Annotated in this window: 79 protein-coding genes; 26 read left to right on the top strand and 53 right to left on the bottom strand. The window is 45.4% G+C overall.

The genetic code is table 11. From position 1 onward, the window contains the following. Positions 1-626 precede the first annotated feature (626 nt). Together L4D06_RS21840 and L4D06_RS21835 are read left to right on the top strand one after the other, a co-directional pair. Positions 627-1,208 (top strand): hypothetical protein, encoded by a 582-nt coding sequence (locus L4D06_RS21840; RefSeq protein ID WP_274163153.1) that lies wholly within the window; start codon positions 627-629, stop codon positions 1,206-1,208. Positions 1,209-1,459: 251 nt separating this feature from the next. Beyond that, complete coding sequence (locus L4D06_RS21835; RefSeq protein ID WP_028022589.1) at positions 1,460-1,804, top strand: YajD family HNH nuclease; 345 nt, start codon at positions 1,460-1,462, stop codon at positions 1,802-1,804. Positions 1,805-1,960: 156 nt separating this feature from the next. Here the strand turns inward: L4D06_RS21835 and L4D06_RS21830 are convergent, their stop codons facing one another. From L4D06_RS21830 to L4D06_RS21795, 8 genes are all read right to left on the bottom strand, one after another. Further along, positions 1,961-3,100, bottom strand: coding sequence for a porin (locus tag L4D06_RS21830; protein WP_429741341.1), 1,140 nt, complete (start codon positions 3,098-3,100; stop codon positions 1,961-1,963). Positions 3,101-3,447: 347 nt separating this feature from the next. Next, the gene (locus L4D06_RS21825) at positions 3,448-5,028 is read right to left on the bottom strand and encodes a GMC family oxidoreductase (RefSeq protein ID WP_429741339.1); all 1,581 of its coding nucleotides are present in this window, start codon (positions 5,026-5,028) and stop codon (positions 3,448-3,450) included. 25 nt (positions 5,029-5,053) lie between these two features. Then, positions 5,054-5,620, bottom strand: coding sequence for a hypothetical protein (locus L4D06_RS21820; RefSeq protein ID WP_274163150.1), 567 nt, complete (start codon positions 5,618-5,620; stop codon positions 5,054-5,056). A gap of 13 nt (positions 5,621-5,633) precedes the next feature. After that, entirely contained in the window at positions 5,634-6,359 is a 726-nt protein-coding gene (locus L4D06_RS21815) for a lipoate--protein ligase family protein (protein ID WP_274163149.1), read from the bottom strand. After that, entirely contained in the window at positions 6,332-7,030 is a 699-nt protein-coding gene (locus tag L4D06_RS21810) for a 2-oxo acid dehydrogenase subunit E2 (RefSeq protein WP_274163148.1), read from the bottom strand. Before L4D06_RS21810 ends, L4D06_RS21815 begins: the two co-directional genes overlap by 28 nt. 4 nt (positions 7,031-7,034) lie before the next feature. Then, entirely contained in the window at positions 7,035-7,274 is a 240-nt protein-coding gene (locus L4D06_RS21805; RefSeq protein WP_429741336.1) for a biotin/lipoyl-containing protein, read from the bottom strand. Next, the gene (locus tag L4D06_RS21800) at positions 7,274-8,296 is read right to left on the bottom strand and encodes an alpha-ketoacid dehydrogenase subunit beta (protein ID WP_274163146.1); all 1,023 of its coding nucleotides are present in this window, start codon (positions 8,294-8,296) and stop codon (positions 7,274-7,276) included. Before L4D06_RS21800 ends, L4D06_RS21805 begins: the two co-directional genes overlap by 1 nt. A 54-nt stretch (positions 8,297-8,350) precedes the next feature. Continuing rightward, entirely contained in the window at positions 8,351-9,337 is a 987-nt protein-coding gene (locus L4D06_RS21795) for a thiamine pyrophosphate-dependent dehydrogenase E1 component subunit alpha (RefSeq protein WP_429741334.1), read from the bottom strand. Between the two features lie 321 nt (positions 9,338-9,658). On the opposite strand from L4D06_RS21795, the gene L4D06_RS21790 reads away from it, so the two are divergent. Next, positions 9,659-11,602: a sigma-54-dependent Fis family transcriptional regulator gene (locus tag L4D06_RS21790; RefSeq protein ID WP_429741332.1), complete on the top strand. Its 1,944-nt coding sequence runs from the start codon at positions 9,659-9,661 to the stop codon at positions 11,600-11,602. 175 nt (positions 11,603-11,777) lie between these two features. On the opposite strand, the gene L4D06_RS21785 is transcribed toward L4D06_RS21790, so the two are convergent. The 6 genes from L4D06_RS21785 to L4D06_RS21760 form a co-directional block, all read right to left on the bottom strand. Further along, positions 11,778-12,536 carry a substrate-binding periplasmic protein gene (locus L4D06_RS21785; RefSeq protein ID WP_429741330.1) on the bottom strand — a complete coding sequence of 253 codons (759 nt, stop codon included), beginning with the start codon at positions 12,534-12,536 and terminating at the stop codon, positions 11,778-11,780. Positions 12,537-12,545: 9 nt separating this feature from the next. Continuing rightward, positions 12,546-12,959, bottom strand: a complete 414-nt coding sequence (locus L4D06_RS21780; RefSeq protein ID WP_429741328.1) for a c-type cytochrome — start codon at positions 12,957-12,959, stop codon at positions 12,546-12,548. 86 nt (positions 12,960-13,045) lie between these two features. Beyond that, positions 13,046-14,722 (bottom strand): pyrroloquinoline quinone-dependent dehydrogenase, encoded by a 1,677-nt coding sequence (locus L4D06_RS21775; RefSeq protein WP_274163141.1) that lies wholly within the window; start codon positions 14,720-14,722, stop codon positions 13,046-13,048. 275 nt (positions 14,723-14,997) lie between these two features. Continuing rightward, entirely contained in the window at positions 14,998-15,459 is a 462-nt protein-coding gene (locus L4D06_RS21770; protein WP_429741326.1) for an RES family NAD+ phosphorylase, read from the bottom strand. After that, positions 15,459-15,881, bottom strand: a complete 423-nt coding sequence (locus tag L4D06_RS21765; protein ID WP_017011067.1) for an Xre family toxin-antitoxin system antitoxin — start codon at positions 15,879-15,881, stop codon at positions 15,459-15,461. The genes L4D06_RS21770 and L4D06_RS21765 overlap by 1 nt, the downstream gene beginning before the upstream one ends. Positions 15,882-16,048: 167 nt before the next feature. Continuing rightward, complete coding sequence (locus tag L4D06_RS21760) at positions 16,049-16,522, bottom strand: Lrp/AsnC family transcriptional regulator (RefSeq protein ID WP_274163139.1); 474 nt, start codon at positions 16,520-16,522, stop codon at positions 16,049-16,051. Positions 16,523-16,720: 198 nt separating this feature from the next. Between L4D06_RS21760 and L4D06_RS21755 the strand changes: the two genes are divergently transcribed. Next, the gene (locus L4D06_RS21755; protein ID WP_429741324.1) at positions 16,721-18,532 is read left to right on the top strand and encodes a trans-sulfuration enzyme family protein; all 1,812 of its coding nucleotides are present in this window, start codon (positions 16,721-16,723) and stop codon (positions 18,530-18,532) included. A 66-nt stretch (positions 18,533-18,598) separates the two neighbouring features. On the opposite strand, the gene L4D06_RS21750 is transcribed toward L4D06_RS21755, so the two are convergent. Continuing rightward, positions 18,599-19,123, bottom strand: a complete 525-nt coding sequence (locus L4D06_RS21750) for a hypothetical protein (RefSeq protein ID WP_274163137.1) — start codon at positions 19,121-19,123, stop codon at positions 18,599-18,601. Between the two features lie 678 nt (positions 19,124-19,801). Here L4D06_RS21750 and L4D06_RS21745 point away from each other — a divergent pair. Further along, positions 19,802-21,313, top strand: coding sequence for an alanine/glycine:cation symporter family protein (locus L4D06_RS21745; protein WP_274163136.1), 1,512 nt, complete (start codon positions 19,802-19,804; stop codon positions 21,311-21,313). A gap of 107 nt (positions 21,314-21,420) precedes the next feature. Here the strand turns inward: L4D06_RS21745 and yciH are convergent, their stop codons facing one another. The 3 genes from yciH to L4D06_RS21730 all read right to left on the bottom strand — a co-directional run bounded on the left by yciH (position 21,421) and on the right by L4D06_RS21730 (position 22,656). Next, on the bottom strand, positions 21,421-21,747 hold the full coding sequence (yciH, locus tag L4D06_RS21740) for a stress response translation initiation inhibitor YciH (RefSeq protein ID WP_429741321.1): 327 nt from the start codon (positions 21,745-21,747) through the stop codon (positions 21,421-21,423). 77 nt (positions 21,748-21,824) lie between these two features. Beyond that, on the bottom strand, positions 21,825-22,163 hold the full coding sequence (locus tag L4D06_RS21735; RefSeq protein WP_274163134.1) for a DUF3319 domain-containing protein: 339 nt from the start codon (positions 22,161-22,163) through the stop codon (positions 21,825-21,827). A gap of 139 nt (positions 22,164-22,302) precedes the next feature. After that, positions 22,303-22,656 (bottom strand): DUF3319 domain-containing protein, encoded by a 354-nt coding sequence (locus tag L4D06_RS21730; RefSeq protein WP_274163133.1) that lies wholly within the window; start codon positions 22,654-22,656, stop codon positions 22,303-22,305. A 215-nt stretch (positions 22,657-22,871) separates the two neighbouring features. Between L4D06_RS21730 and L4D06_RS21725 the strand changes: the two genes are divergently transcribed. Beyond that, positions 22,872-23,834 carry a tyrosine-type recombinase/integrase gene (locus tag L4D06_RS21725; RefSeq protein WP_429741319.1) on the top strand — a complete coding sequence of 321 codons (963 nt, stop codon included), beginning with the start codon at positions 22,872-22,874 and terminating at the stop codon, positions 23,832-23,834. Here L4D06_RS21725 and L4D06_RS21720 read toward each other — a convergent pair. Continuing rightward, entirely contained in the window at positions 23,831-24,832 is a 1,002-nt protein-coding gene (locus L4D06_RS21720) for a D-alanine--D-alanine ligase (protein WP_429741317.1), read from the bottom strand. The two genes, L4D06_RS21725 and L4D06_RS21720, sit on opposite strands and share 4 nt — an antisense overlap. A gap of 266 nt (positions 24,833-25,098) precedes the next feature. Further along, complete coding sequence (locus tag L4D06_RS21715; protein ID WP_429741315.1) at positions 25,099-25,656, bottom strand: SPOR domain-containing protein; 558 nt, start codon at positions 25,654-25,656, stop codon at positions 25,099-25,101. 255 nt (positions 25,657-25,911) lie between these two features. Here L4D06_RS21715 and L4D06_RS21710 point away from each other — a divergent pair, with 255 nt between their 5' ends. After that, the gene (locus tag L4D06_RS21710) at positions 25,912-28,593 is read left to right on the top strand and encodes a bifunctional acetate--CoA ligase family protein/GNAT family N-acetyltransferase (RefSeq protein WP_274163129.1); all 2,682 of its coding nucleotides are present in this window, start codon (positions 25,912-25,914) and stop codon (positions 28,591-28,593) included. 113 nt (positions 28,594-28,706) lie between these two features. Here the strand turns inward: L4D06_RS21710 and L4D06_RS21705 are convergent, their stop codons facing one another. Beyond that, positions 28,707-29,039, bottom strand: coding sequence for a Dabb family protein (locus L4D06_RS21705; protein ID WP_429741313.1), 333 nt, complete (start codon positions 29,037-29,039; stop codon positions 28,707-28,709). Between the two features lie 35 nt (positions 29,040-29,074). Further along, a complete protein-coding gene (locus tag L4D06_RS21700; RefSeq protein ID WP_429741311.1) occupies positions 29,075-29,980 on the bottom strand; it encodes a LysR family transcriptional regulator in 906 nt (301 codons plus the stop codon). Between the two features lie 384 nt (positions 29,981-30,364). Here L4D06_RS21700 and L4D06_RS21695 point away from each other — a divergent pair, with 384 nt between their 5' ends. Then, positions 30,365-31,996 (top strand): DUF2813 domain-containing protein, encoded by a 1,632-nt coding sequence (locus tag L4D06_RS21695; RefSeq protein ID WP_274163126.1) that lies wholly within the window; start codon positions 30,365-30,367, stop codon positions 31,994-31,996. Positions 31,997-32,036: 40 nt separating this feature from the next. Here L4D06_RS21695 and L4D06_RS21690 read toward each other — a convergent pair whose 3' ends face one another. The 13 genes from L4D06_RS21690 to L4D06_RS21630 all read right to left on the bottom strand — a co-directional run bounded on the left by L4D06_RS21690 (position 32,037) and on the right by L4D06_RS21630 (position 44,514). Further along, positions 32,037-32,549, bottom strand: coding sequence for a DUF3833 domain-containing protein (locus tag L4D06_RS21690; RefSeq protein WP_429741350.1), 513 nt, complete (start codon positions 32,547-32,549; stop codon positions 32,037-32,039). Positions 32,550-32,563: 14 nt separating this feature from the next. Further along, positions 32,564-33,250, bottom strand: coding sequence for a chalcone isomerase family protein (locus L4D06_RS21685; protein ID WP_429741309.1), 687 nt, complete (start codon positions 33,248-33,250; stop codon positions 32,564-32,566). Further along, positions 33,214-33,732 (bottom strand): DUF2878 domain-containing protein, encoded by a 519-nt coding sequence (locus L4D06_RS21680; RefSeq protein ID WP_429741307.1) that lies wholly within the window; start codon positions 33,730-33,732, stop codon positions 33,214-33,216. Before L4D06_RS21680 ends, L4D06_RS21685 begins: the two co-directional genes overlap by 37 nt. Before the next feature lie 62 nt (positions 33,733-33,794). Then, positions 33,795-35,033: a class I SAM-dependent methyltransferase gene (locus tag L4D06_RS21675; protein WP_429741305.1), complete on the bottom strand. Its 1,239-nt coding sequence runs from the start codon at positions 35,031-35,033 to the stop codon at positions 33,795-33,797. Positions 35,034-35,035: 2 nt separating this feature from the next. After that, on the bottom strand, positions 35,036-35,773 hold the full coding sequence (locus L4D06_RS21670; protein WP_429741304.1) for a DUF1365 domain-containing protein: 738 nt from the start codon (positions 35,771-35,773) through the stop codon (positions 35,036-35,038). Further along, entirely contained in the window at positions 35,770-37,056 is a 1,287-nt protein-coding gene (locus L4D06_RS21665) for an NAD(P)/FAD-dependent oxidoreductase (RefSeq protein ID WP_429741302.1), read from the bottom strand. The genes L4D06_RS21670 and L4D06_RS21665 overlap by 4 nt, the downstream gene beginning before the upstream one ends. Beyond that, the gene (locus L4D06_RS21660) at positions 37,053-37,784 is read right to left on the bottom strand and encodes an SDR family NAD(P)-dependent oxidoreductase (protein WP_429741300.1); all 732 of its coding nucleotides are present in this window, start codon (positions 37,782-37,784) and stop codon (positions 37,053-37,055) included. The genes L4D06_RS21665 and L4D06_RS21660 overlap by 4 nt, the downstream gene beginning before the upstream one ends. Beyond that, positions 37,781-38,230, bottom strand: a complete 450-nt coding sequence (locus L4D06_RS21655; RefSeq protein ID WP_429741298.1) for a nuclear transport factor 2 family protein — start codon at positions 38,228-38,230, stop codon at positions 37,781-37,783. Before L4D06_RS21655 ends, L4D06_RS21660 begins: the two co-directional genes overlap by 4 nt. Beyond that, the gene (gene phrB / locus L4D06_RS21650) at positions 38,227-39,678 is read right to left on the bottom strand and encodes a deoxyribodipyrimidine photo-lyase (protein WP_429741296.1); all 1,452 of its coding nucleotides are present in this window, start codon (positions 39,676-39,678) and stop codon (positions 38,227-38,229) included. Before phrB ends, L4D06_RS21655 begins: the two co-directional genes overlap by 4 nt. Positions 39,679-39,681: 3 nt before the next feature. Continuing rightward, a complete protein-coding gene (locus L4D06_RS21645; RefSeq protein WP_429741294.1) occupies positions 39,682-40,521 on the bottom strand; it encodes a MerR family transcriptional regulator in 840 nt (279 codons plus the stop codon). Continuing rightward, positions 40,511-41,470, bottom strand: coding sequence for a YbgA family protein (locus L4D06_RS21640; RefSeq protein WP_274163116.1), 960 nt, complete (start codon positions 41,468-41,470; stop codon positions 40,511-40,513). The genes L4D06_RS21645 and L4D06_RS21640 overlap by 11 nt, the downstream gene beginning before the upstream one ends. 151 nt (positions 41,471-41,621) lie before the next feature. Then, positions 41,622-42,629: a peptide antibiotic transporter SbmA gene (gene sbmA / locus L4D06_RS21635; RefSeq protein ID WP_274163115.1), complete on the bottom strand. Its 1,008-nt coding sequence runs from the start codon at positions 42,627-42,629 to the stop codon at positions 41,622-41,624. 346 nt (positions 42,630-42,975) lie between these two features. Beyond that, the gene (locus L4D06_RS21630; RefSeq protein ID WP_274163114.1) at positions 42,976-44,514 is read right to left on the bottom strand and encodes an EAL domain-containing protein; all 1,539 of its coding nucleotides are present in this window, start codon (positions 44,512-44,514) and stop codon (positions 42,976-42,978) included. A 197-nt stretch (positions 44,515-44,711) separates the two neighbouring features. On the opposite strand from L4D06_RS21630, the gene thiD reads away from it, so the two are divergent. Both thiD and L4D06_RS21620 read left to right on the top strand, forming a co-directional pair. Beyond that, entirely contained in the window at positions 44,712-45,530 is an 819-nt protein-coding gene (gene thiD / locus L4D06_RS21625) for a bifunctional hydroxymethylpyrimidine kinase/phosphomethylpyrimidine kinase (protein ID WP_429741291.1), read from the top strand. Positions 45,531-45,702: 172 nt separating this feature from the next. Continuing rightward, positions 45,703-47,880, top strand: a complete 2,178-nt coding sequence (locus L4D06_RS21620; protein WP_429741348.1) for a putative bifunctional diguanylate cyclase/phosphodiesterase — start codon at positions 45,703-45,705, stop codon at positions 47,878-47,880. Between the two features lie 26 nt (positions 47,881-47,906). On the opposite strand, the gene L4D06_RS21615 is transcribed toward L4D06_RS21620, so the two are convergent. Genes L4D06_RS21615 through L4D06_RS21605 form a run of 3 tightly spaced genes read right to left on the bottom strand, consistent with a single transcriptional unit; the run spans position 47,907 to position 49,478 of the window. Next, positions 47,907-48,455: a YaeQ family protein gene (locus tag L4D06_RS21615; protein ID WP_274163111.1), complete on the bottom strand. Its 549-nt coding sequence runs from the start codon at positions 48,453-48,455 to the stop codon at positions 47,907-47,909. Between the two features lie 13 nt (positions 48,456-48,468). Continuing rightward, complete coding sequence (locus tag L4D06_RS21610) at positions 48,469-48,792, bottom strand: GIY-YIG nuclease family protein (RefSeq protein WP_429741346.1); 324 nt, start codon at positions 48,790-48,792, stop codon at positions 48,469-48,471. 41 nt (positions 48,793-48,833) lie between these two features. Next, a complete protein-coding gene (locus L4D06_RS21605; protein ID WP_274163110.1) occupies positions 48,834-49,478 on the bottom strand; it encodes a YceH family protein in 645 nt (214 codons plus the stop codon). Positions 49,479-49,934: 456 nt separating this feature from the next. On the opposite strand from L4D06_RS21605, the gene L4D06_RS21600 reads away from it, so the two are divergent. After that, positions 49,935-50,363 carry a bactofilin family protein gene (locus tag L4D06_RS21600; RefSeq protein WP_429741288.1) on the top strand — a complete coding sequence of 143 codons (429 nt, stop codon included), beginning with the start codon at positions 49,935-49,937 and terminating at the stop codon, positions 50,361-50,363. Positions 50,364-50,490: 127 nt separating this feature from the next. Further along, on the top strand, positions 50,491-50,925 hold the full coding sequence (locus tag L4D06_RS21595) for a DUF3069 domain-containing protein (protein ID WP_274163108.1): 435 nt from the start codon (positions 50,491-50,493) through the stop codon (positions 50,923-50,925). 107 nt (positions 50,926-51,032) lie between these two features. Here L4D06_RS21595 and ppiC read toward each other — a convergent pair whose 3' ends face one another. From ppiC to nhaD, 3 genes are all read right to left on the bottom strand, one after another. Further along, positions 51,033-51,311 (bottom strand): peptidylprolyl isomerase PpiC, encoded by a 279-nt coding sequence (ppiC, locus tag L4D06_RS21590; protein WP_429741286.1) that lies wholly within the window; start codon positions 51,309-51,311, stop codon positions 51,033-51,035. Positions 51,312-51,375: 64 nt separating this feature from the next. Then, a complete protein-coding gene (locus L4D06_RS21585; RefSeq protein WP_028022552.1) occupies positions 51,376-51,834 on the bottom strand; it encodes a dCMP deaminase family protein in 459 nt (152 codons plus the stop codon). A 115-nt stretch (positions 51,835-51,949) separates the two neighbouring features. Beyond that, entirely contained in the window at positions 51,950-53,374 is a 1,425-nt protein-coding gene (gene nhaD, locus L4D06_RS21580) for a sodium:proton antiporter NhaD (RefSeq protein ID WP_274163106.1), read from the bottom strand. 742 nt (positions 53,375-54,116) lie between these two features. Between nhaD and L4D06_RS21575 the strand changes: the two genes are divergently transcribed. From L4D06_RS21575 to L4D06_RS21560, 4 genes are all read left to right on the top strand, one after another. Continuing rightward, positions 54,117-55,085 (top strand): ABC transporter substrate binding protein, encoded by a 969-nt coding sequence (locus L4D06_RS21575; protein ID WP_274163105.1) that lies wholly within the window; start codon positions 54,117-54,119, stop codon positions 55,083-55,085. A gap of 19 nt (positions 55,086-55,104) precedes the next feature. Next, entirely contained in the window at positions 55,105-56,016 is a 912-nt protein-coding gene (locus L4D06_RS21570) for an ABC transporter permease (protein WP_274163104.1), read from the top strand. Continuing rightward, positions 56,013-56,807, top strand: coding sequence for an ABC transporter ATP-binding protein (locus tag L4D06_RS21565; protein WP_028022548.1), 795 nt, complete (start codon positions 56,013-56,015; stop codon positions 56,805-56,807). Before L4D06_RS21570 ends, L4D06_RS21565 begins: the two co-directional genes overlap by 4 nt. Before the next feature lie 270 nt (positions 56,808-57,077). After that, entirely contained in the window at positions 57,078-57,695 is a 618-nt protein-coding gene (locus L4D06_RS21560; RefSeq protein WP_274163103.1) for a LysE family translocator, read from the top strand. A gap of 81 nt (positions 57,696-57,776) precedes the next feature. On the opposite strand, the gene viaA is transcribed toward L4D06_RS21560, so the two are convergent. The 3 genes from viaA to L4D06_RS21545 form a co-directional block, all read right to left on the bottom strand. Continuing rightward, a complete protein-coding gene (gene viaA, locus L4D06_RS21555) occupies positions 57,777-59,225 on the bottom strand; it encodes an ATPase RavA stimulator ViaA (protein ID WP_429741282.1) in 1,449 nt (482 codons plus the stop codon). Between the two features lie 11 nt (positions 59,226-59,236). Continuing rightward, positions 59,237-60,871: an AAA family ATPase gene (locus L4D06_RS21550; RefSeq protein ID WP_429741343.1), complete on the bottom strand. Its 1,635-nt coding sequence runs from the start codon at positions 60,869-60,871 to the stop codon at positions 59,237-59,239. 248 nt (positions 60,872-61,119) lie between these two features. Then, on the bottom strand, positions 61,120-61,992 hold the full coding sequence (locus tag L4D06_RS21545; RefSeq protein ID WP_429741280.1) for a sulfurtransferase: 873 nt from the start codon (positions 61,990-61,992) through the stop codon (positions 61,120-61,122). A 97-nt stretch (positions 61,993-62,089) separates the two neighbouring features. Here L4D06_RS21545 and L4D06_RS21540 point away from each other — a divergent pair, with 97 nt between their 5' ends. Then, positions 62,090-62,992: a lipid A deacylase LpxR family protein gene (locus L4D06_RS21540; RefSeq protein ID WP_429741278.1), complete on the top strand. Its 903-nt coding sequence runs from the start codon at positions 62,090-62,092 to the stop codon at positions 62,990-62,992. Between the two features lie 107 nt (positions 62,993-63,099). Here the strand turns inward: L4D06_RS21540 and L4D06_RS21535 are convergent, their stop codons facing one another. After that, positions 63,100-63,621, bottom strand: a complete 522-nt coding sequence (locus tag L4D06_RS21535; protein WP_429741276.1) for an NUDIX domain-containing protein — start codon at positions 63,619-63,621, stop codon at positions 63,100-63,102. A 479-nt stretch (positions 63,622-64,100) separates the two neighbouring features. Here L4D06_RS21535 and L4D06_RS21530 point away from each other — a divergent pair, with 479 nt between their 5' ends. From L4D06_RS21530 to L4D06_RS21515, 4 genes are all read left to right on the top strand, one after another. After that, positions 64,101-65,255, top strand: a complete 1,155-nt coding sequence (locus L4D06_RS21530) for a cyclic di-GMP phosphodiesterase (RefSeq protein WP_429741274.1) — start codon at positions 64,101-64,103, stop codon at positions 65,253-65,255. Between the two features lie 148 nt (positions 65,256-65,403). Continuing rightward, positions 65,404-65,826, top strand: a complete 423-nt coding sequence (locus L4D06_RS21525) for a DUF3010 family protein (protein ID WP_274163097.1) — start codon at positions 65,404-65,406, stop codon at positions 65,824-65,826. Positions 65,827-66,055: 229 nt separating this feature from the next. Continuing rightward, the gene (locus L4D06_RS21520; protein WP_429741272.1) at positions 66,056-67,396 is read left to right on the top strand and encodes a bifunctional transcriptional activator/DNA repair enzyme AdaA; all 1,341 of its coding nucleotides are present in this window, start codon (positions 66,056-66,058) and stop codon (positions 67,394-67,396) included. After that, entirely contained in the window at positions 67,393-67,920 is a 528-nt protein-coding gene (locus L4D06_RS21515; protein WP_429741270.1) for a methylated-DNA--[protein]-cysteine S-methyltransferase, read from the top strand. Before L4D06_RS21520 ends, L4D06_RS21515 begins: the two co-directional genes overlap by 4 nt. On the opposite strand, the gene L4D06_RS21510 is transcribed toward L4D06_RS21515, so the two are convergent. Both L4D06_RS21510 and pdsO read right to left on the bottom strand, forming a co-directional pair. Further along, positions 67,880-68,329, bottom strand: coding sequence for a GNAT family N-acetyltransferase (locus L4D06_RS21510; RefSeq protein ID WP_274163094.1), 450 nt, complete (start codon positions 68,327-68,329; stop codon positions 67,880-67,882). The two genes, L4D06_RS21515 and L4D06_RS21510, sit on opposite strands and share 41 nt — an antisense overlap. A 10-nt stretch (positions 68,330-68,339) precedes the next feature. Then, positions 68,340-69,065 (bottom strand): sortase-associated OmpA-like protein PdsO, encoded by a 726-nt coding sequence (gene pdsO, locus L4D06_RS21505; protein ID WP_274163093.1) that lies wholly within the window; start codon positions 69,063-69,065, stop codon positions 68,340-68,342. A 32-nt stretch (positions 69,066-69,097) separates the two neighbouring features. Between pdsO and L4D06_RS21500 the strand changes: the two genes are divergently transcribed. From L4D06_RS21500 to L4D06_RS21485, 4 genes are read left to right on the top strand one after another with little or no spacing between them, the layout of a single operon-like run. Next, on the top strand, positions 69,098-69,274 hold the full coding sequence (locus L4D06_RS21500; protein WP_274163092.1) for a hypothetical protein: 177 nt from the start codon (positions 69,098-69,100) through the stop codon (positions 69,272-69,274). Positions 69,275-69,288: 14 nt separating this feature from the next. Continuing rightward, a complete protein-coding gene (pdsR, locus tag L4D06_RS21495; protein ID WP_429741267.1) occupies positions 69,289-69,984 on the top strand; it encodes a proteobacterial dedicated sortase system response regulator in 696 nt (231 codons plus the stop codon). After that, positions 69,981-72,173: a proteobacterial dedicated sortase system histidine kinase gene (pdsS, locus tag L4D06_RS21490; RefSeq protein ID WP_429741265.1), complete on the top strand. Its 2,193-nt coding sequence runs from the start codon at positions 69,981-69,983 to the stop codon at positions 72,171-72,173. The genes pdsR and pdsS overlap by 4 nt, the downstream gene beginning before the upstream one ends. 44 nt (positions 72,174-72,217) lie before the next feature. Beyond that, complete coding sequence (locus tag L4D06_RS21485; RefSeq protein WP_274163089.1) at positions 72,218-72,844, top strand: glutathione S-transferase family protein; 627 nt, start codon at positions 72,218-72,220, stop codon at positions 72,842-72,844. Between the two features lie 46 nt (positions 72,845-72,890). On the opposite strand, the gene L4D06_RS21480 is transcribed toward L4D06_RS21485, so the two are convergent. Then, positions 72,891-73,238 (bottom strand): helix-turn-helix domain-containing protein, encoded by a 348-nt coding sequence (locus L4D06_RS21480; protein ID WP_274163088.1) that lies wholly within the window; start codon positions 73,236-73,238, stop codon positions 72,891-72,893. Between the two features lie 152 nt (positions 73,239-73,390). Here L4D06_RS21480 and L4D06_RS21475 point away from each other — a divergent pair, with 152 nt between their 5' ends. Then, positions 73,391-73,597, top strand: a complete 207-nt coding sequence (locus L4D06_RS21475) for a DUF3283 family protein (protein ID WP_274163087.1) — start codon at positions 73,391-73,393, stop codon at positions 73,595-73,597. Between the two features lie 126 nt (positions 73,598-73,723). Here the strand turns inward: L4D06_RS21475 and L4D06_RS21470 are convergent, their stop codons facing one another. The 5 genes from L4D06_RS21470 to L4D06_RS21450 all read right to left on the bottom strand — a co-directional run. Continuing rightward, the gene (locus L4D06_RS21470; RefSeq protein WP_274163086.1) at positions 73,724-74,392 is read right to left on the bottom strand and encodes a class I SAM-dependent methyltransferase; all 669 of its coding nucleotides are present in this window, start codon (positions 74,390-74,392) and stop codon (positions 73,724-73,726) included. A 116-nt stretch (positions 74,393-74,508) separates the two neighbouring features. Then, positions 74,509-76,131, bottom strand: coding sequence for a sensor domain-containing diguanylate cyclase (locus tag L4D06_RS21465; RefSeq protein WP_429741260.1), 1,623 nt, complete (start codon positions 76,129-76,131; stop codon positions 74,509-74,511). Positions 76,132-76,286: 155 nt separating this feature from the next. Then, entirely contained in the window at positions 76,287-76,952 is a 666-nt protein-coding gene (locus L4D06_RS21460; protein WP_429741258.1) for a cupin domain-containing protein, read from the bottom strand. Between the two features lie 293 nt (positions 76,953-77,245). Next, on the bottom strand, positions 77,246-79,135 hold the full coding sequence (locus L4D06_RS21455) for a DEAD/DEAH box helicase (RefSeq protein ID WP_274163083.1): 1,890 nt from the start codon (positions 79,133-79,135) through the stop codon (positions 77,246-77,248). A gap of 304 nt (positions 79,136-79,439) precedes the next feature. Next, a partial coding sequence (locus tag L4D06_RS21450; protein ID WP_429741256.1) for a GGDEF domain-containing protein occupies positions 79,440-80,885 on the bottom strand: 1,446 nt, incomplete at its 5' end.

Genomic DNA, 80,885 nt, shown 5'->3' with positions numbered 1-80,885 from the left:
AAACGTGTCAGCTCTTGGTCACTCATAACTACCAGCATCTCATCGTTCCTTAAACGTCAGATCAAAACAGAAACCTAGTTGAGACGTGCGATTAAGGAGACATTTTAACTTTGCTAAAAAGTGACATTACTACTTTGCCCTTACACCCTAAGTGCGCATTATCTATCTTATGTTAAATAAGATGTGCGGTAGATTGAAATGTACGCCACTCAGCTCGCCAACTACCCTTATTCTTCATTAATATCAGTCTATTGAACGTAATTGGCTATTTACCATAAAGTACATAATTACCAGTCCAACAAGATACCTGCCACGAAACATGGTTTCCTGTGGCTTCCTTATTGGTCTGGGAATTATTTTAAGAGCAGAAGATTCAAAGTGCCCCCGGAGACTAATCTTGTTTGAGCAACTAACGTCAATCTCCAATGTTCTAACAACATACTCATTCTTTGCGACATTTTATTTTGAAATCTAAAAGATTTGACCTTCACTCAGGTTCACTGACTCTATTGAATCCACCTGTCTTCATGCGATTACAGAGACTATTTTTCCTGTTTTTGATACACCCTAATAGCCCATAAATGATGATGCTTAGTGTGTATCAAATAACTAAAGGAGAAAAAGTAGTGAATAGAATCGCACATATCATTTTGTGTTCCGCTATGTTCGCTTTGCCTAATGTTGTTTCGGCTCAAAGCTATGATCCATACTTGCCATCAAACAGCGTTGTCGTAGACGCTTACATAGGTGGCGATGAGCTAACTGAAGCAAATAACGGAGCGATAAAGGTTGTAGAATACAACGAAACCGTCATTAATTTTAATTATGCTTTTGATACCAACTCTCACATATTCACCGCACCAGTCGCTGGCCTCTATAGCATTGATGCACAATATGCACAGCGAACCTGTGGCTTTAAGTACTTGCTTCGTATAGGTATTTCTTTACCAAACGCTCAACCTCCGGGTAGTAATGCCTCTATCGGCCCGGTGACGTTTGCCAACAATGATACGGGTTGTGCAATTCCTGGCATTGCAGCTGTTGATGCCATCATGACACTAGAAAAAGGTGAGACTATTTTTATTCAAGGCCGCTATCAACGCGCACCCTATGATGTATCACCTTGGAACTACCAAAATCGATATCAAAATCGCCTTGTGATCACGTACCTAGGATGCAACTTCTGCAGCTCGCCTCCCGCTAGTTAACGATTTTGTGGCTAATAATACGCTTGAACAGGGACGCCATTGCGTCCCTTTTTACATTTGGCTCGACATTAACCGATTTTCAACGCCCTACTCGCTAAAGATCAAACCGAGAATGTTGGAAAGTTTGAGCTTCAAACAAAGAAGCAGCCAGAAACCGATTCTATCCAACACAACGTTGATTTGAATTGTGGAAACTCTCAGCCTGTTTGATATATTTAGCGAATACTAATAACGGATAGCAAGATACCAGTATGTCATCAGATTATTACGGCACCAGTGCCAGCTACGCTCGCCAAGAAAGCGGATACCGTGAAAAAGCGTTGAAGCTTTACCCTTGGGTTTGTGGACGTTGTGCACGCGAGTTTGTTTACTCGAATTTGCGTGAACTCACTGTTCACCACATTGACCACGACCACACAAACAATCCACCAGATGGTAGCAACTGGGAGTTGTTGTGCCTATTTTGTCATGACCACGAGCATTCAAAGTACACAGACCATGACCAATATGGTACTGAGATTAAAGCGGGTGATGATGATCATCAAGCGGCGACACATAACCCGTTCGCTAACTTGAAAGACTTGATGAAGAAGTAACAAAAGAGTGTAACGTCCTGCGAAGTGTCGGAGGGCGTTTGTTTTGCAGGGTTTATTTGTCATTGGCTCTTCAGGTTCTTCAGGTTCTTCGCAAAAAAGACCCGTTGAATAACGGGCCAATAGCAGGGATTTCAAAGGATCAATGTCAAAAAAGGCTTACCACATTAAACGCACGCCGGCTGTTACGTAGTCGGTTTCTGTGGCTTGCAAAAATACCGGGTTCAAATCGAACTCCGAACGACCTATCTCACTGTATAACGCGATGTGATCACCATAATCATGATAAATACCTAAAACAGTGCCTTTCGCGGTATGTCCTTTGGTCGCTGCGGTGTCATCAATCGTTGTTTCTCCGTAGCTTAAACGCAGCTTTGTATTAGGTGTTACTTTGGCTGTCGTTTGTAACCAATAGCCGCTGCTTTCACGTTCACGACCCGCATCATCCAAAGAATCAAAGTCTAACTGCAAGGCAGAGCCTAGCCCTTCACCTTGAAAACCTGATGCAAAAAAGCCAAACGCCCCTAGTTTTAAATCAATGCCTGCGGAATACCCTGAGGCTTGAACATCGCTGCCAGCTGAACACTTGGACCCGCCAATCTGACAATTTTCAGCCTTCTGATAGATCGAATCTGCGTAGAGTGTATAACTGCCCCCATTAAATGTGTCGCTGTATGACAACTCGCCCTCAATACGGGGAGATGTCGTTTTAGAAGCAACAGGTTTATTCGCAACACTTGCTAGTACCGATTGAATTTTACTTGGATCATAGAGCGCGAGTGAGACTTTAAATGGGGAGTCAAAGGGCGAGTTGTAGCGAATACCGCTATTAAAGTTGGCGTATAGGTATCCGGAATGCAGAGACCCTGCGCCAAGTGCCCCGCCGTCATTTGCGATGTCGTAAGCGAAAAAGCCGCCCGCTAAAACCGAAGCATCGGCAAGCACCGGGCGTCCATTGAATATGCTGTATTGCTTACCTATAACGACTTGACCAAAGTCTCCATCAAACGAGGCGTAAATCTCACGAGGATCGATTGATTGAGATGCAGTGGAACCGACATTACCGAGGTTTTTTTGGTTTCCTTGACCAGAGTGAGGGTTTATCCGTAGACCTAACCTGGCATTGGCTTTGATGCCTTCAAATTCTGGAACCCCAAAATTGAAACCGATCATGTTTGGTGAGTCACCAGACGTTATTCTAAATGCATCATTCCCTTCGGCATCACCGCGTGTTGAACTTGCATTGAGAATGACCCAACCATCAACACCAAATGTATATCCGTTGTCCTCCAACACCATTATTTCAGCCTGAGCACAGGACGAAATGAAAACTCCGGCCGCTATGAAATATTGACAATTTTTCAAAAAACACTCCTTGGTTTTATGTGTATGTACCTCCTTGCTCATTGCAACCTACATACCATTTTATATATTCTCTCCAATATTATTTATCTCTATAAATATCATGAAGATAACGGGAGTGTTTTTATTTAGAGAATCCAATTAATATAAAATAAAACAGTATGTGCATTTACATGCGATATATTGTCTCGCGCCGACACATAATGTCTCATATTTTTTCGTATAGTTTTTCGCATTGTTTTTATATAAAAAACGCCCTTTCGGGCGTTAGAGTCACTCAGGGTTTATATTTCCTTTCGCTTCATGGATTCGGATATATATTCAGCCTGCCTGATGGCGAGAGCCACAATGGTTAATGTGGGATTCTCTGTTCCGCTTGTTGTAAACTGGCTTCCATCTGAGATGAATAAATTATCAATATCATGAGTTTGACCCCATGAATTAACAACGCCATCTTGCGGCCTTTCGCTCATTCGGTTGGTGCCCATATTATGGCTGGCAGGATAAGCGGGTAAATTCGAGACTTTTATTGCCCCAACAGATTCGAATAGTTCCTTGGACGTTTTATATGCATGATTTCGCATGCGCGTATCATTAATATGATCGACTTTATGAACAACCGGAATTGGAAGCCCGTATTGATCTTTCTCTGTTGGGTGTAATGTGATGTTATTGGATTCAACAGGCATGTCTTCACCACATATCCAGAACCCGGCCATTTTCTCGTAGTTTCGCAATGAGTCAGCCACTTCTCTACCCCAACCACTGACACCCGGATTTAAAAATGCCGACATGAAAGGAAGACCTAGATGCAGAATTTCTAACTCGTAACCTGCATAGTGTCCGCGAGAAGGATCATTGTCTTCCCACTCTTTAACAATGCCAGGAACAACCGTACTTTTGTACATGTGTACGGGCTTTTCAAATTCAGCATAAACACCGCCTGTGGTATGCGTCATATAGTTTTGCCCAACTTGACCCGATGAGTTGGCCAAGCCATCAGGGAACAGGTCTGACGCTGAATTGAGTAACATCCTTGGTGACTCAATAGAGTTTGCAGCAACCGCAACAACCCGGGCTTTTTGAAATTGTTGATTGCCATCTTTATCAACATAAAGAACGCCTGTGACTTTTCCATGCTTATCATGTTCAATCTTCATGACCATAGATTCAGCGCGAACTTCACAATGTCCTGTCGCTTCAGCTTGCGGGATCTCGGTGTACATGGTGGACCATTTAGCCCCGATTTTGCAGCCCTGCATACAGAACCCATTCACCTGACATGAAGGTCTTCCATCGCGTGCCTCGGTATTGATTGCAAGGGTCGCTTGTTCACAATGCGCCCCGATCTTATTTGCTCCCGCCTCAACGACTTTGTAGTGGCTACTCTTTCCATGGAATGGCATTCCCGTAGATTCGGTTCCGCAAACACCCATTTTCTTTTCAGCAAGAACATAGTAAGGCTCAAGCTCTTTAAGCGTAATCGGCCAATCAAGCACGTTTGCGCCGGGCACAACGCCGTTAGTCGTTTTCATTTTGAACTCATGTTCTTGAAAACGCATCGCAACGCCAGCCCAGTGCATGGTTGATCCACCCACGCCTTTCACTATCCATGCAGGGAGGTTAGGGAAATCTTTAGCGAGGCGAGAAGGCCCCTCAGAGTTGCGTTTATCCAACCAGGAAATCTTGCCAAACATTCCCCATTCGTCATTGTCGATGTCAGCGAATGTAAAACGTTTACCCGCTTCAAGAACGACGGAGCGTACGCCTTTTTTCGCCAATTCGTTTGCTAGCGTTCCGCCACCTGCGCCTGAACCTATAATAACGACTAAACTATCATCATTTAAATCGAATTTATTAGTCATTTCTACATCCTTATATATATTTATATTAAATCCAATCTATATCGGCATATCCACGGTTTATATAACCACCGTGCTCCCACGCAGATCCGCCATACCCAAACCAAGGCCAAAGATCAGGGCTATTATAGAGCCCCATCATTAATATGCCTTTTATCTTCTGGAAAAACGCAGAGTTTTCATAATTACGAAGAACAGTCACCCTATCCTTCTCATTATCTATATTGATGTAATTTGAATTAAAAGCTTGATTGGATCTTTTATCTAACTCTGCCACACCTTCAATGAGTAATTTTTTCAAATCAGCATCGGTGTTTGCGCTTTCACCTAAAGGAAGAAGTAATCTCGTGTAGTATTTATCTTCTAAGTCGTCGTGAGGGTAGATGTCACGAGACATGACCATTAATGTTTTACTTGCATGATTACCAATAACAGTGCTCGCCCAGGCTGACGGAGACACTAATACGCCTCCAACGCCCATGGCAAGTACGCTGACACTAGCGAGTGCAGCTGTGCTATTGGTAATAAATTTCCTTCGACTCATTGCGGTATTATCTAAATGCTCGCTCTTTTTGGATGGTTTTTTATTACTCATAGAGCCTCCTTGTTTACCTAATAATTATATTGAGTTCCTGCGATATCGTTGTTGCTAATTGCTTCAGTCGCTCCTCATCACTGATTGACGCACTTGGTTTTAGCTGTGCCACAGAGGTATGTTTGGTAAGTTCGATTTTTTTATCGATGCCACAATGTGCGTAGAATGCGTTTGTCACTTGCCAACGCTCCTGCAAATTCCCACTGCACAAAATCACGGCATGAACCAGTACGGCAAATTCGTTTTTGTTTTCTGCAGATTTCACTCGACGCCAACGTTGTGCCGTGCCCGCTAACTTCTGGTCTCCGACAACGAGGTTGTAGTCTCCATCGCAGAATGAACCCGGAATTGGTGCGCAATGGGCACTTATCCCCATTTTGGCCAATGCGTTGATGATCGGTAAACACAAGGCCAGATAGGTATCCTTAATACTTCCTTTATCTTTGTGACGTTTGAACACCAAGGTCACGTTCAACGAACCTGGCGATTGTGGGACAAGGTCGCCGCCAGTTTGACGAACAAAAACAGGCCAACCCATACCGGACATGGCATCGACTGCGTGACGAAACCCTTCCTTTTGGCTGAGTGACCTCGGCACCACGATGGACGGCTGACACCGCCATATTTTGTAGCCCGATGTCAGTTCATTGTTCGCCACTTTCTCAAACAGCAGCGACTCCTCATGAAGTCCTCGCTCTGGTGAGATAACGCTCAGTGATACGTCTGATGAGAAAGACATCCCGACCCCTGCTCGATATGCTCACACAGCGACGTTAGAAATTCCGCTGCAGGCCCACCATCCACCGCACGATGATCAAACGTCAGTGATAACCCTAGAATTGAACGTGTTTCAACGTCACCTTGTTCGTTGATCTCATTTCGTTTCACCGTCTGACCAATGCCCAATATCGCGATTTGCGGAATGTTGATAATCGGGGTGAAATACTGGACGCGAGATAAGCCAAGATTGCTCACCGTGAATGTCCCTTTCGTCATTTCTGCTATTGAGAGTTTTCCCTTTCTCGCTTTTGTGATTAACGCTTTGCGTGCTTCCCTTTTTTCCTGAAGCGACAGGGTTTGTGCGTCAAAGATGGTTGGCGCGACCAGCAAGTTGCCTGGAAGCGCTATGGCAACGCTCAAATGAATCGCACTGCTCAATACAATCTCTTGCCCCTCAACCCGGCCATTCATTTCTGGGTGTTTTTTCAACACACCCACAACGCAATCACACAGCAAGTCTTCAACAGAGACGTTTATCCCTTCGTCGCTCAATAACGCCTTGTAAGCAAGTAGGTCAGTAACGTCACAACTAGCATGGTGAGTAAGCTGTGCTGCCTCATCTAAGCTACGGCGCATGTTGTCCGCAATCATGCCGCGCATCCCTTTTAGGGCGATAACGTTATCACTCATATCATCAAACCCCTGATATCAAACCAATCTTGTCGCCCTTGCTGACCGTTTCATCGGCCCATTTGAGGATCTCTAGCACCCCAGAAGACGGCGAGTGGATTTCATGTTGGATTTTCTGAACCATCACTTCCGCTATAACATCGTCCTTTTCTACGTTTGCTCCATTGCTCACAAACCATGTAGTCATGACGCCTTCTTCTTCTTCTTCCCATAAATCTGCTGCGATAATGATTTCCGTATTCATTATTTATCCCTCATCTTTTTGTATGCGCTAATGATCTTGTCTGCGTTTGGCAAAGCCCACTGCTCCATGGGTCTCGAGAAAGGAATAGGAATATCTGGGTAGGCGACACGCTGTGGGCTCGCCTTCATTTGAACACCACTTTCCGCCACAGAAGCGATGATCTCACCGGACATGCCGTAGCTGTGATAGTCCTCATCGACCACGATAAGTCGTCCGGTTTTTGCTACCGATGCAAGAACAGTATCTCTGTCCAGTGGTACCAGAGAGCGCAGGTCAACGACTTCCGCGCTCACCCCTTCCGCTGCAAGCAGTTCAGCGGCTTTTAAGCCGTGATGAACACCAGAGGTAATACCAACGATGGTGAGATCCGTGCCCTCTTTGACGACATTGGCTTTGCCTATCTCGACGACGTAATCCTCTTCTGGCACATGGACGATGGCTGCAGGCTCAGTGCCTAACCAACCCATCCCCTGTAAAGATTTATGGAACATAAATACAACCGGATTTTGATCTCGAATCGCCGCAATCATGAGCCCTTTTGCGTCATAAGCATTCGACGGTGCAACTACTTTCATTCCCGGTAAGTGGGCGAATGTTCCGTGTAAGCATTGCGAGTGTTGACCGCCATCGCTATAACCACCCCCAGTCGATGTCATTAACACCATAGGCACTGGAATGTTACCGCCCGAGAAATAGGTATTCTTTGCCATCAAGTTGTAGATCGCATCCATGCACACACCGAAGAAATCAACGAACATCAATTCGACAATCGGGCGCATACCATCAGATGCAGCACCCACACCCGCACCAACAAATGCCGTTTCTGAAATCGGCGTATCACGGATACGCGTTGACCCAAACTCGTCAAACAAGCCACGTGTATTGCCAAACACCCCGCCTAGGCGACCAATGTCTTCGCCCATCACAAACACACGCTCATCAATGCGCATCTCTTGCGCGATACCTTCTGCCATTGCGCGTGCGATCGTCAGCTTCCGTTCTTTCTGTTTTACTTCGCTCATTTAAAGCTCCTTTATTTTTTCGTTGTCGCGAATACGGCAAACACCTAGTGTTGATTAGACAAATACCTTATCCATCGCCTCTGCTGGGTTTGGATATTCGCTGTCACGGGCAAACTGAATGGCTTTATCCACACGCGCCTGTGTTTTCGCAATCAGTGCATCGTCTTCACTGCGCGTCCAATTGAATGCACCCACTAATTGGGTTTTCATCTTAGGAATTGGGTCTTTGGCGATCAGTGCTTCTTTCTCTCCACTAGGACGATAGTCCTCAGCATCTCCCATGAAGTGACCAGCAAGTCGATAGGTTTCAATTTCGATTAATGAAGGTCCTCCTCCATTACGCGCATTTTCAATGGCTGCGCCAGCGGCAGAAAAAATTGCATTAGGATCATTGTCCGAAACGCGATAGCCAGACATGCCGTATGCGGCAGCTCTTACGTCGTTATGCGTGACGGCAGTTGAATCGCTTTTCGAGACAGAAATACCCCAAGCGTTGTCTTCAATGATGAAGATGACTGGCAATCGCCAAACGGAAGCAAGGTTCAGCGCTTCATGAAATGCGCCTTGATTCACCGCACCTTCGCCAAGATAGGAAACGGCAACACCAGCCTTATTTTGTAACTGACGGGAAAGCGCCGCCCCTACTGCTGGCCCCATGCCTTCCGCTATGATGCCGGAGCACGAAAAATTGACCGCCTCATCGAAGATGTGCATGTGCCCACCTCTGCCGCCACTGAGGCCTGTTTTCTTACCAAAAATCTCAGCGGCCATTTTGTCCAAGTCCACACCCTTGGCTATCGCAACGTGATGAGGCCTGTGTGTTGATGTGACGATATCTTCTTTTTGAAGGTGGGCGCAGACACCGACAGCGCAAGGCTCTTGCCCATTAGAAAGATGCATTTCCCCAGGAATGGGCCCATTTGCCATATTGAACGCAGGGGATTTTCCTTCCATGTATATCGCTTCAATGCGTTCTTCAAAATAGCGGCTAACAAGCATGTGTTCATACATCCAGATTTGTTGCTCTTTGCTTGGTGTCATAAAACTTCTCCGTTAGTGATAACAGCATTCACGTTGCGATCGATGAGATCGTGTGATTTGGTCATGGCTAGATATGGCAAGTTTTAGGCCAATTTTTATTTCGTTGATTTATATGATTTTTTATTTTCTGACAGGGAGATTTAAGAAGATTTGAAACAGTGTGATTCAACAGATGTGACAGTGTGTAGCATCAGTTACGTGGGCGATATTAATGTTGCGAAATCTTGAAAAAAGTATTGTTTGTCACTTGATATATCCGTTGAGATCGCTATTAAATGTAGTAGCGATACGGGTCAATTTATATACGTAAAGGACGGGTATATGAGTAGTTATCCTCAACAAAACAAAGAGATATCCCAACATGTGCCGACGATAATCTCCCCGATCAGCAGCTCTTGGCAGCGATGTAAACAACTCTACAAACTTGACCCTTCCCATATCCCAAGCGTTGAAAGGCTAAGCAAACCTGAAATTAAAGAAGACAAAGAACGGTTTGATGAAATGCTGGTTGATTCGATTCCACTGTTAAATAACCTTCGCCATACTGCGCTAGATTCGGGTTACTGCATTCTCGTCACTAATGCTCAAGGCGTGGTAATCGATCGATATATTGATTCTGATGTCTCGCGAGAATTATCAACGGAGTGCCTCCAACATGGTTCGGTGTGGAGTGAGTCACTGGTCGGTACAAATGGTGTCGGCACGTGTTTAGAAACCCAAAAATCGTTAACGGTATTTGCTGAAGAGCACTTTGGGCATCCACTGAAACATTTGACGTGCTCAGCAGCCCCTTTGATAGCCCCTGACGGCAGCATTTTCGGTGTTCTTGATGTGTCCTCTTTCGCTCGGGGGAACAAAGAGGTTCAGGGGTTTGCCCTTAATTTGGTGTGTGAAACAGCCAATAAAATAGAAGCGCTTCTTTTCAGGAAGCAGTATGACCAACACTACTTAGTTGCACTCTCTTCAAGCGCTATTTCAAACGATCTAGACACCACGTGTTACGTCGCGATTAATTCATCGGGTATTATCTTGGCGGCGACAACACCGTCGCTCACAATGATGGGGGTAAGAAAACGAGAAGAAGTGATTGGCCAGTCGTTTGAGCACCTATTCGGTATCAGTCTTGATAGCGTTTCATCCGCACGCGGTGCGTCCATACCGGCATCTTCGACGCACCATCAAGCCCCCCTTTGGGTGGCACGCGTTGTTTCCCCCGCGGTTGAACGTTTATTTTCTGCTAAGCGAGCACCGTCAAGGTTAAAACCTACCGACGCTAACTCACCCATCATGAACATTGCCGGGCCTGATCAAACGCTGATCCAGCAGGCTGCGATCTGTTTAAGAACCGTTAACCGCAGTATCAACATTTTACTTCAAGGAGAGACGGGAACAGGCAAGGAGGTATGGGCTCAAGCGATTCATGAAAGCAGTGATCGCAAGAACAAACCCTTTGTTACTTTAAACTGCGCCTCTATTCCTGAATCCCTGATAGAAAGTGAACTCTTTGGATATTCTTCAGGCACATTCACTGGTGGGCTGAAAGGCGGAAAAATGGGCAAGATTCTCGCCAGTGATGGAGGAACAATTTTCCTTGATGAGATCGGGGATATGCCATTAGCGCTTCAGGCACGATTACTTAGAGTGATTGCTGAAAATGAAATCACGCCACTGGGCCAAATTGAACCAATCAAGGTTAACCTTCATGTTATATGTGCAACACACAGAAACCTCAAAGAGCTTGTAAAAAACGGTGAGTTCAGAGAAGACTTATATTACCGCATCAGTGGTGTGAATATTAAGCTTCCAGCGCTACGCAACAGGATGGATCAAAGCGATATCATTGACCGAATCCTCAAAAAGTTGTGTGACGATGAAGGTATTGAATCGCCATATACGGTCAGTAAAAGAGCCCTTGCTAGACTTGAATCTTACCGTTGGCCTGGAAACATTAGACAGTTAAAGAACGTGCTACAGTTTGCGATTTGTATGTGTGATGGAAAAGAAATTGATTTGGGCGATCTCCCAGAAGAGGTTATGTCATCAGCACCCTCAAGTAACGAAAATACTACAGCGCCCAACAATCATGTGCTTTCTGTTGATCCTGCTTTGTCCGCGGATGAATCTCTTGAAAAAGAGCACATAATGAAGATCCTTGAAGAAAACCGATGGATAGTGACGCGAGCGGCGAAAGCAATGAATGTCAGCCGTTCCACGTTGCACAGAAAGCTAAAGAAATATGATTTATTACTCGCTGAAGATGAATAGCAAATGTCGCCGTCTCATGTCAGACACTTCAACATGCGAATGACGACCCTTCCCCCACAATCTCGCGTAACAATGTGCAATGACGCGTAACGATCATGGTGAGAAGAATCTTTATCCCTCTTCTATTGCGAACCTAATCTACTGCGAATCTTAATTGCTGTCTCGTGCTAGCTGCTCATTGCCCATATTTCGCCAACAGCTTGTCTAGCGTCCCATCCTTTTTCATAGATACGATTAACGCGTTGAACCGTTGCAGGGTTAACTCATCTGCGCGCCGAAGTCCCAATGCATAACCATGGTTGAGTTCTACATTAAGCACATTTTCAGCATCTACCGTCGCCAGTTTTATACCCTTCCTTTTCTGAAACCAAGATGCCGATAAATTAGAGACAACCGCGGCATCCACTTCACCTAGAATCAAAGCCTCTAGACGCGATTGTTCATCGACAAACCGTGTCGCAATACCAATCGAATGCTGTCTCAGTGCATGGGATGCGACACTTCCACTCGATACGGCAACCGTTCGGTTAGTTAGGTCTTCAAGGGTTGAAATAGCGCTGTCAGAAGGGTTTGATACGATGAAGTACTCCATGTGATAAAAAGGTTCAGTCACTCTCATGTATTTGGAGCGCTCAGCGACCTTCTTAACCACACCCGCGTAAAGATCGCAGGTGGTCTTTTTGGCGTGCCTTTTCGATATAATCCAAGCGATGGAAGTTGAAACATCTAATTGGTCAGCGAGAGCGTTGGAAATATCAATCTGGAATCCTTTAGGTTGGTTTCCTTTGAGTGAAAACGGTGGCATTTCAGGGTGTGCACACACCTCCAATTCCTTTGAATCCACAATGTGTGCGATATCCCCAGCCAATAATTCCGTATTGAATATCAAGAAGAACAAGAAAGGCAACACGTTACCCACTGAAAAAAATCGCATTTCTTCCTCCTATTTTTTTAACGAGGAGATGTACACAACCAGCTCCCAACGCTGCTCAACGGATAACGATTTCTTCCATGGCGGCATCACCAATGCCCCCTTTCGTTTACCATTACTGATAGTCTTGAATAAGTAGTCTGCATCAAGATCTCGCCCCTGAAGTGGCCTTGCTTTCCCGCCACTCCCTTCATACCCATGACAATAAACACAGGATTGATTAAAGCGTTTCTCCCCGTTCTGTTTTGATAGGTTTTCTGTTCCAAAAACGCGTTTTTTTACTGCATTGATGTCTTCAGAAGAATAGAGACCTATACTGCTCTTTACTTCGGGCTTTTCAGCCGTATTTGCCGGGGGTGCTACCGCATACGATTCACCCGCAATCAACAAAAGAAATATAACGTAGTGTTTCTTTATCAATGGCATTTCAAGTTCCTAGTTTTGGGTTAAAACGAACAACATTCACTGGCGTTCAATAAAACGAGAGCAATAGGGTTGCTGCATATGCTTTATTAATCACCGAGTGTGAAGGCCACTAAAACCGCTCCGCCAGGTAAACCCGAAACATCAGGAAACGCACTGGCCATAAACCCAGGGGCGTGAGAACCAAAGCCAGTGGATGCCAAAATATATTGCTTACCATTTACTGCATAGCTAACGATGCCGCCTCGCAGCCCTGAACCTGAATTAAAGTTCCAAACTTCGTCGCCATTTTCCGCATTGTATGCGTGTATCACGCCTTTCGGATCGCCATTAAAAACAAGATCACCGCCCGTGGTAAGTACGCTCGCCAGTCCCGGTAAGGGATAATCGACACTCCACTTAAGTTTGCCTGTGATGGGATCTCTTGCATCTAAGCGTGCTGACGCCACTCCACCTGGGGGAGGAACCGCGACCAACTTGCTCACACCAAGATACAACCCCGCCATTCCGACGTTTTCATGTTCTTGAGGGGCAGGAACAACAATGTTGCACACCTCCATCGCATTGGTGTACCAGAGGCCTGTTTTTGGGTTGTAAGCGCCATGGTTCCAACTCCTTGCCCCGAGCAGGTAAGGACAAATCGTGGTTTCTTCCCCTTCAGGCATATCGATTCGCCCAATCAATTCACCCGTTTTTGGATTAATGCCTTCAGCGAAGTTAATGTTCCTCGCGAGTGGCCATACGTTGTCGAGTTCGCCCGTTTTCTTATCGATAACAAAAACAAAGCCACTTTTATTTAGGTGTACGAGAACGTCCTTGCCGTTATGTTTTAAGCTGACGGCTTCATATGTGGCGTCGTAATCCCAAACATCATGAGGGATCTCTTGCAAAGCCCATTTTATCTCACCCGTTTTCGGATCAAGCGAGAGTAAACTGGCGCTATGCTTGTTGTCCCCTTGACGCTCTGCGCCATAGAAATCAGGAGCAGCATTGGCTGTGCCGATAAAAATTGAATCTGATTTTTCATCGTAGGTACCCGGTAACCATGCACCGCTTCCACCAACTTCTCCTGAATCTCCGGGCCAACTCTCTGGGTTATCTTTATCAAGGATTTCAAAGGTCCATGCTTTCTCTCCCGTTAGGGCATTGACCGCAAATATCTTTCCTTGTGTTGGTTGATCCCCTCCCGTGGTACCGCCATATAAGATGTCACCAGCAAGTTGTGGTGGCGATGAGAATAAGCAGCCGTAGCAACTTCTAAGATCCGTTATTTGTGTTGACCATTTTTCCTTACCGGTTTCTTGGTCGAGCGCGATAAAACGACCATCAAGTGTTCCGATATAGACATTGCCATGCCCGACGGTCACCCCTCGACTCGCAGCCACATAAAACACTTCGTTCACCACATCATCAAGTTCAGGTTGATAATGCCAACGCGTTTTTCCCGTATCCGCGTCTAATGCAAACACGTTGTTGTTTGGTCCAATGTAGTAAGCCACACCATCAATAACGATTGGGGTTGCTTGCAATCCATGTTCGATATCGCCAGGTTGATGCATCCAAGCAACTTTTAGTTTGTGGATGTTATCGACATTAATTTGCTTTAACGGACTGTATCTCCAAGCATTAGATGTTCGGTGGTATTGCGGCCAATCATTGGGGTTTTCTGCTCCGTCGCCAGTCTCGGCATAAACAAACGAGATGAATAGAGTTAGTGAGAGGATCTGTATCACCAATATTGAAATAATGTTCTTTATTGAAATCACGTTTCTGCCTCCATTGCATAGTCAATTAACTAATTGCAATAAATGCGCCAAAGGCCATTAAAGGCTTAATCTATTGTTATTTAATGTATAAATGTTAAGTATTAAAATATTTGCAAGAAACAATGTGTATCAATAACTGGCACACTATGTATCACAAAATGAGCACGTCATTCTGAAAGCAATGAGGTGTTTTCACGACAGGCCGTGACATACCGGAAGAGATTAGAAGGCAGAGAGTGGAGATGGACGCCGTATAGGGTTTAAATAAATTAACGTTATCGCATCATTCGTTTTAAGCGACTGTCGTAATAAAAATCACGCTCATCGATAATTTTGATAGTACGGCTTTCAGGGTGCATGGGGTTGATGAGGAAGTTGTATTCACTAGCAATAATAGCGGAAGGAAGCTGGAGCACTGGCGTACTCATGCCTTGTAACCATTCGGTACCGTAACGTCGCGAAACATCTGCGTCAGGCACTGCATCCCAGCCCACTGGAAGCTCTTTCTCGCTAACACGTACCATCGCAATATCATCAGGAATGTAGATGGTCATCATGACCAGCTGTGGCATTTGCACTGGGCTTTCATGCACAAAACGTTCAAGTGCTGATAGTGAACGAGAGCCCGCGGTATAGACAATCGGCTGCCCTTTCTGGTGCCAACGACCCGAACCAAACATGCCACCTGTGCCTGTCAAATCTGCATAGCGTTTTACGGAAAGGCGGAACACTTCCATTATGCGGTCATGCCATGCATGAGACGGTTCAAAATGGTTTCAACATATTGAATGCCGGTGTTGGTATCCAGGTAATCAACGGCGGCTTTCCCACCAAACGCCACTTGGGGTGTTTTTAGCCAATCTAATGCCACAGGACGGCTCCCATAATAATCGACGGCCAAATCTACTACACGACGGATTGCTAAGGTTTTCTCTGATTGAGAGGGCGTGAGTAAGTCAGTATCACTTTTACGCTGCAAACTGCGCGGACTTAAACCAATCAGCCCCACCCACTCGCCACTGCTCATGGCCATGTCTTTCATCACTTTGCGCGCATGCTTCACTGATAAACCGTGTCGGATGATATCTAACTCGGTATCTTGGTTTATCACTTGCCCTTTTTTTACTAGGCCAAGCGAAACTAGCTGTTCTGCATACATACACACCTCCACATACCAATGGTTAAATTATGAGCGCCATTTGTCGTATTGTAAAGCGTCATTTGTCGCACTCGACTCTATCAGCGATTCAATATTCTGACCAAATGCGCCTATGTGGGACAGCATCTATATATCACATCAATATATCGCGCATCATAAGGCGTGCCTTACAGTGGCAGACGGGAGCGTTTCTTCACTTGCCCAAATGCAAAACTGGACTCAATAGCTGCAATGTTCGGTAAAGGCGTTAACTCTCGTCGTATAAATCGCTCATAGGTTTTGAGTGACTCGCTGACCACGTGCAGCAAATAATCATGGGTGCCCGTCATAAGGTAACACTCCAACACCTCATCCATATGATTGATCAAAGATTCAAACTGTCGCATGTTCTCTTCGGTCGGCTTTTCAAGCTTCACAGACACAAACACATTAATGGCGAGGCCACACATGTCTTGATCTACATGCGCGTGATATCCCGTGATGATGCCTTTTTTTTCCAATGCGCGAACGCGACGTAAACAAGGCGATGGAGAGAGTGAAATGCGGTCAGACAACTCTTGGTTGGTTAACCTCCCTTCAATTTGCAGTTCATCGAGGATCTTCTTATCGATGTTGTCGAGTGCGTTTTGGTGATGTGCCATATCATGCCTTTTATCGGTCGAGCTGTTCAGGGTCCTTTCTATAAAAGTAGTGGAAATAGCGTGGATTGTTTTGATATTGGCAATATCTGTCAATAATGGCTGTATATAAAGCAGATTTAGCAAGCATGTGCCCCTTTCCCTTTGCTAGCTTCAAAGTAATCCATTAAGTATTGCGCTTTAACGTTAAGGGAACTAGCCATGAACAAAGCCACACAACTGAGTCCGCTTCGTAAAACAACACGCCATGAAGATGCAGTTTCGTTGGCGACCGAACAAGCTGAACATTTTGGGATTGATACACACTCTGAGTTTGGGCAGTCACTTATCGCACTGGCGACAACACTATATACCGCTAACCATCACACACACGATTTATGGGCGATCACCTTGGATGGTTTATCTGACCTTGATAAAAACGACCGCATCGCTTGGTTCAATGCAAAACGCTTTTTGTCTTTCCAATTAGCGAAGATCCTCGATAACCTTCAAAATCCAATGCGCGCGACCTATAAAACCATCGCGACAAAGAACGGGCACTTTGCCTCCAAAGGCGCTTACCCCATCTTCGACAATGTCGCTGCCATTTTCTCAGCAAGCCCAGTAATAACGAGAACTGCAACTTATCTCTTCGCTTGTACCGAATGGGTGGAAGATGCCTTCAATGGACGCGAACCTTTGCATGATATTTACTCGCGCTTGCTAAACCCCACGTCAATCAGTTTGGCAAACCATATCGTGGATATTGAAGCAGGCGACATGGCAGATCAGTATTTGGCGTGGAACTTCAATTCAGGCATGGCCGCAATTGATGGGTTACTGAGTCACTTGCTGGGACGCGAAGACATTGTGTTGGCATCACGTAATATCTATGGCGGATCTTATCAATTGCTCCAAGACTGGTATCGTAAATCCTCAAACTTGGATATTGCTGTGGAATGGGTCGATGGCTATGAAGCGGAGGATTTTGCAAAAGCGATGGATGCCGCCGCCAATACATATGCAGACCGCATTAAAGCGGGAAGAAAAATCTATGTCTACCTAGAAAGCCCCTGTAACCCGCACGGTTTCGTGTTAGACGTTGCTGGCATTAGCCGAGCAACCCATGAACGAGATTGGACACTCATCGCAGATACCACGGTTGGCACCCCTTTCTTACACCCAGTACTAAAAAGAACAGATCCCATGGAACGCCCTGACTTTGTGATTCACTCTTACACCAAAGAACTCGCGGGCTCTGGCACTACAACGGCGGGGGTTGTTATCGGTCGCAACGAAGACATGTTTATGCCAAAAGGTGACGCGGTAACTACAATCTCTCCCAATGGTAATGCGCGCACCGTTAATTGGGATGAAACGCTATTCTGGAATGTGTATTACATCAAAGGCGCATTTCTAGATGCCGATAAAGCTTTTGAAGTACTCAACGGCATGAAGACATACGAATTACGCGTGATGCAAAAAACGATCAACACTCTCGCATTGGCGCGTATTCTTAACTTACATCCTGATATCAATGTGTCATGTCCAGCACTTCCAACTAGCCCAAATTACGCATTGATGAAGAACAATATGCGACTTGGTCTGCCTGCGGCTTTGTTCACCATTGATATGGAAGGGTCGACAAACCGCCCGCCGATTGATCCGGATGTATTTAAGCAGTTCTTCGACATGCTCGAGCCCGCTATTGGAATGCAAGTGAGTTTGGGGCAAACCAATACCGTGGCATTGTGTCCTGCTATGACGACGCATTCTGAACTATCAAAAGACGCACTAAACCGTGCGGGGATAAAGCCGACTACTTTGCGTATTGCGGTTGGATTAGAAGACCCACGTATGTTTATTGCTCACATGCAGCGGACAGCAGAAATAACCATCGACCTAAAACACCATGACTTTTCTTCTCAGTTTCCATCTCCTGAAGAAATCGATGACATATACAGGAAAACCTATCTGGATGTGCAACAGCAATTTGTCGAGGATCTTCCTTCATATCGCACGTTGATGCAGTAAGCTAAGAAGCTAAGAAGCTAAGAAGCTAAGAACAGCAAGAGCCAAGCAGAAACATCAAGTAAATCATCACTTGTCGAGTGATGATTTACTTGAGCGAAAAATGGTGCCATCGCGATCTAGATAGCACAACGTCGCTTGATACTGAGGATAAAATTCCAGTCTTTCTGGGGTTGAAGTACGCAATGTGGCGACTTGGGCGCTCAATTGTTCATTCGGCTCACAATTGAAAACACCAAAACGATGAACCTCTCGAACACCACCTTCAAGTTGAGAACTTCTTAAAATCTCAATCTTCATCGCTAATCTTTGTTGGTTAAAGCCCGAAGATTGATTCGCTAACAGCTTACCAAATGACGTTTGTAACAACTTAATTTGGCTAGCGATGAGGACTTGTCCATCCGACGCTTCCAATGAGTTCTGCGCTTTGACCATCTCCAAGGCTACAGATGGCAACGCTTGAAGATAGCTATACAGATCAGATTCATTAGATAGCGTGTGATGACGAACTGAGAGCGCAACCACAACACATGCAATAGCGATTGCCATCATGGATATCAGCGACCCAGAGTTGAATTTGTCTCGTAAAGCCATGATCTGAACACACTACCTATCGACTAATTATGCTTGAAACCATAAAGAAACTGGATTTATATCCTGAGACAAGTGAATGCTTATACAACAGCAAAACCCAAAGTTTAAAATATAAAAATACGCACATCAGTTTATATGCAATTAACAAAGATCGGACCACTTCGTCTGTCTCATTAATTGGAATAACTAAACTAATCTGTCATTAATACTTTTCTAGTTTCAGTGCTAATTTTACATTATTTATATAGTGTCTCTTTAATAATACAGGCTGCACAATTTTGGTGATAAAAAATTCCCTTTTAATTTCAGGCATAAAGTCTAACTAACCCCGCAAAACTTTACACATCTTGACATTCAAGCCCGAAGGCCAGTAATGACGGGCTATAGAGAGAACGTGGGAAATATAAAATATGTTAACGAGTACATGTTGGTGCATATTCTGCCCAATAGCGTGCACACAAACAAAATTCGCGTTAATAATTAAATCATTAATTGGAAAGTAGAAAAGTGTGAGCGCTATATAGGCTTGGGAAAAAGCCAAAAATCGAGAATCAAAATATATTGCAAATATGTTTATACGTGAAATAATCCGCACCGTATTACTTTTTAACAAGTATGCAACACACTTGCTGGCGGATAAAACCAGATAGCAATATAAAATAAGAAAAGGACTCGGTAATGAAACGTATAATGACGACGGCTGGACTTTCGTTGTTTGCGAGCTCAGCCTCTGCGGCAGGGATCGACGACGCAATCAACGAAATCGTAGCACCAATTGTAAACCCATTCGTGGGTATGATTTTCTCAACCATCCCCCTCCCATTCACTGATACTCAAGCACCTTGGATCGTTCTTTGGCTTGTTGTCGCTGCAATCATCTTCACCCTCTACCTCGGCTTTATCAACTTTCGTGGCTTTGCACACGCCATTCGCCTTGTAAAAGGTGATTACACAGACCCTAACGAACCCGGTGAAGTATCCCACTTTCAGGCTCTTGCCACCGCTCTTTCCGGTACCGTTGGTCTTGGTAATATCGCAGGTGTTGCTGTTGCTATCTCTATCGGTGGTGCAGGCGCAACATTCTGGATGATCCTTGCTGGCTTGCTTGGTATGTCAACCAAGTTTGTAGAGTGTGCTCTCGGTGTAAAATATCGTACAACTCACCCAGATGGCTCTGTGTCAGGTGGCCCGATGTACTACCTAAGCAAAGGACTTACCAACCGTGGTAACCCAGCGCTTGGTCGTACACTTGCTGTTCTGTTCTCAGTATGTGCTGTCGGCGGTGCTTTGGGTGGCGGTAACATGTTCCAAGCAAACCAAGCATTTAAGCAAGTGGTTGGTGTGACTGGCGGCGACATGTCTTTCTTCGCTGATAAAGGCTGGTTGTTTGGTTTGATCATGGCCGTTATCGTTGGTGTGGTTATCATCGGTGGTATCAAGTCAATCGCGAAAGTAACCGAAAAAGTGGTTCCTTTGATGGCGGTTGTCTATGTGGGTGCTGCTTTGATCATCATCCTTCTGAACCTGAACCATGTTGGTGATGCATTTGCTGCTATCTTCAACGGTGCGTTTACAGGTGAAGGTGTTGCCGGTGGTATCATTGGCGCAATGATTCAAGGTTTCAAACGAGCGGCATTCTCGAATGAAGCAGGTGTTGGTTCGGCGGCAATTGCTCACGCAGCAGTAAAAACCAAAGAGCACATGTCTGAAGGTTTCGTATCTCTGCTTGAACCATTCATCGATACCGTTGTTATCTGTACGATGACTGCATTGGTTATCATCATTACAGGTCAATTACACGAAGGTCAGACACTAACGGGTGTTGAACTGACTTCTGCAGCATTTGGTAGCGCGATCTCTTGGTTCCCGCTTATCCTAGCAATTGCAGTTGTTCTCTTTGCTTTCTCAACCATGATCTCTTGGTCTTACTACGGTTTGAAAGCTTGGACTTATCTGTTCGGTGAAAGCAAGCGTGCTGAAATGATTTTCAAAATCATGTTCTGCTGCTTTGTGGTTATCGGTGCTTCTATGAACCTCGGTCCAGTTATCGACTTCTCTGATGCAATGATCTTCGCAATGGCACTGATCAACATCATCGGTCTTTACCGTTTGGTTCCAGAAATCAAAGTTGACATGCAAGACTACCTTGCGCGTTTGGATAGCGGTGCGATTGCACGCTACAACGGTTAATTTATCATTGAGTCATCAATGTATGATGTCTAAATGAAGAAGAGATGCCAAATGGCATCTCTTTTTTTATGTCTGTTTCGAACATCGAAAAATGCAAACGAAGCGAATTAGCCACCTGCCAGCTTAACGGTATGACCTTTCTTCTCAAGGTACGCTTTAATCTGATCGCGCTTATCACCTTGGATTTCAACAATGCCATCTTTCACTGAGCCACCACAGCCACATACTTTCTTTAGATCTGCCGCTACCAGCTTCAGCTCGGTGTCTGTCATATCTAATCCAGTAACCAGACATACGCCTTTGCCCTTTCGGCCTTTAGTTTGACGCTGTATACGTACAATACCGTCGCCCTTTTCGCGTTGAGGCGCAGCTGCTTCTTCTTTAATTCGTCCGGTTTCTGTTGAATACACCAAACGGCTGTTATCGTTTTTCATAATCCACTCTTTGACGCGTCACAATGATGCGTATGGTATCAAATGTCGTTGGCGTGAACACGCATGTCGTTTATCAATCAACGAGATAATGAATGATAATCAATGTATTGCTTAATTTTTGGCAAAGGTCCCTTGAGAAGTTGACCACGAACGAAGATATACCAAAGCCCTGGTTGCTTCTCGTCGCTCATGATTTGGATGCCTTTGTAATTCTCGGAGGCGCGAGATTGCGTCGTATTGAAGGACTGACGTTCGAACTCGGCGGGTGAACGAAAAATGCGTGTATCACACCACCAATCAATACACTGCCTAACGCCAAGCATGCTGCCTGAAACCGTTCGCCCACCAACTAAGGATGTGTAGATATCGTCTGCACATTCGATTGAATGTCCACGATGCGAGTATCGCTTTTTCATTCGCTTCCTGTATCTAGTAGCGTTTGCTGTGATGGCAAAGATTCTAATAAATACAGATGAATTTGACGACTCTAATTGCCCATAACATCAAAAAATAGTTACTGGCAAACGTAACCATAACGCTTTCGTAATGAACAGGCTAAGATTTGGTTACGACTTTTTTATCAACAAACTGTTTGAGGGCAGGAAGCGAGCCTTTCAGAAGGTTACCTTTGATGATCATATACCACGCTTTATCATCATCGTCAGAATCGTTCATGATCTGAATACCTTTGTACTCTTCTATTTTCTTGTCGGTTGAATCAACAAAATCCTGTTTATCAAATTCATCTGGCATGCGAAGAATGTTGGTGTCACACCACCAATCGATCGATTGCTTTACACCCAACAATGTACCGAGCACTTGTTTCCCGCCGATGCGAGCACTGTACTCTTCCTTTTTTTCATCATTTAATTCGACGTTATAACCACGATGGTATAGGCGCTTTCTCACCAACAACCCCCTGCGTATTATTAAAATAACAAATGTAATATTTTTGAGTTTCATTATGTAAATTAGACCAGGTTAACAGTTACTGCCAAATCTAATAGATTGGTTTGGCTAGAAAATCAGACGGCTGATGAATGATTTATGTGATGACAAGCTGTATTTAGGGATGCGATTAATGGAATAATAGGGACAACACATACAAGTTATAGTGCATTAAAATGAAGAAAATAGAACCAATTTCAGATCCAATCTCTATTAAGCAGAGCTTATCCACGTTCAAACAAGGTGATATTGATTTGGAACGTTGGAAATTGCTGACTATGGGTCAGTACAGCCACAATTCGTTGCTGAGTTTTCAAAATGATTGGCAAACGTTCTTAGCCTATTGCAAAGACGTCAACGTATCGCCATTGCCTGCGGCGGTAACAGCAGTGAGGCGCTTCATTGAACATTCAGCAAAAACAAGAAAGGCGTCTAGCATTAAGCGCTATGTCATTACCATTTCACTGTTGCATCGCGTACATAGCCTGCCTGATCCAACGCGACATAGAGAAGTTCGCTTTACACTCAATCGCCTTTACTCTGAAAAAGCGGATGATGCAGCTCAAGCAAATGCATTCCACCTTTCTCACCTCAATGCACTGCAACGTCAACTTGGAAATAGCGACCGATTGAAAGACATTCGTGATCTGCTTATTTGGACACTCTGCTTTGAAGGTATGCTTAAACGCAGTGAACTAGCAGCGCTGTCTTTCCATTCAGCTATCAAAGAACAGGAAGTTTATCTGCTTGTGGTCGACGATCAACGTATCGAGCTCAGTCCTGAAGCCAGTGAACTTATTGACCGTTGGCTACTGGTATCAGGAATTATTGATGGTCCTCTTCTACGCCGCATCAATAAGCATCAACAGTTGGGCGATGCCCCAATGGATCACTCTTCTATTTACCGCGTTTTTCGACGTGCCGCGACAGAACTGGGCATGGATGGAACATTAACCTTTTCAGGCCAGTCGCCTAGAGTTGGGGCGAGCGTCGATTTATCTGAGTCAGGAAAATCAATCAAAGAGATACAGCAACAAGGCCGATGGAAGAGCCCCGCGATGCCTGCTCAGTATGTAGGTAATAAGCAGGCCAAAGACGAGGCGATGGATAAGTTCAAACGCAAGTTAGACAAAGATTAAGTGTGGGAAACACCGGCTTGAATGCAACTTGCTAGGTAGTCAGAAAAGGTATGGCCGTTGTGTTCTACCAATTTCGGAAACATCGAAATTGGTGTCATACCCGGGAAGGTATTGATTTCATTAAGTAATACCTCTCCTTCTGGCGTGAGGAAGAAGTCAATGCGTGACAGATCCTTCAGTTTCAGATGCACAAAGGCTTTTTCAGCGTATTCACGCATCTTAGCGATTTGCTCTTCCGTCAGATCACCAGGTTCTAACGTGGTTAAACTGTGGCTCGTCGTGCTGTACTTTTCATCGTAGGTATAGAAAGTGTCAGTTGGGCATTGAATTTCACCCGGTGTCGTCACCATAACGTCACCATTATAGTGATAGGCTGCGATTTCAAGCTCTCGAGGTCGAACCGCTTTTTCTATCAACACTTGGTTTGAGAAGGTAAACGCCTCCGTCACTACGTTTTTGATTTCGCTTTTTTCTGTCACTTTGAAGCAACCTACAGAAGAGCCCTGACACGCAGCCTTAACAAAGATAGATCCCCACAGGTCAAAGGCTTCTTCAGCCTTAGTAATACTGTCAGCATTGTTATCAGTTAGGAACACATAAGGCGTATTGGGAATGCCAATCGCATCAAACCAAAGCTTTGACGTGATTTTATTAAAGCACACCATGCTCGCTGATGGGTCACAACCCATATAAGGAAGACCAGCAAGTTCCAGTAACGACTGAACGTCACCAGTTTCACCAGGATAACCGTGAATACAAGGCACGACGTAATCAATCGCAATCAGATCATTACCCATGGTAAGGGTTTTATCCAAATTCAGTCGACAAGCTTGCCCTTCGCTTCCCTTCCAACCTTCATCTTTAGTCATTTCGACGCGAACAACGGATACTGAAGGCAGTAATTTAAGTTGTGATTCTAAATAATTCGCTGAAACCAGAGACACTTCGTGCTCGGCACTTCCGCCGCCACACAGCAACAATACTTGAGTTGGGTTCATGACCATTCCTACTTCGCCCTGATATACGTTTCAGGGATAACATAATAAATTGCACAATCCGGTGCATCGCATGGAAGGTGAGACGCCTATAGTAGACAATCACATGCCCCCTTTCATCCAATCAAAATCAAATTTCTGTGTATTTATGTGTGATCGCGCAAAAACTCATCGTCCATGCATGCATTGCGTACAGTTTTATATGGGTCTTGCTCTGCTACATAAGAAAAAAGAGAGCCTACGCTCTCTTTTCTTCACTATTCAACAGCCTAATTCAACGGTTTCATCTCGGGGTTAGCCGATGATTTTATCGACGCCACTGAGCGAATGAATGGTCCAAATTGCTTAATATCTTTGGGTAACGCCTTCAGCGCCTTTTGCGCTTCGGTCTTAGAATCAAAGTCACCGTACAGCAATGTATACCACGGCAAGCCATCAACCATTTTCTTGTTTGACCAAACAGGCTTATCCGATGGCAGTTTGTTCATGTATTCGTTGAAGCCTTTGTTGTGACTCAACGCAATCACTTGAATGGTGTACTTCTGTCCAGCCACTGCAGCTTTCTTGGTAGGCAGCGGTTTCGCTGGCTTTTTAGCTGCGGGTTTTGACGCTTTATGCGCCATGACGGGTTTATCAGCCATCGTCTTTTTAGCCGCAGGCTTAGGCATCGGCTTGGTTGCGTTCATCTCAGAACTGCTTGCAGGAGCAGACTGCGCAGAGGGAAACACGGCTTCCTCGGTAGACTGAGTTAAAATTTGAGTCGTACTCGTTCCACCAGCACAGCCGGCAAGCGCAAAGGTAAATGCAACAGAAAGGATTTTCTTCATGAATATTCTACTTTTAGGAGCCACTGACTTCTATTCTGAACGCTGCTCCCCATTCATTCAACTTAAACGATGCGGACTCTAATAAGTATCTGCCACGCGTCACACATCATTTTGTAGAAATGATCGATAAATCAGAAAATTGCCATTTCATGAATGTCTTTTCGCTGCGGATCACAAGGACAATCATGAGACGAGATGCAAAAAAAGAAACACGATAAGATATGCCATCACTGCTTGATGCCTCGGGAGATATAAATGTCCGGTCTAGATATGCTTTTCAAACCAAAATCAATTGCTGTTATTGGGGCGTCAGACACGCCAGGCCGAGCAGGTAATGTGATCATTCGTAATCTTCAGTCTGGTGGTTTTAATGGCCCCATCATGCCAGTCACGCCAAAATATCAAGCCGTTGCGGGGATTCTTGCCTATCCAACCATTGATTCTCTTCCTCTTGTTCCAGATATGGCCGTGCTATGTACACAAGCAAACCGTAACAGTGAATTGATTCGTCAATTAGGTGAGAAAGGCGTTAAAGTCGCCATCATTCTCGCAGCAGGCATGAAGAAATATGAAGGAACTGACGGACGCACAGAGTTCGATATCATGCGCGACATCGCATCACAGTACGACATGCGGGTTATTGGCCCAAATAGCCTTGGATTAATTCTGCCTTGGCTTAATCTCAATGCTTCATTCTCTCCTATCCCAGCCAACCGCGGAAATATCGCCTTCGTTTCGCAATCTGCCGCCGTCTGTACCACCATTTTGGATTGGGCCAGAAACCGTCGTATCGGTTTCTCAACCTTCATCTCACTGGGTGAAGCCAGTGACATTGATTTCCCTGAATTACTTGATTACCTCAGTCGTGAAAGCAAAACCGATGCGATTTTGCTTTATATCGATAATATCCAAGATGCGCGTGCATTCATTTCTGCCGCACGAGCAGCATCTCGTAACCGCCGAGTGCTTGTATTAAAGAGTGGTAGAACGCCGGAAGGTGCTGCTGCCCTGCCGCATTTGTCAGAAAGCTTACCAGGGCTTGATGGGGCTTATGATGCTGCCATTCGTCGTTCCGGTATGCTTCGTGTAAACACGACTCACGAATTATTTGCCGCCGTAGAAACGCTTTCTCACTCTGTACCGCTACGTGGTGAGCGTCTCGCGATTATCTCCAATGGAGGAGGCCCTGCTGTTATGGCCGTTGATACCTTAATGGAAATGGGCGGGAAACTCGCTGTCTTGAGCGAAGAAACCATCGAAAAGCTAAGTAAGATATTGCCGGTGAGTTGGTCACAAGGAAACCCGCTCGATATTGTTGGAGATGCCGATATCGAGCGCTACAAAAAGGCCACTGAAATTTTATTAGAAAGCGATGAGGCTGACGCGCTCTTAATCTTGCACTCTCCTTCAGTCACTGCGCCTGGATTAAAAACCGCGAAGGCATTAGCGGATATGCTAAAAAACAACCCTCGCGCAAAACGTTTCAATATTTTAACTAACTGGCAAGGTGAAAGTGATGACGCCACCGTTGCGCGCTTAGCTTTTGCCCATGCCGGCTTCCCTGCTTATCGCACCCCAGAGAGTGCAGTCACTGCCTTCATGCACTTGGTTGAATACCGCCGAAACCAAAAACAATTAATGGAAACCCCAACCTCAATCGGTCAGATAGATTATGACGTTGAAGCGGGTCGCGCTTTCATTCAACAGGCATTAGACAGCCAAATTACATCATTAACCACTCACGAAGCACGCCCGTTTCTGTCGAAGTACGGTATCAATGTGATGTCGACATGGTTGGCGGCTGATGCAGCGGAAGCGGCACAAATCACGGAGCAAGTCGGCTACCCTGTTGCGGTTAAGCTCCGCTCTCCCGACATTCCACATAAATCTGATGTGAATGGCGTGATGCTAGACCTCAACAACGCCACAGAAGTCGCCAATGCCGCGCAGCTTATGCTTAATCGCGTATCTTTGTCTTACCCAACTGCGCGTATCGAGGGGTTACAAATTCAAGCCATGGCAAACCGTGCAGGGTCGCAAGAACTGCGAGTGTGTGTTCGCCATGATCCAGTGTTTGGCCCTGTGATATTGCTGGGTGAAGGTGGCAGTGAATGGAACGTCAACCGAGATGCGGCAGTGGCCATCCCCCCATTGAACATGGCGCTGGCACGGTATCTAGTGATTGGTGCATTAAAAACGGGCAAGTTAAGACAAAGAGGACACCCGTATAACATCGATATCAATGCACTTTGCCATTTTTTAGTGACACTGTCACAGGTGGTCATTGATTACCCAGAGATAACGGGGCTCGATATTCATCCGTTACTTGTCACTGGCGATAGCTTCACCGTGTTGGATGCGTCTATCACCCTTTGTGCCTACGAGGGTGACGCCAATTCTCGCCTCGCCATACGCCCCTATCCAAAAGAGTTAGAGCAAAAAGCCACGCTAAAAGACGGACGTGAAATATTACTGCGCCCAATCCTTCCTGAAGATGAACCCAATCATAAGTCCTTTGTGGAACGTGTCTCTGTTGAAGATCTCTACAAACGTTTCTTTTCGGACGTGGGTGAGTTAAATCATGAAGCGCTCGCCAATTTAACCCAAATTGACTACGACCGAGAGATGGCCTTCGTGGCAGTTTATCGTGAAGCAGAAGGCACTGAAGACATTCTTGGTGTCGTGCGTGCGTTAGCAAACCCTGACCATAGCGACGCGGAATTTGCCGTTCTGGTGCGGTCCGATCTGAAAGGCATGGGCTTAGGTCGAATTCTCATGGATAAAGTCATTGAATACGGTCGTCAAAGTGGCCTGAAACGCCTGAATGGTATGACGATGCCTTCTAATTCAGGAATGATTGCGCTAGCACAGAAAGTTGGGTTTAGTATTGATGTCCAAATTCAAGATGGCATTGTTGATATGGATATGACGCTATAAATTCTACGTGAATCGCTCGTTCAAGTTGAGGTTCACGAACAGGTAAAAACCGCAAAAAGAGGCTAATTCAGGCTCTTTTTGCGGTTTTTATACTAACAAATGCTTTTCGAGGATTAAGACACCCCGTCTTTTTCCTGCACTGTGTCCGCCACCAAGGTGTAATCAACAACAATAATATCTTCAATGTGCGGGCCAAAGACTTCTTTCAATGCGTCATGCTCTGGATCGACCAAATAGCGTTGACGTGCCGCTTCGTCTTGCAACGTCATCAATATAATGTGCGTAAAACCTTGGTGCTTGCCTTCAGGGCTATCATTCTCACCCCATTCGACCGAGACGACCCCTTCAACACGCTCAGTCATTGATTTGAATTCTTCTCGTATCTCGCCAAAATCAGCTTCATTCGATTCAGGCTTAAACTTCACTAGCAGTATATGTCTGATCATCGCGCGTCCCACTTCACAATCGTTATCCAGTCTGTCTAATCTACGTTTTGCTTGGAAACAGGTTGAATCATTTTTAGTACTTTTGGACAATGCCTGATCAGCCAGCTTTTCGCATTCCCCATTCGATTTCGTTTCCACGCCATCACCCAATCAAGCTTATAGGGTTCGCTGCCTTCAATCACTCTCAATCGGCCTTTGGCGATGTCTTCTTCAACCCACCATGAAGGCATGGTACCAATGCCGTAACCATCAAGAATAGCGTGGTATTTCTCCGTCATAGAGGTGACGGTCAGCCTAGGCTGCTCATCCAAGATATTGTAGGTAATGGATTTTGCGCTTCTTGCAGTGTCTGCAACCGAGATACTGCGATATAAGCGACGAGTTTCTACATCATAAGGACGAGCATGATTGTGGATTGGATGATCAGGTGAAGCCACCCAATATCCATCTGAACCCCCTAATTCCATCATCTTGACATCCAGTGGAATAGATTGAGGTTTCGGGCTGATCAGAATATCTACGCGATCTTCACTCAGCGCTTCCCATGCGCCCGCCAATATTTCCTCTTGGAGACGCACACGAGTATTGGATTCACGCCCTATTTGCTCCACCAGCGGAAAAAATGCCCGTGCGGTGAGTAATCCATCAAACGCGATAGTGATGTCTAACTCCCAACCATGGGCAAGAGATTTGGCATCCGACACCATTTCATCCGCGGCATTCATGAGAATTCGACCGCGCTCTAGAAGCAGCCTCCCTGCATCGGTAAATGAGGCTTTATGACCCGAGCGATCGAAAATTACCAAATCCAAATCTTGTTCAAGTTTTWGAACCTGATAGCTCAATGACGAAGGAGCTCGGTTAAGAGAGTCGGCTGCTGCTGCAAAACTCCCTTTACGCTCTATCGCATCAAGTATTTGCAACGCTTCGAAAGATAACATGCCGATAATCGTTCCTTTTATGTAATCACGTCCAGTTTTACGCGTGGAGCATGTGTGTGTGGGATTCTTGGCAGCGGGGCTTTCACTGCGTTTCCATGGCTTATCAATCGACCATGCCCAAACAGCGCCACTTATGTCTACCCTAACAGTAGAAGACCCGACGAATCGGTTTAATTGTTCTTTATATCTAAGCAACCTGATATGTAGGATTCAGCAACTAGATTCGAGTGACTTAGGTATACGTCATGCGATTATCGATTCGCATTGCCTAAATCTGGCACAATCAATTGATAGAGAACAGAAATTTCTTTCCAATCGTAAAATTCGTGATGAATACATCGTCAATGCGCCTTCATCTGTCTTAACCTTAGGAATGAGGTGGCTATGAAGTTAGATCGTATAGAAATATCTGGTTTTCGCGGTATCCGACGCCTTTCGCTCAGTCTTGATGAGGTGTCAGTACTGATTGGTGAAAATGCATGGGGTAAAAGCTCTTTGCTGGATGCCTTATCCCATGCTTTACCTTCATCGGGGCAACCCTATACCTTCACACGTACAGATTTCCATATCGACCATACGCTTGGCAACGCGCAAACCAACCAGATTCAAATCATTCTGCGGTGGACTGAGAGCTTTTCCGGTGAACATAGAGCACGGCGATATCGACAATTTAGTCAGGTTTGGAATAAAACCAACGACGAAGGCATGCGCCAACTCGATTATCACATTAACGCCATACACGATGATGGAAAAATCACGGTTTCTCGAAACTTCCTTGATGAAACCGGCGGGATTATCGTTGTCGCTAATCATGAGTATCTAGCCCTTCAATTAGCGCAACTTCACCCCGTTATTCGTGTACAGGATGCGAGGCGATTACGCGATCAGGAATTAGATCTCAATGGCAGTAAGACGCGTCTTGAAAAGCGACTAGAAAATACCGTTAAACGTTTACAACAGCGCCCAGGGCACGTGAACAAAGGAGAAGTTCGCAGTGGCATCAAAGCCATGCGCACCTTGCTTGATCACTATTTTGCCTTCGACAATCACAACCGCTCACCCGCTGACATAGAACCCGCAAGGCATCTCAATATGCGCGCCAACTACATTCATCCGCTTGAGTTGGTGGCGCGTAATACCTCGAACCAAAGCCGATTGATCCTTATGGGTTTACTCAGTGCCTTTGTTCGTGCCAGAGGGCCAAAACAGCTTAGGCCTAACGCTCGTCCCATTATCATTTTTGAAGATCCAGAAAGCCGGCTTCACCCTACGCTACTCAACCAAGCATGGCGTTTGATCGCTTTAATGCCAATGCAGAAGATCATCACCACCAACAGCGGTGATTTGCTGTCTGCCGTCCCGCTCACCAGCATTCGAAGACTGGAACGAGGCTCTACGCAAACGGAGGCATTTCAAGTACCCAAAGACCGACTAAGCAAAGATGAGGAGCGACGCGTTTCTTTTCATGTTCGCTTTCATCGACCCAGTGCATTGTTTGCGCGTTGCTGGCTATTGGTTGAGGGCGAAACGGAGGTTTGGCTGTTTAGCGAACTGGCGAGAATCCAAGGCTACGATCTTTCCGCGGAAGGTGTTCAGCTCATTGAGTTTGCGCAAAGTGGGCTTAAGCCACTGATCAAGCTCGCTCAGGTTCTGGGCATTGAGTGGCATCTTATTGCTGATGGCGACATGGCAGGTCAAAAATACGCTTATGCTGCCCGCAAAATGCTTAATGGTGACCAAGAAAAACATCGTCTAACCGTGCTACCAGACCGCGATATAGAGCACTACCTCTTCCATCATGGCTACGAACCTTTGTTTCGTGAAATGGCAAACATCGAAGGAAACACCCATATTGCCCCGAAGAAGGTCATTACCAAAGCCTTAAAGAAATACGCCAAGCCTGACGCGGCATTGGCGATCATTGCCTATACCGAAGAGCATTTGGATGAAGACATTCCGCTCTTGCTGCGCTGGACATTGCAGCGAGTCATCAGCATGGCACGAGGTGCAGGTTAACAAGATTAGATTATCGGAAGATAAGAGGAAAAAAGCAGGTTCACTCCTGCTTTTCAAAGAAGATGGAAAGTCTGCCTACTTCCACACCAAACTTCTTCATGGACGTTAAGTTAAAGGCACGCTTCTCATCTTGTCGGAATAACCAATCATCAAGCGTCAATACATACGTGCTGTCACCCACCTCAACGTTTAAGTCATACACCCAATTCAATGCATTGCCTTCTTCGCTCCCCGTCGCTATACCCACTACATCACCTGCAGTGCCTTGATAGCTACCATCGTCTTGACGAGTGATAGTCCAAACGCGGTTTTGAACTTCTCCATCATCGAACACGAAATCTTCATCCAGCGTGATCACGTTACCTTCAACGGTTCCTACAATAACGACTTCAAAGCGGCGTGTTTGCTGTCCGGTATAATCTTGAACCATACCCCATGCTTTTACATCACCCTCGAAGTACTCGAACAAATTGAATGAGGGAGTTGTCGACTTGTAATCATCAATTGAGCTTGAACAGCCAACAAGGACCCAGATAAACACCCCAATGGTCATGAGTTTTTTCACGCTTACTCTCTCCCTATCAATGCCAAACGAAGTGATGGATACGCAGTCTGAGGCGAAAGCCAGATATCAGAAAAAGCACGAGCCAATGACATATCCTCTAACGTGGCGAATGGTTCTATATTTCCTTGTAACGGCTGATACACAAATTGGCCGCCCTTGTCGTTCAACATATAAATAAGGCGATCACCCTCTTTCACATTAGGCCAAGCCCTTTCCATTTTCGGCAACCATTCATCAATTTGAGCCGTGCTAAACCCAAGGTGCTCCCATTGCTCTACTGTTGCATCCAGCAAGTCGTCCGCATCAATGTCTCTGCTGTAAGTGATGACCAAAGCAAGAGGAAGAGAATCATCTTCAGTGAATTCACCTGACGGTGTGCGAAGCTCACTGTCATAAACTTTCCAAAACCCCCACGTTAACGTAGCGGAGCCGACAGTCTTCCACCATGCCCAATCGTCTAACGACGCAATGGTTAATATGGCAGGTGCCGTCCCTTTATTTGTCACAGGAGATATCGCCGTTGACACCAAAGCGCTGGTGGCATTCTCAACGCTGGGTTGTGCTGAGATTTGTGCGCTGACAGAAAAAGACATCGCAGCACATGCACCGAACAGGATGTACTTCAGATATGCGCTCGACAGAAACGAAAAGGCTATTTTTTGATTGTTGCTGTATTTGAATGCCACCATGTTTTCCCCTTCAGATGGAAGAACTTAAGCAAGGACAAGAACACCATGCTGTAGATAGCCCACGCCGCAGCAATGACCATCGCATTGCTCCAGTAAGGAAGACCAAACTGCACAGCATCAAAGCGTTCGCCAGCAAGATAACTCGCAGCCCCTCCAAGTGAACCGACAGCAATCAACAGTCCAATGTTCTTATCCAACAGCCAATCCCTAAGTAACCAAACATATGCCCCAAAACCTGCCCACAGCAAACACAACCATAGAGGAAGAAATGCTGTATCAAAATTCAATATTTGGTTACGCATCAATACGGTATCGCCCGCAATACCGATTAATGCAAAAAGAGGGATCGCGATGATCACACCGCGATCAATAAACATAGCGCCGATCAATGCCAACACAAGAAAGGGAAGAAGGCTGTTTTGCCCAACCACGGCTGCAAACCAAAACAGGTTGAAAGCCAGTGAAACCAAAATGACTCGCATTGCCTTCCCCTTCTTAATGTTTTAATGATAAATACATGGCCACGTTTATTGGCAGTTCTCAGCTAGTCACGCCATTCTGGTCGGCTAAGAACCAGTTGCACGGTGCTGATGGTTCTCTCACGAAATCCGCCTTCGCAATAGCAGAAGTAATAACGCCACAAACGCGAGAAACGTTCGTCATAACCCAACTCTGCTAATTCAGCCTGCTTTTCGTTAAAGCGTTCATGCCAGTCTTGTAACGTACGCGCATAATCCAAGCCAATGTCTTTTAAATCACGGACAACCAAGTCGCTTTCACGCGTGAAGTGATCAAGCAACACATTCACAGAAGGCAAAAAGCCGCCGGGGAAAATGTGTTTTTGAATGAAATCGACATTGCTGCTGTAATAGTCATAGCGTTGGTCAGCAATGGTAATCGCCTGAATCGCCATCAAGCCATTGGGTTTGAGCAGTGACTGGCATTTTTTGATGTAGGTAGTCAGGAATTCCTTACCCACTGCTTCAATCATTTCAATAGAAACAAGCTTGTCGTATTGCCCGTCAAGGTCGCGATAATCTTCTTTCAGCAAGGTGATCCTGTCTGACAGCCCTTCTTGCTCAACACGGCTTTTCGCCCACTCGTATTGTTCGTTTGAAATCGTGGTCGTCGTGACTTTGCACCCGTAGTGTTTCGCTGCGTGTATTGCCATCCCTCCCCAGCCTGTACCAATCTCGACAAGGTGGTCAGAAGGTTGCAAGTTAAGCTGACGGCAAAGCCTATCCATTTTCTCAAATTGTGCGGTTTCTAACGTGTCGGTTTCATTTTCATAAATCGCCGCCGAGTAGAGCATTTCCTGATCGAGGAAGCTCTCATACAAGTCGTTGCCCAAATCGTAGTGCGCAGAAATGTTAGTACGCGAATTTTCCTTGGTATTGCGGTTCTTCCAATGCGCGATTTTCTGAGCGACTGTCGCAATCCATCCCACTTTGCTTTCCAATCGATCCAATGCTGGGAGGTTTCGGCACACTGCACGAATCACGTTGGTCAAGTCTGGAGAATCCCACCAGCCATCGACATAGGCCTCGGATGCCGCAATGCTCCCGCCGCTCAATACACGGCGATAAAAGCCTGGGTGACGAACAATAATTTCTGCATGCAATTCGGCGTTCATGTCGCCCAATTGCTGAGTTTGACCGTCATAATCTACCAACGTCAGTGCGACACCTTCTATGTGCCCAAATGTTTTAAGCAACATACTGCGTGCAAATGTGTCTTTTCGGGTAATGGGCCACGTGGTTGCATTGATTTCATTAGAATACATAGTCACTCCTTTGCCTGAGCAGGATGAGAATAAAATGGCGCACCTTTGATCCAAAGCTTGAGCGCTTGCCAATAGATTGAGGCGACAACATTTACTGTCATCAAGGGCGTTTTAACGATGAGCTTGGAAAGTTCCGAAGAGGAAAACGGCTTCTTCGACATGGCCAATGTGGCGTCAAATTCACGATCATCTCGATGCGTTTCAAGATGAATGAACGCCGTTTTGGTCAACGGACGCAACTTCCAAACATACTTCTGTTCCACTGGGTTAAAGGGAGATACGTGAAACGCTTTTTCGTTCTCCCACCTTTTGCCAGCGGGAATCGCGTAGTAGTGACGCTGATTCCAAGGTGTATTGCTCACTTCAGCGAGCATGTAGCGCCACTGACCGTGTTCGTCATACACGTAGTAAAAATTGACTGGGCTAAAATACATGCCGAAATATCGCAAATGGCACAGGGCCAGCACTTTCCCGCAGTATCGCTCTCCCGTAAGTTCAAAGACTTTATCTTGAACCGCTTGCTTCGTATCGTGACGCCCTTGCATGTAGTCAGGGCGGTGAAACGTCGCAACGCCCCACTTTCTTAGTGAAAAACCTCTCACAGTTTGAGCAAGCTTTTCCACTTCATCTAAATCAATCAATGGCATGAACATCGGGTACGTAAACCGATGGTCTACTGGCGTAAAGCGTCGATGGCGCACGCTGCCAACATACAAGCCACTGAGGGACTCAGTGCTCATGAAGCACTCCTAAGCGGGATAGGCATAGAATGAATACTCTTCACTACATCCAGTGCACTTCTCACACCATCTTCATGGAAGCCGTTGTACCAGTAAGCACCACAGAACCAACTGTTGTTATTTCCTGAGATCAGCGAGCGTTTTTGTTGCGCATCGATGCACTTCTGGTCAAACACAGGGTGAGCGTAAACAAACTGACGCAGAATCTTATTTGGGTCGATGCTGTCTGACTGATTCAAGGTGACACAAAACGTTTCAGGCGAATTGATCCCCTGCAAAATGTTCATGTTGTAAGTCAAAGCAGCAGGTCGGTCTTCGCGGCCAGTCCCCTCACCAAGGTGGTAGTTCCAACTTGCCCATGCGGCTTTGCGACGCGGAAGCAATCGCGTATCAGTGTGCAAAACAACGTCGTTGTCTTGATAATCAATGCTTCCCAATATGAGCTGTTCATCTTGCGTAGGCCGTTTCAACAACGCTAAGGCTTGGTCGCTGTGACATGCAAAGATCACATGGTCAAACACCTCTTCGCTATGCTCAGTCGCTACCACAACATGATGCGCGAAACGTTCAACATGTTTGATACGGGCATTAAGAGTAATGCGGTCTTCAAAAGCCGGGACCATTTTGCGGACATACTCTCTAGAACCGCCAGGGATCACATACCATTGTGGGCGGTTAGTGACGTCCAACAAGCCATGATTTTGAAAGAAGCGAAGGAAGAATTTGAGTGGGAAAGCCCGCATGTCTGACAAGGTTGATGACCAAATCGCCGCGCCCATTGGCAGAATATAATTCTGGCAGAAATACTCGCTGAACTGTCGACGGGTTAGAAAGTCTCCGAGCGTCTGTTCAACCAATGGATCACCATGTGTCGCGATGCTATACGCTTCGCGAGCTTCTTTATTAAAGCGCAGAATTTCAGAGATGAACTTATAGAACTTTGGGTTCAGAAAATTACGTTTTTGTGCAAACAAAGAACCGACACTATGACCGTTGTATTCCAAGCCGTTATCTTCATTTCGAACGCTAAAACTCATCTCTGATTCTTGTGCGTCCATACCAATGTCTTTCATGAGGTTTTGAAAGTTAGGATAGGTACGGTCGTTGAAAACAATAAAACCTGTATCAATGGCATATTTGCCACTCTCGACTTCAACATCCACTGTCGCAGTATGTCCACCGATGTAATCATTAGCTTCAAACAACGTAATGTCGTGCTCTTTGTGTAAGTAGTGCGCACACGTTAAGCCTGAAATGCCAGAACCGATAATTGCAATTTTCATAGTGCATTCCTTGTCATTTTTCTTACTAGCGCTAATTGAAATGCCATTGGCAAAGAGGAAATCAGTTTGAGCAAAAAACTAAACTTTTTCGGGAAGTGAACTTCTGCTTTCTTTTTCTCTAGTCCTTCACGAATCGCCAACGACGCTTCTTCTGGGGTGATAAGCATGGGCATCGGGAAGTCGTTTTTGTCGGTGAGCGGCGTTTTAACAAAACCCGGAGAAACAAGTGACACTGTCACTCCTTTTGATTCTAAATCAACAGAAAGAGAACGCGCCAGATACGACACCGCCGCCTTTGATGCGCCATAGGCTTCGGCTCGTGGTAAACCGACATAGGCTGCCGTTGAACCCATTAACGCCAAATGCGTTTGACTCGTAAAAGTCGACTGCAGCGCTTGAATGCAATTGAGCAATCCAAAAAAATTTATATTAAAAACGCGCTTAAACATGCTGACATCAATCTCGCCATGATCGACATATTCACACGTGCCAGCATTGAGGATAATTAGGTCACAAGGTGCGTCTATTGCCCCCAAGACACGCTGCGTTTCTTCTTCGTTGGTGGCGTCGAAGCTCAAAATGGTGACAGTGTCACGATTATCAACCCAACGAGAGAGCTGGTCGATGTTTCGTCCACAGGCAACAACGTGCCAGCCTGAGCTTTCATAGTCTTTTGCCAGTTGTAAGCCAATGCCTGACGTTGCACCGGTAATCAATACACGTTTCATTGACCTAGCCTTTTCTTGATCATTTTCACCGCAGAACCAAGTACTGGTAATGCTTCGTACAACATTTCGCCCAGGTCAAAATAATCTCGATGAATGACGACGCGACCTTCTTTGAGCACTAAACGTGTACAACCATTGACGACACGCTCTGCCCCTCCAGACAATTTCGGGTGAGAAAGACTCATGGTCCAGCTTATGAAAGCAACGTCTCCATTAATTGCCTGTTCATGAATATCAAAACGACAATCATTAACGTTGCTGTACATCACTTCAAAGTATCGGGACAAATTGTCATAGCCCTCGATACGATGAGCGGGATCTTCAAAGACAACATCTTCGCTATAAATCGCATTCAATGACGATAGATTGTCTTTACTGAGCGATGTATAGATCGATATAAATCGCTCTAACGTGTCATGTTGTGGCGTGGCACCCGTTTGCATCATGATTCAGCCCTTTTCGTATTCTGTTGGGACTTAGCAATTTCAAACATTGAAATTGCCGTCTCGCGCGCGGCCTTGTGATCAACAATTGGACGCGGATAAGCTAAATCAATTCCTTGCTTCTCTGCCCACCGATGAGGTTCGTGTAGTGCACTGTCAGGAACTGATTCTAATTCTTTCAACCATCTACGGATAAAACGCACATTAGGATCAAACCGTTTGCTCTGTGCGGTGGGATTAAATACGCGAAAATATGGCTGTGCATCAGTGCCTACAGATGCAGACCATTGCCAGCCACCGTTGTTGGCGCCAAAGTCACCATCAATGAGTTTGCTCATGAAGTACTTTTCACCCCAACGCCAATCAAGGTGCAAATCTTTTACGAGGAAGCTGGCCACAATCATTCTCAATCGATTGTGCATCCAGCCAGTTTCATTTAACTGACGCATCGCAGCATCGACAATTGGAAAGCCCGTGCGGCCTTGCTTCCAGCGTTCAAACTGCAATTCATCTTGATTCCATGTGATCGAATCGGTCCATGCTTGAAAGCTACGGCCTTTACTTATTTCGGGATAGGAGGCCACGATGTGCTGATAAAACTCCCGCCATATCAGCTCAGATAGCCATACACTCGCTCCACTACTATTCATGTCTAAGCAGTCAGGGCATTCAGTAAGTAACCGTGCTAAACATTGTCGAGGCGAAATCGCGCCAATCGCTAAATACGGTGATAACTGGCTGGTGGCAGGAACAGCCGGGAAATCACGCGAGTTCTCATACTGGTCAACGCGATAACGGCAAAAATCTCTGAGTCGCTGAATAATAGCGTTATCGTCAGCAGGCCAACCCACAGAATCTCTTTGAGGGTATGCGAATTCAATATTACTTATCTGTTTAAACAAGGCGTTAACTAACGCATTCGTTGCGACAGGTGATGGTGTACTCACCGGCGTAATGTTTCCTCGGCGATAATGCTCAAGCCACGCTTTTTTAAAAGGCGTAAACACGCGGTAAATCGTCCCTGCACCCGTCATGATACTGCCCGGTGCAAATACGCATTTATAGTCATACATGTTCATCATGGTGCTGGTTAAGCTGAGCAAGCCCGCAATGGCGTTATCACGGTTCACTTCATCGACTTCGTAATCACGAATACAGTAAATGTCAGATATTTGATATTGCTGACACAGCTCAGCCAGCGACGGATTAATATCACTAAACGTCGGCACGCGTTTAAACAAAAGGGGAATATTAAGCTTCTGAAGATCCTGCCTTAACACCTGCAAACGACGACGAATGAGATCTGCTTGCATCGGTGACATACCGTGGGATTCCCACTGCAATGGCGTTTCATAATATATCGCAATCACAGGCTCTCCGCTTTCACACGCCTTTGAAAGTGCAATATTGTCTTTCACCCGCAAATCACGTCTAAACCAAACTAACTTCATCGTCTACGCTCCCACGTTGTCAGTTGATGGCACAGCAGCTGATCCAATCAGATCAGGATGAATGAGACGGCATTGCCCCACCAATTCAGTAATGTGCGCCCGATTCTCAAGCACACCTTCGATTTCTCGACGAAGCGGCGCAGAGAAAGATTGATCGGAATAAATCACTAATTTTTCAACCGCTTGCTCTGACAATGTCCTAGACAACAGCAACAATCCCGACTCCATGCCATCAATGATTGTGACGTTGTAACCCTCACCTTGTAATTTCAATGCTTCTACATACACAAGACATGTGTTGTCGCCAGGCAAAGAGACCAACCAACAAGCCTTCTTAGTGTTAACTTTGTGGTTGTTGTGAAAGCGGTGAACGAGCACATTGCCCAGCTGCGTTAGCCAAAAGTCCCTACATAGCTTTGACACGTCACTATTTTGATTTTCAAAGGCTTCACTCAATGGTTTCAGAACTGTCGCACTGAGCGTTTTGATCGGGTAGTTTCTCGTCAGGTCTGCTAACAGGCGATGTACGGCTTTTGAATCAAAGCGGGTTATCGCATCTTTAAGCGCAACCAACTCGGGAACGCGCTGCGAGAAACTTGCTTTAGCAATCTCTTCTTTCCCTAACAGTGCTTTCACTTGACTCACTGCGACACCCTTCTCCAACCAAGAAAGAATTTCTTTGATGAGCGAGACATCCTGTTCCGTATACAGTCGATGCCCTTTTGGCGTGCGCTGAGGATTCAATAACCCATAACGTCTTTGCCATGCTCTCAACGTCACAGTGTTAACACCTGTACGCTCAGAAACATCACCAATCGACAGGTTTGCCTGACTAGAGTCCATAACGTAGCCTCAACGTTTCAGGGTATGGATTGAGGTAGCTTTGTTGACGTAAATAGTCGTCTGGATGCTGCTGAAGGTGGTGGTTGATCAGTGTCAATGGCACAAGCAACGGCATGATTCCCTTGCGGTAAGAGTGAATAAGCTCCGCCAATTCTTCCTTCTGTATTTTGTCCAAATCGCGTTTAAAATATCCCTGCAAATGCATCAATACGTTTGTGTTGTTCTTTCGGCTCGCACGATTTGCAATGGCTTGCATAAATCTAGTGCGATATTCGAAGTAGAACTCTTCAATGTCATATTCAGCGATACGAGCAACGAATTTACCCAGCGACTTATAGTCTGTCGGGCTGTGGGCCATCAACACTAACTTGTAACGGGAATGAAATTCGACAATCGCACGACGAGTGATACCGTCAGCCATACAATCGTAGAAGTCTCTGAGAGTGAAAATGCGAAAAACGAAGTTTTCACGAAGCACGGGGTCATGCAGTCTGCCATCTTCTTCAATAGGCAGCCAAGGCATGCGAGATATCAACTGTTGGGTGTACAAACCTACGCCGTTCTTTTCTGCCGCAACGTATCCATTTTCTTGATATACCTTGACGCGCTCCATGCCACAGGTTGGAGATTTCGCGCAAACCACGTACCCACACAGATCCATACTGGCAAGATGATCAACTTTCTTGCGGCTGAACGCCTCCATTTTATCGGTATAGTCGGCATCAGGGTTTTTCGTTTCTACAAGACGAACACCTATTTCATCACCTCGATCGAGGAGTCGGATGGTCGGGCGCGGCACAGACATCCCAATACCAACTTCGGGGCAAACAGGAACAAACTCGAGATAAGGAGATAGCTCTTCACATATGAAGTGATTGCGTTTATGGCCGCTATCAAATCGAACCTTGTCTCCGATGACGCATGCGCTAACACCTAATTTGATTTTCATGAATCCGTCCTTGTTGTACACGTTTTATTATTTGTACAACAGCGGCAGAAAAAAGGATCACGAATTGTACAAAAATATATTTTTGTACAAAAAAAAGAAAAGGTGCATCACATTATCAATGCAATGCACCTTGAGTACGGAGTACGGTAAATTATTGATTAGGCGTGGCTTCTTGCTCTTGCGTGATGGCAATATCGATCTGTACTTCAAACGCTTTCAAGCGCTTGTAGATGGACATAAGCTCAACAATCGTGCTCCACGAATGCACAAGAAATTGGAAAGAATCTTCAACTTTACCGAACGCTCGAAGGATTTGCTGCAACACACCAAGGGTAATAGCACCTGAAACAATGGTCGGCCCCATAAAAATATACGGCATGATGACCGTGTACTGAATGTATGACCACTTAGCAACATCGAAATACAGATAGTGACGATAAAGGTTGAAGTAATTTCGACGGACATTTAAAAAGAGTTCTTTAACCGTTTCTGGTTCAGCACGAGATTCGTGGTCTTCCCCTAGTACCAACTCTTTTCGATAAGCGGCTTCTACTTTCTGGTTTTTAAACTCCAAACCTGGCAGTTTAATCCCCACCACAGCAAGCAGCACAGTACCCAGTATGGCCGACAAAATCGCCAAATAAACCAACGAGTGTTCTACTGGTCCAATCCAAGGCAGCTCTGTGACGTTTTCACTTAATGTCCAAAGGATTGGCAAGAAAGCCACCAGCGTCATTATCGAGCGCATAAAAGACACGCCCAACCCTTCCATAATGCGTGCAAAACGCATTGTATCTTCCTGAACACGTTGAGATGCGCCTTCGATGTGATGAATTTTACTCCAATTGGACATGTAGTAATCATTCATTGCTGTGCGCCAGCGAAAGACATAGTGACGAACAAAAAACTCTAAAATAACAGCGATAATAATGTACAGAGAAACAATATTGAAAAACTCAAGACAGGCCGCGAGAAACTCATCAAATTGAACTGCGTTTGGCGTTGTCAGTGCTTTCTGTACGAGGTTGTAGAAAGAACCAAACCATTCATTAACTTCAACATCAATTTCGACTTTATACCAAGTGACATACAGGATTAGCGCGGTGCCAAGAATAGACCAATGAAACCAACGTCTATCGAGAAAAAAAGATTTAAACATGAACACACATCCTTAATTTTTTGTGCTTTTGGCTCTGAGAGCCTAATCGCCTAGCAAGCTCAAACTCGGTGTACGGCTCTAAATAATGTTTCTGGCCTGACAGAGCAAAACGGAAAGCAGGAATTCAACATTGAATAGACCCTGTTTCCTTTCCGATATTTCAAGTCTAGTCCCATAAACCTGCTTTCACTCAAAGATAACAACATGAATTTATTGACTAATCTATCAAAAGAAAGGTGAATTTCAATAGGATTTCTGTTTCGCAGGGTGTTAACTGTGACAATTCAACGGAGACAGAGGCCAATTTAGTCGTGAACAACTCTCTTAGTTAGCCTCTAAATCTCGTTTAACGCGATGTAATTGGCCTCACCGCAATGGGTAACTCACCATCTAGCGCGTCATTGTCGAGGTCATTTTTGAACACATGAAATGGCGCTGGGTCACCAAAATAGGAACCTTGAAGCATTTCGACTCCAGAACGAATCAAATACTCCGCTTGTACTTTGGTTTCAATTCCCTCTGCAACCACATGCAACTTAGACTCTCGAGCAAATGCGAGTATCGAGTCCAAAATAGTATTTTTGAAATCTTCCAATCCGATTCCATCAACAAACATTCGGTCAATTTTTATGGTGTCAATATTGAGGATATGTAGGTATGAAAATGCGCCATAACCCGTACCGCAGTCATCTAATTTTATTGAAATACCATGCTCTGTGAGCGCTTCAATACAAACAGCAGCTTTATTGAGATCACTGAATTTCGTCCGCTCTGTAATCTCAAGCGACAGCAGGTGGGGATCGAGTTCATGCAGTGACATTTTATCGAGTAACTTAGTTGCAGTATCTGATTTCTCTAAGTAACTGGGAGAAACATTAACACTCACAAAAAAATGCTTCGGTAATGACAGCTTTTTCATATCATCCAGAACATTATCGATTAATTGATCCGTAATTTTATCGATTGAACCGTTCTGCTCAGCGAGAGGAATAAATGTATCTGGAGGAATGTATTCACCATTGCTCGCCAACCATCGAACAAGAACTTCCGCGCCAACAATACGATACCCTCCCTCTACCGGTTGAACGATCGGCTGATAAAATGGTATCAGAGCATTGGATTCGATCGCTTCATTGAGCAGGCCGCTCAATCCTTTTCGATCGGACTGGTTAAGCTCTACACCAACTGCAATCAGCGCACCGATCAACACCACCAAAATTGAAAACAAGTTTACGAGGTCGCCAACTAAATACTCTACGCCTTCTTCATTAATGAACAATCTCACACCGATATTTTGCCCTAAATTACCATCGTAAACTTCATGGTATGGCTGTTCATTACGCTGATAGAGTGTGATGTCTTTGTCGTTAACATGAACGACCATGAAAAGGCACTTTTCGCAGTTGGAAAGGAAGTTTTTCGGCTGTTGAAACACAAATCGTAGAATGCCATTTTTGCCATGAAGCCGCATTTCTTCAAATTGACTTTCACTCAATATCAACGAGACATGAGCAAAATTAATTATACTTTCAGGCTCTGACGCCATTAATGCTCGGCCCGCTTTTTCATTATTATATATTGAACAAGACCTGCCATCGTTAAGATGAAGATCGACATATTCAATAAAGATATTATTACTCCTTACCTGACTCATCAGTTCAATATCATCATTATCACAACGATAAAGTAACGTGTCTGATAAAGAATGCATTTGATCGAAGCTCTGCCGATAAAGCTCAGTGTATAGCTGAGAGAGAACTGCAACGTCTTCATGTATTTTTTTCTGTACAAGCCAGTTTGAAACCACGACCTGCGAAAAATAAGAAAAGAGGACCGATATAAAAATGATAATTAGCGCTTTTGCGTGCTTCTTAAGCCATTCCACTGAGGCTTCCGTTTTATCCCTGAACGATGAGTCTAATAATAGGACATTTACGATAAAGAAATATGCAAAAATACCGAGACGAAGCATCAATTTTTGTATCGAGGCACCCATAACGCTTAGATAGTCATCGTACTTACTTGTGTTAGAATCACCAATAATCAGCTTTTCGCAATCAAATGACTTAGTTCGAAAACACAATGACTTCTATCCCAACTTCTCCTCCCGTCATTCTCACCATTGCGGGTTCAGACAGCTCCGCTGGTGCGGGCATTCAAGCTGATCTTAAAACTATCTCGGCCAATAATGGCTATGCATGTACCGTGATTACTGCTGTTACATCTCAAAACACGCAGCGCGTATATGATGTGTTTTCTCTGCCCCCACCACTCGTTGCGTCACAAATAAATGCCATTTTCTCTGATTTTAACGTTGCGGCAGTCAAAGTAGGCATGCTCGCGAACATCGAGATTACTCGCGTTGTAGTGGAACAACTATTGGCTCATAAGGCCAAAAACATTGTCGTTGACCCTGTGATGCTATCAACCAGTGGGCGTGAGCTTCTGAGTCATGAGGCAGTTTCCTATTGTAAAGAGCACCTCTACCCTATTAGCACTGTACTCACCCCCAACTTACCTGAATTAGAAGCATTAACTGAGTTAACAGGGACTAAGAATTTAACGAAGACAACACAAAAAGCGCGACAGCAACTAGGTTGTGAATGGTTGCTGATTAAAGGTGGACATAGTGATAATCCAACCCACTCAACCGATTATCTTATTGGTGCTGATAGTGCGAGAAGCTTTTCCTCTCCGCGCATTCAGTCTCGCAATACGCACGGTACTGGCTGCACCTTGTCGTCAGCGATCGCGACTTTTCTCGCCCAAGGGCATTCAGTGGAAGCGTCCGTAGATAAAGCAAAACAATATTTGTCTAACGCGATTGTTAACGCACGTCATCAAAAATTGGGCAAAGGGCACGGCCCATTAGGGCACTTTTACTGTCTCAAATCACGTTGAAGATGCTGGATTTTAGAGACTTTCTCTCCTCCTCACATTGCGAATTGCAGGTTATGACTTAAACTTGTTTTAGAGACATTTGACGCACAAGTGAGGTTATCCTTTGTCATCAGAAATCAGTCAATCTGACCGCACTTCCGAACAGTCCACTTCTTCCCCTCGATTGACTTCTTTGGCAGCAATAGCTCTCGTCTGTACCTTTATTCTGATTTCAACATTCACCCTTTATCACAGCGCGCAATCGCGTCAACTTGAATTGCAAAATCACATGTTGAACATTGAGACAAACCGTGTTCAACGAGCCATTGAGGTAAACTTACAAAAAGAAGCGTATTTCCTTGTATGGCTCGCCAATAGTTTGCAAAACAAAGGCGAAATTAGCGAGAGTACTTGGCGTCGGAGTACCATCGGTATTAGTTCATCTTTTCCCTTTTTTGCCGGTGTCTATTGGCTGGATCTCGAGCATACCCCCCAGTGGTCTGCGCCTGACAACTTCACGCCCTACCCCGAAAATGCTGATTGGAATATTTCACCGTCTGTTCCTCTCAACACTATTCCGGTTCTCACGAAGCTCTCTACGTCGAACATACAACCTGGAGTGAATGGCAAGCTCACGATAGAAATGCTACATCCGGTATCATTTGATTCGAGAGTGTCTGGCTATCTCGGCGCAAGCTATAACATCAAGTTGATGCTCGAAGCTATTTCTCAAGAGTTTCTTCGACCCGAACAACATTTGGTTCTGAGTAGTGACTCATCGACATTCTTTGGCCAACTCCCAGAAGAACATGGTGCGCTGATCAACAGTGTGGATATCAATGCCCTAAACGGCCAATGGCAACTGACCATTTGGCAACGATCCAGTTCGGACCAGGCCTATTTTTCTCTGCCTATGTTAATTTTTATTTCTGGCATTGTGGTGACGGTACTCGTGGCGATGTCATTGTATTTATTGGAAGTGAACATTATCGGGCGTCGCGCCGAGTCCAACATGGTGAGTAAGTTAAAAGAAGAAATAACCCAGCGAAGAGAAGCGGAAGACCAACTCAAGTTCACAGCAAACCACGACCCTCAAACGCACCTTCCCAACCGCTTTGCGATGGAACAATATCTAGAGAGAAACCTTCGCTCAGACCAAGAAATGGTATTGATGTGTATCGCGCTCGACAAGTTTCAAGAAGTGAATGATATGTATGGGCACCTTGTTGCGGACCAGTTGCTGTTTGAAGCGGCTAAACGCTTTAAAACCGTACTCCCCCCCCATGCAATCTTGGCAAGAATTACCAATGATCACTTCATGATAGCGTGTGCAGGAACGTCACAGTTAGAAGCTGAAATGCAAGCCAATCAATTGCGTATGTGCTTTGAAGAAGAGTTTTATATTGAAGACAACGACATTCTCACGACCTGCGCCATTGGTATCGCTTACCGTTATGACAATCAACTTCGCGCAGAAGATATGTTACGCCATGCAGATACCGCAGCGAACAAGGCGAAAGCTCTAGGGAATCGCAAAGTGGTTGCCTACAACCAAACCATGCAAGAACAACTCAATCAGAAAAAAGATCTAGAGCGCGCAATACGCCAAGCTATCAATAACGACGAGTTGAAGCTGCACTTCCAACCACAAGTCGACTTAAGAACGCGACAAATTGTCGGTGTGGAAGCACTGGTTCGTTGGGAGTCACAAAATGGTGCCGCCATCAGCACTGACATCATCATTAAAACAGCGGAGGAAACCGGCTTGATGCAGCGTTTAGGGCATTGGGTTGTCGACACTGCTTTGAAAGAATTTTCTCGCATGCTAGATGAGCGATGCGCGCCAAAATGTATCGCCATCAATGTGTCAGGCCATGAATTCCAAGATGGTTACTTAGCTGACTATGTGATTCGATCGGTGAACCGCTATGACATTCCAGCGTCACGTGTACAAATTGAATTGACCGAACAGGTGTTCATTGAAAACCTTGAGCGTAACCAACATATTCTAAACCGGCTTACCGCTTCCGGTATCAGCCTCGCCATTGATGACTTTGGTACCGGCTATTCGTCACTGGCTTATCTTAAACACTTCCCCGTCAATACAGTGAAAATAGACCGCGGTTTCATCAAAGATTTACCACAATCTAAAGATGATCTCGTGATTTGCCAAGCGGTTGTGAGCATGGCGAACCTACTTCAATTGAAAGTGGTTGCTGAGGGCGTGGAGACAATCGATCAACAAGAGCTACTGCGCAATATTGGCTGTAACTTTGCACAAGGCCACTATTACTATCCCCCAATGTCATCAGATGCGTTGATGGTGGTACTCAAAGAACAAAGAGCCGGGCGTCTCTACCCGGCTTCTTAATCAATGCATAATGCAAAGCATTCTGGTTAGTGAGTTGCGGTTTTCCAGACATCAGGCTGGATTGACACAACCGCATCGCCAATCGAAAACCACACTTGGCCGTCTTCAATCGTTGCTTGAATCGTCATGGTACGAGATGACGCAGCGGCGGCGGCATCCAACACTTCATCCATGATATTAATGACAGTCAAGTTTTTGAATGGGTGTAACTTATTAAGCTGCTGCGATTTCCACACGTTAGCCGCATGGTCGTCATAGGTAAACAGCACGACTTCTTTTGCCAATGAGCACGCTTTCTTCAAACGTTTTTCGTCTGGTAACCCAAGTTCAACCCAAAGTTCGATTTCATCACTATAGTTTTTTATCCACAACTCTGGCTCTGATTCGTCACACAGCCCTTTTGTAAACTGCAAACGCTCATCCGCATATAAAGTCCACGCAAGAAGGCGAAGCATCATACGTTTTTCGGTTTCGGATGGGTGCTGCGCCAACGTCACGGAGTGATCGAGGTAAACACCTCTTGTCATGTCCGCGACATTGATTGACGCTTTATACACCGTTGCTTTAAGTGCCATGGTATTTCCTAGATTATTGTCTGTCGTTAAATAAGACCGAGATAAGGTCGCTTTCTTTGCAAAGACGCTCCTTGTCTCTTTTGGCAAGTCGCTTTATTTTCCACTCAAGCGACATAGCCTTTTGCTTTGCTCCCACCTCATGAGACCAAGCAAGCGTGAGAGGCTGTTTGCCTCTCAAATATTTTGCAGTTTTCGTGCCATTTTGTTGATGTTCATCAAACCGACGCTGAACATCAGTCGTCACACCGCAATACAACGCATTTTCGCGTGTACGAATGAGATAGACATACCATGACGTTTGAGTCTGCGGTTGTGTATCCTCATGGCCTGTTTGAATATCAACAGGTGTTGATGAACATTTAGCACTAGACACCAAAGTTACTCTGCGTCAGCGTTAAGCAACTCATTAACCAAGGCTTTAAGTTCTTCTACTTCGCGCTCTAACGCTTCAACACGAGTCGCAAGAGAAGACGTTTCACCTGGTGTTTGGTCAAAAACAGGCTGCGCTTCCGTCTCCGGTGTGTCAGAGCCAAATAAATGCACATAGCGGCTCTCTCGTTTACCCGGCTCTCGAGGAAGCTGTGCCACATAGCCCTTTTCAACCAAGGCGATCAGTGCAGATTCCACATCCTTCACATCAGAAAATTCACAAAGACGGTTTGTACGTGTGCGAAGTTCACCCGGCGTTTGAGGGCCTCGAAGCAACAGGACGCAAATAATGCCCTTTTGCTGCGTAGTAAACTGCAAGCTACCGAATTCCGTGTTGCAAAACCGATGTTGGTATTTGGTTACTCGGCTTCCGAAGCCTTCCACATCACTCACCATGCGTTTGGTTTTCAGTTGCTCAATGGTATCTAGCACCTCAGCCTCAGTCAGTGAATAAACAGGATCGCGATTACTCTTCTGATTAGATGCAGTAGTTAAACTGTTCAGCGTTAGCGGATAAAGCTCTGGTGTTGTCACTTCTTTCTCAAGCAAACAACCGATAACACGCGCTTCGTGGGGAGTAAGTTCAATCGCCATGGTAATGCCTCTGAATAATCCTTATTGCCCGAGGTTATAGCAATCAACTGTGGTGGCATCAATCACTTATATTGATAAACGCGTAAAAGACACAAACGACTGATAGATCTTTAGCCTAAATGGTGTTTTCGCGAGATAATTAGCACTTATTTATTCGTCTTGGCATATCGAGGAAGCTGGCCTTCCGTACCGAAAACACCGCACACTAACACACTCAACCACGATTCACTGAAACGCCTTCGCCGTTAACTTCTCATCATGAATTGGGGACTCATTCACCATCATTTACAGAATGAATCGCTGTAAATTTGTCGCAGCCATGTGATTTCGCCTGAATCGCAAAAATTTTTGTCGCACCATGAGTCAATATTCAGATAAGATCCTTTCAACGATCTCGTTAAGTAGTATTTGTCTCTTTCACTCGCGAAGGTCGAGAAGAGACTAAAGGAGTAGTAAATGGGTCTGTTTGGTAAAAGTGCTGCGTCTATGCCAGCAATGTCGTTAGTGGCAAAACAGTGCCGCGTCGTCGGCGAGTTTGATTTGGAAGGTGACATTCAATTTGATGGGCAGGGTGAAGGTACCATTATTCGTGCTCGCAATGTTGTTATCTCTTCTACAGGTCACTTTAAAGGCGACATTTACGCAGAGCACGTTACGATCAATGGATTTGTCGAAGGAACTTGTGCTGCGCGCGAAGTGAACATTCTAGGTAATGGCAAAATGAAAGGCCAGATCCAGAGCGAGCAACTCACCATCGCAAAAGGTGGCGTGTTATTGGGTGAAAATAAGCTCAAAGAAGAACCGTCACTAAAGGTTGTGGCTGAAGAAAAAGCCGCAACAACTAAAGCGACTTCAGAGTCGAAAAAATCACACGCATCTGCTTAGTCGACGCTCAGAAGGTAGATATTGCTTTATTCGTCAACACTCGGCGAACATAGTGGCTATCTTCTGTTGACTTCATGCTTCAGCAAGCTAGGATGCGCAATAATATGCGTTATCAGGAATTAATGAGATGTCTGAACAAGCTAACCAAGCTGTAGAAACCGTGAAGCTTGAAGATCTGTCTGCAGAACTTCAACAAGTGATTAAATTTGAGCAAGTACCTGTAGAACTGTACACCATGCTGGCGTCTGTTCACGAAGCCTCTGAAGACGTGGTTCGTGAATCATGGGACACACTACCTGCGAGTGCTCAAAACATTCTGGATAACTTCGAACAGTTCCATGCTCTTGTTAGCCTTAGCCAAAGCTATGCCGGCATTGATTTCATGACCGAAACTCAGGACATGAAATTTGATGATATGACTGACGAGCAAACACAAGATTACAAAGCAGGTCTATTGGACAAACTGCTTCATAACTGTGTAAAAGACCTCGCTAAGCAACTTAAGCAAGCTCGTTTGAAGCCTGCGATGAAACGCGAATTCCGCGAAATCTTCGCGAAGTAATATGTAATATCACGTTTAGTGCGAGATATAGCGACAAAAAAGGAGGTGACACTGTCACCTCCTTTTTATTTTCTATTCACCAGCACTTTGCTTGGTACTTTCGACGCTCAAGTCCGGTATAGAACCTTCACCACGTGATATCCAAATTTAGTTTTCACTAAGTGCGGTGTCAGCACCTCACCTGTAAAACAAATCTTGTCAAACTGCGGCACCATTTGACCCTTTCTAAACTCACCAAGATCTCCACCTTTCTTACCTGACGGGCAAGTACTGTGCTTCTTTGCAAGGTCAGAAAATTTCTTGCCTTTCTCTAGTTGCTGAATAATATCTTCAGCTTGTTCTTTGTGCTTCACCAAAATGTGAAGTGCATGTGCAGTGCTGGCCATAACGCACCCCTATTCTACTGCTGTTTCGATATGGGCGCTGATTATACCCATATCACACTCAGTGTCACACGTCGCGTTTCGGTGGCAGGTCAGCTAATGGCAACCAATTCACCTCAACACCCGCTTGCGAAAACATATCAGCGCTGACTTTGATTTTTTCACCCCAACGAGAAAGGAAGTCTTCACTTTGCTCAGGACAAAATACTTTGGTGATACCCGTTTGGATGATTTTGGCAGCACAGTTAGGACAAGGGAAATGTGTTACCCAGATTTCACATTCAGCCAGATCTCGTTTAGCGAAAAGAATGGCATTCTCTTCCGCATGAAGCGTTTTTAATAACTTCATTTCGCGATCGTCGGTATCAGCACTGTCTGAAATGCCATGAGGGTAACCATTGAAACCCACAGAAACGATACGATTACCCTTGGTAATCACCGCTCCCACCTGTGTTGAAGGGTCTTTACTCCAAGAGCCTACAAGCTCTGCCATTTGATAGAAACGTACTGCCCACTTAGAGATCATCGTATTTCCAATATGTTACCCATGTTGATGGGGCTATTTTGCAAAACTGCCGCCAATAGCTCAATACAAAAAAGCGACCCAAGTGGGTCGCTCTATCGTTTTTTCGTGATTTATACTAAAACGCTGCGCTGTTAATGAATAAATGGGTGAAAATAGAGGCTATATAACCCAGCATGATAACAGGGGCCCATTTTAAGTGACCAAAAAATGTATACATGCCTCTCGCCTGCCCCATCAATGCAACACCCGCAGCTGACCCTAATGATAACAAACTGCCGCCCACACCCGCTGTCAGTGTTACCAACAACCAATTGCCCAAAGACATGTCGGGTTGCATGGTAAGTACTGCAAACATCACCGGTATATTATCGACCACTGCGGAGAGCAGCCCTACTATCGTATTGGCCCAGATGGGATCCCACTGCAAATACATCACATTGGATACTAAGCTTAGATAACCAATCAAGCTCAAGCCACCAACACACATAACAACGCCGTAGAAAAACAGTAATGTGTCCCACTCAGCGTGTGACACACGTCTGAACACATCAAAAGGTACAACTGACCCCAAGCGTTTAAGTGCAGCTTCATCTTGTTTGGCCTGAGCCACAGCGCGTTTCCTTGCCAATGAACGAGGAAGCGTTTTGCGAAGATAGAAACCAAAGAACTGCAAATATGCCAAACCCATCATCATGCCGATCACTGGTGGGAAATGAATCAAACCATGGAAACCAACCGCCGTAATGATAGTTAACAAAAACAGTACGACGATGCGTCGAGCACCGCGTTTAATCTCAACAAATTCCTGCACAACGTTCGGTTGCTCTTTCGGAACGAACATCGACATGATAACGGCAGGCACAATATAGTTGACCACAGAGGGAACAAATAAGGCGCCAAATTCAGAAAACGAAACAATGCCCGCCTGCCATACCATTAAGGTTGTAATATCACCAAATGGGCTAAATGCCCCACCAGCGTTGGCTGCGACGACGATGTTTACACACGCCAGGTTAATAAACCGAGGATTGTCCGCACCAATTTTCATCACAACCGTACACATCAAGAGCGCGGTAGTGAGATTGTCTGCAATCGGGGATATGAAAAACGACAAAATACCGGTGATCCAAAAGAGTTGTCGAAGATCGTATCCCTTACCTAAAATCCAAGCCTTAAGCCCGTCAAAGAGCCGGCGCTCTTCCATCGCGGCAATGTAGGTCATGGCCACGAGCAAGAACAACATAAGTTCAGCATATTCGAGTAGATTGTGTTCAATAGCCGTTTTAGCAATCTCGATGTTGCCGGCATTTGAATACGCGAAACCCAGTAGTAACCAAATCAAACCAGCCGCTAACAAGACAGGTTTGGATTTTCGAAGATGCAGTTGTTCTTCCAGCATCACGAGAGTGTATGCAGCTGCAAATATAATGAGGGAAATATAGCCAACGGCCGAGTTTGTTAAGTCGATAAAACCAGCATCACTGCCAGATGCGAGCGCATTGCTAGAGAATAGCAACATGAGCCCTAGAAAAAGCTTCATCCTTGTGCCTCCGAGCGAATCAAAAAATTCTAATGCAGGGGCATTCAAATGCGCTGAGTCCGTATCTCAGTATCGTTAGCGCAAAGCCCCAATATGCCAATCTCTTTATAGTTATATGGGTTACCCATCATTCGTAACGTGGGCTCAGAGATTGGTGAATGACGGGGATCATATATGCAGAGAGAGAATATTTCAGGGTAAATTACGTGCTTTTTGGCTTGCCCCACAAACATGCTTATATTTTCGCCAATACCGGAAGGGGTATTTGTAAATGAGAGCGGGATCGTCCATTTGAAAGCGAAAAAGTGATATTGGCCTAACTATGATGCTCATGAAAAGAAACGAAGTCGTCAGTTTACAGTGTAAAATTCTTATTGTTCGTCATACGGAGATCAAAGTTTCTCACAAAAAGCAGACTGAACCAGTAGAATTGGATTGTGACATATCTTTCACTAGCATATAACTTAAAGTCGGCATATTTATTAACATATAAGTCCGTGAATATTGATAAATTCTGCCAACCAAATTACTGGGTGAAATTTAGGCGATTCACATTTTTGTTATCTTATTCATATAGTTAACAGTAAATGTGCAAATAAATGCATTACGCGCAATATCACAAGTCATCTCATGCCGTATTTTAGTGCCTGATTTGACATGAAATTTTCTATATAACAATGGATTAACACGTGACGGAAAAATTGGTGCATTTTACCAATGGTCACTCATCAAGGAGAACGTGATGGATATTTCAAAACTATTTGTATCGGCGTGCTGTGCCGCGACGCTTTTTTCTGCCCCCTTTGCCGTATCTGCGGAAACAGCGAAAGTTGCGGTTTCGCAGATCGTTGAACACCCAGCACTTGATGCAACACGCCAAGGTTTACTCGATGGACTAAAAGAGAAAGGCTATATCGATGGTGAAAACCTCGAATTCTCTTACCAAACGGCACAAGGCAATCCTGCCATCGCGGTTCAGATCGCTCGCCAATATGTTGGTGAAAGTCCTGACGTACTTGTCGGTATCGCGACGCCTTCCGCACAAGCACTCGTTGCAGCAACGAAATCCATTCCTGTGGTATTCACTGCGGTAACCGATCCTGTTGGCGCAAAACTTATTAAAGACATGAGCAAGCCAAGTGCAAACGTCACAGGCCTTTCTGACTTGTCTCCTGTTGCTCAACACGTTGCTTTGGCGAAAGAACTACTGCCGAACATGAAAACGATTGGGGTTGTTTACAACCCAGGCGAATCTAATGCCGTTGCGCTGGTCGAACTGCTTCAAGAAGCCGCGAAAAATGAAGGTTTAACTGTCATCGAAGGTACCGCGCTAAGAAGTGCCGACGTTCAATCTGCTGCACAAATTGTCGCGTCAAAAGCGGATGTCATCTACGCCCCAACAGACAATACGGTTGCAAGTGCGATTGACGGCCTTATCGGCGCAGCAAACCAAGCGAAGAAACCCGTTATTGGTGGTGCAACATCGTACATTCCAAATGGCGCAATTGCCGCACTGGGTTTTGACTACTACCAAATTGGCGTGCAAACCGCCGACTACGTAGCAGCTCTGCTTGATGGCAAAGAAGTGTCAGCACTACCTGCAAAAGTTGCTGTTGGTTCTGATCTGGTGATTAACCAGAAAGCGGCACAAAAGCTTGGCATTACTGTGCCTCAGGCTCTGCTTGATCGTGCAACATCTGTAGAAAAGTAATCGGTAGGAGTCGTACAACATGACCTCAATTGCCTTTTTTGGCACGCTGGAAGTAGGTCTGGTTTATGGCCTAGTTGCACTAGGCGTATATCTTACCTTTCGGGTTCTCGATTTTCCTGACCTGACTGTAGATGGCAGCTTCCCTATGGGAGCTGCTGTTGCAGCCACTCTAATCATCGCGGGTGTTAACCCTTGGATTGCCACGTTTGCTGCCATATTAGCAGGAGCGTCAACCGGGCTAATCACCGCATTTTTGACAGTGAAATGCGGCATTCTGAACCTGCTTGCCAGTATCCTCACCATGATTGCTGCGTTTTCGATCAACATTCGCATTATGGGTCGTCCCAATATTGCGCTGCTGGGCGTTGATACTATCTTAACGCCATTTGAAAACATGGGAATTGACCCCGTTTACGCTCGTCCACTCGTTGTATTTGTTCTGGTGGTATTAAGCGCTCTCTTTATCATCCGCTTGCTCGCGAGTGATTTTGGTTTAGGTTTACGGGCAACAGGTGTCAACGCTCGCATGGTAAAAGCACAAGGCGGCAGCACCGCCTTTTACACCTACGTGGGCCTTGCCCTTTCCAATGGCTTTGTTGGCTTTTCTGGTGCGCTGTTTGCGCAAACAAACAGTTTCGCTGACGTTACCTCTGGTGTGGGTACCATCGTTGTTGGTCTTGCCTCGGTGATCTTAGGTCAAACCTTAATTCCTGGCCGCAAAGTATGGGTTGCCGTTGTCGCTGTTATTTTGGGTTCTGTTCTCTATCGTCTAGCAGTCGCCTTTGCTCTAAGCTCCGGCATGTTTGGCTTGAARGCATCAGATCTAAACCTTGTTACCGCACTTCTCGTTGCATTGGCATTGATAGCTCCTAAGGTGCGTCAACAGTACCAAAAGAACAAGAAGGTCAAAGAAGCAGGGGTAGCACGATGATTGAGTTAAAAGACATTCAGGTCACCTTCAACCCAGGTACAGTGCTAGAAAACCGAGCCCTTCGCCGTGTTTCGCTGACCGTACCCAAAAATCAGTTTCTGACGATCATCGGTTCAAATGGTGCAGGCAAATCAACACTACTTGGCGCTGTCAGCGGCGAGACGCCAATGGTTGGCGGGAGTGTGATTATTGATGGTATTGATGTCACGAAACAACAAGTCCACCAGCGTGCCAGTTTGGCTGCACGGGTGTTTCAAGACCCACTCGCTGGCACGTGTGCATCACTGACTATTGAAGAGAATTTGGCGTTGGCCTTCAAGCGAGGTTCACATCGTGGATGGAGTATGGCGCTGACCAGAAAGCGCAGAGACATCTTTAAAGATCGTATCTCAATTTTGGGGTTAGGTTTGGAAGACCGTCTTGGCGATAGCATTGGTTTGCTATCTGGCGGCCAACGCCAAGCAGTAAGTCTGGTCATGGCAACGCTATCTGACAGTAAGTTGCTGTTGCTGGATGAACACACTGCGGCGCTCGACCCGCGAATGGCTGCTTTTGTCATCGATTTGACGAAAAAAGTCATCACCGAGTTCGGCTTAACGGCGCTCATGGTGACGCACTCGATGAAAGATGCGCTGGCCTGCGGTGACCGTTCGGTCATGCTTCATCAGGGTGAAATTGTTTTGGATGTTGCAGGCGAAGAACGCGCCAATATGGGTGTGCCAGATTTGCTTGAAATGTTCAGTAAAGTGCGCGGTGAAGAGCTGGCTGATGACAGTTTGCTACTCAGTTAGCCATGTTCACCGACTCTGTTAAAACCAAAGCGGCCTTGGCCGCTTTCTTCTTTCTTCTTTCTTCTTTCTTCTTTCTTCTTTCTTCTTTCTTCTTTCTTCTTTCTTCTTAGTATATACAAATCATTTGTTGGTAAAACACTAGGCCGAACTGGGCTGATTTAACTCTGCTTCAACACTGATACTCTTCGATAACAGTTTAAAATTCACTGACATCCAGTAAACGAAATAGATAGACTTACTCCAATAAACTAACGAACAAAAGGAGTGATCATGGTTAGCATCGAGTTTTTAGTCACATCAATTGTCGTGGTTCTAATCCCTGGTACGGGTGTGCTCTATACCATTTCAACGGGACTATTAATGGGGTTTCGAGCGAGTATTTGGGCTTCCGTTGGCTGCACATTTGGCATTATCCCCTCTCTCATTGCCAGCATCACAGGGCTCGCGATTATTCTTCATACCAGCGCGTTGGCGTTTCAAGTCGTTAAGTATGCAGGCGTGGCTTACTTGATGTACCTTGCAGTGTCTATGTGGCGATCTAGCGGTGCGTTATCACTTAACGATAAAGCCAAGAACACAAGCATGTATGACATAGCGATCAAGGGCTGTTTGATGAATATTCTCAACCCCAAACTCACGGTATTTTTCATGGCTTTCTTGCCCCAGTTTGTTCCCGCTAGCATTGTTGAACCGGCTGCCTATATGCTACTTCTTGGCAGCATTTTCATGACAATGACGTTTGTTGTGTTCATTTTTTATGGTGCGCTTGCCGTTAGCGTAAGAGATTTCATTATTCACTCCGAACGTGCTTCGATTGTACTGCAACGTGTGTTTGCAGGGAGTTTTGCAGCTCTTGGCCTAAAATTGGCTTTCTCAGATAAGCAGTAGTTATCTGCAAGTCATCAAGGTACTTCCAACAAAAACGCCCCGTTTTATAACGGGGCGTTTTTGTTCGTAAACCAATTCAGATCAGAAACGTTTCAGCAAACGCCCCATCAATGAAGGGTGATAATCCCACACATGATCAAACATGCTCATGAGTTTTGGGTTGCCATATTTGGACAAGTTAACCGCATGAAAGCGGTTGTGCTGACGCTTAAGGTCATCAACTTGCGCTTGCACTTCTTTCGGTTGCTCAGGCGCAATGAAATCTGAAATCACAACGAGATCCGCATTCCTATACTTATCGGTTCCCATCAGATCAATGGAATGTGTCAACACTGGAGAGAGATCGGTTCCACCATGAAATGTGTATGACAAGAAATTAAGCGCCTCTTTCAACCCGCCCTCACCTGTTAGTTCATAACAAATATGATCGGTTGAAAAGATCATCACCGTACAGTCCCGATCTTCTTTCACTGCGATTTGCATCAATGCATAAGCCATTGCTTTCGCGCATTGTTCAGGAAACCCGCTCATTGAGCCAGACGCATCCACGCAAATCAAAAATGGTCCTTTTTCAATATCAACCTGTTTACTTTCAGGTTTAAAAGCTTTGACCTTACGGAGGGACCGTTTCATGCCCTGCATACGGTAAGTTAACAAGCGTTTATCTGCAAAATGCTTATAGAACAGTATTTCCAGTGCAGGTTCAGCAAGGTAGATAATCTCATTAGGGACAATCTTTTCAAGATTATCACTCTGGTGAACACCCACAATATCGTCAGCAACATTGTCTGCGGGCTCTTCTACCATTTGTAACTCTTCAGCAGGAGAGCGATGCAGTGAAGGATCATCTACATCACTGGCCATTCGACCTAAGGTTTGGGCAATATCTTGTAAATCCTGATTATCTTTTAAAAACGCCACGAATCGCTTAAGCAAATCCACGTCAGACTGAGTCACTTTGGACGAAGCCAAATCCCAAAGACGGCCGACTTTGTCAAGCGTGCCTCGCTCCTCAACGTTTTCTAGCGTCTTGTAAGTCTCTATTCGCTGATAAAGCTCATTGAGTAGTTTGTCTTTGTGCGCCTCCAACTCTTTTTGTTGGGCACCTTTTATCGACGCAGCTAAATGCTCATACCATTTATTGCAGAAATACGATTGGAACATGGGTGTTTCTTGAGACATGTTTTTTTCAAGCATACGTCTCGCAGCAAGATAGAATTCAGACTTCCCTTCAAGTTGCTTAATCATGCCTTTGGCATGTTGAGAAAAGTCATGTTGTGTCAATTGCACCGCTTCTTGATACAAAGCAATCTCTTGCTTGAGTTCTTCAGTAATGCAGTCGTTACTTAAACGACGTTTTACCGAATGCCGCCACTTGCGGATATGCCTTCTCACGGCAGATTTTGCCGTAGGGCTGGTTTCCGTCATCAACAGCAATTGCGGCTTCGCCATCACTTCCGTGACAGCATGTTCTAACATGCCCGTTTCGGCGAGCATCATGCCCAAATGGAGACTTTCTGGACTAATCATTGTGCCTCCCCTTACGCGAAGTAATCAGTCAGCATGCGCACTCTAAACGCGCTTTTTTCGAACTTCATCGTCTGTCGTTGCAGCGACTCTTCTGCATCAGTGATGCTGCTTGCGATCACCTCAAGCAGTTCCGAGTTTGCAAAGTGGTGTGGCAACGCCGCGTTAAGCTGAACGCGTGCGATACGAATAAGGTGTTTCGCTTCTTCAATCTTTGCGATGGCAGCTTCATTCTTCGTTTGCCACTCAGTAAACGCGAGTGAGTCACTATCATCAACGCCTGCTATCGCAACAGATACCGGACGATTGGCGATGTCTTTAATCACTAGACAGTGCTCACCGTCTACATCAAATTTTAGCAGACAGAGATTAGTGTTCTTGTTGACGTATCCATAAACATCACAAGCACCGCTCTTTATCTTCTTCTCAAATTCAGTGGCATCAACGTAAACCCAACGACTGTCGCCTTTTTCTTTCTCCGAGACGGATGGATTTGAATCAAGCATTACCAGCTTAATCAAATCATTCGACATATTGACGGAGTAGCGACGCGCTTGGCTTAAGTCGACTTTGACTTTCTCTTTTCGCATCGACAGCTCGGTATCAACAGTGTGCCCAAGCACATCAATGATGTCGTCAGATAGCACTTTGATATCTTCACCCGCTTCAAGCGCAAGTGCTAAAGCTTCTTGTTGATTGAAACAGATATTCGATGCAAATTTTCGCATGGTGTCGCTAACGACTACGCGTGATTCAGGGCTATGCCATAAACACTCTTGCAGTAATAGCAAATCCACAGGATTGACGTCCTTGCGACCATTGAAGAACGCACTGGCCTTCAACAGACGAACCGCTTTTTTCCAGCGTCGGTCAGAGATATAGAGCTCCTCGACGGGGAATGCGTGACTCGGATCGTCCGCTTCTCGCTCAAGCAACATTTTTAATGCGTAGATTTTCTCGAACACATCGTCTGACAAAGAGACCTGATCAATCTGACTTTGCCATTGCTGATACTCCTGGGCTTTGATCGAAATTTCAGGACCAATCTCAACGCGTGTTTCACCACTTTCTCCAGTCAGAAGACGTTTAAAATTACCCTTCTCTTGAATTCGATTAACGAAAATACGCACCAACATACGATCATAGAGTGCGTCTAGGCCGCTATCAGGCTCAGGCAGTTCATTGGACGCAGTCACCAACAAACGCATGGGGACAGGCAGCACTTCACTACCATTGCGATAGACGCGTTCATTCACCACGGTGAGAAGGGTATTGAGAATAGCAGGGCCTGCTTTCCATATTTCATCAAGAAAAACAACGTCTGCAGAAGGTAAGTATCCTTCGGTTAAACGAACGTACTTTCCGTTGTCTTTTAACTCTTGAATTGATAGCGGACCAAAAACTTCTTCTGGCGTTGAAAAGCGTGTCATCAAGTACTCAAAGAACTGACTATCGTCGAACGCTTCAATTAGCCGTTTTGCTATGTAACTTTTTGCGATACCCGGCGGGCCGAGCAAGAAAACACTTTCACCGCTTAACGCGGCGAGCAGGCATAGACGAATAGTGTCTTCTCGTTCATAAACGCCACTTGATAGCGCTTGAACAAGCTTTTGAATTCGCTCAGGAAGTAAAACATTATTTGTCGTCATCGCAATTTGATTCGTCACGTTGCTGCTCCATATTGATTAATCAACAACATGAAACCAGTCATAACACATTGTTAACACTTTGTAACCATTAATACTTGGTTACATTCTGTATAACACTTCAAGTTTGATCTAATCCACCCTTAAAACTTAGTTTCCATTTATGAGAACATCAAAAATCGCTGTCTGATCATAGTATTGCAGACCGTAACAATCATAAAAAAAGCCTCCATCAAGGAGGCTTCTAAGTGCTAGTCAGTCACGACAGGGAGTGTCGCATCACTCCCCCACTCACTCCACGAGCCGTCATAGACCGTGATGGGTTTGCCTAGGGTTATTTCACTCGCCAGAGAAAGAATACACGCAGTGACACCTGACCCACATGACGACACATTCAGCATGTCAGCAGAAACAACAGGTGTAATCAGGCGCTCCAGTTCTGATTTGTCTTTAAACTTCCCGTTAACAAGAAGCTTCCCGAACGGTAAATTCTTTGCGTTTGGCATATGTCCACTGCGAACGCCAGCGCGAGGCTCTGGCACGGACCCAGCAAAACGATCCGCAGGTCGTACATCGATGACATTAAGGGATGCGGATGAAATACCTGCTAGCAAGGTGTCCTTGTCTATTACACGTTCGGAGACTAATTCCGCAACATATTGTGTCTTAGCGGGAATTCTAGGGAGTTCAGAATCTATCTCTCCTCCAGCAGATATCCAAGCAGGAAAGCCACCATCAAGAACCGCTACCGATTGATGACCCATTGCCTTAAACATCCACCAAACCCGTGGCGCCGAAAAAATACCGGAACTGTCGTACACCACTACGATATCTTCGTTATCAATGCCCAATGCACTCACGGCCTGCTCAAACTGCGCAGGTGACGGGAGCATGTGTGGTAGTGATGATGACTTATCGACAATCTCCGCATCAAAATCAAAATACACAGCACCAGGGATTCGTTGGCTCATCCATTCAGACTTTGCATTTCTCTCGCTGCCCGGCATAAACCAGCTAGCATCAATCATCTTAAGATTTGGGGTGTTTAGGTTATCCCTTAACCATTCGGCACTGACAAGTGCATTTATAACCTGTTGCAAATCACTCTCCTTGGAAGCCATCATCGTCAACGTACAATGAATGGTATAGCATATCCGTCAAAGCATACATTGGTCGCATTATTGGTGGTATTGCCGCCTTTACGTCGAATATTAGGATTTTATGTTATCACGTAGCATTTTCGGGGCATCTCTCTTCGTCGTCCCTTTTCTTAGCTTGTCTGTCCACGCCGCGTCAATTTCGTTAACAGTAGACAATGATGGCGCACTTGGAACCGACAGAGACTATACCAGCGGGCTAGGTTTGCGCTGGTCTTCCGACCCCGGGACCATCGGTTACAGCATAGAACTTGCTTCGCAAATGTGGACGCCGACTGACATTGAGTTTGAAACGCCACAACCCAATGAGCGCCCTTATGCGGGTCTGCTCTATCTGCAAGGGCGTGCTTACCACCAAACAGATGCTGTGGCCTATCGAGGTAGCTTAATGCTTGGCACTGTTGGGCCCAGTTCGGCGGCTGATTCAGCGCAATCTATCGTGCACGAAATTGTAGGTTCGACAGATCCAAAAGGTTGGGATTATCAAATTTACGACGAGTTTATCTATCAAGCAGGTTTCCAAGTTCATCAACTAATTTCTCGGACCCCGATCGGTGAATTTAGTGTTTTTGGTCGTGGTCAAGGCGGTAACTTTCAAAGTGAAGTTGCGTTAGGTGGCACCTACCGTATCGGTATCGATCTCGGGAATACGTTTGGCGCAACATCCGTTATCGCACAAAACTCGGTCGACGTAGGCATGTTAAGCCATAGCGATGATGGTTTCTTCTTTTTCACCACCCTTGAAGCGCGCCATCGATTCAGTGACATCACCATTGAAGGCGATAAGCCATCAGAGAATGATGATCTCGATATCCAACGCAATCAAGCCGCCATTTCAGGTGGTTTTTCTTGGTATTCTCGTCATTGGGGGGCAATCGCATCGGTGACGGCTTACAGCAAACAGTTCAAAACGTCAGATCTTGACCAACATGGCTACGGGAGTTTCACACTCTTTTATCGCTACTAAGGTCGTCAAGAACTTAAAGATCGCTTGAAAAACAAAACTGAAAGAGGCTGGAAGTTCCAGCCTCTTCTCTATGCGTCGTTAAAGTGATTGCTTATTGGCTTATTGGCTTATTGGCTTATTTCACTCGCAATAAGTTCTAGCAAATAGGTTTCACGGACAATAGACAAACCCTGCTTATCGCTTTCAGCCATCGTTTTTTTATTGTGTTCAATAGCTTCGTGGATATTCATCCATACTGGGCGCATGCCGTTTTTCACTTCATAGTCTTCCAGTGACACTTCACCTAACTGATCGTCAATATCGCACCAAAAGCAGTAAGAAATCATATGAACAACATCGAAATCTGGCTTATGCCACGGACGAAACTCTTCGTAGGAACCAAAAGGTCGAATATTGCGGATATTATTCGCGCCCGTTTCTTCTTTTAGTTCACGGACCAATCCATCAATTTGATTCTCGTTTACATCAATCCCACCACCCGGTAAGGAGTAGTCATGGTAACGCTCCGTAAACAGCAGCAAAATATCGTTCTCACGGACAACAATCGCTCGCGACGCTAATCGTTGAAAGAGCGACTTACCTTTAAGTGGAAGGACATCAGGATGAGTAGAGGTTTTCAGTATTCGCATTCTGTACGCCTAAATAATCAACAACAGGCGGTCATTTCGCCAAATCAGTCGCGCACTCTAACCAGAGATTAGACATTGGGCAAATAGAAAACGTGAATCCACGCGCATTAGTTGCTGTTACAAGTACATTCATTTCTTTGATTTATCCACACTCCACCATTAAAATACATCGGACTTTAAAAGGCCAAATAGTATAACGCTCGGTAAAGGTCAAAAGTCACACAAGACCACGATTAACCTTCAATTATTCATGGTTATATGTTCTATATTTTATATAGAAGCTTTGAGGCTAATCAGTATGACGTACTGAGAATCCATATATTTATAGAGTGTACTGGGTGAAAATAGGCCAAATGGTTGAATTTTGTATATAGTTAAAGTTATCAACTGCTATCAGTCATATTGAACTGAACCTAATGATTTAATGTTCACCAATATCCAATTCGTAACAACCCGACCCAGATACGGAGCCCACATCAATGCTGCAAAAAATCGCCATTGATAGCGTAGAGATTGGAATGTATGTCGAGCAAATCGAATCTCAACGTGCGCGAACCAAGATGAAAAAGCCTGGGTTTATCCGTCGTCAAGAAACCATCGATAACCTGCGCAGTAAGGGCGTCCTCTTTGTTTATGTCGACGGGGATCAAATTACTTCGGACGAAGATCTCCGTTACACAGAAACCAAAGTGGGTAAGTATTCTTCGATCAGTGGGAATGACGAATACTGCGCAGCAAAACAGTTAGTCGATACCTCAAAAAAACAACTCAGCAAACTCCTACGCGATGTTTATGAAAACAAACCAGTAGATATCGAGCCAGTAAAAGAAATTAGCGCCAACATTGTTGAGAGCATCTTTGAAAAACGTGAAGCTGTGCTGTGGATTAGTGGTATTCGAGAAAAGAGCGCGTATCTTCTTGAGCACTCGATGAATGTCGCGTTCCACCTTGTAAACTTTGGACGTTTTTTGGAGTTGGATAGAAATACACTAGAAGAACTCGCCGTCGGAGGTTTGGTGCATGACATCGGTAAAATACTGGTGCGAGACGAAGTTCTAAATAAGCCCGGTAAGCTCACTGACGATGAGTTTATCCATATGAAAGAACACCAAACCCTGTCTCAACCCGTCCTTGAAAATATGGTCGACTTACCGTCCATCAGCAAAGACGTCAGCTTAATGCACCACGAAAAAATTGATGGCAATGGGTACCCTAAGGGGCTAAAAGGCGACGAGCTTCCACTCATTGGCAGAATGTCTTGCATCGTCGATATATACGACGCCTTAACGGCAGAGCGTTGCTATAAACCAGCACTCTCGCCTTCAGAGGCATTCAAAATCATGATTGGGCTAACGCCATTCCATCTTGATGCGGATCTGCTTAAAAAGTTCATCCGATGTATAGGCTTCTACCCTGTTGGATCTGTTGTTGAACTCAGCAATGGTCGAGTGGGTTTAGTATGCAAAGAAAACCCCGATGATCTCATGACACCGACAGTGAAACTCTTCTACTCTGCGAGAACAGATTCATTCCGTGAAGTTGAATACATCAATCTTAGTAAGCGTCCAGATCTCAAAATCGTCCGTGGCTTGACTGAAGCAAAACTCAAAACCAGCTTCAGCGAGTTCCGTTGATTAGGCCATTCGTAACCAAACCACGTTCCACCTCAGCACTTTTTTTGCATTAAACTGCATCGATCAGCCTGTGTTCCCATCTTTATCCATGACCCGCGCCACACTTTTGCCTATAATGCGTGGTTCATTAACTCGTGGAATAAGAAAAATGCGAATTTGTGCTGTCGATTTTAAAAGCAACGAAGCGAACATCTGTCTATTAGAACTAAAAGAAGGGTTGTTCGACGTGCCAGATTGTCGCGCTCGTAAATTTACCATCATTGATGGGTCTAGCACCGAGCAAATCCGTCACTTCCAAAAGCAATTCGCGCAACTGATGACTGACTACAAAGTAGACAAAATCGTTATTCGCGAGCGCCCAATGAAAGGCAAATTTGCAGGTAGTGCTATTGGCTTCAAACTGGAATCTGCACTTCAACTTATCCAAGACATGGAATGTGAAGTATTTACTGCATCTGCAATGAAAGAATCTTTAAAGCGTAACCCTGTGATGGTCTCACTAAAAGAAGTGGGTCTGAAGCAGTTCCAAGAGCACGCTTTCACTACTGCGTGTGCTTACCTGAATAAGTAAACACACGGTCAGGCTGCCCTCGCGCAGCCTGATTTTATCATTACTATCCGTCACCCATTCCCAGCGCGTTTCTTTCTTCCCCTATACGCCTTTCTCATCACACCTTTCTCATCGCGTTGAATTAATCCACTTCACTGTGTGAAGCTCACTATTAAGTTCCGATTCTGGCGACACCTATCATTATCCAGTGATATTGTGACTACACATTTACTCAAACAAGAATGATGCGATGGATACCACCACACATTTTCAACAAGCTCGCCTATCTCGCGATGCTCGTTTCGACGGGCTGTTTTACACGGCCGTGGTGTCCACTGGAATCTACTGTCGTCCCGTTTGTCCGGCACCACCGCCAAAAGAAGAGAATGTTCGCTACTACGCAACAGCCTATGAAGCAGCATCACAAGGGTTTCGCCCCTGCTTACGTTGCCGACCTGACAGTGCACCAGGCTCCCCAGCTTGGCTTGGTAAACAAACGACATTTCGACGGGCCTTACGACTCATTGATGATGGCTATTTGCAGGACAATAGTATCCCGACACTTGCAGAGAAATTGGGGGTATCAGACCGCTACTTGAGAAAGTTGTTCACCGAATCGCTCGGTTGTTCTCCCAAGCAATATGCACTCTATCAGCAAATCCTTTTTGCGAAAAAGCTCCTTCATGAAACGACTATCCCCATCGCTGATATTGCTTTTGCGTCGGGTTTCAACAGTATTCGTCGTTTTAATGACTGCTTCCAACAACAACTCGCATTATCACCAACACAAGTGAGAGGAAAACAGTCGACACCGTCAGACTCGATAGTGGTCACGCTGAGTTTTCGTCCCCCTTATCACTGGCAGCACTTTCACTCAGCCATAAGCAAGACCATGATTTCAAATGTCGAGTGGTTGGATGATAACTCGTACGGAAGAACATTCATGTTGGGAACGCTATGTGGGCAATTTACGGCGACCTTGGAACCGAAGAAGCATCGCTTTGTGGTGGAACTCAAGCTGTCAGAGCCCAAATATTTGTTTGCGGCACTCAATCATATACGACGACTACTGGATCTCGATGCAAACCCGGATGCAATCACATTGGCGCTACGAACAGTGTTACCTTCGCACCAGCCTATAGTCACACGAATACCCGGTGTATGGGATACGTTTGAAGCCGGTGTTCGTGCCATCTTTGGTGAATCTCTCAACAATGATCAAGACCAAGACCAAGACCAAGTAATCTACACATCGATTGAACCACTATTAATTGAGAATCCTGAAAAAGGGATCGCTTATTTTCCGAGTGCTGAGAAGGTGTTAACAGATCTAGATTCTTATCCTCTATCTACGCAAGAGAAACATCGCCTTTCGTCTTGGGCAAAATACTGTCTCTCCAAGCAGGCTAGTAGTGACTTTGTCAACGCCCAAGGACAACCACTGACTGAAGCTCAGTACGCGTATGCATGTCTTCGTGGTGCGGGTTTACCTGATATAGCCGCTTTATCCAACCCAGCATCACTGGTACACGATGCACAACCTTGGCGTAGCTACTTCGCATTGAGCACACACTATAAGGACATATCATGAAGCAATATCGTTATCTCTACACATCCCCCTTAGGCGCAATCACACTAACTGCTTCTGAGCATGGTCTAACGTCACTGTCTTTGCCTGAGTACAAGTACGATATTCCAATATCAGACGATGAAGTCATCACAAGAGAGCCTTTCCAAACGGTGATTGAGCAATTAGACCAATATTTCGCGGGGGAGCCAGTGGCGTTTTCTGTGGCCTTAGATTTGCTTGGCACCGAATTTCAGCAACAAGTGTGGGCGGAGCTCCAAAAAATCCCCGCGGGAGAAACCCGTTGTTATGGCGACCTAGCGGCATTGATTGGCAAGCCTTCAGCATCTCGCGCCGTTGGAGCAGCTAATGGTCAAAATCCAATCGCTATTATCGTGCCTTGTCATCGTGTGATTGGTAAAAGTGGGAAACTAACAGGCTATGCGGGTGGGCTTGATGCGAAGGCATGGCTACTCAAACACGAGCAAGCCATGTCTTCTAACGCATTTAACTTGCAGCCACCAGCACACGTTGAGCCAACAGCTTAATAAATCGAAGCGGCGTAATACGATAACCAAGGTGCAGATAAAAGCCATGGGCCTCCTCACGGCTGATATGACTGGTCACTTCAATACGCATACAGTTCTGTTGTTTGAGATATATCTCTGCATGATCAAGAAGCTGCTTACCGATAGTCATGTCGCGAAAATTTTCATCGACGACCAGCGAAGAGATTCTCCCCCATGGCTGAACATCATGCACAACATCGACCGTGTGTAAGGTGATGAACCCCACGACCAAATCACACACTTCTGCCACAAATAAGGCGTCTCGTTGTTGTTTCATTACACGCGACAGTTGCTCTTCCGTTTGTTCCAGTGTCGGCGAGTATCCTAAGGTTTGGCAGAGCGCATTAATGCGCTCCGCATCTTCCAAGGTGGCTGGACGAATATTCATCATCCACTCCTTATTGATTAGCTGCAGTTTGACCACCTGATACTGAACGCAAACTCACGCGACGGTCGAAGAAATATCCTTCACGGTCACCTTCAGTTTCAATGGCTAATTGATTCCCATACGCGGTTTGCACAAGTTGCTCAGTCGCGACGCCCTGCTCAACCAAATATTCGTAGACGGCTTGAGCACGTAGTTGCGAAAGCTGCAAATTGTATTCCTGATTACCGCGTACATCGGCATGCCCTTCAAGATCCCAGCGCACCTCAGGCTGTTGACGCATTAGTTCGGCAACTTCATCAAGCTGACGCTGAAAATGAGGTTCGATCTCGGACGAGTTAGTGCGGAATTGAATGTCCATGGCCAACTCAAGATGAATGTCTTTTTCTTTCATTGAAGCTTTAAGATTGGCAAGTTCCAATTCATTGTTCGCGTAGAGATCTCGGTAAGTGGCTAACTGAACGTTTTCCTCGTGCATGTCGGCGATGATTTGTTCTTGTGCGATGTTTTGTTTATCTGAGCTCGCAAGCTGACCAATTAACCCGCCTACCAATGCACCAGCCACTGCGCCAACAGGGCCACCGATAACAGCACCAAACGCAGCCCCACCACCAAAGCCAACCATTTCAACCGTGCTGTCACGCTCGGTGTGTGCTAATTGCTCACTAGCAAATGCCGTAGACACTGACATTGGAACAACCAAAGAAATCGCTAGCATTGTTTTGTTAAATTTTTTCATTGTGCTTTCCTCATCCTAAATAGGGATTGGGTATGTACCCGGTTGTTGTTTCGATGAGGTTATTAAAACAAGTCAAAGTGGCGGGTAACGGGAGCAAAAATGGCAATGTGCCGAGCAAATGTGGCAAAAAAATGGCTTTTGCCTTTAAACGCTTTTCAGCCCTTTTACCGCTTTCATTTTCAGGTATAGTCAAATCATCTTGTGGTTGATTATCTGAGTAAAAATGAAACGTATTGCCATCGTAGAAGATGAACCCGCTATCCGTGAGAACTACGCGGACGTATTAAGAAAGCAAGGTTATGCCGTCTCCACTTATGCCAATCGGCATGATGCTGAGGACGGTTTTAAACAACGTTTGCCTGATCTGGCGATCATCGACATTGGCCTAGCCGATGAAATCGACGGCGGGTTTCAGCTTTGCCAAACAGTTCGTGCAATGTCAGCTACCCTGCCAATCATTTTTCTAACCGCCAGAGACAGCGACATTGATACTGTCGTTGGGCTACGCATGGGTGCTGACGATTACCTCACCAAAGACATTAGCTTGCCGCATTTGATGGCCCGCATCGCTGCGCTTTTTCGACGTAGCGAACTGTTAAAGCAATCCGCGACTGACAGCGAATCTTTGCTCGAACGCGGTAACCTCACGCTCGACCTGAACCGAATGCAAGTCAACTGGAATCAGCATACTGTTGATCTTACGGTCACCGAATTCTGGCTTGTTCATGCCATGGCAAAACGCCCCGGCCATGTTCGTAGCCGTCAAGATCTCATGCAAGAAGCCCATGTGGTTGTTGATGACAGTACGATCACATCGCACATTAAGCGTATTCGTAAAAAGTTCATCGCCCTAGATGCCGATTTTGACTTTATCGACACGGTTTATGGCATGGGATATCGCTGGGACAGTAGCAAATGAGAAGCCTGATAGAACAGGTTTGGCGTTGGGTGTCCGGCATTCGAACCAAAGTCGTCCTGCTCTCTGGCCTGCTTCTATTGTTGCCGTTCATTGGCTACAACTATGTGTGGGAATTGGAGAATGTGCTTCGCCAAGGGCAAGAGCAAACGCTAATGGGGTCGGCGCGTGCATTTTCCATGTCACTCAATCAACAACCCGAGCTATTTGAGCGTCAATTAGCGACAAAACCTCGCTTAGAGAAAGGCAAAGACCTCTACGCCGTGGCACTTGAATCGCACATAGATATTGACGGCTCCACGTTAGATTGGGATCGTTACCAGGCATACAAACACAATTATGGGCAAGACAACGTCATTTTCAGTCGTGTTCCTTATCGCTTTTCTGACTTAAATTTTGACCTCACGCTTACAAGTGATGGTGACGAGATTTATGCTCTCGTCGATATTGTTGACCGCTCGCCTGTACTTAAACGAAGTGGCTCGCTTCGCATCGATCGCAACGACCATCTCGTGGTTACACTCACAACCTTAGAAGGCGAATTCAAGCGCTACGCTATTTCAGCCACACGCAGTGGTCCTGCCAACGTTTCTCTGATTGAAACGACGATTTCAGATATTGAACACAACTTCCCATCGGAGGCGATTCGCGCTTGGTGGCAAGAAACGGCGAATGGCTACGCCATTGAATTGGCAATCCCTGATTGGCTGGTGGGCGAAAAGCTCAGCTTTGCCTATTACAACGTGGTCGACCCCTTTAACAGAGATGTTGAAACCATCTTGGCAACGTCTAACCCGCGTAGCGCGGAAACGATCGGCACATTGCTTGTACCCTCTCCAGATCTAGAGCAGGTTCTGACAAACATCAACGATGGGAATTCACGTGTTTGGGCCGTGGACAAACACGGTCGGGTGCTCGCGAAAACTGGAGATTTACAGTCAGCCAATGGCGTTTGGGAAACGACGATAAAGTATCAAGATCCGCCTTCAGGCGTGATGGGATGGTTACAAACCGAGATCCTAAACCCGCTTTACTATCAAATTCTAAAACGTCCTCCCGAGCACATCGTTGATGCGATGCAACATACGGCGGTATTTAGAGGAGTGGAAGTGCAACAAGCACTTATTGGACGCCCTTATGCCAATTGGCGTGTGACCGATGATCAAAGTGCGATGATCCTGTCTGCTGCATATCCAATTAAGGTTAACAATGACATCGTCGGCGCAGTCGTTGTGGAAGAAACCACCAATGGCATCACGACGCTTCGCAATAAAGCGCTTGAGCAATTGTTCAACGTACTGTTGGCTGTCATTTGCACCGGTGTGGTGGTTTTACTTCTATTTGGCTCACATATTTCCAAGCGTGTCAGAAAACTACGTGATGATGCTGAGAGTGCCATTGATCCGCAAGGGCGTGTTCGCCATCAACTCGATCCTATTGAAAGCAAAGATGAGATCGGCGATCTCTCACGCACATTGTCCACCATGGTCACACGACTTTCTGATTACAACAGTTACCTTGAGAAAATGTCATCTAGTCTTTCTCACGAGCTGCGTACTCCCGTCGCTGTCGTCCGGTCATCACTTGAAAACCTCGCCTTCGTTAATACGGATGACGATCAACGACGCTACATAGATCGTGCTCAAGAAGGTGTTGCAAGATTGGCAACGATACTGACAAGTATGACGGAAGCAACGAGGCTTGAGCAAAGTTTCGAACATGCTGAACAAACGTCATTCCCCCTTGATAAAGTCATAACTGGTTGTGTGCAAGGCTATGAATACGCCTACCCTCAACAAGCGTTCACCCTACAAATCAAGGAAGGACACTATGGCATGCAAGGCGTTCCTGAATACGTCGCTCAACTGCTTGATAAGTTAATCGCTAACGCGGTGGAGTTCAGAACACCCAATACATCGATTGATATTCAGTTGGTTCAACGTGAACAACGTGCCTGCATCACTGTTTCTAATCTTGGTCCGAATTTACCCGAAAATATGGGAAATCAATTGCTAGCATCTATGGTCTCAGTGAGGGATGAAAAGCAAAAGTCCGATAAGCCTCACCTGGGGCTTGGGCTTTACATCGCGCGTTTGGTCGCGGAATTCCATGAAGGTGAATTGGCTATAGCCAATCGCGTGACATCTGATGGGGTGATAGTGACCGTGTGGCTTCCCGTGATGAGCCCATAGTTCAGCCCCCAACAATCACCCAAATAGCGCTACAAGGAGTGTTTATGAAGCTGTACGAGAAAGCCCCTGCACCCAGTGCACGTCGTGTTAGTCTTTTCATTGCCGAGAAAGGGATTGTTATTCCAAGGATCGATGTGGATATACGTGGCGGCGAAAACACAACTGACGCATTCAAAGCCAAAAGCCCCAACGGCAAGATTCCATGCCTCGAACTCGATGATGGAACAACGATATGTGAATCTGTCGCTATCTGTCGTTATATAGATGCTGCCTTTCCGACGAACCATCATCTTTTTGGTGAAGGTGCACTGGCTATCGGGCAAGTCGAAATGTGGAATCGCATTGTCGAATTTCAAGGGCTCTATGCTGGATTTCAAGCATTTAGAAACATAACAGGCGTTTACAAAGACAGAGAACGTTGCGTTGAAGCATGGGGAAATGAATCCAAGCAACGTGTGGAGGAGTTTTTACCTGAATTGGATAAGCGATTGGCAACGTCTCCCTACGTTGCGGGCGACAAGTTCTCGATCGCAGATATTTCGACGTATATCCTGTGTGATTTCTTGAAAAATCTCGATCTGCAGCTTGATGAATCACTGCCCGCTTTGTTGGCATGGCAACGCAAGATCAACGAGCGGCCTGCCTTTATTGAAGCATCTAAACAATCGTAATGTGTTACTGCAGTATCGCGAAACAGCCATCATCAGATGGCTGTTTTTATAACTGCTTCACGTATTCAATAAACACTTGATTGTCAGAATACTCAACCTTGGTGACTTTGCCGTCCACAGTCAATGATGTGTTAACTGAGATATCCCCAGTCATCACCGACACCTTGCTACTTTTAAAACTTGGCAAAGAGTGATTAGGGTCTAAACCCATCTCTTTACAAAACCGAAGAACAAAACCCCGGTCGAGAGGCACATCACCACGCAGCGTTTTTGAAAAATCCAACTGACTTACGCCTAAACGCTTTGCCATTTCAATCTGAGTAATACGAAGTTTCGCTTTGTAAGACATCCAAGCATCATAAAGTGTTTGTCTGTCATGATAGGTAAATTCCATTGTTTTCCCTCTTTCGACCTATCAATAGATGAGCCTCATATTAAAGAAAACCCCAGTTTTTGTGTCAGTTAACCGTAAGCCCTATGTAAGCACTTGTCTCACCCTGCACTCTTCGCTATGGTAGCGCCGTTAATCAATCAACGAGATTTACCATGAACAACAATCTAGCGCTGCTTCCTGCGGATGAAAAACAGAAAATTGAATTGGATAAACAGGCTGCCTATGCCGTATGGCAAGTAAAAAATGCGCTGGCCGAAAGAAGCACTTTCGCACAACAAGCTCAAGCTCTGACCGACGAAGATGAGAGAGCACATTTCGTTGATTGTGTAGAAAAATATTCCAAAAAAATGGGGCTGTAATCAGCCCCATTTCATATTCGCAGACCCGCAGAGCAAGCTAAGTGGCTTTACCTTGGCCGATCAATTAAGTGACAACGTCACGAATTAACTCACTGCTAATGCCTTACAGTGATATGTGTCCTGCTACTATCGTTTCGTCAAAAGCGCTACGTACTTATTACTGTCATCGCAGTAAACAATACGGCAATTGAAGTTATGACTATCAGCAACTTGTCTTAGTGTGGACATGCCAATGTCAAACCATGGGATCTCTTCACTGACACGTCCATCAAATTCAAACGTTAAGTGCCGTGTCCGATAACCTTCATACTTGAGATTTTCCGAGCTCAAAATAAGTCGACCACCGGGATACAAGTTGCGATGCGCAAGATTAAGAAAATGGAAAAAGTGACGAATATTTCCTAATTTCCCCACCACACCTCTCAAAGCTAACCAAGAGAAAGAACGATCAAACATGGTGTGCTGGTCAAACAGATCACCACAGATCACTGAAGGGACACCACGTTGATGCATGATCGCACACGCAATCGGAGAATTGTCGATAGAGGTGACTTTCATGCCTTTGGCAACGAGGAACAGAGAATGTTCACCACCGCTCGCTCCAATGTTAAGCACACTGCGACGACAATAAGAAAGCGCTATTCTGTCTGTAGCTACATCCTCTGGACGTCGGAAAAATTCAGACGTCGGAATGACTGAGGTTCCATTGTTTTCTCTCACAATGAGCTTTCCAGACTTGTTGCCGTTGAAATAACTCGCCAGTGCTGTACCAAACACTTCTACAACGCTCTGCATGATGTCCAATCCCCTTTGCATATTCAAATGAGAGAATACGCCGAAGCAATACAGAGATGTGTCTCATTTTAAAAACAACTGCACTGTATCAGCTTAAAGTGCTAGTACTTTTCTTATCACATTGGAGTCGATGTTCGGGTATATGATGCTTTCTTCCTACGTTTATTTTGATACATAGCCTTGTCAGCAACACTAAGCCATTGTTCTGCTGACTGAATATCTGAAGTCAGCTCTTTTTCACCCAAGGTCAAAGATACGGTGATGCCGTTAGGTAACCCTTCAGAACGAATGTCTTGACAGAGCCTTTCCATTATTTGAGGAACTTCTGATTGAGCGGTATGACGTAAAAGCACCACAAATTCATCTCCCCCTATACGACCAGCCACATCTGAGTCACGTATATTGCGGGTAAGATGCTCGGCAATTTTTACCAATACTTCATCACCAATTTTATGACCATAGGTATCATTGATGCCTTTAAAGCCATCAGCATCGATATATACGAGAATGGAGGGGGCGCCCGTCAAAGCGTGTTGCTGATAGGTCTCTCGAATATCATTCATGATCGCATGGCGCGACTTAATCCCTGTGAGAGAGTCATATTCCACCAATTTACGCAAATGGTGCGCCATGGTCACCACCGTATCCCGCTGATCAATCTCGGAAGTAATATCTGTCATGGTGCCGACGCGATAAATGAGTTCATTGCTTCCATCAAAAACACAGTGACCGCTATCTCTGACGTGTTTAATGCGACCATCTGGGAATAGCAAACGATAGTTAACACTCCAAGAGTCAGACGAAGAGGAAAATCGCGTAGTGGCTGCCATTTCCCTGTCGGAGGGATGCACTCTATTTAGAAAAACACGAGGATCACCATATAACGACTCTACGGGTTCTTCCCAAATATCGTTGAAGCAGCGGTTAGCGTAATAAAGCCGCATAGGATCGGGAGCAGAGATCCAGACAACTGAACTGACATTTTCTGCAATGATTCGAAAACGTCGTTCTGAAGTAGAAATGACGTCTTGAAGCTGTTTTTCTTCATGAATATCAAATACTGACACAACAAATTTATCGGCTCTCATTTTGTCCGAAGACACTGCTGAAACCAGAGATCTAACCCAAATATGATGGCCATTTTTATGAACATAGCGTTTATCAACTTGATAATGCTCGCGACATTCTGTCACCAGTTGTCGTCGTAGAGGCTTTTCGCTGTTTGCATCAGGTTCATAGGTCAACTCAAAATCACTGATCCCTTTTAATTCATATTCGCTGTATCCAAGAAGCATATAAAACGCTTTATTGATGTTGACGAATTGACCTTCAGCGTCGACCACCGCCATTCCATAAGGCAACCCATCAATATCAAGCTCATCTGCACCTTTCTCTGGTGTAGCACAATCAGAAATAACGACGATATAGATATTGCTGGAGGCGCTCGTATCCACGCTGACTTTTAACAAGCAGGGTTTATTGGATTGAGAGAGGGTCGCCACTTTATGGAAGGGTTCAAAGTGCGATAAGGAGGCTGAAGACGCAAAGTAGCGCTTGATGTCATACCAAACACCAGCAGAAAAACAGCCATCTAAGTTATGACTGCCTTGTTCTAATCGCAGTGTACTTTGGCACTCACGATTGCTATGGACGATTTCTCCCAGCTCGTTAACAATAAGCATGGGAACAGGTGCAATATCGAAATACAGCATCTGAGAATGGTTTTGAATCTGAAACATCCGAGTTCGTTTTTTCCTAGTGTTAACGAGACACATTCAAGAAAGCGCTCAAATTATCAAGCGAAGCACTCACGCAATATACTAGCGATATAGCTGAAAGACGTTTGATTCAGTTTTGATACAGAAAGCCAGAAAGCGTTTTCTCGTTGCTCTGCTTACGCCAGATTCGGATAAGGGAGATGCCCCACTTTTACCCAAAGTAAGGTGTCTTCTTCAGCAAATGGGTTGTATTCGAACATATGAGGAGTTCGCATCCACACTCCTGCAGGGTACTTGCCGAATTCATCGCGGTACTCACCGCTTATGACAAATACTTCTTCACCACAGAAATGAGAAATAGAAAAAAAGTGCTGCCCTGCTGGCCACTGAATCATGGCAACTTGCTCACCATTAAACTCATGGAGTGGCAATATCCTCAGCCGGCCCTGTCCATCAATCCACTGCGTTTCGTCACGAGTGTTAATTCGAATTTGATGGAAATCGTGGCTTGAAAACTGATGCAACTTTACCAATAACGTGCACCCAACAAGGCTAAAAGGTACATGGGAGCTTCCAGGAGGGTTTCGAATATAAGTGCCTGCTGGGTAATCGCCGTTTTCATCAGAGAAAACACCATCAAGAACCAATATCTCTTCGCCAAGAGGGTGTTCATGACGACGGAACTCACTCTTAGGTGCATATTTTACAATGCTTGTTGCGTGACCCCGCTCATCTTCCTCACGGGCGAGAGGTTTTCTAAGTACGCCCTCGATTGGCGATGGTTGCCAGTCTTGTGCATTGGTGTCAATGATCACCCGTTGGTCAAACTGCATATTCAGCATAAGACAATCCTCAAACAGGAAAACACGGGACTTACCTGATTTCTCTGACGATACCCGTAATATAGTCATGGATGACCTGAACTGCCGTCGCATTCGTTGGAAGTAACAGACGAAATAAGGCAAAAATCACGCAGCCCTATCTCGCTATATTTCTCGCATACCTCCTCGAGTTATCGGACGTTACGCTCAATCTAACGTTTTAACTCAAGACTCCTAATCCTAGATAAAAATCAAAACTAGCAGGCACAAAAAAGCCGACTTTCGTCGGCTTTTTAAGGTCATTTCAGTGCTGATTATGCGTCAGCAGGACGACGGTCAGGACGAGCACCTGAAGGACGACGGTCGTTGCCGCGGTCACGGTTGAAGCGACGCTCACCACCGCGATCTGAACGATTGCCACCGTTACCACCGCGAGGACCACGCTCTTCAAAGCGACGACCACCGTTACCGCCTGGCGCACCAGAACGCTCACCGCCGTTACGACGACGTGGTGGCTCCATGTTAACGTGACCTTCAACTAGCTGTGCGTCAGTTGCTTTCTGGCGAATACGCAGTTGCTTCAGTTGTGCCATGATTTCATTAGGCATTTTCTTAGGCAATTGAACATAAGTGTGGCCAGTTGCTAGTTTGATAGAACCAATAAATTGCTTCTCTAGACCTAGTTCGTTTGCGATTGCGCCAACGATGTCTTTAACTTGAACGCCTTGATCACGACCAACTTGCAATTGGTAAGTATCCCAATCAGCAGCGTTGTAGCTACGACGCTCACCGCGCTCTGGACGGCTGCCGTCACGTGGACCGCGCTCGTCACGACGAGATTCACGGCGTTTGTTCTCACGCTCGATTGCCGAGATCATTGGATCTGGACCAGTGTAGAACAATGGACGTTTACCTTGTTGACGCTGAAGAAGCATCGCCGCCAAAGTAGCTGCATCTACATCGATTTGCTCTTGAAGCTTTTCGATAAGACCAACAAACGCTTCTAGACTTTCAGCTTCTTTCTGCTCAAGCAGGTCAGCAGCAAGTGCAGCAAGACGTGCTTCAGCAACTTTGTCACGCATAGGAAGTTGAATTTCTTCCATACGAGTCGACGTTACGCGCTCAATGGTACGAAGCATACGGATCTGGTTGGTACGTACCAACAAGATTGCTTTACCAGCGCGACCAGCACGACCAGTACGGCCGATACGGTGGATGTATGACTCAACATCGAATGGGATGTCGTAGTTGAATACGTGTGTGATACGTGGAACATCAAGGCCACGAGCAACAACGTCAGTCGCAACAAGAATGTCGATAACGCCACGCTTGATGTGATCAACAGTACGCTCACGTAGTGACTGAGGAATATCACCGTGCAAAGCAGCAGCTTTAAAGCCACGAGCTTGCAACCAATCAGCCAAACGCTCAGTGTCCTGACGGGTACGTACGAATACGATAGACGCATCAGTCTCTTCAGTTTCAAGAAGACGAGACATTGCTTCGTCTTTCTCTACGCCTTTCACTACCCAGTATTGTTGTTCTACTTTCTCAACAGTACGGTTGCTACCAGCTACGTCAATGCGCGAAGGTTCACGAAGGAAGCGGTCAACGATTTCTTTAACGATAGGAGGCATGGTTGCAGAGAACAATACACGTTGTGCAGTTTCTGGCGCTTGCTCCATGATCCAAGTAACGTCGTCAACGAAGCCCATTTTCAGCATTTCGTCAGCTTCATCTAGTACGAAAGTTTTCACTTCGTCCAGCTGAAGACGTTCGCGGTTGATAAGGTCTTTAACACGACCAGGCGTACCAACAACAATGTGAGCACCTGAACGTAGAGCACGCATTTGCTCAACGATTGAAGCACCACCGTAGATCTCAAGTACTTTCAAACCAGAGATTTTTTGGCCCAGAAGTTTAACTTCTGCTGCAACCTGAATAGCTAGCTCACGAGTAGGCGCCATAACAATAGCTTGTGGCTTGTGCTGGTTCAGATCGATTTTGTTTAGGATTGGTAGAGAAAACGCAGCGGTTTTACCAGTACCAGTTTGTGCCTTACCTAGTGCATCAACACCAGTAAGAAGCAAAGGAATCGAAGCCGCTTGGATTGGCGTAGGTGATACAAAGCCAATTGAATCTAAAGCGGAAAGAAGGTTTTCAGCTAGGTCTAGCTGACGAAATTCAGTAACGATATCTTGCATTGGGATCCCAATATATAGACTAAAGTAACGGGGCCCCTGCTAGCGGTTTCGCACTGTTATATTTTACTGATGCAGGTTCACTTTGATTAAAACAGTGATTTCCTACTCTCTGCAACAGCAACTAACGCTACGGGCCTCGACAAATAAGGGTCAGAATTCTGCGCTAATAAACCAAAAAAAGCCAGAAAAAATTGAAGGAGTTCACAATTTTTTCTACAGTTGATGACTTTTTAACTGCAATAGCCTAATTCGCTAGCAAATTGTCGTTAAATTGGGCAGTCACTTCACGCTTTGCCTATATTTTCTAATCAATACAAATCCGATTTCGACCTAACTTCCGAGCCATCAAACGTTGTTTTTCTGCATTTTTGAGTAATCGACTTGTTCGATTGAACAACGTTCCTCCTCCCAAAACAGCCCCCACACTCAAAGTGACACGCTGATAAATGGCGGATGCACGATTACGAATATTACGGTGGTACATTGAATTCACCAAGGCTTCCGTCATTTCACGTAGGTGAACTTCATTTTCATATTGCACCAGAATCATAAACTCACCCGGTGCTGTCGCGGCACACACGTGAAACGAATAACATTCGGTGTTTTCTTCAATCAATATTGATATCGAACGTAGTAAATTAGACGCCTCATTTTCGCCATATAGCTTTTGGTAACCACGAAAAAAATCCACTTCTATGGATATGACGGCCAACACACCGTTTTGCCGGCGAGAATCAGACACAATCTGAGGGAGACTCAATGCCAAGTATTTTTCATTGGGTAATTCAGTCACGGGATCAATCATTTTCGACCAAGCGCCCAACTGGTTACCCATTTCAAGCTTACGCCTCAGAAGCACAAGCTCATGCTCTTGATGCGTGTTCATCTTTTCGAGATCACCTAAACGCTGATTATTGAGTTCGGTTTCTCGTAATTTGTTAATTTTCTGACAGACAGACGCCGCCAGCAGTTTTATTGCCTCTTTTTTGGGCTCATCTAATACTGAACGATAAATCAAATTGTCGGCGGCTAACCAGCCTATGCATTCGTCGCCATTCCACATCACCATCATGACATTCCAACCGATACCGACTTGCTCTCGGCCAAAATACAGAGGGACGTTCTCTTTTACGATGAGCTCGTTCTTTGTTGTAAATGCCTCTTCCATAAATAGTGTGTTTGGCATTTCTTGACAAAAATCGCTTCGGTCCACCACATTGCCATGAGGATCAGTACCCCATGTCCCCCACATTTTGTCTTTTTCCAAATCACAAAGAAAAATCCCCATGCGGTCTATTTGAAGACGATCGCGCCCTAACTCGATTGCAATTCGACATAGAGAATGAATAGAAGTTGCTTTCGTGAACCGAAGAGAGATCTCGTGGAGACTTTTCAAGTACGTCAGTTGAGAAGACAGAGTTCGGTTATTTAGCGCTAAATCCAATTCATTTTGATGTTTTGACAATCGGACTTGTGCAAGCTGATGTGCCAATAGCTTACATTTCAACTGAAAAGCAGCATCTCGACGAAGCCAATCAAAACTCTCAGAGCGTAGCCTTTTCTTTTTGTCAGGCGTGGCAACCTCGACTAAGACGTAGCCAAGTAATGAATCACTTTTGCTCAGCGGAATGACCGCATGTTCCCACATGACGTTGTCTTGTTGCCAGCCAGCGTTGAATGGCAATTCAGAAACAAACGAAAAATCGTCAAGGTGCCTACTTGCGAGGAAGGCCCAATCAATGGCATATCC

This window comes from Enterovibrio makurazakiensis, from assembly GCF_050336585.1.
GTDB lineage: Bacteria > Pseudomonadota > Gammaproteobacteria > Enterobacterales > Vibrionaceae > Enterovibrio > Enterovibrio gelatinilyticus.
Note: the sequence above shows the minus strand (reverse complement) of the source record. Positions and strands in the feature narration are given on the sequence as shown.

Bases quoted from the DNA above. Each gene is read 5' to 3' on its own strand.
- L4D06_RS21835 (WP_028022589.1), top strand. From the start codon at position 1,460: ATGTCATCAGATTATTACGGCACCAGTGCCAGCTACGCTCGCCAAGAA.
- L4D06_RS21830 (WP_429741341.1), bottom strand. From the start codon at position 3,100: ATGGTGTTGGAGGACAACGGATATACATTTGGTGTTGATGGTTGGGTC.
- L4D06_RS21825 (WP_429741339.1), bottom strand. From the start codon at position 5,028: ATGACTAATAAATTCGATTTAAATGATGATAGTTTAGTCGTTATTATA.
- L4D06_RS21820 (WP_274163150.1), bottom strand. From the start codon at position 5,620: ATGAGTAATAAAAAACCATCCAAAAAGAGCGAGCATTTAGATAATACC.
- L4D06_RS21815 (WP_274163149.1), bottom strand. From the start codon at position 6,359: ATGTCTTTCTCATCAGACGTATCACTGAGCGTTATCTCACCAGAGCGA.
- L4D06_RS21810 (WP_274163148.1), bottom strand. From the start codon at position 7,030: ATGAGTGATAACGTTATCGCCCTAAAAGGGATGCGCGGCATGATTGCG.
- L4D06_RS21805 (WP_429741336.1), bottom strand. From the start codon at position 7,274: ATGAATACGGAAATCATTATCGCAGCAGATTTATGGGAAGAAGAAGAA.
- L4D06_RS21800 (WP_274163146.1), bottom strand. From the start codon at position 8,296: ATGAGCGAAGTAAAACAGAAAGAACGGAAGCTGACGATCGCACGCGCA.
- L4D06_RS21795 (WP_429741334.1), bottom strand. From the start codon at position 9,337: ATGACACCAAGCAAAGAGCAACAAATCTGGATGTATGAACACATGCTT.
- L4D06_RS21790 (WP_429741332.1), top strand. From the start codon at position 9,659: ATGAGTAGTTATCCTCAACAAAACAAAGAGATATCCCAACATGTGCCG.
- L4D06_RS21785 (WP_429741330.1), bottom strand. From the start codon at position 12,536: ATGCGATTTTTTTCAGTGGGTAACGTGTTGCCTTTCTTGTTCTTCTTG.
- L4D06_RS21780 (WP_429741328.1), bottom strand. From the start codon at position 12,959: ATGCCATTGATAAAGAAACACTACGTTATATTTCTTTTGTTGATTGCG.
- L4D06_RS21770 (WP_429741326.1), bottom strand. From the start codon at position 15,459: ATGGAAGTGTTCCGCCTTTCCGTAAAACGCTATGCAGATTTGACAGGC.
- L4D06_RS21765 (WP_017011067.1), bottom strand. From the start codon at position 15,881: ATGTATGCAGAACAGCTAGTTTCGCTTGGCCTAGTAAAAAAAGGGCAA.
- L4D06_RS21760 (WP_274163139.1), bottom strand. From the start codon at position 16,522: ATGGCACATCACCAAAACGCACTCGACAACATCGATAAGAAGATCCTC.
- L4D06_RS21755 (WP_429741324.1), top strand. From the start codon at position 16,721: ATGAACAAAGCCACACAACTGAGTCCGCTTCGTAAAACAACACGCCAT.
- L4D06_RS21750 (WP_274163137.1), bottom strand. From the start codon at position 19,123: ATGGCTTTACGAGACAAATTCAACTCTGGGTCGCTGATATCCATGATG.
- L4D06_RS21745 (WP_274163136.1), top strand. From the start codon at position 19,802: ATGAAACGTATAATGACGACGGCTGGACTTTCGTTGTTTGCGAGCTCA.
- yciH (WP_429741321.1), bottom strand. From the start codon at position 21,747: ATGAAAAACGATAACAGCCGTTTGGTGTATTCAACAGAAACCGGACGA.
- L4D06_RS21735 (WP_274163134.1), bottom strand. From the start codon at position 22,163: ATGAAAAAGCGATACTCGCATCGTGGACATTCAATCGAATGTGCAGAC.
- L4D06_RS21725 (WP_429741319.1), top strand. From the start codon at position 22,872: ATGAAGAAAATAGAACCAATTTCAGATCCAATCTCTATTAAGCAGAGC.
- L4D06_RS21720 (WP_429741317.1), bottom strand. From the start codon at position 24,832: ATGAACCCAACTCAAGTATTGTTGCTGTGTGGCGGCGGAAGTGCCGAG.
- L4D06_RS21715 (WP_429741315.1), bottom strand. From the start codon at position 25,656: ATGAAGAAAATCCTTTCTGTTGCATTTACCTTTGCGCTTGCCGGCTGT.
- L4D06_RS21710 (WP_274163129.1), top strand. From the start codon at position 25,912: ATGTCCGGTCTAGATATGCTTTTCAAACCAAAATCAATTGCTGTTATT.
- L4D06_RS21705 (WP_429741313.1), bottom strand. From the start codon at position 29,039: ATGATCAGACATATACTGCTAGTGAAGTTTAAGCCTGAATCGAATGAA.
- L4D06_RS21695 (WP_274163126.1), top strand. From the start codon at position 30,365: ATGAAGTTAGATCGTATAGAAATATCTGGTTTTCGCGGTATCCGACGC.
- L4D06_RS21690 (WP_429741350.1), bottom strand. From the start codon at position 32,549: ATGACCATTGGGGTGTTTATCTGGGTCCTTGTTGGCTGTTCAAGCTCA.
- L4D06_RS21685 (WP_429741309.1), bottom strand. From the start codon at position 33,250: ATGGTGGCATTCAAATACAGCAACAATCAAAAAATAGCCTTTTCGTTT.
- L4D06_RS21680 (WP_429741307.1), bottom strand. From the start codon at position 33,732: ATGCGAGTCATTTTGGTTTCACTGGCTTTCAACCTGTTTTGGTTTGCA.
- L4D06_RS21675 (WP_429741305.1), bottom strand. From the start codon at position 35,033: ATGTATTCTAATGAAATCAATGCAACCACGTGGCCCATTACCCGAAAA.
- L4D06_RS21670 (WP_429741304.1), bottom strand. From the start codon at position 35,773: ATGAGCACTGAGTCCCTCAGTGGCTTGTATGTTGGCAGCGTGCGCCAT.
- L4D06_RS21665 (WP_429741302.1), bottom strand. From the start codon at position 37,056: ATGAAAATTGCAATTATCGGTTCTGGCATTTCAGGCTTAACGTGTGCG.
- L4D06_RS21660 (WP_429741300.1), bottom strand. From the start codon at position 37,784: ATGAAACGTGTATTGATTACCGGTGCAACGTCAGGCATTGGCTTACAA.
- L4D06_RS21655 (WP_429741298.1), bottom strand. From the start codon at position 38,230: ATGATGCAAACGGGTGCCACGCCACAACATGACACGTTAGAGCGATTT.
- phrB (WP_429741296.1), bottom strand. From the start codon at position 39,678: ATGAAGTTAGTTTGGTTTAGACGTGATTTGCGGGTGAAAGACAATATT.
- L4D06_RS21645 (WP_429741294.1), bottom strand. From the start codon at position 40,521: ATGGACTCTAGTCAGGCAAACCTGTCGATTGGTGATGTTTCTGAGCGT.
- L4D06_RS21640 (WP_274163116.1), bottom strand. From the start codon at position 41,470: ATGAAAATCAAATTAGGTGTTAGCGCATGCGTCATCGGAGACAAGGTT.
- sbmA (WP_274163115.1), bottom strand. From the start codon at position 42,629: ATGTTTAAATCTTTTTTTCTCGATAGACGTTGGTTTCATTGGTCTATT.
- thiD (WP_429741291.1), top strand. From the start codon at position 44,712: ATGACTTCTATCCCAACTTCTCCTCCCGTCATTCTCACCATTGCGGGT.
- L4D06_RS21615 (WP_274163111.1), bottom strand. From the start codon at position 48,455: ATGGCACTTAAAGCAACGGTGTATAAAGCGTCAATCAATGTCGCGGAC.
- L4D06_RS21605 (WP_274163110.1), bottom strand. From the start codon at position 49,478: ATGGCGATTGAACTTACTCCCCACGAAGCGCGTGTTATCGGTTGTTTG.
- L4D06_RS21600 (WP_429741288.1), top strand. From the start codon at position 49,935: ATGGGTCTGTTTGGTAAAAGTGCTGCGTCTATGCCAGCAATGTCGTTA.
- L4D06_RS21595 (WP_274163108.1), top strand. From the start codon at position 50,491: ATGTCTGAACAAGCTAACCAAGCTGTAGAAACCGTGAAGCTTGAAGAT.
- ppiC (WP_429741286.1), bottom strand. From the start codon at position 51,311: ATGGCCAGCACTGCACATGCACTTCACATTTTGGTGAAGCACAAAGAA.
- L4D06_RS21585 (WP_028022552.1), bottom strand. From the start codon at position 51,834: ATGATCTCTAAGTGGGCAGTACGTTTCTATCAAATGGCAGAGCTTGTA.
- nhaD (WP_274163106.1), bottom strand. From the start codon at position 53,374: ATGAAGCTTTTTCTAGGGCTCATGTTGCTATTCTCTAGCAATGCGCTC.
- L4D06_RS21575 (WP_274163105.1), top strand. From the start codon at position 54,117: ATGGATATTTCAAAACTATTTGTATCGGCGTGCTGTGCCGCGACGCTT.
- L4D06_RS21565 (WP_028022548.1), top strand. From the start codon at position 56,013: ATGATTGAGTTAAAAGACATTCAGGTCACCTTCAACCCAGGTACAGTG.
- L4D06_RS21560 (WP_274163103.1), top strand. From the start codon at position 57,078: ATGGTTAGCATCGAGTTTTTAGTCACATCAATTGTCGTGGTTCTAATC.
- viaA (WP_429741282.1), bottom strand. From the start codon at position 59,225: ATGATTAGTCCAGAAAGTCTCCATTTGGGCATGATGCTCGCCGAAACG.
- L4D06_RS21550 (WP_429741343.1), bottom strand. From the start codon at position 60,871: ATGACGACAAATAATGTTTTACTTCCTGAGCGAATTCAAAAGCTTGTT.
- L4D06_RS21545 (WP_429741280.1), bottom strand. From the start codon at position 61,992: ATGATGGCTTCCAAGGAGAGTGATTTGCAACAGGTTATAAATGCACTT.
- L4D06_RS21540 (WP_429741278.1), top strand. From the start codon at position 62,090: ATGTTATCACGTAGCATTTTCGGGGCATCTCTCTTCGTCGTCCCTTTT.
- L4D06_RS21535 (WP_429741276.1), bottom strand. From the start codon at position 63,621: ATGCGAATACTGAAAACCTCTACTCATCCTGATGTCCTTCCACTTAAA.
- L4D06_RS21530 (WP_429741274.1), top strand. From the start codon at position 64,101: ATGCTGCAAAAAATCGCCATTGATAGCGTAGAGATTGGAATGTATGTC.
- L4D06_RS21525 (WP_274163097.1), top strand. From the start codon at position 65,404: ATGCGAATTTGTGCTGTCGATTTTAAAAGCAACGAAGCGAACATCTGT.
- L4D06_RS21520 (WP_429741272.1), top strand. From the start codon at position 66,056: ATGGATACCACCACACATTTTCAACAAGCTCGCCTATCTCGCGATGCT.
- L4D06_RS21515 (WP_429741270.1), top strand. From the start codon at position 67,393: ATGAAGCAATATCGTTATCTCTACACATCCCCCTTAGGCGCAATCACA.
- L4D06_RS21510 (WP_274163094.1), bottom strand. From the start codon at position 68,329: ATGAATATTCGTCCAGCCACCTTGGAAGATGCGGAGCGCATTAATGCG.
- pdsO (WP_274163093.1), bottom strand. From the start codon at position 69,065: ATGAAAAAATTTAACAAAACAATGCTAGCGATTTCTTTGGTTGTTCCA.
- L4D06_RS21500 (WP_274163092.1), top strand. From the start codon at position 69,098: ATGTACCCGGTTGTTGTTTCGATGAGGTTATTAAAACAAGTCAAAGTG.
- pdsR (WP_429741267.1), top strand. From the start codon at position 69,289: ATGAAACGTATTGCCATCGTAGAAGATGAACCCGCTATCCGTGAGAAC.
- pdsS (WP_429741265.1), top strand. From the start codon at position 69,981: ATGAGAAGCCTGATAGAACAGGTTTGGCGTTGGGTGTCCGGCATTCGA.
- L4D06_RS21485 (WP_274163089.1), top strand. From the start codon at position 72,218: ATGAAGCTGTACGAGAAAGCCCCTGCACCCAGTGCACGTCGTGTTAGT.
- L4D06_RS21480 (WP_274163088.1), bottom strand. From the start codon at position 73,238: ATGGAATTTACCTATCATGACAGACAAACACTTTATGATGCTTGGATG.
- L4D06_RS21475 (WP_274163087.1), top strand. From the start codon at position 73,391: ATGAACAACAATCTAGCGCTGCTTCCTGCGGATGAAAAACAGAAAATT.
- L4D06_RS21470 (WP_274163086.1), bottom strand. From the start codon at position 74,392: ATGCAGAGCGTTGTAGAAGTGTTTGGTACAGCACTGGCGAGTTATTTC.
- L4D06_RS21465 (WP_429741260.1), bottom strand. From the start codon at position 76,131: ATGTTTCAGATTCAAAACCATTCTCAGATGCTGTATTTCGATATTGCA.
- L4D06_RS21460 (WP_429741258.1), bottom strand. From the start codon at position 76,952: ATGCTGAATATGCAGTTTGACCAACGGGTGATCATTGACACCAATGCA.
- L4D06_RS21455 (WP_274163083.1), bottom strand. From the start codon at position 79,135: ATGCAAGATATCGTTACTGAATTTCGTCAGCTAGACCTAGCTGAAAAC.